Annotated in this window: 116 protein-coding genes, 1 tRNA gene and 1 riboswitch (2 of these 118 cut by a window edge); of the genes, 64 read left to right on the top strand and 53 right to left on the bottom strand. The window is 64.5% G+C overall.

Going from position 1 to position 111,104, the window contains the following annotated elements; all coding sequences use genetic code 11:
* Positions 1-812: the 3' portion of a DNA polymerase IV gene (gene dinB / locus RQP55_RS03440; RefSeq protein WP_315608788.1), read on the top strand. It extends 319 nt beyond the left edge of the window; the window shows 812 of its 1,131 coding nt (coding positions 320-1,131); its start codon lies beyond the left edge, outside the window; the stop codon is at positions 810-812.
* Here the strand turns inward: dinB and RQP55_RS03435 are convergent.
* The 4 genes from RQP55_RS03435 to RQP55_RS03420 form a co-directional block, all read right to left on the bottom strand.
* On the bottom strand, positions 790-1,266 hold the full coding sequence (locus RQP55_RS03435; RefSeq protein WP_315608787.1) for an NUDIX domain-containing protein: 477 nt from the start codon (positions 1,264-1,266) through the stop codon (positions 790-792). The genes dinB and RQP55_RS03435 overlap by 23 nt on opposite strands.
* Positions 1,254-1,874: a 6-phosphogluconolactonase gene (locus RQP55_RS03430; protein ID WP_315608786.1), complete on the bottom strand. Its 621-nt coding sequence runs from the start codon at positions 1,872-1,874 to the stop codon at positions 1,254-1,256. The genes RQP55_RS03435 and RQP55_RS03430 overlap by 13 nt, the downstream gene beginning before the upstream one ends.
* A 68-nt stretch (positions 1,875-1,942) precedes the next feature.
* Positions 1,943-2,500 carry a hypothetical protein gene (locus tag RQP55_RS03425; protein ID WP_315608785.1) on the bottom strand — a complete coding sequence of 186 codons (558 nt, stop codon included), beginning with the start codon at positions 2,498-2,500 and terminating at the stop codon, positions 1,943-1,945.
* Positions 2,501-2,565: 65 nt separating this feature from the next.
* Positions 2,566-2,640, bottom strand: a tRNA-Gly gene (locus tag RQP55_RS03420).
* Between the two features lie 192 nt (positions 2,641-2,832).
* Between RQP55_RS03420 and RQP55_RS03415 the strand changes: the two genes are divergently transcribed.
* Together RQP55_RS03415 and RQP55_RS03410 are read left to right on the top strand one after the other, a co-directional pair.
* Positions 2,833-3,729: a tetratricopeptide repeat protein gene (locus RQP55_RS03415; RefSeq protein WP_315609001.1), complete on the top strand. Its 897-nt coding sequence runs from the start codon at positions 2,833-2,835 to the stop codon at positions 3,727-3,729.
* Between the two features lie 4 nt (positions 3,730-3,733).
* Entirely contained in the window at positions 3,734-4,339 is a 606-nt protein-coding gene (locus RQP55_RS03410) for an LON peptidase substrate-binding domain-containing protein (protein ID WP_315608784.1), read from the top strand.
* 6 nt (positions 4,340-4,345) lie between these two features.
* Here RQP55_RS03410 and RQP55_RS03405 read toward each other — a convergent pair whose 3' ends face one another.
* The 6 genes from RQP55_RS03405 to RQP55_RS03380 form a co-directional block, all read right to left on the bottom strand.
* Entirely contained in the window at positions 4,346-4,966 is a 621-nt protein-coding gene (locus tag RQP55_RS03405; RefSeq protein ID WP_315608783.1) for a MarC family protein, read from the bottom strand.
* Positions 4,967-4,969: 3 nt separating this feature from the next.
* Complete coding sequence (locus RQP55_RS03400) at positions 4,970-5,656, bottom strand: hypothetical protein (protein WP_315608782.1); 687 nt, start codon at positions 5,654-5,656, stop codon at positions 4,970-4,972.
* Between the two features lie 10 nt (positions 5,657-5,666).
* On the bottom strand, positions 5,667-6,575 hold the full coding sequence (gene folD / locus RQP55_RS03395; RefSeq protein WP_315608781.1) for a bifunctional methylenetetrahydrofolate dehydrogenase/methenyltetrahydrofolate cyclohydrolase FolD: 909 nt from the start codon (positions 6,573-6,575) through the stop codon (positions 5,667-5,669).
* On the bottom strand, positions 6,572-6,865 hold the full coding sequence (locus RQP55_RS03390) for a YggT family protein (protein ID WP_315608780.1): 294 nt from the start codon (positions 6,863-6,865) through the stop codon (positions 6,572-6,574). The genes folD and RQP55_RS03390 overlap by 4 nt, the downstream gene beginning before the upstream one ends.
* A 29-nt stretch (positions 6,866-6,894) precedes the next feature.
* Positions 6,895-7,791: an acetylglutamate kinase gene (argB, locus tag RQP55_RS03385; protein WP_315608779.1), complete on the bottom strand. Its 897-nt coding sequence runs from the start codon at positions 7,789-7,791 to the stop codon at positions 6,895-6,897.
* Positions 7,792-7,853: 62 nt separating this feature from the next.
* Positions 7,854-8,501 (bottom strand): queuosine precursor transporter, encoded by a 648-nt coding sequence (locus RQP55_RS03380; RefSeq protein ID WP_315608778.1) that lies wholly within the window; start codon positions 8,499-8,501, stop codon positions 7,854-7,856.
* 115 nt (positions 8,502-8,616) lie between these two features.
* On the opposite strand from RQP55_RS03380, the gene RQP55_RS03375 reads away from it, so the two are divergent.
* Together RQP55_RS03375 and RQP55_RS03370 are read left to right on the top strand one after the other, a co-directional pair.
* Entirely contained in the window at positions 8,617-9,849 is a 1,233-nt protein-coding gene (locus RQP55_RS03375; protein ID WP_315608777.1) for a NupC/NupG family nucleoside CNT transporter, read from the top strand.
* A gap of 74 nt (positions 9,850-9,923) precedes the next feature.
* A complete protein-coding gene (locus RQP55_RS03370) occupies positions 9,924-10,292 on the top strand; it encodes a thermonuclease family protein (protein ID WP_315608776.1) in 369 nt (122 codons plus the stop codon).
* Between the two features lie 90 nt (positions 10,293-10,382).
* Here the strand turns inward: RQP55_RS03370 and RQP55_RS03365 are convergent, their stop codons facing one another.
* Together RQP55_RS03365 and RQP55_RS03360 are read right to left on the bottom strand one after the other, a co-directional pair.
* Positions 10,383-11,138 carry a molybdopterin-dependent oxidoreductase gene (locus tag RQP55_RS03365; RefSeq protein WP_315608775.1) on the bottom strand — a complete coding sequence of 252 codons (756 nt, stop codon included), beginning with the start codon at positions 11,136-11,138 and terminating at the stop codon, positions 10,383-10,385.
* The gene (locus tag RQP55_RS03360; protein ID WP_315608774.1) at positions 11,135-11,899 is read right to left on the bottom strand and encodes a cytochrome b/b6 domain-containing protein; all 765 of its coding nucleotides are present in this window, start codon (positions 11,897-11,899) and stop codon (positions 11,135-11,137) included. The genes RQP55_RS03365 and RQP55_RS03360 overlap by 4 nt, the downstream gene beginning before the upstream one ends.
* Before the next feature lie 115 nt (positions 11,900-12,014).
* Here RQP55_RS03360 and RQP55_RS03355 point away from each other — a divergent pair, with 115 nt between their 5' ends.
* The 3 genes from RQP55_RS03355 (at position 12,015) to RQP55_RS03345 (ending at position 17,002) form a co-directional block, all read left to right on the top strand.
* Positions 12,015-12,920, top strand: coding sequence for a DMT family transporter (locus RQP55_RS03355; protein ID WP_315608773.1), 906 nt, complete (start codon positions 12,015-12,017; stop codon positions 12,918-12,920).
* Positions 12,921-13,059: 139 nt separating this feature from the next.
* A complete protein-coding gene (gene acnA, locus RQP55_RS03350) occupies positions 13,060-15,735 on the top strand; it encodes an aconitate hydratase AcnA (RefSeq protein WP_315608772.1) in 2,676 nt (891 codons plus the stop codon).
* A gap of 124 nt (positions 15,736-15,859) precedes the next feature.
* A complete protein-coding gene (locus RQP55_RS03345) occupies positions 15,860-17,002 on the top strand; it encodes a hypothetical protein (protein WP_315608771.1) in 1,143 nt (380 codons plus the stop codon).
* A gap of 196 nt (positions 17,003-17,198) precedes the next feature.
* On the opposite strand, the gene ruvB is transcribed toward RQP55_RS03345, so the two are convergent.
* The 8 genes from ruvB to RQP55_RS03305 all read right to left on the bottom strand — a co-directional run bounded on the left by ruvB (position 17,199) and on the right by RQP55_RS03305 (position 21,571).
* Positions 17,199-18,239: a Holliday junction branch migration DNA helicase RuvB gene (gene ruvB, locus RQP55_RS03340; RefSeq protein ID WP_315608770.1), complete on the bottom strand. Its 1,041-nt coding sequence runs from the start codon at positions 18,237-18,239 to the stop codon at positions 17,199-17,201.
* Positions 18,236-18,835, bottom strand: a complete 600-nt coding sequence (ruvA, locus tag RQP55_RS03335) for a Holliday junction branch migration protein RuvA (protein ID WP_315608769.1) — start codon at positions 18,833-18,835, stop codon at positions 18,236-18,238. Before ruvA ends, ruvB begins: the two co-directional genes overlap by 4 nt.
* Before the next feature lie 66 nt (positions 18,836-18,901).
* Positions 18,902-19,240, bottom strand: a complete 339-nt coding sequence (locus tag RQP55_RS03330) for a hypothetical protein (RefSeq protein WP_315608768.1) — start codon at positions 19,238-19,240, stop codon at positions 18,902-18,904.
* Between the two features lie 61 nt (positions 19,241-19,301).
* Positions 19,302-19,772 carry a crossover junction endodeoxyribonuclease RuvC gene (gene ruvC, locus RQP55_RS03325; RefSeq protein ID WP_315609000.1) on the bottom strand — a complete coding sequence of 157 codons (471 nt, stop codon included), beginning with the start codon at positions 19,770-19,772 and terminating at the stop codon, positions 19,302-19,304.
* Positions 19,769-20,512: a YebC/PmpR family DNA-binding transcriptional regulator gene (locus RQP55_RS03320; RefSeq protein WP_315608767.1), complete on the bottom strand. Its 744-nt coding sequence runs from the start codon at positions 20,510-20,512 to the stop codon at positions 19,769-19,771. The genes ruvC and RQP55_RS03320 overlap by 4 nt, the downstream gene beginning before the upstream one ends.
* Before the next feature lie 59 nt (positions 20,513-20,571).
* Positions 20,572-20,889: a heavy metal-binding domain-containing protein gene (locus RQP55_RS03315; protein ID WP_315608766.1), complete on the bottom strand. Its 318-nt coding sequence runs from the start codon at positions 20,887-20,889 to the stop codon at positions 20,572-20,574.
* 66 nt (positions 20,890-20,955) lie between these two features.
* On the bottom strand, positions 20,956-21,192 hold the full coding sequence (locus RQP55_RS03310) for a DUF2312 domain-containing protein (protein ID WP_315608765.1): 237 nt from the start codon (positions 21,190-21,192) through the stop codon (positions 20,956-20,958).
* A 43-nt stretch (positions 21,193-21,235) separates the two neighbouring features.
* The gene (locus RQP55_RS03305; protein WP_315608764.1) at positions 21,236-21,571 is read right to left on the bottom strand and encodes a DUF1244 domain-containing protein; all 336 of its coding nucleotides are present in this window, start codon (positions 21,569-21,571) and stop codon (positions 21,236-21,238) included.
* 66 nt (positions 21,572-21,637) lie between these two features.
* Here RQP55_RS03305 and pyk point away from each other — a divergent pair, with 66 nt between their 5' ends.
* Positions 21,638-23,095 carry a pyruvate kinase gene (gene pyk / locus RQP55_RS03300; protein WP_315608763.1) on the top strand — a complete coding sequence of 486 codons (1,458 nt, stop codon included), beginning with the start codon at positions 21,638-21,640 and terminating at the stop codon, positions 23,093-23,095.
* A gap of 12 nt (positions 23,096-23,107) precedes the next feature.
* Here pyk and RQP55_RS03295 read toward each other — a convergent pair whose 3' ends face one another.
* Both RQP55_RS03295 and RQP55_RS03290 read right to left on the bottom strand, forming a co-directional pair.
* Complete coding sequence (locus RQP55_RS03295; protein WP_315608762.1) at positions 23,108-24,856, bottom strand: class I adenylate-forming enzyme family protein; 1,749 nt, start codon at positions 24,854-24,856, stop codon at positions 23,108-23,110.
* Between the two features lie 45 nt (positions 24,857-24,901).
* Entirely contained in the window at positions 24,902-25,564 is a 663-nt protein-coding gene (locus RQP55_RS03290; protein ID WP_315608761.1) for a YggS family pyridoxal phosphate-dependent enzyme, read from the bottom strand.
* On the opposite strand from RQP55_RS03290, the gene RQP55_RS03285 reads away from it, so the two are divergent.
* Both RQP55_RS03285 and RQP55_RS03280 read left to right on the top strand, forming a co-directional pair.
* A complete protein-coding gene (locus tag RQP55_RS03285; protein ID WP_315608760.1) occupies positions 25,563-26,096 on the top strand; it encodes a thiamine phosphate synthase in 534 nt (177 codons plus the stop codon). The two genes, RQP55_RS03290 and RQP55_RS03285, sit on opposite strands and share 2 nt — an antisense overlap.
* Positions 26,097-26,177: 81 nt before the next feature.
* Positions 26,178-28,529, top strand: coding sequence for a DNA translocase FtsK (locus RQP55_RS03280; protein WP_315608759.1), 2,352 nt, complete (start codon positions 26,178-26,180; stop codon positions 28,527-28,529).
* Here the strand turns inward: RQP55_RS03280 and RQP55_RS03275 are convergent.
* From RQP55_RS03275 to RQP55_RS03240, 8 genes are all read right to left on the bottom strand, one after another.
* Positions 28,526-28,741 carry a hypothetical protein gene (locus RQP55_RS03275; protein WP_315608758.1) on the bottom strand — a complete coding sequence of 72 codons (216 nt, stop codon included), beginning with the start codon at positions 28,739-28,741 and terminating at the stop codon, positions 28,526-28,528. The genes RQP55_RS03280 and RQP55_RS03275 overlap by 4 nt on opposite strands.
* Before the next feature lie 11 nt (positions 28,742-28,752).
* Positions 28,753-28,953: a hypothetical protein gene (locus tag RQP55_RS03270; protein ID WP_315608757.1), complete on the bottom strand. Its 201-nt coding sequence runs from the start codon at positions 28,951-28,953 to the stop codon at positions 28,753-28,755.
* Positions 28,954-28,977: 24 nt separating this feature from the next.
* Positions 28,978-29,244 carry a translation initiation factor IF-1 gene (gene infA, locus RQP55_RS03265; RefSeq protein ID WP_315608756.1) on the bottom strand — a complete coding sequence of 89 codons (267 nt, stop codon included), beginning with the start codon at positions 29,242-29,244 and terminating at the stop codon, positions 28,978-28,980.
* A 4-nt stretch (positions 29,245-29,248) separates the two neighbouring features.
* A complete protein-coding gene (locus RQP55_RS03260; protein ID WP_315608755.1) occupies positions 29,249-29,455 on the bottom strand; it encodes a cold-shock protein in 207 nt (68 codons plus the stop codon).
* A 216-nt stretch (positions 29,456-29,671) separates the two neighbouring features.
* Positions 29,672-30,931, bottom strand: coding sequence for an MFS transporter (locus RQP55_RS03255; RefSeq protein WP_315608754.1), 1,260 nt, complete (start codon positions 30,929-30,931; stop codon positions 29,672-29,674).
* Positions 30,932-31,756: an SDR family NAD(P)-dependent oxidoreductase gene (locus tag RQP55_RS03250; protein WP_315608753.1), complete on the bottom strand. Its 825-nt coding sequence runs from the start codon at positions 31,754-31,756 to the stop codon at positions 30,932-30,934.
* Positions 31,753-32,811 (bottom strand): 3-keto-5-aminohexanoate cleavage protein, encoded by a 1,059-nt coding sequence (locus tag RQP55_RS03245; protein WP_315608752.1) that lies wholly within the window; start codon positions 32,809-32,811, stop codon positions 31,753-31,755. The genes RQP55_RS03250 and RQP55_RS03245 overlap by 4 nt, the downstream gene beginning before the upstream one ends.
* A 4-nt stretch (positions 32,812-32,815) precedes the next feature.
* Positions 32,816-33,202, bottom strand: coding sequence for a carboxymuconolactone decarboxylase family protein (locus tag RQP55_RS03240; protein WP_315608751.1), 387 nt, complete (start codon positions 33,200-33,202; stop codon positions 32,816-32,818).
* 75 nt (positions 33,203-33,277) lie between these two features.
* Here RQP55_RS03240 and RQP55_RS03235 point away from each other — a divergent pair, with 75 nt between their 5' ends.
* The 4 genes from RQP55_RS03235 to ald all read left to right on the top strand — a co-directional run bounded on the left by RQP55_RS03235 (position 33,278) and on the right by ald (position 38,276).
* Complete coding sequence (locus tag RQP55_RS03235; protein WP_315608750.1) at positions 33,278-34,324, top strand: AraC family transcriptional regulator; 1,047 nt, start codon at positions 33,278-33,280, stop codon at positions 34,322-34,324.
* On the top strand, positions 34,321-35,931 hold the full coding sequence (locus RQP55_RS03230) for an NAD(P)/FAD-dependent oxidoreductase (RefSeq protein ID WP_315608749.1): 1,611 nt from the start codon (positions 34,321-34,323) through the stop codon (positions 35,929-35,931). Before RQP55_RS03235 ends, RQP55_RS03230 begins: the two co-directional genes overlap by 4 nt.
* Positions 35,928-37,082 carry an NAD(P)/FAD-dependent oxidoreductase gene (locus RQP55_RS03225; protein ID WP_315608748.1) on the top strand — a complete coding sequence of 385 codons (1,155 nt, stop codon included), beginning with the start codon at positions 35,928-35,930 and terminating at the stop codon, positions 37,080-37,082. Before RQP55_RS03230 ends, RQP55_RS03225 begins: the two co-directional genes overlap by 4 nt.
* Before the next feature lie 78 nt (positions 37,083-37,160).
* Entirely contained in the window at positions 37,161-38,276 is a 1,116-nt protein-coding gene (gene ald, locus RQP55_RS03220) for an alanine dehydrogenase (protein ID WP_315608747.1), read from the top strand.
* Here ald and RQP55_RS03215 read toward each other — a convergent pair.
* Positions 38,273-38,680 (bottom strand): acyl-CoA thioesterase, encoded by a 408-nt coding sequence (locus RQP55_RS03215; protein WP_315608746.1) that lies wholly within the window; start codon positions 38,678-38,680, stop codon positions 38,273-38,275. The genes ald and RQP55_RS03215 overlap by 4 nt on opposite strands.
* Positions 38,681-39,574: 894 nt before the next feature.
* Between RQP55_RS03215 and RQP55_RS03210 the strand changes: the two genes are divergently transcribed.
* Positions 39,575-40,033: a hypothetical protein gene (locus RQP55_RS03210; protein WP_315608745.1), complete on the top strand. Its 459-nt coding sequence runs from the start codon at positions 39,575-39,577 to the stop codon at positions 40,031-40,033.
* 20 nt (positions 40,034-40,053) lie between these two features.
* On the opposite strand, the gene RQP55_RS03205 is transcribed toward RQP55_RS03210, so the two are convergent.
* Positions 40,054-42,108, bottom strand: a complete 2,055-nt coding sequence (locus RQP55_RS03205) for a S9 family peptidase (protein ID WP_315608744.1) — start codon at positions 42,106-42,108, stop codon at positions 40,054-40,056.
* Positions 42,109-42,146: 38 nt separating this feature from the next.
* Between RQP55_RS03205 and RQP55_RS03200 the strand changes: the two genes are divergently transcribed.
* The 5 genes from RQP55_RS03200 (at position 42,147) to RQP55_RS03180 (ending at position 47,251) form a co-directional block, all read left to right on the top strand.
* Complete coding sequence (locus RQP55_RS03200) at positions 42,147-43,961, top strand: aminopeptidase P family protein (protein WP_315608743.1); 1,815 nt, start codon at positions 42,147-42,149, stop codon at positions 43,959-43,961.
* Between the two features lie 13 nt (positions 43,962-43,974).
* Positions 43,975-44,343, top strand: coding sequence for a VOC family protein (locus RQP55_RS03195; protein WP_315608742.1), 369 nt, complete (start codon positions 43,975-43,977; stop codon positions 44,341-44,343).
* A 188-nt stretch (positions 44,344-44,531) separates the two neighbouring features.
* The gene (locus RQP55_RS03190) at positions 44,532-45,125 is read left to right on the top strand and encodes an EF-hand domain-containing protein (protein WP_315608741.1); all 594 of its coding nucleotides are present in this window, start codon (positions 44,532-44,534) and stop codon (positions 45,123-45,125) included.
* 9 nt (positions 45,126-45,134) lie between these two features.
* Positions 45,135-45,866, top strand: a complete 732-nt coding sequence (locus tag RQP55_RS03185; RefSeq protein WP_315608740.1) for a response regulator — start codon at positions 45,135-45,137, stop codon at positions 45,864-45,866.
* Complete coding sequence (locus tag RQP55_RS03180; protein WP_315608739.1) at positions 45,866-47,251, top strand: ATP-binding protein; 1,386 nt, start codon at positions 45,866-45,868, stop codon at positions 47,249-47,251. Before RQP55_RS03185 ends, RQP55_RS03180 begins: the two co-directional genes overlap by 1 nt.
* Positions 47,252-47,321: 70 nt before the next feature.
* Here the strand turns inward: RQP55_RS03180 and RQP55_RS03175 are convergent, their stop codons facing one another.
* A complete protein-coding gene (locus tag RQP55_RS03175) occupies positions 47,322-48,896 on the bottom strand; it encodes a helicase HerA-like domain-containing protein (protein WP_315608738.1) in 1,575 nt (524 codons plus the stop codon).
* A 104-nt stretch (positions 48,897-49,000) separates the two neighbouring features.
* Here RQP55_RS03175 and pabB point away from each other — a divergent pair, with 104 nt between their 5' ends.
* The 4 genes from pabB to arfB are packed head-to-tail and all read left to right on the top strand — an operon-like array spanning position 49,001 to position 53,040.
* Positions 49,001-50,821: an aminodeoxychorismate synthase component I gene (pabB, locus tag RQP55_RS03170; protein WP_315608737.1), complete on the top strand. Its 1,821-nt coding sequence runs from the start codon at positions 49,001-49,003 to the stop codon at positions 50,819-50,821.
* A gap of 44 nt (positions 50,822-50,865) precedes the next feature.
* Positions 50,866-51,981, top strand: coding sequence for a pyridoxal phosphate-dependent aminotransferase (locus RQP55_RS03165; protein ID WP_315608999.1), 1,116 nt, complete (start codon positions 50,866-50,868; stop codon positions 51,979-51,981).
* Complete coding sequence (locus RQP55_RS03160) at positions 51,978-52,640, top strand: RNA pseudouridine synthase (RefSeq protein ID WP_315608736.1); 663 nt, start codon at positions 51,978-51,980, stop codon at positions 52,638-52,640. Before RQP55_RS03165 ends, RQP55_RS03160 begins: the two co-directional genes overlap by 4 nt.
* Complete coding sequence (gene arfB / locus RQP55_RS03155) at positions 52,633-53,040, top strand: alternative ribosome rescue aminoacyl-tRNA hydrolase ArfB (protein WP_315608735.1); 408 nt, start codon at positions 52,633-52,635, stop codon at positions 53,038-53,040. Before RQP55_RS03160 ends, arfB begins: the two co-directional genes overlap by 8 nt.
* Here the strand turns inward: arfB and RQP55_RS03150 are convergent, their stop codons facing one another.
* Both RQP55_RS03150 and RQP55_RS03145 read right to left on the bottom strand, forming a co-directional pair.
* Positions 53,041-53,244 (bottom strand): hypothetical protein, encoded by a 204-nt coding sequence (locus RQP55_RS03150; protein WP_315608734.1) that lies wholly within the window; start codon positions 53,242-53,244, stop codon positions 53,041-53,043.
* 3 nt (positions 53,245-53,247) lie between these two features.
* Entirely contained in the window at positions 53,248-53,538 is a 291-nt protein-coding gene (locus tag RQP55_RS03145) for a hypothetical protein (RefSeq protein ID WP_315608733.1), read from the bottom strand.
* A 155-nt stretch (positions 53,539-53,693) separates the two neighbouring features.
* Here RQP55_RS03145 and RQP55_RS03140 point away from each other — a divergent pair, with 155 nt between their 5' ends.
* The 6 genes from RQP55_RS03140 to recQ are packed head-to-tail and all read left to right on the top strand — an operon-like array spanning position 53,694 to position 62,304.
* The gene (locus RQP55_RS03140; RefSeq protein ID WP_315608732.1) at positions 53,694-54,680 is read left to right on the top strand and encodes a metalloregulator ArsR/SmtB family transcription factor; all 987 of its coding nucleotides are present in this window, start codon (positions 53,694-53,696) and stop codon (positions 54,678-54,680) included.
* Complete coding sequence (metF, locus tag RQP55_RS03135) at positions 54,677-55,591, top strand: methylenetetrahydrofolate reductase (RefSeq protein WP_315608731.1); 915 nt, start codon at positions 54,677-54,679, stop codon at positions 55,589-55,591. The genes RQP55_RS03140 and metF overlap by 4 nt, the downstream gene beginning before the upstream one ends.
* Positions 55,588-56,631 carry a homocysteine S-methyltransferase family protein gene (locus tag RQP55_RS03130; RefSeq protein ID WP_315608730.1) on the top strand — a complete coding sequence of 348 codons (1,044 nt, stop codon included), beginning with the start codon at positions 55,588-55,590 and terminating at the stop codon, positions 56,629-56,631. Before metF ends, RQP55_RS03130 begins: the two co-directional genes overlap by 4 nt.
* Before the next feature lie 4 nt (positions 56,632-56,635).
* Positions 56,636-59,260, top strand: a complete 2,625-nt coding sequence (metH, locus tag RQP55_RS03125) for a methionine synthase (protein ID WP_315608729.1) — start codon at positions 56,636-56,638, stop codon at positions 59,258-59,260.
* Positions 59,261-59,298: 38 nt separating this feature from the next.
* Positions 59,299-60,486 carry a serine hydrolase domain-containing protein gene (locus RQP55_RS03120; protein WP_315608728.1) on the top strand — a complete coding sequence of 396 codons (1,188 nt, stop codon included), beginning with the start codon at positions 59,299-59,301 and terminating at the stop codon, positions 60,484-60,486.
* A 39-nt stretch (positions 60,487-60,525) separates the two neighbouring features.
* Positions 60,526-62,304: a DNA helicase RecQ gene (gene recQ, locus RQP55_RS03115; RefSeq protein ID WP_315608727.1), complete on the top strand. Its 1,779-nt coding sequence runs from the start codon at positions 60,526-60,528 to the stop codon at positions 62,302-62,304.
* On the opposite strand, the gene RQP55_RS03110 is transcribed toward recQ, so the two are convergent.
* Positions 62,305-63,315, bottom strand: coding sequence for a TerC family protein (locus RQP55_RS03110; protein ID WP_315608726.1), 1,011 nt, complete (start codon positions 63,313-63,315; stop codon positions 62,305-62,307). It abuts the gene before it with no gap.
* 89 nt (positions 63,316-63,404) lie between these two features.
* Positions 63,405-63,581, bottom strand: coding sequence for a YdcH family protein (locus tag RQP55_RS03105; protein WP_315608725.1), 177 nt, complete (start codon positions 63,579-63,581; stop codon positions 63,405-63,407).
* 317 nt (positions 63,582-63,898) lie between these two features.
* Here RQP55_RS03105 and RQP55_RS03100 point away from each other — a divergent pair, with 317 nt between their 5' ends.
* From RQP55_RS03100 to RQP55_RS03085, 4 genes are read left to right on the top strand one after another with little or no spacing between them, the layout of a single operon-like run.
* Complete coding sequence (locus RQP55_RS03100; protein ID WP_315608724.1) at positions 63,899-64,810, top strand: SPFH domain-containing protein; 912 nt, start codon at positions 63,899-63,901, stop codon at positions 64,808-64,810.
* Between the two features lie 8 nt (positions 64,811-64,818).
* Entirely contained in the window at positions 64,819-65,028 is a 210-nt protein-coding gene (locus RQP55_RS03095; protein WP_315608723.1) for a toxin-antitoxin system HicB family antitoxin, read from the top strand.
* Positions 65,021-65,278 carry a hypothetical protein gene (locus RQP55_RS03090; protein WP_315608722.1) on the top strand — a complete coding sequence of 86 codons (258 nt, stop codon included), beginning with the start codon at positions 65,021-65,023 and terminating at the stop codon, positions 65,276-65,278. The genes RQP55_RS03095 and RQP55_RS03090 overlap by 8 nt, the downstream gene beginning before the upstream one ends.
* A 45-nt stretch (positions 65,279-65,323) precedes the next feature.
* Positions 65,324-66,277 (top strand): right-handed parallel beta-helix repeat-containing protein, encoded by a 954-nt coding sequence (locus tag RQP55_RS03085; protein WP_315608721.1) that lies wholly within the window; start codon positions 65,324-65,326, stop codon positions 66,275-66,277.
* On the opposite strand, the gene ribA is transcribed toward RQP55_RS03085, so the two are convergent.
* The 4 genes from ribA to rpmG form a co-directional block, all read right to left on the bottom strand.
* Positions 66,274-67,326, bottom strand: a complete 1,053-nt coding sequence (gene ribA / locus RQP55_RS03080; protein ID WP_315608720.1) for a GTP cyclohydrolase II — start codon at positions 67,324-67,326, stop codon at positions 66,274-66,276. The two genes, RQP55_RS03085 and ribA, sit on opposite strands and share 4 nt — an antisense overlap.
* Positions 67,323-68,114, bottom strand: coding sequence for an exodeoxyribonuclease III (locus tag RQP55_RS03075; protein WP_315608719.1), 792 nt, complete (start codon positions 68,112-68,114; stop codon positions 67,323-67,325). The genes ribA and RQP55_RS03075 overlap by 4 nt, the downstream gene beginning before the upstream one ends.
* Before the next feature lie 429 nt (positions 68,115-68,543).
* The gene (locus RQP55_RS03070; protein WP_315608718.1) at positions 68,544-69,179 is read right to left on the bottom strand and encodes an outer membrane lipoprotein carrier protein LolA; all 636 of its coding nucleotides are present in this window, start codon (positions 69,177-69,179) and stop codon (positions 68,544-68,546) included.
* Positions 69,180-69,221: 42 nt separating this feature from the next.
* The gene (gene rpmG, locus RQP55_RS03065) at positions 69,222-69,389 is read right to left on the bottom strand and encodes a 50S ribosomal protein L33 (protein WP_008993644.1); all 168 of its coding nucleotides are present in this window, start codon (positions 69,387-69,389) and stop codon (positions 69,222-69,224) included.
* A 182-nt stretch (positions 69,390-69,571) separates the two neighbouring features.
* On the opposite strand from rpmG, the gene phhA reads away from it, so the two are divergent.
* A complete protein-coding gene (gene phhA, locus RQP55_RS03060) occupies positions 69,572-70,513 on the top strand; it encodes a phenylalanine 4-monooxygenase (RefSeq protein WP_315608717.1) in 942 nt (313 codons plus the stop codon).
* Positions 70,514-70,803: 290 nt separating this feature from the next.
* Here the strand turns inward: phhA and RQP55_RS03055 are convergent, their stop codons facing one another.
* A complete protein-coding gene (locus RQP55_RS03055; protein ID WP_315608716.1) occupies positions 70,804-71,589 on the bottom strand; it encodes a universal stress protein in 786 nt (261 codons plus the stop codon).
* Between the two features lie 136 nt (positions 71,590-71,725).
* On the opposite strand from RQP55_RS03055, the gene RQP55_RS03050 reads away from it, so the two are divergent.
* The 6 genes from RQP55_RS03050 to RQP55_RS03025 all read left to right on the top strand — a co-directional run bounded on the left by RQP55_RS03050 (position 71,726) and on the right by RQP55_RS03025 (position 76,554).
* Complete coding sequence (locus RQP55_RS03050; RefSeq protein ID WP_315608715.1) at positions 71,726-72,382, top strand: HAD-IA family hydrolase; 657 nt, start codon at positions 71,726-71,728, stop codon at positions 72,380-72,382.
* 96 nt (positions 72,383-72,478) lie between these two features.
* Positions 72,479-73,186 (top strand): CoA transferase subunit A, encoded by a 708-nt coding sequence (locus tag RQP55_RS03045; protein WP_315608714.1) that lies wholly within the window; start codon positions 72,479-72,481, stop codon positions 73,184-73,186.
* Complete coding sequence (locus RQP55_RS03040) at positions 73,186-73,848, top strand: CoA transferase subunit B (RefSeq protein WP_315608713.1); 663 nt, start codon at positions 73,186-73,188, stop codon at positions 73,846-73,848. Before RQP55_RS03045 ends, RQP55_RS03040 begins: the two co-directional genes overlap by 1 nt.
* A 203-nt stretch (positions 73,849-74,051) precedes the next feature.
* Entirely contained in the window at positions 74,052-75,185 is a 1,134-nt protein-coding gene (locus RQP55_RS03035) for a nitronate monooxygenase (RefSeq protein ID WP_315608712.1), read from the top strand.
* Positions 75,186-75,863: a ferritin-like domain-containing protein gene (locus RQP55_RS03030; protein WP_315608711.1), complete on the top strand. Its 678-nt coding sequence runs from the start codon at positions 75,186-75,188 to the stop codon at positions 75,861-75,863.
* Between the two features lie 10 nt (positions 75,864-75,873).
* Complete coding sequence (locus RQP55_RS03025; protein ID WP_315608710.1) at positions 75,874-76,554, top strand: glutathione S-transferase family protein; 681 nt, start codon at positions 75,874-75,876, stop codon at positions 76,552-76,554.
* 12 nt (positions 76,555-76,566) lie between these two features.
* Here RQP55_RS03025 and RQP55_RS03020 read toward each other — a convergent pair whose 3' ends face one another.
* The 7 genes from RQP55_RS03020 to hisS form a co-directional block, all read right to left on the bottom strand.
* A complete protein-coding gene (locus RQP55_RS03020; protein WP_315608709.1) occupies positions 76,567-77,154 on the bottom strand; it encodes a nucleoside 2-deoxyribosyltransferase domain-containing protein in 588 nt (195 codons plus the stop codon).
* A 7-nt stretch (positions 77,155-77,161) separates the two neighbouring features.
* On the bottom strand, positions 77,162-78,367 hold the full coding sequence (gene metK, locus RQP55_RS03015; protein ID WP_315608708.1) for a methionine adenosyltransferase: 1,206 nt from the start codon (positions 78,365-78,367) through the stop codon (positions 77,162-77,164).
* A 37-nt stretch (positions 78,368-78,404) separates the two neighbouring features.
* Complete coding sequence (gene lnt / locus RQP55_RS03010) at positions 78,405-79,964, bottom strand: apolipoprotein N-acyltransferase (RefSeq protein ID WP_315608707.1); 1,560 nt, start codon at positions 79,962-79,964, stop codon at positions 78,405-78,407.
* Between the two features lie 18 nt (positions 79,965-79,982).
* Complete coding sequence (locus tag RQP55_RS03005) at positions 79,983-80,759, bottom strand: DUF4167 domain-containing protein (protein ID WP_315608706.1); 777 nt, start codon at positions 80,757-80,759, stop codon at positions 79,983-79,985.
* Between the two features lie 181 nt (positions 80,760-80,940).
* Entirely contained in the window at positions 80,941-81,843 is a 903-nt protein-coding gene (gene prmC, locus RQP55_RS03000; protein WP_315608705.1) for a peptide chain release factor N(5)-glutamine methyltransferase, read from the bottom strand.
* A 54-nt stretch (positions 81,844-81,897) separates the two neighbouring features.
* Positions 81,898-82,962: a peptide chain release factor 1 gene (prfA, locus tag RQP55_RS02995; RefSeq protein ID WP_315608704.1), complete on the bottom strand. Its 1,065-nt coding sequence runs from the start codon at positions 82,960-82,962 to the stop codon at positions 81,898-81,900.
* Positions 82,962-84,203 carry a histidine--tRNA ligase gene (hisS, locus tag RQP55_RS02990; RefSeq protein ID WP_315608703.1) on the bottom strand — a complete coding sequence of 414 codons (1,242 nt, stop codon included), beginning with the start codon at positions 84,201-84,203 and terminating at the stop codon, positions 82,962-82,964. Before hisS ends, prfA begins: the two co-directional genes overlap by 1 nt.
* Before the next feature lie 86 nt (positions 84,204-84,289).
* Here hisS and RQP55_RS02985 point away from each other — a divergent pair, with 86 nt between their 5' ends.
* The 14 genes from RQP55_RS02985 to RQP55_RS02920 all read left to right on the top strand — a co-directional run bounded on the left by RQP55_RS02985 (position 84,290) and on the right by RQP55_RS02920 (position 97,137).
* A complete protein-coding gene (locus RQP55_RS02985; RefSeq protein WP_315608702.1) occupies positions 84,290-86,251 on the top strand; it encodes a peptidase M61 in 1,962 nt (653 codons plus the stop codon).
* Between the two features lies 1 nt (position 86,252).
* Positions 86,253-86,909 carry a DUF1345 domain-containing protein gene (locus RQP55_RS02980; protein WP_315608701.1) on the top strand — a complete coding sequence of 219 codons (657 nt, stop codon included), beginning with the start codon at positions 86,253-86,255 and terminating at the stop codon, positions 86,907-86,909.
* Positions 86,910-86,974: 65 nt separating this feature from the next.
* Positions 86,975-87,514 (top strand): inorganic diphosphatase, encoded by a 540-nt coding sequence (gene ppa, locus RQP55_RS02975; protein WP_315608700.1) that lies wholly within the window; start codon positions 86,975-86,977, stop codon positions 87,512-87,514.
* Between the two features lie 43 nt (positions 87,515-87,557).
* A complete protein-coding gene (crtY, locus tag RQP55_RS02970; RefSeq protein WP_315608699.1) occupies positions 87,558-88,739 on the top strand; it encodes a lycopene beta-cyclase CrtY in 1,182 nt (393 codons plus the stop codon).
* Positions 88,736-90,265: a phytoene desaturase gene (locus tag RQP55_RS02965; protein ID WP_315608698.1), complete on the top strand. Its 1,530-nt coding sequence runs from the start codon at positions 88,736-88,738 to the stop codon at positions 90,263-90,265. The genes crtY and RQP55_RS02965 overlap by 4 nt, the downstream gene beginning before the upstream one ends.
* Positions 90,262-90,843 (top strand): TIGR00730 family Rossman fold protein, encoded by a 582-nt coding sequence (locus tag RQP55_RS02960; protein ID WP_315608697.1) that lies wholly within the window; start codon positions 90,262-90,264, stop codon positions 90,841-90,843. Before RQP55_RS02965 ends, RQP55_RS02960 begins: the two co-directional genes overlap by 4 nt.
* Before the next feature lie 150 nt (positions 90,844-90,993).
* Positions 90,994-91,896 carry a phytoene/squalene synthase family protein gene (locus RQP55_RS02955; RefSeq protein ID WP_315608998.1) on the top strand — a complete coding sequence of 301 codons (903 nt, stop codon included), beginning with the start codon at positions 90,994-90,996 and terminating at the stop codon, positions 91,894-91,896.
* A 12-nt stretch (positions 91,897-91,908) separates the two neighbouring features.
* Positions 91,909-92,802, top strand: a complete 894-nt coding sequence (locus RQP55_RS02950; RefSeq protein ID WP_315608696.1) for a prephenate dehydratase — start codon at positions 91,909-91,911, stop codon at positions 92,800-92,802.
* Between the two features lie 21 nt (positions 92,803-92,823).
* On the top strand, positions 92,824-93,288 hold the full coding sequence (locus tag RQP55_RS02945) for a GNAT family N-acetyltransferase (RefSeq protein WP_315608695.1): 465 nt from the start codon (positions 92,824-92,826) through the stop codon (positions 93,286-93,288).
* Positions 93,267-93,797 carry a GNAT family N-acetyltransferase gene (locus RQP55_RS02940; RefSeq protein ID WP_315608694.1) on the top strand — a complete coding sequence of 177 codons (531 nt, stop codon included), beginning with the start codon at positions 93,267-93,269 and terminating at the stop codon, positions 93,795-93,797. Before RQP55_RS02945 ends, RQP55_RS02940 begins: the two co-directional genes overlap by 22 nt.
* A 59-nt stretch (positions 93,798-93,856) precedes the next feature.
* On the top strand, positions 93,857-94,996 hold the full coding sequence (ispG, locus tag RQP55_RS02935; protein ID WP_315608693.1) for a flavodoxin-dependent (E)-4-hydroxy-3-methylbut-2-enyl-diphosphate synthase: 1,140 nt from the start codon (positions 93,857-93,859) through the stop codon (positions 94,994-94,996).
* A complete protein-coding gene (locus tag RQP55_RS02930; protein WP_315608692.1) occupies positions 94,993-95,898 on the top strand; it encodes an EamA family transporter in 906 nt (301 codons plus the stop codon). The genes ispG and RQP55_RS02930 overlap by 4 nt, the downstream gene beginning before the upstream one ends.
* Entirely contained in the window at positions 95,895-96,392 is a 498-nt protein-coding gene (locus RQP55_RS02925; protein ID WP_315608691.1) for a GNAT family N-acetyltransferase, read from the top strand. The genes RQP55_RS02930 and RQP55_RS02925 overlap by 4 nt, the downstream gene beginning before the upstream one ends.
* A gap of 55 nt (positions 96,393-96,447) precedes the next feature.
* On the top strand, positions 96,448-97,137 hold the full coding sequence (locus RQP55_RS02920; protein WP_315608690.1) for a murein L,D-transpeptidase catalytic domain-containing protein: 690 nt from the start codon (positions 96,448-96,450) through the stop codon (positions 97,135-97,137).
* Between the two features lie 82 nt (positions 97,138-97,219).
* Here RQP55_RS02920 and RQP55_RS02915 read toward each other — a convergent pair whose 3' ends face one another.
* On the bottom strand, positions 97,220-98,665 hold the full coding sequence (locus tag RQP55_RS02915) for a L,D-transpeptidase family protein (RefSeq protein ID WP_410000262.1): 1,446 nt from the start codon (positions 98,663-98,665) through the stop codon (positions 97,220-97,222).
* 194 nt (positions 98,666-98,859) lie between these two features.
* On the opposite strand from RQP55_RS02915, the gene RQP55_RS02910 reads away from it, so the two are divergent.
* Positions 98,860-100,128, top strand: a complete 1,269-nt coding sequence (locus RQP55_RS02910) for a metal-dependent hydrolase family protein (RefSeq protein WP_315608688.1) — start codon at positions 98,860-98,862, stop codon at positions 100,126-100,128.
* 151 nt (positions 100,129-100,279) lie between these two features.
* Positions 100,280-102,103: a DUF885 domain-containing protein gene (locus tag RQP55_RS02905; RefSeq protein WP_315608687.1), complete on the top strand. Its 1,824-nt coding sequence runs from the start codon at positions 100,280-100,282 to the stop codon at positions 102,101-102,103.
* 97 nt (positions 102,104-102,200) lie between these two features.
* On the opposite strand, the gene RQP55_RS02900 is transcribed toward RQP55_RS02905, so the two are convergent.
* Positions 102,201-103,187: a glutathione S-transferase gene (locus tag RQP55_RS02900; protein ID WP_315608686.1), complete on the bottom strand. Its 987-nt coding sequence runs from the start codon at positions 103,185-103,187 to the stop codon at positions 102,201-102,203.
* Positions 103,188-103,363: 176 nt separating this feature from the next.
* Here RQP55_RS02900 and RQP55_RS02895 point away from each other — a divergent pair, with 176 nt between their 5' ends.
* Complete coding sequence (locus RQP55_RS02895; RefSeq protein WP_315608685.1) at positions 103,364-104,116, top strand: MipA/OmpV family protein; 753 nt, start codon at positions 103,364-103,366, stop codon at positions 104,114-104,116.
* A 37-nt stretch (positions 104,117-104,153) separates the two neighbouring features.
* Here the strand turns inward: RQP55_RS02895 and RQP55_RS02890 are convergent, their stop codons facing one another.
* On the bottom strand, positions 104,154-105,527 hold the full coding sequence (locus RQP55_RS02890; RefSeq protein WP_315608684.1) for a flavin-containing monooxygenase: 1,374 nt from the start codon (positions 105,525-105,527) through the stop codon (positions 104,154-104,156).
* A gap of 167 nt (positions 105,528-105,694) precedes the next feature.
* On the opposite strand from RQP55_RS02890, the gene RQP55_RS02885 reads away from it, so the two are divergent.
* Positions 105,695-106,096, top strand: a complete 402-nt coding sequence (locus RQP55_RS02885) for a hypothetical protein (RefSeq protein ID WP_315608683.1) — start codon at positions 105,695-105,697, stop codon at positions 106,094-106,096.
* A 51-nt stretch (positions 106,097-106,147) separates the two neighbouring features.
* On the opposite strand, the gene RQP55_RS02880 is transcribed toward RQP55_RS02885, so the two are convergent.
* Positions 106,148-106,804: an SOS response-associated peptidase family protein gene (locus RQP55_RS02880; RefSeq protein WP_315608682.1), complete on the bottom strand. Its 657-nt coding sequence runs from the start codon at positions 106,802-106,804 to the stop codon at positions 106,148-106,150.
* A 165-nt stretch (positions 106,805-106,969) separates the two neighbouring features.
* Between RQP55_RS02880 and RQP55_RS02875 the strand changes: the two genes are divergently transcribed.
* The 4 genes from RQP55_RS02875 to RQP55_RS02860 form a co-directional block, all read left to right on the top strand.
* Positions 106,970-107,569, top strand: coding sequence for a hypothetical protein (locus RQP55_RS02875; protein ID WP_315608681.1), 600 nt, complete (start codon positions 106,970-106,972; stop codon positions 107,567-107,569).
* Positions 107,570-107,625: 56 nt separating this feature from the next.
* Positions 107,626-107,733: riboswitch (TPP riboswitch) on the top strand.
* 37 nt (positions 107,734-107,770) lie between these two features.
* Complete coding sequence (gene thiC / locus RQP55_RS02870) at positions 107,771-109,630, top strand: phosphomethylpyrimidine synthase ThiC (RefSeq protein WP_315608680.1); 1,860 nt, start codon at positions 107,771-107,773, stop codon at positions 109,628-109,630.
* A gap of 98 nt (positions 109,631-109,728) precedes the next feature.
* The gene (locus RQP55_RS02865) at positions 109,729-110,163 is read left to right on the top strand and encodes a hypothetical protein (protein ID WP_315608679.1); all 435 of its coding nucleotides are present in this window, start codon (positions 109,729-109,731) and stop codon (positions 110,161-110,163) included.
* Positions 110,164-110,668: 505 nt separating this feature from the next.
* Positions 110,669-111,104, top strand: partial view of a hypothetical protein gene (locus RQP55_RS02860; RefSeq protein WP_315608678.1) — the 5' portion only. It continues 38 nt past the right edge of the window; the window shows 436 of its 474 coding nt (coding positions 1-436); its start codon is at positions 110,669-110,671; its stop codon lies beyond the right edge, outside the window.

The following is a 111,104-nucleotide window of genomic DNA, read 5'->3' as shown; positions in this document are numbered from 1 at the left end:
GCGACTATACCCCGCTGGTTGAGCCGCTCTCGCTCGATGAGGCCTATCTGGACGTCACTGCCGATGTGAAAGGCATCGGCTCAGCCACCCGCATCGCCGAGCTGATCCGCGAGCGGATCAAGGCCGAAACCGGCCTGACCGCCAGCGCCGGGGTGTCCTACAACAAGTTTATCGCCAAGCTGGCGAGCGACCAGAACAAGCCCGACGGGATCTGCGTGGTCCGGCCCGGCGAAGGCGCGGCCTTCATTGCCGCCATGCCAATCCGGCGTTTCCACGGGATCGGCCCGCGCGGCGCCGAGAAGATGGAGCAGCTGGGGATCGAAACCGGGGCCGACCTTGCCGCCAAGGACATTCATTTTCTGCGCGAACATTTCGGCAGCCAGGCGGAACATCTCTATCGCGCCGCTCGGGGGATCGACCTGCGCCAGGTCAAGGCCGACCGAGCGCGCAAGTCGGTGGGGGCAGAACGCACCTTTGATCATGACATATCCTCCGGCGCGGCCCTGCGGGAACAACTGGAGCGGATTGTCGGCCTGTGCTGGGACCGGATCGAGCGCAGCAAGGCCCAGGGCCGGACCGTGACGCTGAAGCTGAAGCTCAAGGACTTCACCGGGCTGACGCGGGCCCGCTCGCTGACGCAGCCAGTGCAGGACAGGAACCAGTTTGCCGAAATCGGCCATGCGCTGCTGGAAGAACTTCTGCCCCTGCCCCAACCGGTCCGGCTGATGGGCCTGACCCTGTCGCAATTGGTCGAAGACGAGCCGGAAAACCCGGCCCCGGCCCGGTCAGTCAGCCAGCTTTCGCTGTTCTGACCCATTCCGCAAGGTGCCGCTGCAATTGCTGCGCCAGGTTGTCTGGCAAGTCATCCAGCGCAAAAAATTGCGCCGCCACAATCTCTCGCCCGTCGCCATGTGGCACGCCGCGGGCGCGGCCGGTGATGATGTGGACGCGGTTCGTGGTGCCGGCCAGCGGCTCTTCAATCACTGCAATCTCACGCGGGTCTTCCAGCGCGCAGGCGGTTTCCTCGGCCAGTTCGCGCAAGGCGGCCTGCAAGGGTGCTTCACCTTTGGCGATCCCGCCCCCGGGCAGCAGCCAGCGCCCGCTGCCATAGGAATGCCGCACCAGCAGCACGCGCCCTTCACCATCAAAGGCCAGCACCCGGCAACCCAGCAGCAGCGGCTTCCTGATCCGCCACCAGACCAGCCGCACCCGGTGCGCCTGGATCAGCAGCACCCGGTGCAGCGGCCTGGGAATCAGGCGAAGCATGTTACCGGCTGGTGCGCGACCTTAAGCAAGCGGGCGACCGGCAAGTCGTGTTCACCGCGCAAGGCCGCCTGGAACAGTGCAACCTTGTCTGCTCCCCGGATCACGAAGATCACCTGATCCGAATCGAGCAGGGCGGGAATGGTCAGGCTGAGTCGGTCAAACGGTGCTTCGGGCGGCAACGGATCGGGCGTTAATCGCCGCAGGGTGAGCGGATCGTCTGCTTGGGGATCGGTATTGGGGAACAGGCTGGCGATATGCCCATCGCCGCCCATGCCCAACCAGGCGACCGCGAAGTGCGGCGGCTTCGCCTCCTCTGTCAGGGCAATAACCTGTGCTCCCGCCGGCTCCAGCAGCGCGCGGATCCGGCCGACATTGCTGGCAGGATGGTCCTCGGGAACGATTCGGTCATCACCGGGCCAAACCGCAATCCGGCTCCAGTCGAGCGACCGCTGGGCCAGTTCGGCCAGGATCGGGAACGGTGTCGAGCCGCCCGGCACGGTAATCGCGATAGTGCCGTCGGTGGCGGCGAGCGTGGCGGAGAGGTGTTCGAACAGCCAGTCGGCGATCTGGCCATCCGTGGCGGCGGGGACAATGTGCGGCGAAGTCATGGTTTCGCGCATAGCATCGCCAGTTTTCCGGGCGAGCGATAATTCACCGGTTACGGTTTGCCGCCGCCTTAACGCGCGCCGATCACACTGGTCGCAATGCCCAGGGCGATCAGCAGCAAGACGATACCCAGGCCCCGACGCGCCGCTGCCAGCCAGGACTCGTGCGCCATCCCGGGATTTGCCCAGCCCGTGGCAACAACCACAGCGGCCCCGACTGCGCCACCCAGTGCCGTCGGCCAGGGGGCACTGGTCAGCGCGGTGAGGGCAAAGATCAGAAATCGGGCAGCATCGCTCAACTGCGCGGCAAAGATAACAATCGCAAAGGCGCCAAGCGAATGGGTGGGTTCAGCAGGCGCAGCCCGGCGCTTTAGTACCAGCAGCTCCAGCGCGGCCATTCCCAGCGCCAGGGCGACCAGGAAGCGGCGGGCGTTGCTGCCGAGCAAATCGGCAACCTGCGCGCCGCCCCAGGCGGCCAGCGTGGCGGCGACGCAGCCGCTGCCGATGGCAACCAGCAACAGCCCCGGCCGCGCGCCCTGGCGCTGCGACAGCTGCGCAACCAGCACCTGATCCCGCGCACCGATCCCGGCCAGCAGGGTGGCAATCAAGGCAAAGAGCAATCCGGCCATGGCGCGACCATAGCAAGCTGCAGCCCGAAGGCCATGCTTGATCAACGCTTTGAGAGAGAAGGTTCTGGAGCGGGCGAAGGGATTCGAACCCTCGACCCCAACCTTGGCAAGGTTGTGCTCTACCCCTGAGCTACGCCCGCTCTGAACGTCCAAAGCCCGCTTGCCGGTTCGGCAGGGGCCGGGGAGAGGCGCGCGGTTAGCATCGGCCTTCTCCCTTGCCAAGGAGAAAATGCGCAGAATGTGAAACAGGCGCTTTGTGACTTCACAAATGGCCCCGAAAGCCCACATTGGGGGCCAATCAAAAATCCAGTTGGAGTTGTCCCTTGGCAAGCATTGGCCTGAGCCTCGACGAACAGAAGGCGGTCGACCGGTTCCGCAAGGACGTGGTCGAACCGTCGATGAGCAGTCTCGTCATCCTCGATTTCTGGGCCGAATGGTGCGGGCCGTGCAAGGCGCTGACCCCGGTGCTGGAGAAGGTTGCGGCCGAATATGCCGACAAGGGCGTGATCCTGGCCAAGGTCAACGTGGATGAGGAACAGTTCATTGCCGGGCAGTTCCAGGTCCGCTCGATCCCCACGGTCTATGCCATGTTTCAGGGCCAGCCGGTGGCCGACCTTACCAACGCCCGCAGCGAATCGCAGCTGAAGGGCATCCTTGACCAATTGCTGGCGAAGCTGCCGGTCCAGCCGGGCGGCGCTGCGCCGGCCCAGGACATCAGCCCACTGCTGGCAATGGGTGAGGACGCCCTGACTAGCGGCGATGCGGAACGCGCCGCCAGCATCTTTATGCAGATCACCGAACTGGCGCCCGACAGTGCTGCTGCCCAGGGTGGCCTGCTGCGCGCCTTAGTTGCCGCCGGACACCTTGCCGAGGCAGAGGCCGTGCTGGCCGAACTGCCCGAAGCGCTTGCCAAGGACACGGATATTGCCCGTGCCCGCGCCGCGCTTGACCTGGCCAAGGACCGCCCCGCGGATAACGAACTCGCCGCGCTGCACAGTGCGGCAACGCCGGATAATCCGGAAGGCCAGCTGGCCTATGCCACGGCTGCCTTTGCTGCCGGGGAACGCGATAGCGCGGCAGAGACTTTACTCGCCATGATCGCCGCTGACCGCGAATGGAACGAAGGAGCTGCCAGGGCCAAGCTGTTGCAGATCTTTGAGGCTGTCGGTCTGGAAGACCCGTGGGTTGCCGCAACGCGCCGCAAACTCTCGCTCGTTCTGTTCGGCTGAGGCGATGCGCCTGTCGATCTTTCCGCTGACCGGCGCCCTGCTTTACCCGGGGCTACAATTGCCGCTGCACATTTTCGAGCCGCGCTACCGGGCGATGGTGACCGACGCGTTGGCCCGTGATCGCCGGATCGGCATGATCCAGCCGCAGCGGCCCGAGGATGGCGCGCCGCTGTTCACCGTTGGCTGCGTGGGCAAGATCGCCGATGTTGAGGCCCTGGAAGACGGCTGCTTCAATTTGGTGCTGCAGGGCGAGTCACGCTTTCGCCTGCTGCGCGAGCTGGAGGTGATCACCCCGTTCCGCCAGATCGAAGCCGAACTGCTGGAAGATCCGCCGCACCAGGCGCTGTCATCGGTCGAACGCGCAGGCTTCGAGCGTGAGGCCCGGCGCTTTGCCGAGGCGCAGGGTTACCGGGTTGACTGGGATGCCGTAACCACGCTGGATGATAGCTCGCTGATCGACGGCGTGAGCCAGATCGCGCCATTCGACGTGGCGGCCAAACAGGCCTTGCTGGAGGCTCCGAACCTGGCCGCGCGCTGCGAACTGCTGGTCCAGCTGATGCAGTTCTTCGGCCGCCGCGATAGCGATGAAGGGCGGGTTACCCTGCAATAGGCCTGGTCAGGCCAGCGTAGCCCGCAACCCGTCGATCACATATTGCGCCGCCAGGGCGGCCAGCAGCACGCCCAGCAGGCGGGTGATGACCGCTTCGACCCGCGAACCGAGCAGCTTCATCAGCGGCCCGGCAGCAACCAGTGCCAGCAGGGTCAGCACCATGACGGCTCCCAAGGCGCCCAGCACGACCAGCGTTTCCTGCGTGCCCTTGGCGCGCGCGGTGAGCAGCATGACCGTGGCGATCGAGCCGGGTCCGGCGATCATCGGCATAGCCATCGGGAAGACTGAGACATCCTCGATCTCGGGCGTGGCCTTGACCTTTTCGGCACGCTCTTCACGCCGCTGGGTGCGCTTTTCGAACACCATGTCGAGCGCGATCAGGAACAGCATGATCCCCCCGGCGATCCGGAAGGAATCCAGCTCGATATGCAGGGCTCCCAGCAGATCCTCGCCGAATACGGCAAAGACCAGCAGAATGATCGTGGCGATAAAGCAGGCTCGCAGCGCCATGGTCCGCGCCTGGAGGTGACTGGCTCCGGCGGTGAGGCCGGCATAGATCGGCGCGCAGCCGGGCGGGTCAATCACCACGAACAGGGCAATGAAAGCAGATAGGAACAGTTCAAGCATGGTTTAACGATCCGGTCCGCTCGATTCGGTGAAGGCTTCGCGCCAGTCGCCGTTCTTCCAGAGAGACACCGCAATCCGCCGCGTACCATCAGGCATGACCGTGGTGGTCCAGCGCAGGGTGTTATCGGCTGCCGAGCCAGAGGCGATGTCTGCCCCGCTGGTCCCGGCGAAATGCCCGGTAACAGTCAGCAGCTCATCGCGTTTCGGACAGTCGGCAACGCTGGCTACAACCATTTCCGGCGCGGGCTCGGCCGGTTTCGCTGCCAGGCTCATGTCCGCAGTCCATTTGTAAGCGCCGTTGCGCTGGCGCTGCCAGACGGTTGCGAATGTACCGCTGGCGTTGGGGCTTTGCCAACTGCCACGGGTCACGGCGTAAGAGCCATCGCAGCTCGACCAGACGGCGTGCGGCTGCCACTTGACCGCCACGACGGGTTCCGGGCGCCCCTTCAACCAGTCTGCGGCCTTAACCCGCTGCGGCACGAACATTTCCGCCCCCTCTGCCGCCGTCGCACGAAAAGCGGCCCACTGGCCCTTTTCCAGAGCAAGCCGGGCGAAGGCGGATTCCGCCACAATCACATCGCCGGGGTTGGCAACCGGCTTCAGCGCCATGCCATAACGCGGCAGGCGCGGACCCGACGCGCAAGCGGCCAGCGCCAGCGACACGGTTGCGGCAATCAGGAAACGCTTCATGGCCGGCAGCCTAGAGCGCATCGTCCTCCAGCGCCACCCCCGCATTGCGGTGCGCGGCGACCAAAGTGTTGCGCAGCAGGACGGCAATCGTCATCGGCCCGACCCCGCCGGGAACTGGGGTAATGGCACCAGCAACAGCACTGGCCCCGGCATAATCGACATCACCGATCAGCCGCGTCTTGCCTTCTGAGCCATTTGCATCGGGCGCAGGGACGCGGTTGATGCCAACGTCGATCACGGTTGCGCCGGGCTTGAGCCAATCGGCCTTGACCATTTCCGGACGGCCGACAGCGGCCACGACGATATCGGCCCGGCGGACCACATCCGGCAGATTCTGCGTGCGGCTGTGGGCGATGGTCACGGTGCAGCTTTCCGCCAGCAGCAACTGTGCCATCGGCTTGCCGACCAGGATTGATCGCCCGATCACCACGGCATCCTTGCCCGAAAGGTCGCCAAGCTGGTCCTTGAGCAGCATCAGGCAGCCCAGCGGAGTGCATGGCACCAGACCGGGCAACCCCAGCGCCAGGCGGCCGGTGCTGGTGGGGGTCAGGCCATCGACATCCTTGCCGGGGCTGATCCGTTCCACCACGGCCTGCTCGTCAAGGTGCCCCGGCAGCGGCAGCTGGACCAGGATCCCGTCCACCGCCGGATCGGCATTGAGCCGTTCGACCAGCGCAATCAGATCTACCTGGGTGGTATCGGCCGGCAGCTTGTGTTCGAAGCTGGCCATGCCGGCCTCGACCGTCTGCTTGCCCTTGTTGCGGACGTAAACCTGGCTGGCTGGGTCATCTCCGACCAGCACGACCGCGAGACCAGCCTTGCGTCCGGCCCTGATTTCAAATGCAGCGGCAGCAACACCCACACGCTCGCGCAGAGCGGCGGCAAAGGCCTTGCCATCGATTACCCGGGCCTGGCTCATCCGACTTGCCGCCCGACATAGGAGAGAATGATAATCGCCACCTGGATCAGCAGCAGCAGCACGATCGGCGAAAAATCGATGCCGCCGGTGTGCGGCAGGCGGCGCTTGATCGGGGCAAGGATCGGATCGAGGATCGCATTGAGCGCGGTCCACAGCGCCGAAACAAGCTGGTTGTGATAATTCACCACGTTGAAGCTGATCAGCAGCCCCAGAATGAACTGCACGATCACCGCCGTGGTGATCACATTTGCCAGCAGCACCAGGATCGGGATGAGCACTTCGTTGATCATCGGTTTGGTCCTTGGGAGGGAAAGGGGCCTTAGCGGCGGATCAGGGTGCCTGCCCCGCGCGCGGTGAACACTTCGATCAGCATGGCGTGCGGCACCCGCCCATCCAGCACGACGGCTGCCTCGCACCCGGCCTCAACCGCGTGGATGCAGGTTTCCAGCTTGGGGATCATCCCGCCGCTGATCGTGCCATCATCCTGCAACTGGTTGATGTCCGCCGGGGTCAGGTCGGTCAGCAGCTTGCCCTGCTTGTCGAGCACCCCGGCAACATCCGTTAGCAGGAACAGCCGCGCCGCGCCCAACGCGGCGGCAATGGCCCCAGCCATGGTATCGGCATTGATATTATAGGTCTCGCCATCGGCGCCCGGGGCAATCGGCGCGATCACCGGGATCATGCCGGCAGCGCTAGCGGTTTCGATCAGCGTTACGTCAACCGAGGTCGGCTCACCCACAAAGCCCAGGTCAATCGCCTGTTCGATGTTGCTTTCCGGGTCCTTCGTGGTCCGTTCAACCTTGGTTGCGGTAACCAGCCCGCCGTCCTTGCCGGAAATGCCCAGCGCCTTGCCGCCAGCGCCGGCGATCCAGCCGACCAGTTCCTTGTTGATCGCGCCGGACAGGACCATTTCGGCCACTTCGGCGGTGGCCTTGTCGGTCACTCGCAGGCCATCGATGAACTTGCTTTCCACGCCCAGTTTCTTGAGCATCGCGCCGATCTGCGGGCCGCCCCCGTGGACCACCACCGGATTGATCCCGACGGCCTTCAGCAGCACCACGTCTTCCGCAAAGTCCCGCGCCAGTTCGGGGTCGCCCATGGCATGGCCGCCGTACTTCACCACGAACGTGCGCCCGGCATAGCGCTGCAGATAGGGCAATGCCTCAACCAGCGTTTCGGCCTTGGCGAGCATCAGCGGATCGTGGGACTGGGTCATCCCCGCGCCTTTAGCCCGCTTCTCGCGGATTTGAAGCGTTTTGTCACGCTGCGCGGCCGATCCTAGGCACGATCAAGCCAGCGCCCCAGCTTCACGAAGACCACGATCAGCGGCGGAACCATGATCGTCGAAAGCACCAGCTTGGAAATGATCTGGCCTTCCATGATCTGCCCCAGCGGCATGTCCTGGCCATAGAAGCTGATCGTGATGAACAGGATCGTATCGACAATCTGCGACAGGATGCTGGCGATCCACGCGCGCAATACCAACGCCTTGCCTTGCCCGCCGGCAATCCGGCTGAACAAGTAGACGTTGAGCGTTTGCGAGGTGCCGTATGAAATCAGCCCGGCAAACTGCATCCGCACGCCCTGGCCCAGCAGTTTGGCGAAGGCTTCCTGATCGCCCCAGAACGGCGCGGGCGGCACCAGGCGGATCACCACCGTCAGCATCACCATCGACACGATCAGCGGGACGAAGCCATAGCGAACCAGCTGGTTGGCGCGGTCCTGCCCGAACAATTCGGCCACCGCGCTGGAGATAATCACCAGGAACAGGAAAGCGAAAATTCCGCTCTCCACCGCAAGGTCACCCAGCAAAGGCCAGCTGCCGAGCGAGGCAAGCTTGACCCCCATTACTCCGGCGAGCACGCAAAGCCCCCCGTAAAGCAGCGAAAAGGCGAAGAGCGAGCGCGGGATCGTGACAGTCTGCATCGACAGCGACTTAGCGATCTTCGCACGCTTGTGGAAGGCCCGGTAAATACGGCTATGCGCAGCGCCCCGGCCTCGTTACCTAACGCGCGAAATTACCGCGGGGAGCGCCATTGCCATGCTGATCGTCAACAGCCTGATCGGGATCGTCCTGATTCTGGCCATCGCCTGGCTGATATCATCGAATCGCAAGGCGATCCGGCTGCGCGTGGTCGGTGCGGCTTTTGCGTTGCAGGCGGGTCTAGCCGCGCTGGTGCTTTACGTGCCGTTCGGCAAGCACATGCTGAAAGGCGCGGCTGACGGGGTCAGCGCCTTGCTGGGCTATGCCCATGCCGGGGTTGAGTTCCTGTTCGGCCCGCTGGCCAAGCCGGAAATCGGCGGGAACAGCTTTGCCATCGCCGCCCTGCCGGTGATCATCTTCTTCGCGGCGCTGATCTCGATCCTCTATTACCTTGGCATGATGCAACTGGTGATCAAGTGGATCGGCGGCGGGCTGGAAAAGATCACAGGCATCTCGAAGGTCGAGAGCCTTGGCGCGGCGAGCAACATCTTCGTCGGCCAGTCCGAAAGCCCGCTGGTGGTCCGCCCCTATCTCGCCACGCTGGCCCCCAGCCAACTGTTCTGTCTGATGACCGTCGGCATGGCCGGGGTCGCCGGCACGATCCTGGCTGCCTATGCCAGCATGGGCATCCGGATCGACTACCTGGTTGCTGCGGCCTTCATGTCGGCACCCGGCGGGATCCTGATGGCGAAGATGATCATGCCCGATCCCACCGACGGCAAGATCATTGAGCCCGATGACGTCAAGGTCGCCGGGCTGGAAGATGAGCCCCCGGCCAATATCATCATGGCCGCATCGCAGGGCGCCCAGACGGGGGTGAAGCTGGCTGTCGCAGTTGGCGCCATGGTCTTGGCCTTTGTCGCGCTGGTGGCGCTGGCCAACGGCATCCTGGGCGCCATCGGCGGCTGGTTGGGCCGTCCGGACCTCTCGTTCCAGATGATCCTTGGCTATGTCTTTGCCCCGGTCTTCTGGCTGCTGGCTGGCCCGGATTGGACGCAGGCCCTGCACGCCGGCGGCTTTTTCGGCACCAAAGTGGTGCTGAACGAATTCGTCGCCTTCATCGATCTGGGGCAAATGCAGGGACTGTCCGAGCGGACCGTTGCCGTTGTCACCTTCGCGCTCTGCGGGTTCGCCAACTTCAGCTCGATCGCCATCCAAATGGCGGTTACCGGCAGCCTTGCGCCTGAACAGCGTCCGGTCATTGCCCGGCTTGGCTTCAAGGCGCTGATTGCAGGCAGCCTGTCGAACCTGATGAGCGCAGCCCTGGCCGGCCTGTTCCTTAGCCTGTAACTGCTCGAGAGCCGAGGTAAACCAGGGGTTTCTGCGAATAGCTTGAAGCTTGGCGGCGCGGCAGGCAGTAGGCCATGCCTGCACTTGCCCTGTCCGCTGCCGCCCTGTTCACGCTGTGCGCGGCCGGACCGCGTGAAACCTGCGTCGTCGATGGCGACACCTTCTGGCTTGCCGGTGAGAAGATCCGGCTTGCAGACATCAACGCCCCTGAAACCGCTCAGGCGCAATGCTCGGCCGAACGCATCCGGGGCGAGGCCGCCAAGTTAAGGCTGCTCGAGTTGCTTAACGAAGGACCAGTCGATTTGGTGGGCGGTCCGCGCAGCCGTGATCGCTATGGACGGCGGCTAGCCATAGCCATCCGCGAAGGGGAAAGCCTGGGCGCGCGCCTTGTCAGCGAAGGCCTGGCCGAGCCTTGGCGGGGGCGGCGTTCAAGCTGGTGCTGATGCAAGCCCGGCACAAATCAGCGGAGGCCTGATCAACAACTATCTGGCTGGCCGGACGGTATCCGGTTTGGTTGTTCGACAAATCGCCGATTAAATCCCGGCCCACCACTGGTAGCCGCGGTTGTCTTCCCAGAACCCGCCCTTGCCGCCGTAAAGCCCGGCCAGGCTTTCGCGCAGCTCGATCCGCATGATGTACTTCGCATGCTTGTAGCCAAGCTGGCGTTCGGTGCGCAAACGGATGGGGGCACCATGCGGTTCGGTAAGGGGGGCATCGTTCATCCGCCAGGCCAGGATGGTCTGCGGATGAAAGGCTTCAAGCAGATCGATCGATTCGTAGTACGGCTTACCCTCCAGCTTGTCCGCACAGTGGAACACGACATAGCGCGCGCCGGGCATCAGCCCGGCCGAGCTGAGGATGGCGCCCAGTTGCGGCCCCTGCCACTTGCCAATTGCACTCCACCCCTCAACGCAATCGTGGCGGGTGATCTGGGTCCGCTGCGGCATCGCCTTAAGCGCGGTGAGCGGCAGCGAAAGCGGGCGATGGACCAGCCCATCAACCGTCAGCGCCCACTGCGCGAAGCCATTGGCCAACATTCCGCGATAGGCCGGATCGGCAACGCCCAGGCTGCCGTTGGCCTTGAACACGGGCGACATATCCGCCTCGGCAAACTCGCGCGCCAGGCTGTCACCAATGATCGCGCGCTGCGTCAGTTCGTGGAGACGGCCAACGCCAGCCAGGCCATCCTTAAAGGGCTGACTATCGTTCAGCGCATCACAGCCAGACAGGAGCAGGCCACTCGCGCCGGCGGCCCCGAATTGCAGAGCCTTGCGTCGGGTGATGATCATTGGCCGGCCTCCTTGTCCTTGGGCAGCCGATACCACCCGGTCAACATCGAGCGGACTTCATTAATCGGCCCTGCCAGCACGACCATCACCATGTGGACCAGGAAGAACAGCACCAGTCCCATGGCGGCAATGAAGTGGATCGAGCGCGCCGTCTGCCGACCGCCGAACAGATCGACCAGCCACGGCCAGGCGCTATCCAGCGCGGGTGACATAGCCAACCCGGTCAGGATCATGGCGGGCAGCAGCACAAACAGGACCCCGCCATAGGCCAGCTTCTGCAAGACGTTGTAATTGAGCGCCTCGGCCCCGGTCGGGAAGCGCAACTTCGCGTGTTCGACGATGTCGTCCAGGATATGCCGAGGGCTCCATTCCGCGCGGGTGATGTGCAGCCGCCGCGCGATATGGCCGCGCAGCAATCCCCACACGAGGTAGCCAGCAAAGGCCAGCACCAGCAGCCAGGCAAAGGCAAAGTGCCACAACCGCGCATCGGCCAGGCTGTAGTGCGAAGGGATTGTCATCCATCCGGGAAACGCCGTGTCCTCCAGCGCGGCCAGCACCAGCCAGGCGGAATCATGTTCGGAACCGTAATGCCCCCAGTACAGCCGGGGATGGGCATTGAGGATCATCAGCCCGCTCATCAGCATGACCAGGATGCTGATTGCATTGGTCCAATGCCACAGCCGCGTTGCCAGCGCATGGCGCCGCACCAGCTCCCCACCTTGCGGCTCGACACTGGTTTGAGGCTGATTGGCACTGTCCACGGGCGACCCTTCCCTACGTAGTTTTGCAAAGATACAGCGATTTCCGATAAATACCAGCCTTAGCTTGCCACTCTCGCCCTGCTGCCATACCCGGCAAGCCAAGGGAGAGAATTTCGTGCCGCCAGGCCAGTATCGCCATCATCCTGTCATGCCATTCCTGGTCGCCGCCAGCGGGATCGCGCTATTCAGCGTGATGGACGCGGTGATGAAGACGGCAAGCCTGGCGGTGGGGGCCTATAACGCCATGCTGTTTCGTTCGGCCTTTGGCGTGTTGTTCATGCTGCCGCTGTGGCGCCTGAGCGGCGGACGCTGGCCGCAAGGCCCAGCGCTGCGGCTTCACGCCCTGCGCGGGGCAATCAGTGCGGGCCTGGCCACCAGCTTCTTCTGGGGCCTGATCCGATTACCGCTGGCAGAGGCGATTGCCCTGTCCTTCATCGCTCCGCTGATCGCGCTGTACCTTGCCGCGGCCATGCTGGGAGAGAAGATCAGCCGCAATGCTGTGATCGCATCGCTGCTGGGCTTTGCCGGGGTGCTGGTGATCGGCGCGGGGCGGCTGGGGCGCGAGGCGCTGAGCGAGGACGCCATGTGGGGTATCGCGGCGGTCCTGCTGTCCGCCGTGCTCTATGCCTTCAACTTGATCTTCCAACGCCAGCAGGCTCAGCTGGCCAGCCCGCAGGAAGTGGCCCTGTTCCAGATGGGTTTTGCGGGATTGTTCCTGGTTCTGGCCGCGCCCTGGCTGGCCGTGCCCCCCAATCTTCCAACACTGGGCTGGATCGCGACCGGCGCCGCGCTGGCTGCAGTCTCGCTCATGCTGCTCAGCTGGGCCTATGGTCGGGCCGAAGCGCAGGTCCTGCTGCCGATCGAATACACCGCCTTTGTCTGGGCGGCCCTGTTTGGCTGGCTGTTCTTCGCCGAAGCCGTGACCCTTGAAACGATGGCCGGGGTGGCGCTGATTGTCATTGGCTGCTGGATCGCGGCGCGCAGGTCCGTGCCCAGCCATACCGAGCAGACCACACTTTAGTCCAGTCCAGCCGGGATTCCCGGCGCAGCCCCTTGACCTTCTGCCAAAACCCGCGCATCGGCGGCGCCGATATGGCTCGGCTGCACCCGCGAAAGGGGCGTGCGCGCAGACGGGCACCACCAACAGGAGTATTTGCGGGATGACCCAGGTCGGACAGGACACCCTCGGGACGCGCAGCACGCTGAGCGTCGGCGGCAAGGACTATGCCTATTATTCGCTCAAGAAGGCCGCGGCCAAGCTGGGCGATGTCAGCCCCCTGCCCTTCTCGATGAAGGTCCTGCTGGAAAACCTGCTGCGCTTCGAGGATGGCGGCTTCACCGTTTCGACCGATCACGTGAAAGCGGTGATCGACTGGCAAAAGAACCCCAAGGAATCGACCGAGGAAATCCAGTACCGCCCGGCTCGGGTGCTGCTGCAGGACTTCACCGGCGTGCCCTGCGTGGTTGACCTTGCGGCGATGCGCGATGCCATTGCCAAGCTTGGCGGCGATACCAGCAAGATCAACCCGCTGGTTCCCGTAAACCTGGTGATCGACCACTCGGTGATGGTTGACGAATTCGGCCACCCCAAGGCGTTCCAGGAAAACGTCGAGATCGAATACCACCGCAACATGGAACGCTATGACTTCCTCAAGTGGGGTTCCAAGTCGCTCAACAACTTTTACGCCGTGCCGCCGGGCACCGGCATCTGCCACCAGGTGAACCTGGAAAACATCGCCAAGACCGTCTGGACCAGCCAGGACCAGAACGGGGCGACCGTGGCCTATCCCGACACCTGCGTCGGCACCGACAGCCACACCACGATGATCAACGGCCTGGGCGTGCTGGGCTGGGGCGTTGGCGGGATCGAAGCCGAAGCCGCGATGCTCGGCCAGCCGGTTTCGATGCTGATCCCCGAAGTTGTCGGCTTCAAGCTCACCGGGTCCTTGCGCGAAGGCGTGACCGCGACCGACCTGGTGCTGACCTGCACCAACCTGCTGCGCAAGCACGGCGTGGTCGGCCGCTTTGTTGAATACTACGGCCCGGGCCTTGCCTCGCTTAGCCTGGCGGACCGCGCCACCCTTGCCAACATGGCACCGGAATATGGCGCAACCTGCGGCTTCTTCGGGATCGATGACAAGACGATCGATTACCTGCGCCTCACCGGCCGCGAAGAAAGCCAGATCGCGCTGGTCGAAGCCTATGCCAAGGAGCAGGGCTTCTGGATCGATCCGGCCGCCGCCGATCCGATCTTCTCTTCGACGTTGGAACTCGACATGGGCACCGTCGTCCCCAGCCTCGCCGGGCCGAAGCGCCCGCAGGACCGCGTCAACCTGGAAGACGTCGATGATGTCTTCGCCAAGGACATGGCCGAGACCTACAAGAAGGCCAACACCCGCGTACCGGTTGAGGGCAAGGACTTCGATATCGGCGATGGCGACGTGATGATCGCCGCGATCACCAGCTGCACCAACACCTCTAACCCGGGCGTGCTGGTTGCTGCCGGCCTTGTCGCCAAGAAGGCCGACGAGCTGGGCCTGAAGCCCAAGCCCTGGGTCAAGACCTCGCTCGCCCCCGGGTCGCAGGTCGTCACTGACTACCTGATCAAGGCCGGCCTCCAGTCGCACCTCGACAATATCGGCTTCAACCTGGTCGGCTATGGCTGCACCACCTGCATCGGCAACTCGGGCCCGCTGGCCGAACCGATCAGCAAGGCGATCAACGAGAACGGCCTGGTCGCCGCTGCGGTGATCTCGGGCAACCGCAACTTCGAAGGCCGCGTCAGCCCTGACGTGCGTGCCAACTTCCTTGCCAGCCCGCCGCTGGTCGTGGCCTATGCGCTCAAAGGCACGGTGATCGACGATTTCGTCACCACCCCGATTGGCAAGGGCAAGGATGGCCAGGACGTGTTCCTTAAGGACATCTGGCCGACCAACCTTGAAGTTGCCGAAACCATGGCGGCCTGCGTCACGCGCGAAATGTTCCAGGCCCGCTATGCCGACGTCTACAAGGGTGACGAGCATTGGCAGGCGATCAACGTCACGGGTTCGGAAACCTACTCATGGCGCGCCGGCAGCACCTATGTTGCCAACCCACCCTACTTCGAAGGCATGTCGATGACTCCGGCCCCGGTTCAGGACATCGTCGAAGCCAAGCCGCTGCTGATCCTGGGCGATTCGATCACGACCGACCACATCAGCCCGGCCGGCAACATCAAGGCCGACAGCCCGGCTGGCCAGTGGCTGATGGAGCACCAGGTCGCCAAGGCAGACTTCAACTCCTATGGCGCGCGCCGCGGCCACCACGACGTGATGATGCGCGGCACTTTCGCCAACATCCGCATCCGCAACGAAATGGTTGCCGGCACCGAAGGCGGGTTCAGCCGCTATGGCGACCAGGTCCTGCCGGTTTATGACGTGGCAATGAAGCACAAGGCCGATGGCACGCCGATGGTGGTTGTCGCCGGCAAGGAATATGGCACCGGTTCGTCGCGTGACTGGGCGGCCAAGGGCACCAACCTGCTGGGCGTCCGCGCGGTGATCGTCGAAAGCTTTGAGCGCATCCACCGCTCGAACCTGGTCGGTATGGGCGTGCTGCCGCTGCAGTTCAAGGATGGCGAAACCCGCGAGACCCTGGGTCTCGATGGCGATTGCACCTACACCATCACGGGCGTTGCCAGCCTCAAGCCGCGCCAGGACGTGGAAGTGGCTGTGACCCGCAAGGACGGCAGCCAGTTCACCTTCACCGCGCTTTGCCGCATCGATACCGCCAATGAGGTGGAATACTTCATGAACGGTGGCATCCTGCACTATGTGCTGCGCAAGCTGGCAGCCTGATCCATCGTTCGGCCGCTCGGTGAGCGGTCGGCAGGCAAACAGAAAGGGCGGCCGATTGGCCGCCCTTTCCTTATTTGGCACCTGAAGCAGTACCGGCTGGCGTGAGGCCTAGGAGGCCGCTTTCTTGCCGAGCCGGCGCCGCCCGACCAGCGTGGCAGCTGCAGCGCCAAACAGCAGCAGCATCGGCGGTCCGGGAACCTCGGTCCCTCCCGAACTTGTGGTGCTGGTCGACGTGATGTCGGTCCCGCTGCTTGACGATGAAGAACTGGTCGAGGTTGAGCTGGATGTCGACGAACTTGTCGAACTCGACGATGAGGACCCCGTTGAAGTCGAGGTGGCCCCACCGGTTGTCGAAGTCGAGGTCGAGGTCGCCCCGCCAGAAGTCGACGTTGAGGTCGAGGTTGAACTGGAGCTGGAGCTAGAACTGGAACTTGAGGTCGACGTTGAGGTCGAAGTCGAAGTCGAGGTCGAACCACCGCCCGTCGACGAGGTCGAACCGCCCGTTGATGTCGAACCACCGCCCGTCGAGGTGGTAGAACCGCCGGTCGAGGTCGAGCCACCGCCCGTCGAGGTGGTTGAACCGCCGGTCGAAGTCGAACCGCCGCCCGTCGACGAGGTCGAGCCACCAGTCGAGGTTGACCCGCCGCCGGTGGAGGTGGTGGAGCCGCCGGTCGAAGTTGACGCCCCGCCGGTCGAAGTTGAAGTCGCGCCGCCGCTCGTAGTCGAGGAACCACCGGTCGAGGTGAAGGTGCCGCCGGTGGACGTCACGCCGCCGGTCGTCGTGGTCGATACCGAAACGCTGCCCCCGCCGCTGCTACCCCCGCCGCCAAAGAACCCGCCAAAGAACCCGCCACCAAAGCCGAAGCCGCCCGAACCGCCGATAACCGTAACCTCACTGCCCCCACCCTGCGGGGAAGGCTGCGGCGGCATCGGCGGAAGCGGCATCTGCATGGGCACCATGGCCAGCATTTGCTGCTCAGGCTGGGCGCAGGGGACGGTCCGGCTGACAACGCGACGCGCCGTGTTCGGATCCTGCAGCTTGCAAGTCGCAGTCCGGATCACTCGGCGCTTCAACGCTTTAGGTTTTGTCCGGGCCACAGGCTTGGCCTTGGCATGCTTGACGTACTGGACCTGGCTGGCTGGAGCTTCAGCGATATGCACCGCTCCACCTCCAATCACCGCGCCCCCCGCCGCAAGCGCGGACAATTTCACAAGTGCCATCCGAACCGACATAAGCTCTGCTCTCTTTGCCTTTAGCAGGGACTGATCTGACCGCTGATGCAGTCAAGGTGCCCCTATAGGTCTAGAAACGCAGAGGAATCCTTAAGGGACAATCGCATTAACCCTGTTTCTGCCACACAAAGGCTGAATTCTCGGCAAGGCAGGGGCTGGAAGCGGGCGGCTGTCCCAAACTGAAACCAAATGGGGCGCAATTCCCTAACGGCGCCCGAGCATGGCCAGTACTATTTGCTTGGCGAATCGGCCGAATCGAACAGGCCACCCTGATTTCCGGTCGGCGCATTCAGGCCAAGGTGCTGCCAGCCGCGGGCATTAAGGCAGCGACCGCGCGCGGTCCGCGCAATCAGGCCAAGCTGGATCAGGTACGGCTCGATCACGTCTTCGATCGTGTCGCGCGGTTCGGACAGGCCGGCCGCCAGGGTTTCGACCCCAACCGGGCCGCCATTGTACAGCTCGGCAATCATGGTCAGGTACCGGCGGTCCATCGCATCAAGACCCAGGTTGTCGACTTCCAGCCGGGTCAGGGCGGAATCGGCTTGCCCCTGGGTGATTGCGGCATGGCCTTCGACATGGGCAAAATCGCGCACCCGGCGCAGCAGACGGCCCGCGATCCGCGGGGTGCCGCGCGAACGGCGGGCAATTTCGCGCGCGCCGGCCGGTTCGATATCGATGCCCAGCAGTCCGGCCCCGCGGGTAACCACACGCTCAAGCTCCTGCTCGGTGTAAAAGTTCAGGCGCACCGGAATGCCGAAGCGGTCGCGCAGCGGCGTGGTCAGCAGGCCGGCCCGGGTCGTGGCGCCAACCAGGGTAAACGGCGGCAGGTCAATCCGCACCGAACGGGCCGAGGGCCCCTCGCCGATGATCAGGTCCAGCGCGCGGTCTTCCATCGCCGGATAGAGTACTTCCTCCACCTGCGGGTTGAGGCGGTGGATCTCGTCGATGAACAGGACATCGCCCTCTTCCAGGTTGGTCAGCAGCGCGGCGAGATCGCCTGCTTTGGCTATGACCGGGCCGGAGGTGGCACGAAAGCCGACGCCCAGCTCCTTGGCCACGATCTGCGCCAGCGTGGTCTTGCCCAGGCCCGGCGGGCCGAAGAACAGCACATGGTCCATCGCCTCGCGCCGCTGGCGGGCGCTTTCGATGAACACCCGCAGGTTATCCTTGGCCGCCGCCTGGCCGACGAATTCGTCAAGCGACTTGGGCCGCAGCGCCGCGTCAGCGTCTTCGACCTGGCGGGTAGAGGAGAGGAGCGGGTTGTCGGTCATCCCGCCACCCGCTTCAGCGCGACGCGCACCAGATCATTCAGCCCGGCACCCTCGCCCAGTTCTTCCAGTGCGCGGGCGACGGCGTCGGTCGCGACATTGGGCTTGAAGCCCAGGTTCTGCAGCGCCGAGACAGCATCCTGGCTGGACGATCCACGCGGAGCGGCGGCGATGGCAGCTCCGGCTGCGGAAGGCAGGCCACCAGCCTTGTCCCTCAGCTCGTTGACGATCCGGCTGGCCAGCTTTGGCCCCACGCCCTGCGCGCGGGCGACCATGGCGGCATCGGCACTGGCACAGGCACGCTGGAGTTCATCAACCGTCAGCGCAGAAAGCACCGCCAGCGCCATCTTGCTGCCCACGCCCTGCACGCCGGTGAGCAGGCGGAACCATTCGCGTTCCCCCCCGCTGGCAAAGCCGATCAGGCGCATGTCGTTTTCAGAGACCTGCAGTTCGGTATGCACAGTCACCTTGTCACCGCGCACACCCAGCGCATCGAGCGTGCGCGCACTGCAATGCACCAGATAGCCCACGCCATTGACGTCGATCACGGCCCAATCAGGTCCGAAATCATCAAGCAGGCCAGAGAGGCGGGCGATCATGCACGCGGGTTAACCTGCCGCAGCGCGCTCGGCAAGCAAAAGGAACAAGTGGCGAACAGTTATGAACTAGAAGCGCGGCAAGGGGATATCTGCAGCGATCCGGCAGGCCAGCGCAGCGGCACCAACCTGGAACAGCACTTCGCGATCATCGATCCGCCCGGCAACGCGGATCAAGTCACCAAAGGTCAGAGGGCCGTCACGATCATAATAGCGCGCCGCCCGGGTCAGGCGGCTGACCTGGCTGGTGCTGAGATGCCCGCGCAGGAATTCTGCGGCGCAGCTCGACTGGTTTTCACTCAGCCCATAGCGCTGGAGGGCATCGGAGATCTGGTAACGGCTGGCGGTGCAGCCCGAGACAGCAAGGCCGGCCATTGCGGCCAGTGCAAGCAAGCGGTGAAAGGGCATGGGGTGGCTCCTGTCTGCTGCCAAAGCAGCACGTTGCACCCCCTGCATTAACCCCCGATGGCTAGCTCCGGTTCAAATGAGCGTGGGTTATTGCCACGGCCAGCGCATCGGCGGCATCGGCCCCGGCGGGGGTCACGCCCGGCAGCAGGACCTTGAGCATGGCCTGGACCTGGGCCTTTTCCGCCCCGCCCGTGCCGACCACCGCCTTCTTGACCAGCGTAGGCGCATATTCGGCAACCGACAGCCCGGCGCGAGCCAGCGCCAGCAGGCAGACCCCGCGCGCCTGGCCCAGCTTCAGCGTAGATTGCGCGTTCTTGTTGACGAAAACTTCCTCGACCGCACCCGTGTCCGGGCGGTGGCGCAGCAGCACGTCGGTCAGTTCCCGGTCCAGCACCACCAGCCGCTCGGCCAGCGGGGCCTTGGGATCGGTCTTTACCTGGCCATTGGCAATGTGGCTCAGCCGGTTGCCGCTCTTGGCGACGATCCCCCAGCCGGTGCAGCTGAGGGAGGGATCGAGGCCGATGATGATCAGCCCAACTGCTCCATGACCGCGTCCGGGATTTCGTAATTGCCCCAGACGGTCTGGACGTCGTCGTCGTCGTCAAGCACGTCGATCAGCTTGAGCAGGGTCGCGGCGTCTTCTGCGCTGACTTCGGTCTTGAGGCTGGGCTTCCAGGCTAGCTTCACGCCCTCGGCCTCGCCCAGCACCTTTTCCAGCTCGCGCGCCACGGGGTGGAGGTTTTCCACCGCCACCCAGATGGCGTGTGCATCGTCATCGCTTTCAACGTCGTCGGCGCCGGCTTCGAGTGCGGCTTCGAACACCTTGTCGGCATCGCCCGCGCTGCCCGGATATTCGATCAGGCCAAGCCGTTCGAACCCGTGGCTCACCGCGCCAGAAGCGCCGAGGTTGCCGCCATTCTTGGCAAAGGCGGTGCGCACGTTGGTGGCAGTACGGTTGCGGTTGTCGGTCAGCGCTTCAACAATCAGCGCGACGCCGCCCGGGCCATAGCCTTCATAGCGGATTTCTTCGTAGTTCTCGCCATCGCCGCGGCTGGCCTTGTCGATCGCCCGCTGGATATTGTCCTTGGGCATCGACTGCGCCTTAGCGGCATTGACCGCGGCGCGCAGGCGCGGGTTCATGTCCGGATCGGGCATGCCCATCTTGGCGGCAACGGTGATTTCGCGGCTCAGCTTGGAAAACTGGGCGGCGCGCTTCTTATCCTGCGCACCCTTGCGGTGCATGATATTCTTGAATTTGGAATGGCCTGCCATGGGGATATACCGTCAGCTAGGGATTGGAATTGAGCCGCCCCCTAGCCGACCGGCTCCGATCAGACAACCACGGCCGTGCCGGTGGCGCTAACCATCAGCATCGAGCCATTGGCGCCGAGCACTTCGTAATCGAGATCAACCCCGACCACGGCATTGCCGCCCATGCCGGCGGCGAACTGCTTCATTTCATCGAGCGCCTGCATCCGGGCGCGGGCCAGCACGTCCTCATAGGAACCCGAGCGCCCGCCAACGATGTCGCGGATGCTGGCGAACAGATCGCGGAACATGTTGGCGCCAACGATCACTTCGCCGGTAACCACACCAAGGTATTGCTGGACCGGACGGCCTTCGATCGTGGGGGTGGTGGTAACGATCATGCGGGGTGCTCCTTTTCCCGGTGCTGATGCACCAAAGATAGGAGCGGCTCCCCGCCAATCAAGCGCTTAGCCGAGGCCCAGCGCCGCCTTGTAGACATCAAGGATCGCTTCCATCTCGGCGCGATCATCGGGCTTCATCTTCCGCAGGCGGACGATCTGGCGCATGATCTTGGCATCATAGCCCACGGCCTTGGCTTCGGCGTAGACATCACGAATGTCGTCGGCGATGCCCTTCTTTTCCTCTTCCAGGCGTTCCACGCGTTCGATCAGCAGGCGCAGGCGGTCGTCGGTGGTTTCAGCCATGTGAAAGTAAGCTCCGGTAAAAGGTGAATCGGTTGACCGGCTCTTAGGGGGTGGGTGCGTTCTTCTTCAAGCTCTCGGCCATGGCTTCAAGCTGTTCGGGAGTCGCTTCCCTGTGGAAACGCGCTTTCCATGTCGCTGAGGACATGCCGTGGATTACCTCGCGGGCACCTTCCTTGTCATAGGGCGCACCGGCATCGCGGATCCAGTCGGCCAGGCAATTGCGGCAAAAGCCGGCCAGAACCATCAGCTCGATATTCTGTGCGTCATGACGGTGGCGCAGGTGGCGCACCAATCGCCGGAAAGCGGTGGCGGCAACGGCATCATCCAGCGCCTCAAGGGGATCTGCGGGGTTCGCATTCGTATTTTCAGAACAGCTCATGGGCATACCCTTGGGTTTTCATCGCCACTTTGCCATAGGGGCGGCGATAAGAAGAAGGAATTTTACGTGGCAAAATTCGATCCGCGTGGGCGCAAGATCAAGATCCTCGCAACGCTGGGGCCGGCCAGCCGCAGCCCCGAAATGATCGAAAAGCTGGTGCGCGCTGGCGCCGATGCCTTCCGCGTCAACATGAGCCACGGCGATCATGAAACTCACGCCCAGACCATCGCCGCAATCCGCGCGGTCGAAAAGGAAATCGGGCGCCCGATCGCCGTGCTGTGCGACCTGCAAGGCCCCAAGCTACGCGTTGGCCAATTCAAGGACGGCAAGGCGGTTATCCGCCATTCGGGCCACTTCACGCTCGACCGCAATCCCGAGCTGGGTGACGAAAGCCGCGTCTATCTGCCCCATCCGGAGCTGTTCGGCGTCCTCCAGAAGGGCCAGCGGCTGCTAATCGATGACGGCAAATTGCGGCTCAAGGTGATCGAAGCCAGCCTCGACGCAATCCTCTGCTCGGCCGAAGTCGGGGGTGTCATCATGGACCGCAAGGGCGTCAACGTGCCCGACGCTGTCGTGCCGGTGCCAGCCCTGACGGAGAAGGACCGCCGCGACCTGGCCTTCGCGCTCGAACAAGGGGCAGACTGGATCGCGCTGTCCTTTGTCCAGCGTCCGGAGGACGTCGCCGAGGCGCGCAAGCTGATCGGTGGCACCCAGACTGCGTTGATGGCCAAGATTGAAAAGCCCGCCGCAATCAGTCGGCTCGATGAAATCATCGAACTGGCCGACGGGATCATGGTTGCCCGCGGTGACCTGGGGGTTGAGCTGAACCCCGAAGAAGTGCCGCCGCTGCAGAAGCGCATCGTCGCGGCCACCCGCCGTTCGGGCAAGCCGGTGGTCGTCGCTACGCAGATGCTGGAATCGATGATCGAAAGCCCGGCCCCGACCCGCGCCGAAGTGTCCGATGTGGCCAATGCGGTTTACGACGGAGCCGACGCGGTCATGCTTTCGGCCGAAACCGCCAGCGGTGCCTGGCCGGTTGAAGCTGTGACGATCATGGACCGCATCGCCGGACAGGTAGAGCGCGACCCGGGCTATCGCCAGCAGGTCAGCTTTGCCGACGTAATGCCTGACCGCACCACGGCCGATGCGCTGGCCCATTCCTGCGCCTCGATTGCGGAATCGTTGCCGATTGCGGGCGTGATCGTGTTCACCGGATCGGGCAGCACCGCCCGCCGCGTGGCGCGCGAACGCCCCGCCGCCCCGATGCTGGTGCTGACCCCTTCACAGAAGATCGCCCGCAAGCTGGCGCTGCTGTGGGGCGCCCATGCCGTCACCACCAAGGACATTGGTAGCTTTGAAGAGATGATCGGCAAGGGCAAGCGGATGGCGCTGCGCCATGGCTTCGGCACCGCCGGATCAAAGCTGATCACCCTGGCCGGGGTGCCCTTTGGCACGCCTGGTTCGACCAACCTGCTCCATGTCGTTACCCTGCAGGGCGACGAACTGGATCGCCACAAGGGCTAATCAAACCAAGGGCTAATCAAACAGCGCCTTGAGGTCCTTCTTGAGGATCTTGCCATTGGCGTTGCGCGGCAGCGTTTCGGGATGGAACAGGATCCGCACCGGGACCTTGAAGGCTGCCAGGCGTTCGCGGACCCAGGCCTGCAGTTCGGCTTCGCTGGCGGACTGGCCCGGCGTCAGGTGGACGACGGCGGCCGGCTCCTCGCCCAGGGTGCGGTGCGGAATACCAACCACGGCGGCATCCATCACCGCCGGGTGATCGTAAAGCACGTTCTCGACCTCGGATGAGTAGATGTTCTCGCCGCCGCGGATCACGATGTCCTTGGCCCGGTCTGCGATGTAGCAGAAACCCTCCTCGTCGAGCCAGGCAAGGTCCCCGGTGCGCACCCAGCCATCGATGAAGGTCGCAGCAGAGGTTTCCGGGTTGTTCCAGTATCCCTTCACGATCATTGGGCCTGAAGCATAGAGTTCGCCAATCTGGCCGGGTGGCAGGTCCTGGCCGTCCTCGCCCAGCACCTTGAGCCTGGCAACGGCAACCGGCGGGCCGCAGCTGGTCGGGCGATTGAGATAGTCTTCAGCCGAAAGCCCGGTAACGGTTGCGGTCGTCTCGGTCATGCCCCAGCCATTGCCAGGCAAGGCGCCAAACACTTCGCGGATCTTGCGCACCAGATCCGGCGCCGAGGGCGCGCCGCCATAGGCAATCGCCTCGATCGAGGACAGGTCATACTTTTCACGCGCCGGGTGTTCGATCAATTGCCAGGCGATGGTCGGCACCCCGCCAGTCGAATTGACCTTTTCGCGCTCGATGATCTGGAAGGCCTTTTCCGGTTCCCACTTGTACATGAAGATCATCGTGTGGCCCGCGGCGATCGCCCCCATCATCGTTGCCGAACAGGCGGTGGCGTGGAACAGCGGAATGACTGTCAGCACCACCTTGCGCGCCGGATCCGGCAGAGGCTCGCCCCGCCGCAGCACTTGCCGCGCCGCGCCATAGGCACTGGAAAGTATATTGGTGACGAAATTGCGGTGCGTGCCCAGCGCACCCTTGGGGTTGCCGGTTGTGCCAGAGGTGTAAAGGATCGTCGCATCATCATCGGGCGCGATTGCCACGGCAGGAAGGTCCTGATCGGGCAGCTTGCCCCAGGCCGATGAGGGACCGATCACGCTTTCCAGCGCAGTAACCCCGGCCGGGACGGGATCGCGCCGCGAAACGATCACCTGCGCAAGGTCGGCCAGTTCGGCCCGGTGCGGGGCAATCCGGTCAAGCCGCTCACCATCGCAGACCAGCACCTTGGCGCCAGAATGGGCAAGGCCATAGGCCAGCTCCGGACCGGTCCACCAGGCATTAAGCGGCACGCAGATCGCACCGATGGTAACGGCCGCGAAGAACACTACCGGCCATTCGGGCAGGTTGCGCATGGCCAGGGCCACCCGGTCACCCTTCGTTACGCCCAGCGATTGCAAATGTCGGCCAAGAGCAGCAACCGCGCGGAACCAGGCGCCGTAGGAGACACGCTCATCCTCGTAGATCAGGAAGGTCGCATTGCCATGGCTGCGGCCCACGCGGGCCAGGGCGGCAAGGTTTTCGGGTGCGTTCTTCCAGACCCGCGTCGGCACGCCGCGAATGGGGATCGTTTCATATTCAAACTTGGCGCCGGGCGCACAGAGGATGGCTTCGCATTCGGCCAGGCTGCGTGCTGGCCAGCCGGCCGGAATCCATTCCTTGAAACTATCGCCGGAAATGTCGGGTGCTGCTTCGCTCATGATCCTCCACGGCGGTCGCTCTGCCACCTTGGAGGACAGGCTAGGTCAGCCGCGCGCGCCGAACAAGGCGGAACCGACGCGAATGTGGGTAGCACCCAGCATGATCGCGGTTTCGAAATCGTCGCTCATCCCCATCGAGCGTCCGGCCAGACCGTGATCGCGCGCCAACTTATCGAGCAGCGCGAAGAATGGCGCACCCTCGATCCCCACGGGCGGGACGCACATCAGCCCGATCACCGGGATCTGCGCCGCGCGGGCTTCGGCCAGCAGGGCCGGGAGATCAGCAATCGCGCAGCCGCCCTTCTGCTCTTCAGCCCCGATATTGACCTGAACAAAGCACGGCACCCGCCGACCAGTCTTGTCCATCGCCTTGCCCAGTGCGCCGACCAGCGAAGGGCGGTCAAGCGAGGGGATGCAATCGAACAGGGCCACCGCATCCTCGGCCTTGTTTGACTGGAGCTGGCCGACGAGGTGCAAGGCAATGTCGGGATTGCCCTCGCGCAGGGCGGGCCACTTTTCGGCAGCTTCCTGCACCCGGTTTTCCCCGAACACACGCTGACCCGCAGCGATCAGCGGCGCGATGCGTTCAGCCGGATGGGTCTTGCTGACAGCCACCAGCGTCACGTCCGCTGGCTTGCGACCGGCAATCTCTGCGGTGCGGGCAATGCGGGCGTGGATCTCGGCGAGCGCGGTGGCTGGATCAGTCATGGCGCGGTGCTATAGCGATGCCGTGCCGCAAATGAAGCCCTTGCCCGAAATCTGGTTGCTGAGCGACGCGCGCAACGATGCGGTGCTGGAACGCGCGCTCAGGCAGTTGCCGCGTGGCAGCGGCTTTGTGTTTCGCCATTACCATTTGCCAGACGATGAACGGCGCAGGCGCTGGCGGGCCCTGGCCAGGATCGCACGCGCACGCGGCATCCGCCTGGTCCTGTCTGGCAGCGCGGCGCAGGCGCGGCACTGGGGGGCAGACGGTTCCTATGGCGCGCACCGCGATGCGGCCCTGGCAACGGCCCATTCGCTGCGCGAATTGCGGCGGGCCGCCCGTGCCCAGGCCGTCTTGTTGTCTCCGGTTTTCCCAACCCGGTCGCATCCGGGGGGCAGGGTCCTTGGCCCGCTGCGCTTCCGCCTGCTCGCCGCGCGCTCACGCGTGCCGGTAATTGCGCTCGGCGGGATGAGCCAAGCCGCCAACCGGCGGCTGAAGTGGCCGCGCTGGGCCGCTATCGACGCCTTTTTGCGTTAAGGCGACTCGCCAGATTTCCATGGATTCTTGACGCGGAGTCACCGGCAGGCGCATTAAGGCCGCCGAACGAAGGGAAGTATCATGGCGACAGGGGCAGTCAACGCGGGAAGCCGCGGCGCGCAAGTTAACTGGCGCGCCACGCTGCGCCGTGCCGCGCGTCGGGCCTCAGAGATCGGTGGAGCGGGCCTGCTGCTGGGGGGAATGGTGTTCCTCGCGCTGGCGCTGATCAGCTATCACCAGACCGATCCTTCGGGCTCGACCGCCGCAGGTGGTCCGCCAGCCAACTGGATGGGAACACCGGGTGCCTGGGTGGCTGAACGTGCGCTGTTCCTGTTTGGGCCGATCTCGGTCCTGTTCCTGCCCCTGCTTTATGTTGGTGCCCGCAAGCTGTGGCGCCTGGTCGAGGAGGAGGATTCCGACTTGCCCCATGCCGACCATGCCTGGTGGAAGCCAATCGGCGTGCTGCTTTTTGCTATGGCCCTGTTGGGCACCGTCATGGCGCTGGTCTTTACCGGTCCGGGCGGATCGTTGCCTGCCGGGATGGGCGGGATCAGCGGCCTGCTGGGTGCCCGCGTGATTGAGGCTTTGGCCAGCCTCCTCCCGGAAAGTGGTCGTTTTTGGGCAATTCTCGCCTCCGGTCTCGCTTGTCTGGCAGGTGGCTCAATGCTGACCGCGCGCGTTTTCGCGCTGGACTGGGGCAGCTTGCTGACGCTTCCGGCCTTCCTGCGCCGCAGCCCTGAAATCGAAAGTGACGTGGCGATCAATGTTAAGCCCGCAGCCAAGGCCGCGGTCGATCCTCGCCCTACTCCGGCCGCGGCAAATGAGCCCCCGCGCAAGCCGCCTGTGATTACCGATCCGACCCGACCGGCCAAACCCGCGCAGCTCGCCACCTCGGGCAAGCAGGGTGACCTGTTTGACAATTATGAGCTGCCATCGCTCGATCTGCTCAACGATCCGCCACCGCATTCGAAGCAGAAGATCGACAAGCTGGCACTGGAACGCAACGCCCGCCTGCTGGAAACCGTGCTCGACGATTTCAACGTGAAGGGCGAAATCACCGCGGTCCGCACCGGTCCGGTCGTCACCATGTATGAGCTGGAGCCCGCGCCAGGCATCAAGGCCAGCCGCGTGGTCGGCTTGGCCGATGATATCGCCCGCAACATGAGCGCGATCTCCGCCCGCGTCTCTCCGATTCCGGGCCGCACGGTGATGGGGATCGAACTGCCCAATGCCGACCGGCAGATGGTCAGCTTCAAGGAAATGGTCGCAAGCGAGGCCTTCGCCGGATCGAAGGGCATGCTGCCGATCATCCTGGGCAAGGACATTGCCGGCGAACCGGTGGTGGCCGATCTGGCCACCATGCCGCACTTGCTTGTGGCGGGGACGACCGGCTCGGGCAAGTCGGTCGGGCTCAACACGATCCTGCTGTCGCTGCTCTATCGCCTGACCCCGGCGCAATGCCGCCTGATCCTGGTTGACCCCAAGGTGCTGGAACTGAAGTCCTACGACGACATCCCGCACTTGCTCTCACCCGTGGTGACCGAGCCGGCCAAGGCCGTGCGGGCGCTGAAGTGGGCGGTCGAGGAGATGGAACGCCGCTACCGGATGATGAGCGAGATTTCGGTCCGCAACCTGGCTGGCTTCAATGAAAAGGTGAAGGCCGCGATTGCGCGGGGCAAGCCGCTGGGCCGACGGATCCAGATCGGCTTCGATCCCGAAACCGGCGAGGAGCTGTATGAAGAGCACCAGCTCGATTACCCGGTCCTGCCGCAGATCGTGGTGATCGTTGACGAACTGGCCGACCTGATGGTCACGGTGGGCAAGGAAGTCGAAGTGCTGATCCAGCGCCTTAGCCAGAAGAGCCGCGCCGCCGGGATCCACCTGATCATGGCGACGCAGCGCCCGTCGGTCGACGTTATCACCGGCGTGATCAAGGCCAACCTGCCGACCCGTATCAGCTTTGCCGTGACCAGCCGGATCGACAGCCGCACCATTTTGGGCGAGCAAGGCGCCGAGCAGCTGCTGGGCAAGGGCGACATGCTTTACAAGCCCAACACCGACCCGATCCGCCGTGTCCACGGGCCGTTCGTTTCGGACGAAGAGGTTGAGCGGCTGGCTGATTTCTGGCGCGCTCAGGGCAAGCCGGAATATGTCGACTCGGTTACCGAGGAACCCGAGGATGGCGGCTTCAGCTTCGACGACCTCGATGCCACAGCATCGGACAGCCCCGATGAGCGCAAGTATCGCCAGGCCTGCCAGATCGTGTTCGAAAGCCAGAAGGCATCAGCCAGTTGGCTGCAGCGTCAGCTTGGCGTCGGTTACAATACCGCCGCCAAATGGGTCGAGCGGATGGAGGCGGACGGCTTTGTTGGCCCGGCCAACCATGTGGGCCGCCGCGAAATCTATCGCGACCGCGACGGCAACCCGCTCTAGCTGGTCTTGAGTTCGTACTGTCCGGCAATCGCCTGGAAGTGTTCGCGGGCATAGCTGCGCGCAGCGGCCACGGTTTCGAACAGCGCGTCCTGCATCACCGCGGTAACCAGCGGATAGCCTTGTGAATTGTAACGCACGTCGCGCACCGAGAGGCGAACGTTTCCGGCCGCATCGCGGGTAATCAGGAACGGACGGATCAGATCGTTGGACATTGGGAGTCTCCTCAGAGAGCCTCGGCCACATCGCGGCGTTCGGCATCGCGGCGGTCGCGTTCTGTGGCGGTACGGATCGCCCGGTCAGCCATGGCCTGCCAAGCGGCCTGAGCCTTGAGCAGAACTTCGCGCTGGTTCTGGAGCGTCGCCGACGCCGCGTTGCGACCACATTCGGCAGCCTGGTCAAGATAGAACTGGGTGGATACGGACATCGGCTTGCTCCTCGGATTTGCCCCTTAGCGACGTTGCTGTCGCCGTGGTGGTGCCCCCGTTGTGAAGCCCGGGCCGCGATCGCGGAAAACGATCCGGCCCTTGCTGAGATCGTAGGCCGTCATTTCGACCTTGACCCGATCCCCGACGACCGAGCGGATGCGGAACTTGCGCATCTTGCCGGAAGTATAGGCCACGATGCGGTGCCCGTTTTCGAGCACCACACCGAACCGGCCGTCGGGGAGGATATCATCGATCTGGCCTTCGAGGGTCATTAACTCCTCTTTGGCCATGCGATCAGGCCGACTCGAGGTTGACGGCCGAGGTCCGCCCACGCTGATCGGTTTCCAGTTCGAACTTTACGCGCTGGTCCTTGTCGAGCGTCGACATGCCCGCAGCTTGGACCGCGGTGATGTGGACAAAGCTGTCCGTGCCGCCGTCATCGGGTGCGATGAAGCCAAAACCCTTGTCGGTATTGAAAAATTTTACGGTGCCGATAGGCATGATGCAGTCCTTTCACGAAACCTGCAGGACCCATGCGCAGCGTGCGCATGAGGCAATGTGGCGTGTAAGGGGAGTTGGGGCATCAACTGCCGAAAGTCCCGTCGCAGGCGACGTAGCCCGCAACCTATGCGCCCTTTTCGCTGGAATAGCAAATTTCCGCAAATGTGGGCCCAAGGTGGCCGGCGCTGCTGACGATTGCGTTGTCAGCAGCGGCCATCACGCAGGGATCGTGCGCGGGCTCCGCATCGCCAAGTAGGCGCAAGGGATCGCCAGCAGGGCCAGGGCATCGGCTGCCATCAATGGCAGAGACCAGCTGTTTGCTGCCCCGTTCGCAACCATCCAGTCGCTCAGCAAACCGATCGCATAGGACACGCCACCGATCGCAAAAATGTTGATCAACAACATGTTGAGCCCGGTTGATGTAGCCTTGAGCCGCGCCGGCAGCAGTTCTTCAATCACGGCAAAGATCGGACCGTACAGGACCGTCATGAACAGGATCGAACCGACCATGCCCGCAAGAAACAGAGCCGAGCCGCCTGGTGCCAGCCGATAGCAGAGCAGCAGCGGCCCCAGCGCGAGCAGCACCAGAAATACGGTGCGCGCACGATCCCAGCCAAACCGCCGTGCCGCCCAATCGCCAAGCAGGCCCGAACCAAAAGTGCCGACCAGCCCTGCCAAGACAAACACACTGCCATAAAGCCCAGCGGCAGCGCCTTGCTGATAACCCTTTTCCGCCACGAGCCAGAGCTGGACAAAGGGGCTGGTCGCAGAATGGGCATGGGCCAGAATGATGGCCAGCGAAGCCCACATGATCCGGGGCACGCTCCGCCATAATCCAAAAATCGCGCCCAGATTACCCAGCAGGGTTGGCCGCTCGGCCAGCTCCGCTGGCTGGTCCTTGACCCGGCTTAGGCCAAGGAGGGCGATCAGGCCGATGATGCCCATACCGATGAAGGCCCAGCGCCAGCCGATCACCGGACCAAGCAAGGCGGCGATCAGGAAACCGCCACCATTGCCGATCGGGATGCCGGCAAAGAACAGGCCCAGCGCGCCGGCACGGTGGCGTTGGTCGACCCGGGCCAGGATGATGTTGCTGGCCGTGGGGACCAGCGTCGCCTCACCCGCCGCCACAAAGGGCCGCGCCGCCAGCATGGTCCAGAACCCCTGGGCCAACCCGGCCAGTGCCGTGAACAGGCTCCACACGCCCAGGCCGCTGGCCAGCACCCTGACCCGACCAATCCGGTCCGCCATTACCCCGGCAGCGAGCGCGGCAAAGGCATAGACCCCACTGAAGGCCAGGCCCGCGATCAGCGCGAACTGGCTGCGATTAAGGCTAAGGTCGCGCATGATATCGGCCGCGAAAGCGGCAACCAGCTGGCGATCAATCTGGTTGACGATATGCAGCGCCAGCATGAACAGGATCAGGCCCTTGGGGCTGGCCGCCATGGCAGCGTCATCGCGCTTGTTCTTGTCCATTCAGACCATTCCCCCGTTCGGGCTTATTACCTGTCCGGCAAGGTAGTGCCCGTCGCCAGCCAGATAGACAACCAGCCCGGCATATTCATCCATGGTTCCCAGCCGTCCGGCCGGAATCATCTGGAACAGCCGCCCGCGAGCCTCGGGGTCGAGCCGGGCAATGTAATCGTCGAACTGCGGTGTTGCGACGCCGCCCGGCGCAACCGCGTTGACGAAGATATTCGCCCCGGCCACTTCGGCCGCAACCGCACGGGTGAAAGCGATCACCGCGCCCTTGGTGGCCGAATAGTGCGGGCTGTGTGCGCTCAGCGCGGAGAGCCCGGCGATCGAGGCAATGTTGACGATCCGGCCATAGCGACGCGGCTCCATCTGCTTCAGCGCGGCGCGAGTGCAGAAGAAGACGCCGTGGACATTGACGCCCCAGTACTTCAGCCACTCGGCATCGCTCATCGCGCTGGTGAAGCCCAGCGTATCGCGTGGCTCGGGCGTGGTCAGGTAGGTATAGTGGCGGCTGCGGCGCGCCTCATCCTCTGGTCCGCCCGGCACCAGCGCGGCATTGTTGACCAGCACGTCAACCGGACCAAGGACTTCGGCAACAGTGGCAAAGAAGCCCTCAACCGCTGCGCTATCGCTGACATCACAGGCCGCGGCATAGACTTCGCAGCCCTGTGCCCGCAGCGCAGCAGCGGCTGCCCGAAGCGCATCCTCGCGCAGGTCACAGAGTGCAAGGCGGCCGCCGGCCGCGCCGAGCGCGGCAGCGATCGTCTGCCCGAGCCCGCGTGCCGCCCCCGTAACGACGCAGACCCTACCCTCCAACTGCCTCACGCATACTCCCACCGCGGCACGCCCCGCTGGCCAGGCTGGCGATTGGGCGGATAGCCCAGGCGGCGCAGGGTTTCGTCAGTCGACTGATAGAACGTGCCGATGTGGTAAATCGCCTTGGCTTCCGGACCGGTCGCGACATCGCGGTGCAGTTCATTTGCGATCCGCACCATCTGTTCAACCTGCTGGACCGAGGTCATCCGCTCACCCTTGCGGCTCCACAGGTTGTCTTCAATCCCGACGCGAACGTGCAGGCCAAGGGCAATTGCGATCGCATTGAACGGCGCAACGTTGCGCATCACGGATTCAATCGTCAGCACCGCGCCATCGGGCACGCGGCGGGCGAACTCAATCAGGTCGGCGGGATGGGTCCCGGCAGCACTGCTTCCGATGGCAACATAGTTCAGCACCAGCGGGCCCTGATAGTGACCCTTGCGGATCAGGCGCTCGACCGTTTCCAACTGGCTGAGGTCCCCCAGCATGAAATGCGGCTGGATCCCGTTGGCAACAAGGCGCCGCAAGTGTTCTTCAACAAAGGCCGGGCCACTTTCGTAATGCATGTTGCGGTAGGTTTCATAAAGCGCCGGGTTGGTCAGGCTGGTCCCGGCAATATCATCCGCGCTCATCAAGGCGGAGATATCCATCTGGTTGGTGTTGATGGCGATGGTCACCTGGTCGGGCTTTGGCGTCAGTTCGGCCAGCATGTGGCGGGTATCGTCGGACAGCCACTTGGCTTCGGCGCCCTCGCCCTCGGGGGCGAACGAAATCGAACCGCCGACCTGAATCAGCATGTCCGGGCAGGCGGTGCGGATGCGGTCGATCATCTCGTTGAACAAAGACAACCGCTTGGACCCGCTGCCATCGGCCTCGCGGCAATGGAGATGCAGCACGGTGGCCCCGGCATTGTAGCAATCGACCGCCTTCTGGACTTGGTCGGCCATGGTCACCGGGATGTCTTCGGGGAAATCGCCCGGCAGCCACTGCGGGCCATAGGGGGCGACCTGGATCACCAGCTTTTCCTGGTTTTCAGGCAGCAGGCTGTCATCAAGGAAGTGCATGGGCTTAGTCCTTCTTGGGCTGCGGAACAGGCATTCCGCGCGCGTTCATTTCTTCAACGAGATGCGGGGTGCCAAGCGCCACCGAATGGATCCCCAGCACGGCGACCAGCTGCAGCACGGCCATGATCTCTTCCGGCGTGACCCCCAGATCGAGCGCCTTCGCAATGTGGCGCTTCACCCCAGGCGAATACATGTGGGTGCAACTGGCATCGACCGCGATGGCGATCAGTTCATAGGTCTTAGGATCGATAATCCCCTTGCGGGCGGCATGGGTACCCATATCGAGGAACTTTTCCATCCATTCGGCATCGAAGGCGGCGGCCTGGTCCCAGGCCTGGTTCCACTGCCCACTGGCGCGGGCGGCATCGCTGATGGGCGTGGTCGTTGGCATCGTTCTATCTCCCAGGGCGCAGACTATCCCAACTTGCTGGACAGGATTTAGCTTTTGCGCCATCAGCTTTAGGAAATGCGCCAAACACCAACAGTTCGTGCGGCCGCTCTGACCGGCTTTGGCGCCCTGGCCCGCAGCTATAGTCTGGATGCCGCGGCGATCCTGCGCGCCTGCGGCTTGTCTGGCGATGCCGAGCGCGAGCCGGACCGCCGCTTGCCTACTGCCCGGGTCAATCTGGCCTTTGAGCACGCGGCCGAACTGGCCGGGATCGAGGACTTCGGCCTGCGGCTTTCGGAACTGCGCGGCTTCTCCAACCTGGGGCCGGTAACGCTGCTGGCGCGCGATGAGCCGGACATCCGCAGCGCGCTGGGGGTCTTCACCTCATACCTGCCGTTGCACAACGAGGCGCTGACGATCGACCTGATTGAGCAGGAGGATCTGGCGATCCTTTCCTGCACCCTCGCCGGAGAAGGGCCCAAGGTGCAGGCGACCGATGTCGCCGTCGCCATGCTTCACCGCATCCTGCGCCAGCTCCTGGGCACCGGCTGGACACCGATTGCGATCCATCTGGAACGCCAGCGTCCAGTCCGGGTCGGCCCGTTCGAACGGGCCTTCGCCGCGCCGGTCCGCTATGCCCAGGACTTCAGCGGAATCGTGCTCGATCGCGCCGATCTGGGGCGCCCCAACCAACTCGCCGAGGCGCCGCTGCGGCCCTATGCCGCGCAACTCCGCGCCGCCTTGCCCGGGCTAAGCGAGCTGGCCATGGCCGAACGGGTCCGCCGCCTGCTGCGCGCTATGCTGGCCGGGCGCCGCTGCACCGCGCCCTTGGCGGCCGAGCGGCTGGGGCTGTCACGGCGAACGATGGAACGGCGCCTGGCCGAGGAAGGTGTGACATTTCACGGCCTGCTGGACGAGGTGCGCGGCGAACTCGCACGTGGTCAGCTAACCGGCAGCCGTCGCAGCAATGCCGAGATTGCCGAGCTGCTGGGCTTTGCCAGCTCGGCCGCCTTCACTGCCTGGTTCACCAGCCATCACGGCCAGCCGCCGCAGGTGTGGCGACGCGCGCAGATCGCCTCTGCGCTTGCCTTCGCGGCCCGACCCGGCGAAAGGCGCTTGCCATGATCCGCCTGACCGATCTCGCCCTGCCGCTTGACCATGAACCGCCCGCGCTTGAAGCCGCGGTGCTGGCCAAGCTTGGCGTTCCGCAAGAAGACCTGTTGCGCTTCAGCGTGTTCCGGCGCGGCAACGATGCCCGCAAGAAAACCGCAATCAAGCTGATCTACACTATCGACGTGGCGGTGCGCGACGAAGCCGAAGTGCTGGAGCGGCACCATGGCGATCCGCACATCAAGCCCACGCCGGACCTGTCTTACAAGTTCCCGGTCATGGCGCCGGAGGGCTGGAGCGGGCCACGCCCGGTGGTCATTGGCGCAGGCCCCTGCGGGCTGATGGCCGCACTGATCCTGGCGCAAATGGGGCTCAAACCGATCATCATCGAACGCGGCAAGGCCGTGCGCGAGCGGACCAAGGATACCTGGGGCCTGTGGCGCCGCGCCGTGCTGGAAACCGAATCCAATGCCCAGTTCGGCGAAGGCGGCGCAGGCACCTTTTCCGACGGCAAGCTCTATTCGCGGATCAAGGACCCACGCCACCTGGGGCGCAAGGTGCTGACCGAATTCGTGCGTGCAGGGGCACCGGAAGACATTCTGACCGAAGCCCATCCGCATGTGGGCACCTTCCGGCTGGTCACGATGGTCATGTCGATCCGCGAGACGATCGAACAGCTGGGCGGCGAATACCGCTTCGGCACGCGGGTGGAGGATTTCACGCTTGCCGATGGCCAGCTCAAAGGCCTGACGCTCTCAACTGGAGAGTTCCTGCCGGCCGAACATGTCATCCTCGCGGTCGGCCATTCGGCCCGCGATACCTTCTTCAAGTTGCACGAACGCGGCGTTTATGTTGAGGCCAAGCCCTTTGCGATCGGCGTGCGGATCGAGCATCCGCAAAGCTGGATCGACAAGGCCCGCTTCGGCCCCAATGCTGGCAATTCCATCCTGGGCGCGGCGGCCTATGCTGTGTCGCACCAGGCGAGCAATGGCCGCGCGGTCTATTCATTCTGCATGTGCCCGGGCGGGCGCGTAGTCGCCGCCACCAGCGAGGAAGGCCGCGTCGTCACCAACGGGATGAGCCAGTATTCGCGCGCCGAGTTCAACGCCAACTCCGGACTGGTGGTGGACATCAACCCGGAACGTGACTTTCCCGGCGATCCGCTGGCGGGCGTGCGGCTGCAGCGCCAGCTGGAAGAAAAAGCCTTTGTCGCCGGCGGATCGAACTATCACGCGCCGGGTCAGCGGGTCGAAGACCTGCTGGCGGGCCGCCCTTCAACCGGGTTCGGCGTGGTTCAGCCAAGCTACAAGCCGGGGGTCAAGCCGACCGACCTGGCCGAAGTGCTACCAGCCTTCGTGATAGACGCCCTGCGCGAGGCGCTGCCGGTCTTCGGGCGCCAGGTACCCGGCTATGACCATCCCGATGCGGTGATGACCGGAGTTGAAACCCGCACCTCCAGCCCGATCCGCATCAGGCGTGGGGCAGACTTCCAGTCAATCAACACGGCCGGCCTTTACCCGGCGGGCGAAGGCGCGGGCTATGCCGGCGGCATCCTCTCGGCCGCAGTTGACGGGATCAAGGTGGCCGAGGCGCTGGCGGTTAAGCTGGTCGCGGCGGCTTGAGCGATTTCGATGCCATCGTCCTCGGTGCCGGGGCCGCCGGGCTGTTCTGCGCTGCCACCGCAGGCCAGCGCGGCAAGCGGGTGCTGCTGCTCGATCATAATGCCGAGGCAGGGCGCAAGATCCTGATCTCAGGCGGCGGGCGGTGCAATTTTACCAATGTCCACACCGCGCCCGACCGCTATCTTTCAGCCAACCCGCATTTCGCCAAGTCGGCCCTGGCGCGCTACACCCCGACGGATTTCATCAAGCTGGTCGAAAGTTATGGAATTGCCTGGCACGAAAAGACGCTGGGCCAGCTGTTCTGCGACCACTCGGCCAAACAGATCGTCGCCATGCTGCTGGATGAGTGCGCCAAGGGCAGCGTGACCCTGCGGCTCGGCGGAGAGGCGGGGGCGGTGGAACATCGCGATGGCCAGTTCCATGTCGCCGGGGCACGGGCCCCTGCACTGGTGATCGCCACGGGCGGACCTTCGATCCCCAAACTGGGTGCAACCCAGTTCGCCTACGAGCTGGCCCGCCAGTTCGGGCTCAAGGTGGTCCAGCCGCGCCCGGCGCTGGTGCCGCTGACATTGAGCGGCGAGGACGCGCTGTTTGCCGAACTGTCCGGCGTGGCCACCGACGTCGTTGCGCGGTGCGGCAAGGCAGCATTCCGCGAAGCCGCGCTGTTCACCCATCGCGGCCTGTCCGGCCCGGCAATCCTGCAAGTCTCATCCTATTGGCAGCGCGGCGATGACGTGCGGATCGATTATCTGCCCGATCAACCACAAGGCTGGTTGCTAGATGCTAAGCGCGCCCAGCCGCGCAGTGCCTTGCGCCGCGTCCTGCCCTTGCCCGAACGGCTGGCGACCACCCTGGCGGAGCGACTGGGCGTGGCTGGCGAACTGGGCATCCAATCCGACAAGGCCCTGCGCGCGGCGGAAGAGCGCCTGCGTGACTGGCACTTTTCGCCCAATGGCAGCGAGGGTTTTGCCAAGGCCGAAGTCACCGCCGGCGGGATCAGTACGGCGGAACTTTCCAGCCAGACGATGGAGGCGAAGAAGGTACCCGGCCTCTACGCGATCGGCGAGGCGGTGGACGTGACCGGCTGGCTGGGCGGCTATAACTTCCAATGGGCCTGGGCCAGCGCCCACGCGGCGGGTTCGGCGCTCTAAAGAAACTGCCCTCGGCAGGATTGCGCTTGCGCGAATCCGGTATCAGTTGCAACCATCTCCGCCGAAGGAGACCTCCCCATGCGCGTTGGTACCGTCAAGGAAATCAAGAACCACGAATACCGGGTCGGCCTGACCCCGGAATCGGTCCTCGAACTGGTTAGCCACGGGCACGAGGTTTGGGTGGAAAGCGGCGCGGGCCTGGGCATTGGCGCTGACGACGCAGCCTATGCCGCGGCCGGCGGGATCATCAAACCCGATGCCAAAGCGGTGTTCGACGACTGCGAAATGGTGGTCAAGGTGAAGGAGCCGCAAGCCGGCGAGCGCGCCATGCTGCGCGAGGGGCAGATCCTGTATACCTATCTCCACCTTGCCCCCGATCCGGAGCAAACCGCCGATCTGGTGAAGTCCGGCGTCACGGCCATCGCCTATGAAACGGTGACCGGGCCGGGCAACACGCTGCCGCTGCTCAAGCCAATGAGCCAGGTGGCCGGGCGGATGAGCATCCAGGCCGGGGCGACCGCGCTGGAAAAGGCGCACGGCGGGCGCGGCGTGCTGCTGGGCGGCGTGCCGGGCGTGCTGCCGGGGCGGGTGCTGGTGATCGGCGGCGGCGTGGTCGGCTTCAATGCCGCGCAGATGGCCGTAGGTCTGGGCGCCGACGTGACCATCCTAGACCGCGATCCCGAAGTGCTCGAACGGCTCGGCACCCATTTCGAAAGCCGCGCCAAGACCCGCTTTTCCAACCGCGCCAATATCGAACAGATGATTTGCGAGGCCGAACTGGTGATCGGCGCCGTGCTGATCCCGGGGGCCGCCGCGCCCAAGCTGGTGACGCGCGACATGCTGAAATGCATGAAGCCGGGCGCGGTGCTGGTTGATGTCGCCATCGATCAGGGCGGCTGTTTCGAAACCAGCCATGCCACGACCCATGCCGATCCGACCTATGTGATCGACGGCATTGTCCACTATTGCGTTGCCAACATGCCCGGCGCCGTGGCGCGGACCAGCACCTATGCGCTCAACAACGTGACCCTGCCCCATGCCCTGCGGATCGCTGACCTGGGCTGGCAAGGTGCGCTGAAGGCCAATCCGCACCTGGCCAATGGCCTGAACGTCCATAGCGGGAAGGTGACTTACGAAGCGGTCGCGACCGAGCTGGGCTATGCCTACACCCCGGTCAGCGAGGTGCTGGGCTAGGCCCCTTCACCAAAGGGTCGGAACGGCGCCGCGATCTCATCACGTACCCGCGCCAGGCGGCCGCTGGCCTTGTCGATCATCGCCCAGGTCGTCCTGGCGGCGACGATCACCTTGCCGTCCGGCCCGCGAAAATCGACCCGCCGGTCAAACCGCGCGCCGGTCGGCGGGGCAGGAATGAAGGTTTCTGCCGTCACGCTCTCACCCAGGCCGACATTGCCGCGATAGTCGATCTCGTGCCGCGTCACGACCCAGACATAGGCCGCCTGATGCTCGGGCGCAGCCACGGCTGACCAGTGCGCGGTGGCAATCTGCTGGATCCAGTCCACCCAGACCGCATTGTTGACATGGCCCAGCTCATCAATGTGCTGGGGGAGGGCGGTGAAGGTTTGGGTGAATGCAGACATGCCATGGGATTGAGCGGAATTTGGCGGTTCCGCAAGACACCAGCCAAGCAGGTTCAATTCATACTCGCTATAAACCATTGATAAACAATCTTGTTCTTGTTATGTTCGAGCACTTCTCAGCTGCACTGCGAGGTTATGAGCATGTCCGTTTCACGCTTTGAGAGGTATTTGCGGTTCGGCTTGGTTGAGCATGACGATTCAATCGAAGCAAAATTCAATCCTTACCATGATCAACTGGGTCGTTTTACAAATGCATCAGGTTCGACTGGCCCTTCCAATCGCCGAACTAGGCAAACCCATCCCAACGTTAGGGCCCTAACCGCAAGAACGAATTATGCTCAGCAAGCTGCCAAAGGCCCGCAAAATCTCAGACACGACCGATCTGCAACTGAAATCGCAGGTTTCCCTCAAGACGGTTCCAGGGCTTGGCGTGCATCGAACGATGATACCTTTGCGGCGGCCGCCGACTTCTACAATAGGAAGTATGGACTGAAACCCGGGGATAGTGATTACGCAACGCCTCAGTTTCTAAAGGCTTGGGCAATGCGAGAGTCCGGCGGTGAAGGAAATCGGTCTGCATTCCAGACTGATCCTTTTCAGGTCAATAATCCTGGTGACTGGTCGCCCGAAAAAGTAAGAATTGCCGGACTCAAGCGAGGTCAAAAGATGACCCCCGCAACCAGCGCCTACGCAGCATTGGAATGGCTAAGGCACAAATCACTAATTCGGGACTCGCGGGGGCAGATTGTTGGGCGGCGCAATCGCCTGCGATCATTACAAAGGTACAACGGACGTAGCGATCACTCACGCCAGTCGGGGCTTAGAGCGCACGGGGAATGGTATGCGGAAACCATTTTAGAAATGACTGCGCGAGCTGAAAGAAGGCACCCGTAAATGGCTCGGTATCTGAACTGGAATGCGGGAATTGCCTTTGCTGTCATCCTCGCAACCCCGGGATGCGGTAGACCTCAACACGCCGCCGATACCGCCGCCCATGGCAAGGCCACCTGCTCGCTCGCAGATGCCGCAAGGCAAGGTTTCAGCGGATTTTCGGGGCTTGGCGCGTCATTGAAGACGATCGGTGCTGTTGAAACTGGGGCAGCCGCCTTCCGGTTGTCGGACTACGAATACATCAATCCGCAATCGGGCCATGCCAATCGCCGGGTCGTGGTATTCTCTGCCGATTGCCGCTATTTCGGCTCCTATCTTGTGGATGAGGCCCCGCTGCGAATTGAGGGAAAAAGTCTCCAGTTTCGGGATACGGGCGTACCGGGCAGTCGGGTTGACTTTAGCGGAGCCAAACCACCCCAGGAGATTTGGATCGACGGTAGCCTGTCAAGCCTCCAGCCTTAGCCGCGTTGGCCATAGCTCCGTCACTCCAAGACCCCCAGCTGCCACAGGATGAACGCAAACTCCTCTGCAGTTTCCTTCAGGCTTTCGAACCGGCCTGACTTGCCGCCGTGGCCCGCGCCCATGTTGGTCTTCAAGAGCAGCTCGTTCTGGTCAGTCTTGAGCTCGCGCAGCCGGGCGACCCATTTGGCCGGCTCCCAATAGGTCACGCGCGGGTCGTTGAGCCCGGCGGTGACCAGCAGTGGGGGATAGGCCTGTGGCTTGACCTGGTCATAGGGCGAATAGGACCGGATCAGCTCGAACGCGGCCTTGTCCTCGATCGGGTTGCCCCATTCGGGCCATTCGCCCGGGGTCAGCGGCAGGGTGGGATCGAGCATGGTTGCCAGCACGTCAACGAACGGCACATGCGCCACGACCGCGCCCCACAGGCCGGGATCGGAATTGATCACCGCCCCCATCAGCTCGCCCCCGGCTGAGCCGCCGGAAATGCTGATCTTTCCGGTCTGGGTGAAGCCGCGCGCGATCAGGCCCTTGGCCACATCGACAAAGTCGTTGAAGGTGTTGGTCCGCCGTTCCAGCTTGCCGGCCTTGTACCAGGCCCGGCCCAGGTCATCGCCGCCCCGAATATGGGCGATGGCATAGGCAAAGCCGCGGTCGACCAGGCTCAGCCGCGTGGTCGAAAAGCCCGGATCGATCGAGATGCCATAGGCACCATAGCCATAGAGGTGCAGCGGGCCGCCAGCAGCGCGATCCTTGCGATAGACCACCGAAACCGGGATCATCGTGCCGTCGCGCGCGGCAATCTCCAGCCGCTCGGTCGCATAGAGCGCAGCATCATAGCCCGAGGGGATTTCCTGGACCTTGAGCGTGGTCAGCTGGCGCGATGCAACGTCGTAATCCAGCACCGAAGCCGGGCTGACCATGCTCTCATAGGACAAGCGCAGGGTGGTAACGGCCCATTCGGGATTGTCGCCCAGGCCGGCCGAGAAGCTTGCTTCGGGGAACTCGATCGGCTCAACCCGCGCGGGGTCTCCGTAATAGCGCACTTCGATCCGGTCGAGCCCGCGCACCCTACCTTCGGTGACGTAGAAATCGCGGAACAGGTCAAACCCGGTGAGGTAAAACTCGTCGGTCCCCTCGATCAGTGTGGCCCAGTTAGCCGGATCGGCCAGCGGCGCAGTGGCGAGACGGAAGTTCTCGTGCGTATCGTTGGCGTGGATGAACAGCGTCTCGCCGTTCAGATCGACATCGTATTCGACCCCATTCTGCCGCGGCTTGACCAGCAGCGGCGTGGCAAGCGGATCGGCGGCGGGGACGAGCCGGACCTCGCTTGTTTCATGATCGGACGTGCCGATGATCAGCCACTGTTCGTTGGCCGAGAGCGAGCAACCAACGCGGAAGCCTTCGTCATCCTCGTGGTACAGCTCGACATCGCTGGACAGCGGCTGGCCCAGCCAGTGCAGCCGGGCATTGTCGGTGCGCCACTGTTCGTTGGCGAGGGAATAGACCAGCCCCTTGTCCTGCGCGACCCAGATCAGGCTGGAGAGCGTGCCGGGGATTTCGTCGGGCAGGACTTCACCCGTGGCGATCACCTTGATCCGCGCGGTGAAGCGTTCGGAGCCATTGTCGTCGACCGACCAGGCCAGCAGCTTGCCGTCGTTCGAAACCGCAATCGCGCCAAGGCGGAAGTATTCGTGCCCTGCGGCCAGGGCGACCTCGTCGAGGATCAGTTCGTCCGGTCCGCCCGCCACGGGCCGGCGCCACCACTTCTTGTATTCGGCCCCTTCCTCAAACTCGATCCAGTAGAGGTAATCGCCGTCCTTCTGCGGAACCGACTTGTCCGCCTCCTTGATCCGGGCGCGCATTTCCTTGAACAGCGCGTCGATCCGGCCCTGCTGGCCCGCCATACGGCTTTCGAACCAGGCATTTTCAGCCGCAAGATGGGCCAGCACTTCGGCGTCCTTGACCTCGGGATAGCCGGGATCGCGCAGCCAGGCATAGTCATCGGTCACGGTGATTCCGTGGTGGGTGAAGCTGTGCGGTTTCTTGGCGGCCTTGGGGGGTGTGGTCAGACTCATGTCATGGCTCTATGGTGGCAACAGAAGGACTGCAAGCCATGCTGATGAATACCCATGAAGCCCGATTGGAAGCCCTGCGCAAGGAACTGAAGGCGCGCGGCCTGGACGGGTTCGTCATTCCCATTTCTGACGAGCACATGAGCGAATATGTCGGTGGCTATGCCCAGCGCCTCGCCTGGCTGACCGGGTTCGGCGGCTCGGCGGGAACCGCCGTGGTGCTGGCCGATAGCGCCGCGATCTTCGTCGATGGCCGCTACACTATCCAGGTGCGCGATCAGGTTGATGCGCGATTGTTCGAATACCGCTCGGTCCCGGCAGAACCGATCCCCGGCTGGCTGGCCGATCATGCTCCGGCGGGCGCGAAGATCGGCTTCGATCCGTGGCTGCACGGCAGGCCATGGGTCGATGCCTGCGTCAAGGCGCTGGCCGACAAGGGCGCCGCCATGGTGCCGGTGAGCGACAATCCGATTGATGCCGTCTGGGCCGATCGCCCGGCCCCATCGCTGGCCCCGGCGCTGGTCCATCCGACCGAGCTGGCCGGCCAGTCAAGCGAAGCCAAGCGCAGCCAGGTGGCCGAATGGCTCGGAGCCAAGGGCCTAGACGCCGCAGTCATCTCGGCACTGGATAGCGTGGCCTGGCTGCTCAACATCCGCGGGGCTGATGTAGACCGTACGCCGGTCGCACTGTCCTTCGTGATCGCCCACGCCGATGGCACGGCACAGCTGTTCATCGCCGAGGACAAGGTTACGCCGGAACTGCGCGCACACCTGGGCAATACCGTTACCATTGAACCGTACAGCGCCTTCGCCGCCGGGCTTGGCAAGCTGTCCGGCAAGAAGGTGGCAGTCGATCCGGAACGGTCGGTCCATGCCGTCTATGCCGCGCTTGCAGCGGCTGGGGCAAACGCGGTTGATCTGCTTGACCCGACGATCCTGCCCAAGGCGCAGAAGAACCCGGTGGAGCAGCAAGGCCAGCGCGATGCGCAGGCCCGCGATGGCGCGGCGATTGCCAGGTTCCTGCACTGGCTCTCGATCGAGGCGCCCAAGGGCGGGCAGACCGAGCTTTCGGCCGCGGCCCAGTTGCGCGCCTATCGCGAGGAAACCGGCCTGCTGCGCGACCTTTCCTTCGATACGATTTCCGCCGCCGGGCCGCACGCGGCAATTCCGCATTACCGGGTCGACGAGGAATCCAACCTGGCGATTGCGCCGAACTCGGTCTTCCTGGTCGATTCCGGCGGACAATACGCCGATGGCACCACCGACATCACCCGCACCGTGTGGGTTGGCCCGGGCGAACCGCGCGCCGAACACAAGGACCGCTTCACCCGTGTGCTCAAGGGGCATATCGCGCTCGACCGGGCGATCTTCCCCAAGGGCACGGTCGGCGCTCAGCTCGACACCCTGGCGCGGCAATACCTGTGGCAAGCTGGCGTGGACTATGCCCACGGCACCGGCCACGGGGTTGGCAGCTTCCTGTCGGTTCACGAAGGGCCACAGCGGATTGCCAAGGCCCAGGGCGGGCAGGCCGGCACCGGCCAGGAACTGCTTCCCGGCATGATCCTTTCGAACGAGCCGGGCTATTACAAGGCTGGCGATTTCGGCATCCGGATCGAGAACCTGGTGCTGATCGAACCCCGCGCAATTGATGGCGCGGAGGGCGAATACTTCGGCTTCGAAACGCTAACCTTCGCGCCGATCGATCGCACCCTGGTCGACCCGTCGCTGCTGTCGGTTGATGATGTGGCCTGGTGGAACACCTATCACGCCAAGGTCGAGGCTATCCTCGCCCCGCAACTTTCAGGCGAAGCGCTCGTTTGGCTGAAGGCCGCCTGCGCCCCCTTGCAATCCATCTGAAGGGAGAATTGCGATGATCGGTTACGTTACTGTGGGCACCAACGACCTGCCGCGCGCCGCCAAGTTCTATGATGCGCTGGCTGCAGAGATGAACACGCCGCGAATGATGGAGTTCGAAACCTTCATCGCCTGGGGCACACCCGGCGGCCCGGCCGGCATTGCCGTGACCAAGCCCTATGACGGCCAGGCCGCCAGCGTGGGCAACGGCGTGATGGTGGCGCTTGAGGCGAAGGACAAGGAGCAGGTCGACCGGCTCCATGCCATTGCTCTTGCCCATGGCGGGACCGACGAAGGTGCGCCCGGGCCGCGCGGCGAAGGGTTCTATGCCGGATACTTCCGCGATCCCGACGGGAACAAGCTCAACGCCTTTGTGATGGGTTGAGCCGGCCGCATTGCGCCCCGATGAACGGCGGCGGCGGCTTGCGACAATTGGCGACAATATTCCCCGGATCGGGCATAAAGTCGCGACAGGTGGAGCCTATTCGGTGGCAATGACGCCGCTGCCGGAACTTGTCTCCCCCTGCTCGCAATCCGGCGCGGCGTCGCCCCAAAGGATGGAGTTCTGATCCCATGGCCAAGTTCAATCGTACTGCCGCGCTGACCGCGCTGGCCCTTGCCGCTATCCCAGCCGCGCTAATGGCTCAGCCCGCACCCGGTTCCGGCCCGCAGGCCAGCGTAACCAAGGCCGATGCCCAGGCCCGCGCTGCGGACATGTTCGCCAAGATGGACGTGAACAAGGATGGCAAGCTTGACCAGGCCGACCGCGCCGCCCGCCAGGCCGAGCACTTTAACCGGATGGATACCGACAAGGACGGGAAGCTATCGCAGGAGGAATTCGCCGCCGGTCGCCCCAAGCGCGAGGGTATGGCCCGCCGACCCAATGCTGCCCCGCCGATCGACGGCAAGATGAGACGCGGCGGTCGCGGTGGCCATGGCGCAATGGGCATGATGGCCCGCATGGCCGATACCAACAAGGATAACGCAATCTCACGCGATGAGTTCTTGGCCGCCCACGGCAAGCACTTCGAGATGATGGATGCCAACAAGGACGGTACCGTCACCGCCGCAGAACGGCAGGGCGCCCGCGCCAAGATGCGCGAACACATGAAGGCCATGCGCAGCGCCGGCGACAAGGCCGGTCACGAAGGTCACGAAGGCCACTGATACCGGCCAATGGATGCTGTATCCGCCACCCGGCTGCTGCTTGTCGATGACGAGCCAGCCCTGCGTGAGCCCCTGGCCGAGTACCTCTCGCGCCAGGGGTTTGCAGTGGTTCAGGCGGCCAGTGCCGCCGAGGCTCGCAGCCGCCTGCGCGAAGGCCGGCCGGACCTCGTCCTGCTTGATATCATGATGCCGGGCGAGGACGGGCTTTCGCTCTGCCGCCACATTGGCGAAGCGCTGGCACTCCCCGTGATCCTGCTGACCGCCAAGGGCGAAGCGACCGACCGGATCGTCGGCCTTGAAATCGGTGCAGACGATTACGTGGTCAAACCCTTCGAGCCGCGCGAACTGGTCGCCCGCATTCGCTCGGTCCTGCGCCGCACCGCGCGGGGCGGACCAGCACCGATCGAGGACGATCTGTTCGAATTCGAGGGTTGGCACCTTGATCCGCTCAAGCGCAAGCTGACCGCACCAGACGGAGCCATGGTCTCGATCTCTTCGGTCGAATTTCGGCTGCTACTCGCCTTCCTGGAAAACCCGCGCCAGGTCCTGGATCGTGACCGGCTGCTTGATCTTGTCCAGGGGCGCGAGGCGCACCAGTTTGATCGGGCGGTCGATAACCAGGTCAGCCGCCTGCGCCGCAAGATCGAGGCCGACAGCCGCAACCCTACCCTGATCCAAACGGTCTGGGGTGGCGGCTACATGCTCGCCGCCGAAGTGCGCCGCGTTCGGGGCAACGCCTGATGCGCCTGTGGCCGCGCAGCCTGCAAGGGCAACTGCTGCTCGCCGTGGCCATGGCGCTGCTGCTGGGCCAGGCAATCAACGCCATGCTGCTCTATCGCGCCCAGGCCGAACGGCGCGAGGCGGCCTTGATGCACACCGTTGCTTTCCGGCTTTATGGCGCATTGCGTGACGATGACGAGGCAGTCCCACGCCGTTTCCGCCGTCCGCCGCGCGAGGCAATGGCCCATGCCCTGCCCGGCGCGCGCGAACCCGCCGCGCCCGCAATCCTGCCCGATGATCAGCGCCTGGCTGAACAGGAAGCCACGCTGCGCGCCATCCTGGCCAATCAGGGCGTGGACCTGGCATCGGTACAGGTCCTTAAACGCGCGGTTGGCACCGATCCGGTGGCGCAGCGCCGGCTTGAGCGGCGGTTACGCCGGGGTGAGATGGACCGGTTGCCCGAAAGCGTGATCGTCGCCGCGGTGCGCCGCGACGCCACCGGTCCGTGGGCCGTCGCCCGGGTGCTGGTTCCGCCCCCGCCGGCACGGCCTCTGCTTGGCCTGCTGCTCCAGACGCTGGTGATCTATGCCTTGCTCGTCGGCGCCATTGCGCTGATCCTGAAACGGCTGACCCAACCGCTCAAGGCCCTGACCCGCCGGGTCGAACACTTTGCCGCGACCCGCGACGCCAGCAATCCCATGCCGCCGGCCGGTCCGGCAGACGTCCAGCAACTCATCGCGGCGCACAACGCACTCGAAGCCAGGATTGCCGGGCTGCTGGATGAGAAGGATGTGATGCTGGGCGCGATCGGACATGACCTCAAGACCCCGCTGGCTGCGCTGCGGGTGCGGATTGAATCGGTCGAAGACGCCGAGCAGCGCACCCGCATGGCCGCGACGATCGAGGATATTGCCCGCATTCTGGATGATATCCTCTCGCTTGCTCGCGTCGGCCGTCCCGGTGATCCACTGGAAGTGACCGACCTTACAGCGCTTGTTGCCCAGGTGGTCGAAGAGTTCGAAGACATGGGTGAGGCGGTCCTCCACGCCGGTGCGGAACGCATCACCTTGCCGCTGCGCCCAACCCTGCTGCGGCGGGCTCTGCGCAACCTGATCAGCAACGCGTTGCGCCACGGCGGCGGCAAGGCCAAAGTCAGCCTGGCGCGTCAGCCGCAGAGTATCTCTGTAACCATCGACGACGACGGCCCAGGTATCCCGCATGACGAGATCGAACGGATGCTTGAGCCGTTCGCGCGGGGCGAGCCATCGCGCAATCGCAGCACCGGCGGTGCGGGACTTGGCCTTACGCTTGCCCATGCCATTGCCGAGCAACACGGCGGGAGCCTGAAGCTAACAAACCGGACAGGAGGCGGACTATCCGCTACGCTTACGTTCCCGCTGTCGTGATCTTCACACGTGCCGCCGCGGCGTGGCCTGTTGTGCTTGCGGATGGTCTGTTCGCCGGCTGGAGCCGCCTCTAACGCAACAACCCGCCAAGCAGCCCGCGTGCGAACCGGCCCAGCATGGCGCCGCCCAACGCCGTCCCGATTGCTCCGGCGGCGGCGGAGGCCGCAGAAGCAACCGGCGATCCGGCCGCCTTGCGACCCGTTAGCTGCCGCGCCACCATCGTCCCGGCCGATGCCGCCGCGGCACCAAAAGCCGCCTTGCCCGCCTTTTCCCACATCGAGGTGGTCTTGCGCGGCTGGGCGCGCTGGGCGTCCTCGCCCTGCTGCTCCACCACCTGCGCGGCCGCAGCGGCATCAGCCGACTTCTGAAGCAGGACCTCCTCGGCGCTCTCGCGGTCGACCGCGGTATCGTACTTGCCGTCATAGGGGCTGATCGACTGGATGATCGCCCGCTCCTTGGGGCTGACCGGCCCCAGCCGCGAGCGGGGCGGCGCGATCAGGGTGCGCTGGACAACCGTGGGCGCGCCCTCGTCATCCAGCGTCGAGACCAGCGCCTCGCCCACCTTGAGCTCGGTGATTGCGGTTTCGACATCAAGATCGGGATTGATCCGGAAAGTCTCCGCCGCGGCCCGGATCGCCTTCTGGTCGCGCGGGGTGAAGGCGCGCAGGGCATGCTGAACCCGATTGCCAAGCTGGCCGGCGATCTTTTCCGGGATGTCGATCGGGTTCTGGGTGATGAAATAGACGCCAACGCCCTTGGAACGGATCAGGCGTACTACTTGTTCGATCTTGTCGAACAGGGCCTGGGGGGCATCTTCGAACAGCAGGTGGGCCTCATCAAAGAAGAACACCAGCCTGGGCTTTTCGGGGTCTCCCACTTCGGGCAGGGCCTCGAACAGTTCGGACAGCAGATAGAGCAGGAAGGTGGCGTAAAGCTTGGGGCTTTGCATCAGCCTCTCGGCGGCGAGCACATTGATCACGCCCTTTCCGCTTTCATCCACCCGGATGAAATCGTTGATCTCGAACGCGGGTTCGCCAAAGAACTTGTCGGCACCCTGGCTTTCAAAAGCAAGCAGCTGCCGCTGGATCGTGCCGACCGAGGCCTTGGAAATGTTGCCATAGGTTGTGGCCAGTTCGCTGGCCCGCTCGGCACAGGCGATCAGCGTCTGTTGCAGGTCATCGAAGTCGAGCAGCAGCAAACCGTTGTCATCGGCCCATTTGAAAGCAACGGTCAGCACACCTTCCTGCGTCTCGTTCAGGCCCATCAGCCGGCTCAGCAGCAGCGGGCCCATTTCCGAAATCGTGGTGCGGATTGGGTGGCCCTGCTCACCATAAAGGTCCCAGAACACCGCCGGATTGTCGCGATAGACATAGTCAGTAATGCCCAGCTCTGCAGCGCGGCTTTCCAGCGCATCGGCGTGCTTGAAATCGTGGCTTCCGGCCATGGCGATGCCGGCCAGGTCCCCCTTCACGTCGGCCATGAACACCGGCACCCCGGCGGCAGAAAACTGTTCGGCAATGGTCTGGAGCGTAACGGTCTTGCCGGTGCCGGTTGCTCCGGCAATCAACCCGTGGCGGTTGGCCCGGCCCAGCCGCAGCACCTGACGCTCACCATTGGCGCCAAGGCCGAGAAAAATCTCGCTCATGTCATGCTCCTGAAACTGCGACTCGGATCCAGATAGAACTACGTAGCTTTTTGGGCGAGTAGGATTTTGCATGGACGGACGGTCCTCGTTAGAAGCTCTGGTGCATGAATGGCCCTTTTATCCTGCTTGACGATGCCCGGCCCGAAGGGGCCAGTCCGGCCCGCCTCTATCGCGATCCCGTTGAAATCGTGGTGGCGCGGCGGGCGGAAGACGTCGTCCCTGCCCTGGCCCGGATCGAAGCGCTGCGTGCGCGCGGCCATCACCTGGCCGGCTACCTGGCCTATGAGGCGGGGCTTGCGCTGGAAACGCGGCTGGAGCAGCTCGCGGCGGCGCGCACTGGCGCTAATGGCCCGCTCGTGTGGTTCGGTGCCTTTACCGGCTTCACCGAGATTGCCGCCGATGCCGTGCCGGCCTGGCTGGCCGACAATGGCGCAAGCAGTTCGGCACGAATTGGCCCGCTGGATCCGGCGATCAGCGCCGGGGCCTATGGCAAGACCTTTGCAGCCCTGCAGGAAGCGATTGCCGCAGGCGACATCTACCAGGCCAACCTGACCTTTCCGCTGAAGGGCAGCTGGCGGGGTGATCCGCTCGCGATCTATGCCGCGCTGCGCCCGGCGGCAGGTGCGGGCTATGGCGGCGTGGTGTTTGACGGATCGCACTGGCTGCTAAGCTTTTCGCCCGAACTGTTCTTTGCCGAGCAGGACGGGGCAGCCACGGTCAAGCCAATGAAGGGCACGCGCCCGCGGGGACGGGATGCGACTGAAGATGCCGCGCTGGCTGCCGCGCTTGCCACTTCGGTGAAGGATCGGGCCGAGAACCTGATGATCGTTGACCTGCTGCGCAACGATCTGAGCCGGGTGGCCGAGCCCGGGAGCGTGCGGGTAGACAGGCCCTTCGCGGTCGAGAGCTATCCGACCGTCCACCAAATGGTGACCACGGTCCGCGCGCGGCTGCAACCCGGCAAGGGCGCGGCTGATATGGTCCGTGCGCTGTTCCCCTGCGGCTCGATCACCGGCGCACCCAAGATCCGGGCGATGGAACTGATCAACAGTACTGAGCGCGATCCACGCGGCCCTTATTGCGGCGCAATCGGGCGGATCGACGCGCCAAAGGCGGATGGGACTTCCGATGCGGCCTTCAATGTGGCAATCCGCACTCTGCGGCTTACCCCGGCGGAGAATAACCAGGGGACAGCAGTGTTGGGGGTGGGATCGGCGATCGTTGCCGATTCCGAGGCTCTGCCCGAATGGCGAGAGAGCCTGGTCAAGGGAGGTTTCGTGCGCAGTTCCGCTTGCCAGCCATCGGCTGCCGGGTTCGATCTGATCGAAACCATGGCCTTTACGCCCGACGGCGGCATTCCGCTGCTGGAGTTCCATCTGGAGCGGATCAAGGCCAGCGCCGCGGAACTGGGCTTTGCCTTTGATCGCCATGCCGTACGCAATGCGATCCAGGCGCTGTGCTTTGAGGCCGATGCGCCATCGCGGGTGCGCTTGATGGCGGCGCGCAGCGGGGCCTATACGCTGGAAATCGGGGCAATGCCCGCGCCTCTTCCCGCTCCCGCGCAGGTGGCGGTGATGCACTTGCCGGTAGATGCCGGGGACTGGCGCCTGCGCCACAAGACCAGCGACCGCGAATTCTATGACGCCGGGCTGCGCGCCGCACGCGCGGCCGGTGCCGACGAAGCCCTGTTCCTGCGCGACGACGGGCTGGTGACCGAGGGCTGCATCACCAACCTGTTTGTCGAACGCGATGGCCGCTTGCTGACACCGCCGGCGCGGCTGGGGTTACTGCCAGGCGTGCTGCGCCGCTCGCTGCTCGAATCCGGGCAGGCGGTTGAGGCCGAACTCACGCTCGACCACCTCAAGGATGGTTTCCTGATCGGCAATGCGTTGCGCGGGCTGGTTGCGGCGCAACTGCTGCCGTGATTTCAGCCGCACTCGCCCGGATCGCCGCGTCGCAGACGACGGCCATGACCGATCGCGCTGCTGCACTGCGCGCGGAAGGGCGTGACATCATTTCGCTGTCGGTCGGTGAACCCGATTTCGCCATGCCGCCCCATGTTGCTGGGGCAGTGCGTGCCGCACTGGACGCAGGCGACACCAAGTACACGCCAGTGGCGGGCACGGCCCGGCTGCGCGCGGCAGCGGCGCTGCATTTTGCGCGCGATCTGGGCCTGGCAACCACACCGGAGCGCGTGGTGGTCAGCGCCGGCGGCAAGCAGGCGATCTTCCATGCCCTGCTGGCCACGCTCAATCCCGGTGATGAAGTGCTGATCCCCGCACCGTGGTGGGTCAGCTATCCCGAGATTGCCCGCTTTGCCGGGGCCGAGGTTGTGCCGCTCAAGACCACGGCGATCGGCGGGTTCCGGATCACTGCCGAACAGCTCGAAGCCGCGATCACCCCGCGCACCCGCTGGCTGCTGCTCAACAGCCCCGGCAACCCGACCGGCGCAGTCTATTCGGCTGCAGACCTGCAAGCGCTGGGCGCGGTTCTCGCGCGCCACCCCCAGGTGCTGGTGATGAGCGACGATATCTATGCTCCGCTGCGATACGGCTCTGGCGGCCACGCCACCCTGGCCGTCGCCTGCCCGGACCTGGCGGAGCGGGTGCTGACAATCTCTGGCGTATCGAAGAGCCACGCCATGACCGGCCTGCGGATCGGCGTCGCGACGGGCCCTCTCTGGCTGGTCGAGGCGATGGCCCGGCTGCAGTCACACTCCTCGGGCAATCCGGCCTCGCTCAGCCAGGCCGCGGCAGTGGCCGCGCTGGAAGGGCCGCAGGATTTTCTGGCTGATTGGCGCGAGCGGTTCCGTGCCCGCCGCGATCTTTGCGTTTCGGCGATCAATGCCGTACCTGGCCTTTCGACCCCGATCCCCGAGGGGGCGTTCTACTGCATGGTTGATGCCGCGCCGCTGCAAGGGCGCTTTGCGGATGACCAGGCACTCTGCCTCCATCTGCTGGAGCATGGTGTCGCCGTGGTGGCCGCTTCGGCCTTTGGCGGGGACTTTGGCTTCCGGATCAGCTTCGCAACTGACGAGGATCGATTGACGGAAGCGCTGCGGCGCATTGCAAAGGCGCTGACATGAATTCCATTCCGGTCCTGTTCGAAGACGGCGAGGCCCTGATCATCGACAAGCCGGCTGGCCTGCCGATTGAGCGTCCGCGTGCAGGCGGCCCCTGCCTGGAAGACCGCGCCAGCGAATTGCGGCTGGGCTTTGCCCGTTCGCCCGTGCCGGTCCACCGGCTTGATACCGATACGTCGGGCTGCCTGCTGTTTGCCCGCAACCCCAAGGCGCTGAAACGCTTCAATGCCGCCTTCGAGGCGCGCGAAGTGGCAAAGGTCTACCTCGGCGTGGTTGCCGGACCGGTTGAAGGCGATGAAGGCACGATCGAGCTGGCCCTCACCAAGATCAGCAGTGCCGAAAAGGGCTGGCGGATGATCCCGGCGAAGAAGGGCAAGCCTTCGGTCACGCACTGGCGCAAACTGGCTGAGCGCGACGGGGTGACGCTGGTAGAATTCCGCCCCGAAACCGGCCGTACGCATCAGATCCGTGTTCACGCCCTAGCGGGGCTTGGCGCAGCGCTGCTCGGCGATCCAGTTTACGGGGCCGGGCCGGTGCCCGGAGCAAAACGCACCATGCTCCACGCCGCCGAACTGACTGTCCCGCGCGAAGGCAAGCCGCCGGTCCACGCCAAGGCACCGCTGCCGGCCGATTTCGCCGCATTGGGGTTCAGCGATGGCTGACCTGATCGACCGGGCGTTGGCGCTGGTGAGCGAGAGCTTCATCGCCGCGGCCGGACCGGGCGGGCAGAACGTCAACAAGGTTGCCACTGCTGTCCAGCTGCGGCTTGATGTCTATGCCCTGCGGCTGAAGCCGGAAGTGTTCCACCGTTTCAGGCAACTGGCGGGATCGCGGATGACAGCCAAAGGCGAACTGGTGCTCACCGCGCGCCGCTTTCGCACCCAGGAAGCCAACCGCGCCGATGCCCGCGAACGCCTGGCCGAACTGCTGACCGAGGCGCAGAAACTGCCCGAAAAGCGGGCCAAGAGCCGCCTCAACCGCGTCGGCAAGACTGAGCGGCTGGCCGGAAAAAAGCGCCGCGGCGCAATCAAGGCCGGGCGCGGCCGGGTTTCGTTTGACTGATTAGCGCGGCGCGGGTGCCGCCTGGTTCGATGCGGCCGGGGCCGGACTGGCCGGGAGACGCCGCGCTTCAAGCATCTGCGCGGCTTCGTCCAGCGCCTTGGCCTCACTGGCGCTGACCCCGCCCCGACCAGCGTCATCGTCTGCCTTGCCGCAGCCGGCAAGCGCCAGCGCGGCAAGCGTGGTCAGCAGTGCAGCCTTGCCCAAGGCTTACTTCTTAGCTGGCGGCGTCGGGCCATCGCCGGCCGGAACGCCGGTGGCCGGAGCTGCCGAAGTGGCCCCGGTGGAGGCAGCCTCGGTTGCCGCATCTGTTGCCGTGCCGGTTTCGGTAGCCGCCGCATCGGCTGCCGGGGTCGCTGCCGCGTCGATCCCGCCAACCGCCTCTTCCGCCGGCATTTCGACGTTGTCGGGCGAAGCCGCTTCGTTCGCGCTATCGGAACTGCCACAGGCAGCAAGCGCAAAGCTGGCGGAAACGAGGGTGGCGAAAGCGATCTTCTTCATGGACAATCTCTCTGCAGCAGCTTGGGGCAAAGCATTGCGAACCCTTGGTCCTTTTACGCTTCCGCAGGCGCGATGCCAACCGCGCAAGGGCATCGTTCCACCGCTGCGAATGCGCGGTTGATAAGATATAAAGATTTCTTTATATGATCTCCAAGATGAAGATCGATCCCACTTTGCGCGCCCTGGCGGACCCCACCCGGCTGCGGATCATGCGGCTGCTGGCCCATATGGAACTGGCCGTGGGCGAATTGGCACAGGTTCTGGGCCAAAGCCAGCCGCGCGTATCACGACATGTGCGAATTCTCTGCGATGCTGGCCTGGCCGAACGGCGCAAGGAGGGATCCTGGGTCTTCCTGCGCAGCGCGATAGGCGAAGATCGCGCGCCGCCCTTGGGCGCCGCCGCAGCCCGCCTGCTGGCCGTGGCCGAAGAAGGCGATGCCGCCTTTGCCGCCCGCTGCCAGGAAGATCGCCGCCACCTGGCCGCAATCCGTGCCGCGCGCGAGACCAGCGCCGCCAGCTACTTTGCCCGCCACGCGGCAGAGTGGGACACGTTGCGCAGCCTGCATTCGCCCGACGGACCGGTTGAGGCTGCGCTGGACGCTGCGCTGGGCACCGGCTCGCTCGGCCGCCTGCTTGATATCGGCACCGGCACTGGCCGCATGGCCGAACTGTTCGCGCCGCGCGCCGCCCACGTCACCGGGCTCGACAACAGCCCGGAAATGCTCCGCATCGCTCGCGCCCGGTTGCAGCGGCTCCCACCCGATGCCTATGCCCTGGTTCAGGGTGATTTCGCGCGGCTACCCTTTGCCGGGCAAAGCTTTGACACGGTGCTGTTCCACCAGGTGCTGCACTATGCCCAGGCGCCGGAGATCGTCCTGGCCGAAGCCGCCCGTGTCACTTGCACCGATGGTGTGCTGGCGATTGTCGATTTCGCGGCGCATGACCGCGAGGAACTGCGCACCGCCCACGCCCACGCCCGGCTTGGCTTTACGGACGAGCAGATGCTGGGCCTGCTAAGTGATGCCGGGTTCGTACCCGCCCCGCCGGTCGCCCTTCCCGGCCAGCCGCTTACCGTGAAAATCTGGACCGCGCGCAGAGCGTCTGCGGCCCAATCCAAAGTTGCAAAGGCTGTCGCGCCATGAACCTGACGAGCGAGAACCACCGCGCCCATGCCTCGCCGCTATTTGCCGGCCTGCCGGGCGATATCGGCGTGTCCTTCGAATTCTTCCCGCCCAAAACCGAGAGGATGGAGGAAACGCTCTGGGATTCGGTGCTGACGCTCGCGCCGTTGGCACCCCGGTTCGTATCGGTCACCTATGGCGCGGGCGGCACCACGCGTGAGCGCACCCACAACACCGTTGCCCGGATCGTCCGTGATACCGCGATCCCCGCCGCCGCCCACCTGACCTGCGTTGAGGCCACCAAGGACGAAATCGCCGAAGTGGCCCATGCCTATTGGGAAGCAGGCGTACGCCACATCGTGGCCCTGCGCGGCGATCCGCCCGGCGGCGCAAGCAAGTTCGAACCCCACCCGCAGGGTTATGCCAATGCGGTTGATCTGGTCGCCGGCCTGCGCAAGATCCATCCGTTCGAGCTGTCAGTCAGCGCTTACCCGGAGACGCACCCCGATGCCGCCAGCCCCGCGGCTGATCTCGACAATCTGAAACGCAAACTGGATGCCGGGGCCAGCCGCGCGATCACCCAGTTCTTCTTCGAACCGGACACCTTCTTCCGGTTCCAGGATGCCTGCCTTGCCGCCGGGATCGATGCCGAGATCGTGCCGGGGATCATGCCTGTCACCAATTTCGCCGCAATCCAGCGGATGAGCGCGATGACCGGCACCGCGGTGCCTGACTGGCTTGGCCACCTGTTTGCAGGGCTGGATGAAAAGCCGGCCGCACGCCAACTGGTCGCCGCCACGGTGGCCGCCGAATTCTGCCGACGGCTTTATGCCGGCGGGGTGCGCAACTTCCACTTCTACACCCTTAACCGGGCCGAGCTGTCCTATGCGATCTGCCACCTGCTCGGCCTGCGTCCGGAGACCGAGGCATGACCCCGCGCGAACTGTTCCTGGCCGAAGCGGCCAAGCGCATCCTGATCATCGACGGGGCCTTTGGCACCGAGATCCAGCAGCGCAAGCTGACCGAGGCGGACTATGCCGGCTCGCTGGGCCTCTCCCGGGACCAGAAGGGCAATAACGACATTCTGGCGATCACCCGGCCCGACGTGCCCGAGGCGATCCACCGCGCCTATTTCCAGGCCGGGGCCGACATTGCCGAGACCAACACCTTCTCCGCCAACCGGATCAGCCAGGCCGACTACGGCGCCGAGCACCTGGTGCGCGAGATCAATGTCGAAAGCGCCCGTCTGGCCCGCCGGGTGGCCGATGAATTTGCCCGCGATGGCCGCCCGCGCTTTGTCGCCGGGGCGATCGGACCGACCAACAAGACCCTGTCGCTCTCGCCCGACGTCAACGATCCCGGTTTCCGCGAGATCGACTGGGACGAGCTGGTCGATGTCTATCGCCAGCAGGTGGCCGCGCTGGTCGAAGGCGGTGCAGACTTTATCCTGATCGAAACCGTGTTCGACACGCTCAACGCCAAGGCCGGGATCATGGCCGTGCGCGAGGTTGAACGCGCGCTGGGCCGCGAAGTGCCGATCATGCTGTCGATGACGCTGACTGATCTCTCGGGCCGCAACCTGTCGGGCCACACGGTGGAAGCCTTCTGGTATGCCGTGCGCCATGCCCGGCCGCTGACGATCGGGCTCAACTGCTCATTCGGGGCGACCCAGCTGCGCCCGCACGTCCGGGCGCTGAGCGCGATCGCCGATGCCGCGATCATGGTCTATCCCAATGCCGGCCTCCCCAACGAACTGGGGCAGTACGACGAGCTGCCCGCGCAGACCGCCGCGCTGGTTCGCGAATGGGCCGAGGCGGGCCAAGTCAACGTGCTGGGCGGTTGCTGCGGCTCAACCCCGGCGCATATCGCCGCCATTGCCAAGGCTGCTGCGGGCCTGCCGGCGCGCAAGATCCCGCAGCTGGACGCCGCCACCCGCCTGGCCGGCCTTGAACCCTTCGTGATGACAGCCTGATCCTATGAACGCCCTATCCTCCGCCCGCTTCGTCAATGTCGGCGAGCGCACCAATGTCACCGGCTCGGCCGCATTCAAGAAGCTGATCCTGGCGGGCGACTACGCCAAGGCGGTCGAGGTCGCGCGCCAGCAGGTAGAGAACGGCGCCCAGGTGATCGACGTCAACATGGACGAGGGGCTGCTTGATGCGGTTCACGCCATGACCACCTTCCTCAAGCTGATCGCAGCCGAGCCGGACATTGCCCGCGTGCCGGTGATGATCGACAGCTCCAAGTGGGAAGTGATCGAGGCCGGGCTGAAATGCGTTTCGGGCAAGCCGATCGTCAATTCGATCTCGATGAAGGAAGGCGAAGGCCCGTTCCTGGACCAGGCGCGCAAGTGCATGGACTATGGCGCGGCGGTGGTCGTCATGGCCTTCGACGAACAGGGCCAGGCCGACACCAAGGACCGCAAGGTCGAAATCTGCGAGCGGGCCTACAAGCTGCTGATCGGGATCGGCTTCCCGCCCGAGGACATCATCTTCGACCCCAATGTGTTCGCCGTGGCGACGGGAATCGAGGATCACAACAATTACGGCGTCGACTTCATCGAGGCCGTCCGTGAGATTCGCCAGCGCTGCCCGCATGTTCACTTCAGCGGCGGACTTTCCAACCTCTCGTTCTCGTTCCGCGGCAACGAGCCAGTCCGCCGGGCAATGCATTCGATCTTCCTCTACCACGCGATTCCGGCGGGGCTGGACATGGCGATCGTCAATGCCGGGCAGCTTGACGTTTACGACACAATCGACCCGGCGTTGCGCGATGCCTGCGAGGATGTGATCCTCAATCGTGACCCGGGTGCCACAGAGCGCCTCATCACCCTTGCCGAAAGCTTCAAGGGCACCGACGCCAAGGCCGAAAAGGAAGCCGAGGAATGGCGCGGGTGGGACGTGACCCGCCGGATCGAGCACGCGCTGGTCAAGGGGATCGATGCCCATATCGTTGAAGACACGGAGCAAGCCCGGGCCGAAATCTTTGCCCGGGGCGGCCGCCCGATCGAAGTGATCGAAGGCCCGCTGATGCAGGGCATGAACACCGTTGGCGACCTGTTCGGGTCGGGCAAGATGTTCCTGCCGCAGGTGGTCAAGTCGGCCCGCGTGATGAAGAAGGCCGTGGCCCACCTGATCCCCTTCATCGAAGCGGAAAAGGAAGCGCTTGGCACCGCGGCCCAGTCCAAGGGCCGGATCATCATGGCCACCGTGAAGGGCGACGTTCACGATATCGGCAAGAACATTGTCGGCGTGGTCCTGCAGTGCAACGGCTATGAAGTGATCGACCTGGGGGTAATGGTCCCGTGGTCCAAGATCATCGAAACCGCGATCGCCGAAAAGGTGGACATCATCGGCCTGTCGGGCCTGATCACCCCCAGCCTCGATGAGATGGTCACCGTGGCCGAGGAAATGGAGCGTGCCGGGCTGACCATCCCGGTGCTGATCGGCGGGGCCACCACCAGCAGGCTCCACACCGCACTCAAGATCGACCCGGCCTATAGCGGCCCGGTCATCCACGTGCTTGATGCCAGCCGCGCGGTGGGTGTCGCCAGCCAGCTGCTGTCCGATACCCAGCGCGATGGGTTTGTCGAAGCCACCGCCGCCGAATACCAGCACATGCGCGATGTCCGCGCCGGCAAGGAAGCGACTGTGCTCCTCAGCCTCGAGGATGCCCGCGCCAACAGCTTCAAGGCAGATTTCTCGGACAAGCCGGCTCCGCCCGAACGACCGGGCCTGCATGTGTTCGAGGATTGGGACCTGGCGGACCTGGTCACCTGTTTTGACTGGACCCCGTTCTTCCGCGCCTGGGAGCTGGCCGGCAATTTCCCCGCGATCCTGAATGATGAAGTGGTCGGCGAAAGCGCCACCGCGCTGTACAACGATGCCATGGCCATGCTGGAGAAGGTCATCAGCGAAAAGTGGCTGACCGCCAAGGGCGTCTGCGGCTTCTGGCCCTGCGCGCGCGATGGCGATGATGTCGAGCTGTATCTGGCAGAGGAAGAGCGCCATGTCCGGCTGCCCTTCCTGCGTCAGCAGATTCGCAAGAGCCGCGAGCGGGCCAATTATTGCCTGGCCGACTTTATTGATCCCGATGGCGACTGGATTGGCGGCTTTGCCGTCGGCATCCACGGCATCGAACCGCACCTCGAACGCTTCCGGGCTGCCCACGATGACTATTCGGACATCCTGCTAAAGGCGCTGGCCGATCGCTTTGCCGAGGCCTTTGCCGAACGGCTGCACCAGCATGTCCGCACCACGCTGTGGGGCTATGCGCCGGGCGAGCAGCTGACCAACGAGGCGCTGATTCGCGAGGAATATCGCGGTATCCGCCCCGCCCCCGGCTATCCCGCCTGCCCGGACCACAGCCTCAAACCGATCCTGTTCGAACTGCTCGATGCCCCAGCCAGGACCGGGATCACCCTGACCGAAAGCTATGCCATGTTGCCGACATCGGCCGTCTCTGGCTTCTATTTCGGGCATCCGCAGGCCGAGTATTTCGGCGTGGCCCGGATCGGGCACGACCAGGTGGAAGACTATGCCGCGCGGCGCGGTGCAGACCTGGCCACGACGGAACGCTGGCTGCGCCCGAACCTGGACTAACCCTCGACAAGCCGGGCCGGGGCAGTAGGGTAAGCGCCATGCGCCTGCTCACCCTGCTTGCCAGCCTGATCCTTGCCGCGCCGCTTCAGGCGCAGGTCCTGCCCGCCACGGTCGCAGTCGCGTTTGACCGACAGGCAATCCGCCCGGTTATGGCCGAAGGACTGGCCGATCGCACCACCGGGCGTGCGGTGACTGCCGACAGCCCGGTGCGGATCGCCTCGATCTCCAAGCTGGTCACCACGCTTGGCGTGCTGCGGCTGGTCGATCAGGGCAAGCTGAACCTTGACCGCGATGTCTCCGATTACCTCGGCTGGCGCCTACGCAACCCCGCCTTCCCAGACCAACCGATCACCCTGCGCCTGCTGCTGAGCCACCAGTCGAGCCTGCGCGACGGGGGTGAGCGCTATATCATTCCGCTGGGGGTGACCCTGCGCGAACGGGTGGCCGAGCCGGCGATGTGGGATGCGCAGCACGGTCCCAAGGTGGGCTGGTTTGCCTATAGCAATATCAACTTCCCGGTTGCCGCCAGCGTGATCGAGCGGGTCACCGGCGAACGGTTTGACGTGGCGATGGGCCGGCTGGTTCTCAATCCGCTGAAGCTGGATGCCTGCTTCAACTGGGGCGCGGGCTGTTCGGCAAAGGCCTTTCGCCGCGCCACAATCCTCTACCGCGACAGCGGCGAAGTCGCGCGCGATGACCTGAAGGGTCAGCCACCGCTGTGCCCGGTTGTCCCGGCACAGGATGGATCGTGCGACCTTACCCGTTATCAACCCGGCCAGAACGGCGCGCTGTTTGGCCCGCAAGGTGGGCTGCGCATCGCGATGACGGACCTCGCGAAGGTTGGGCAGATGCTGGCACGGGGCGGCAAGGGGTTTCTGTCCGCTCGGACCTTCCGCGAGCTGACCCGCGCGCAGTGGCAGTCAGGACCAAATCGCGGCGGGATTGGCGAGTATGGCGAAAGCAATGGCTTCTTCTGCGCCTATGGCCTGGGGCTGCAGCGGATTGGGGACGGCGGAGCCGGCTGCAAGGATGACCTGTTCGGCGATGGCAGGGCCCGGATTGGACATTCGGGTGAAGCCTATGGGCTGCGCTCGGGCCTGTGGCTTGATCCGAAAGCCGGCAAGGGCATCGCCTTTTTCACCAGCGCTGTGGCGGATGACGCGCCCAAGGGCCGTTCGGCCTTTACCGCCGTCGAAGAGGCCGTTGTGGAGAGAGCAGGCCGCTAGCCCTTCCGCTGCCCGCCCCGCCGGGCTAGGCGCTGGTCGGTGACGCGCGACGCCATCCTTGACCAGCTCCACACCACCTTCGGGTTCAGCGCCTTTCGCGGGGTGCAGGAACAGGTGATCGCGCGCGTGCTCGGCGGGCAATCGACTCTGGCGATCATGCCGACGGGTGCGGGCAAATCGCTGACCTATCAGTTGCCGGCGGTGATGATGGAGGGGACCTGCGTGGTCGTCTCCCCGCTGATTGCGCTGATGCATGACCAGCTGCGCGCCGCCACCGCCAACGGCATCCGCGCCGCCACCCTGACCAGCGCCGACCTTGACCGGGCCGAGACGATCGAGCGGTTCCGCGCCGGCGCGCTCGACCTGCTGTATGTTGCGCCCGAGCGCGCCAGCCAGCCGCATTTCCGCGAAATGCTGACCACTGCGCCGCTCAGCCTGTTCGCGATCGACGAGGCGCACTGCGTTTCCGAATGGGGCCACGATTTCCGCCCTGACTACCGCCTGCTGCGCCCCTTGATGGACGCCTTCCCACAGGTGCCGCGCCTCGCGTTGACCGCCACGGCCGACCGCCACACCCGTGCCGATGTTCTGACCCAGCTTGGCATTGGCGAGGAGGGGCTGATTGTCGCCGGGTTTGACCGGCCCAATATCCGCTATGCGATCCGCCACCGCGACAGCCTGCTCCAGCAGCTGAAAACGCTGATGGCCGAGCAGCCCGGGCCAGGGATCGTCTATGCCCCGACACGCAAGAAGGTAGAGGAGCTGGCAGACAAGCTGGCCGCTGCCACGGGCCGCCAGGTTCTGCCCTATCACGCCGGGCTTGATCCGCAGGTCCGCAGCGCCAACCAGGCGGCCTTTGTTGCCAGCGAGGACATGGTGATGGTCGCCACGGTTGCCTTTGGCATGGGGATCGACAAGCCCGACGTGCGGTTTGTTGCCCACGCCGGCATTCCCAAGTCGATCGAGGGTTATTACCAGGAAACCGGCCGCGCCGGACGCGACGGTGATCATGCCGTGGCACTAATGCTGTGGGCCGCGGAAGACTTTGCCCGCGCCCGGCTGCGCGTGGCCGAAGTGGAGGAAGCCCGCCAGCCCGGCGAACGCGTGCGGCTGGACGCCTTGGCGGCCCTGGTTGAAACGGGGGCTTGTCGCCGCGCAATCCTGCTGCGCCACTTTGGTGAAGACCCGCCGCAGACCTGCGGCAATTGTGACAATTGCCTGGAAGCGCCGGGGATCGTCGATGTGACCGAACTGGCGCGCAAGCTGCTCTCTGCCGTCTATCGCACCGGGCAGACCTATGGCTTTGGCCATGTCGAAAAGGTGCTGCTGGGGCAGGAGGATGAGCGGGTTCTCACCCGCGGGCATGACCAGCTTTCGGTCTTCGGTATCGTCGGTCCGGATGAAGCACCGCTGCTCAAACCGCTGATGCGCGCGCTTCAGGCCCGCGGCAGCCTGGTCCCGACCGAGCACGGCGGCCTGGCACTGGGCGGCGATGCGCGCGATGTGCTGAAGGGCGAGGCCGCGGTGCTGATCGCGCTGCAACCGCGCCGCGAACGCACTGGCCGCGGCGGCCGACGCGATCGCGGCGCGATCAATCCGGTTGGCAATCCGCTGTTCGATGCGCTGCGCGAACTGCGCCGCTCACTCGCCGCCGAGGCCGGTGTGCCGCCCTATGTCATTTTCCACGATGCGACCTTGCGCGAAATGGCCGAGACCCGACCCGCCAGCCTCGCCCAGTTGGGCGAAGTCGGCGGCGTCGGGTCCCGGAAATTGGCGGCCTATGGCGAGGCGTTCCTCGCCACCATTCGCCGGTACTGATTACGGCCGGATCTCATCATGCGGCAGCTGCGGCGCGGCGTCCTCGCCGTGGCGGGTTGCCCACAGCGAGTAGAACACGCCAGCCGCGATCAGACCTGCAGTCACGCCCAGGCTCAGCACTGGCGGGAACTTCTCTCCGCCCATGACGAAATCGGAGATGAAGATCTTCGAGCCGATGAACACCAGCACGGCAGCAAGGGCATACTTCAGGTAGTAGAAGCGGTGCACCATGGCCGAGAGCGCGAAATAGAGCGCACGCAGGCCCAGGATCGCCATGATGTTGCTGGTATAGACGATGAAGGTGTCGGTCGTGATCGCAAAGATCGCCGGCACCGAATCCACCGCAAAGACCAGGTCGGCCAGGTTGATCACCACCAGCGCCACGAACAGCGGGGTGACCGCCGTGACCAGCTTGCCGGTCTTCTCATCCGGCACCTTCACGAAGAAGTGCTGGTCATGCAGCTTGGGCGTGACCCGCATGTGGGTGGAAATCCACCGCACCACCGGGTTTTTCGACACGTCGGGATCGTGATCCCCGGCGAAGAACATCTTCACGCCGGTGAAGATCAGGAAGGCCGCGAAGATGTAGAGCACCCAATAGGCTTCCTGCACCAACGCCGCACCCGCCGCGATCATCAGCCCGCGCAGCACGATCACCGCCAGGATGCCCCAGAGCAACGCGCGGTACTGGTACTTCGGCGGGATCGCGAAGAAGGTGAAGATCAGGCTGATCACGAAGACATTGTCGATCGAGAGCGCCTTTTCGATGAAGTACCCGGTGTAGTACTTCATGCCCAGGTCCCCGCCCTTCTCGATCCAGACCCAGGCGCCGAACGCCATGGCGATCGCGATGTAGAAGACCGAGAGCTTCAGCGATTCTGCGATGCCCATTTCGCGGTCTTCCTTGTGCAGGATGCCCAGGTCGAAAACGGTCAGCGCGATGACGATGCCGATAAAGGCCAGCCAGAACCAGAGCGGCGTGCCGAGCCAGTCGGCGGTGAGGAATTCCATTGATCAGTGCCCCTGTAGCAAAACAAAAGCGCGCCGGAACAAGGGGACTGACCCTGCTCCGGCGCGGAGGTGGTGTGGTCGTGTCGCTGTTATCCAGACATGCGCGGACGGCGCAGCAAGCGCGCCAACCGGTCCTTGATCGCCAGTTTGAGCTTCTTCAGCCGGACGATCACGAACGGATCGGCCAGGCGGCGGCGCTGCGCCAGGCGCAGGGCCTCATCAAGCTTCTGGTGGCGCTCCATCAAACGGAACACACGATCGGACATGGCAATAGCTCCCTAATCGAACGGTTGTGGTTCGATCGGATGCGCCGAGCCTTGGGCCTGGATCCTTGGGATGGGGGGACAAGTGTCCGGACCCTAGGCATCGGCGTCATCCGATGCGGTCCGACATCACGTTGCGCCCTGGCTGGGAAGGGGGGATGGTGCCAGTGCGCCGCGCCAGAGGGGCCCGGTCCCGCAGAAATGTTTTTAAGACCGATTCGCTCGCATTTCAAGTCCCCCGCACAAAGTCCGTACCGGCCTCTTGACGACACGCTCAATTTCGATATTAATATGATATCATTTTTAAAGGGTCAAAACCAATGTCCGATACGCACACACCAATGGCCGTCAGCCGCGAAACGCGCGCCTGGAGCACCAGCGGTTACCTTATCCTGGTCGCCTTCCTCGTGCTGCTGAGCCTGACGATCTTCAGGATCGTCAATTTTGCTGGCAGCCAGCCCGATGATAGCGAGATCTTCGGCTTCGTCGTCTCGACCGGCCTCGCGGCAATCGTTTTGGTCGTCCTCGCCAGCGGCTTTTACATGGTTCAGCCCAATCAAGCGGCGGCGATCACACTGTTTGGCGCCTATCGTGGCACTGATCGCAATCACGGGCTCCGCTGGGTCTGGCCGTGGATGGGCAAGACCAAGATTTCGGTCCGGGCGAACAACCTGGTTTCCGACAAGATCAAGGTCAACGACCTGCGCGGCAACCCGATCGAGATGGCCGCCCAGGTGGTCTGGCGTGTGGTCGATACCGCCCAGGCGCTCTATGATGTCGACGATTACAAGGCTTTCGTGATGGTCCAGATCGAGGCGGCAGTCCGCACGATCGGCTCGCGCTATCCCTATGACGATTTCGCCCATGCCGAGATCACCCTGCGCGGCAATCATGATGAAGTCGGCGTGGAACTGCGCAAGGAACTGATCGCGCGGCTGACCATGGCCGGGATCACCGTGGACGAATGCGGCTTCACGCACCTCGCCTATGCCCAGGAAATCGCCGGGGCGATGCTGCGCCGCCAGCAGGCCGAAGCCGTGATCGCGGCGCGGACCAAGCTGGTCGAAGGGGCGGTGACCATGGTCGAAATGGCGCTGCAGCAGCTGAGCGACAAGGGCGTCGTCCACCTCGACGACGAACGCAAGGCCGCGATGGTTTCGAACCTGATGGTCGTGCTCTGCGGTGAGCGGGATACCCAGCCGGTGGTCAACACGGGCACGCTGTATCAGTGACCTGAACGATGGCGCCGCCTGCCAAGAAAGCCTTTCCGCTGCGGCTCGATCCGGCGCTGTTCACCGCGCTGGAACGGGCTGCGGCCAGTGACTTGCGCTCGGTCAATGCCGAGATCGAAGTCCTGCTGCGCGAGGCGCTGGGCCGGCGCGGGATCAAGGTTGCCGCGGCCGAGCCAGCCCGGCGCGGCCGCCCCCCGAAGGAGAAGTGCGATGGATGAACCCCGGCCCTGGTTCGCCGCCAAGCGCTTTGGCTATGGCGCGGGCTGGCCAATCGCCTGGCAAGGCTGGGCGCTGATGGCCGGCTATCTGGCGATCCTCGCCGTGGTCGGCTGGCTTGATCACCAGCACGATAGCCGGGTCAGGGTGATGGGCTTTGGGCTGTTCGTTGCGGCAACCGCCACCTTCATGACCCTGGTTCACAAACGCACCGATGGCGGATGGAAGTGGCGCTGGGGCAAGCGCAAATAGCCCTTCTTTGCATGGCGTTAACCCGGCGCGGCCTATAACGCAGGGATGGACAAGAACGCCCGCCTGATCATCGCTCTTTCGGCCTGCGCCAGTCTGGCACTGCCGGTCTCCCTCGCCAGCGCGCAAGACAATGCGCCCTACACTGTGCTCGAAACCGGGCAACGCTTCGGCCGGCTGCAGGAGGCCGTGCAGGCGATCGGCAACACCACCGGCACGATCCTGATTGCCAATGGCCGCCACGCCGATTGCGCGGTGCAGACCGCCGGTTCGGTGACCTATCGGGCCGAGACCCCGGGCCAGGCCATTTTCGATGGCGTCGCCTGCGAAGGTAAGGGCGCATTGGTGCTGCGCGGCACCAATGCCCGGGTCGAAGGCCTGGTCTTCACCAACATCAAGGTCGACGATTTCAACGGCGTCGGCATCCGGATCGAGCTCGGCAACCTCGAAGTCTCGCAGTCCTGGTTCCGCGACAGCCAGCAGGGCATCCTTGGCGGGATCGACACGAAATCACGCATCTCGATCGACAGGTCGACCTTCACCCGCCTGGGCACCTGCGAAGGACCCGGCGGCTGTGCCCACTCGGTCTATATCGGGGACTATGGCTCGGTCTCGATCACCCACAGCCGGTTCGAACAGGGCCGCGGCGGGCACTATGCCAAGAGCCGCAGCCGCGCGGTCGAGATTGTTGGCAACAGCTTCGACGATTCGGCCGGGCGCGGCACCAATTACATGATCGATCTGCCCGGCGGCGCATCGGGCCGGATTGCAGGCAACTGGTTCGTTCAGGGGCAGGACAAGGAAAACTGGTCCGCCTTCATCACCATCGCGCCGGAAGGACGGCAGTATAGCTCGGCCGGGCTGGTGATCGATGGCAACGACGCCCGCTTTGCCCCCGGTGTGAGCCGCACCAGTACCTTCGTTGCCAACTGGACCGATGATCCTGTGCAAATCGGCGCGAACCGGCTGGCCGCCGGCATCAAGCGCAGCGACCGTCGCTAGAGCAGGTGTCCCGTCCGGTCGCGCTTAGTATCAAGATAGCGGGCGTTATGCGGGTTGGGCGGCAACTGGTGCGGCACGCGCTCGGCCACGGTCACCCCGGCGGCGGACAGCGCCTCAACCTTGGCCGGGTTGTTGGTCATCAACCGGATCGGGCCGACCCCCAGCAGGTGCAGCATCCGCGCGGCCACGGGGAAATCGCGCGCCTCGGTTGGCAGGCCAAGCCGGTTGTTGGCATCGACCGTGTCAAAGCCCTGGTCTTGCAACTGATAGGCGCGCAGCTTGTTGACCAGGCCAATCCCCCGTCCTTCCTGGCGCAGGTACAGCAGCACTCCCCAGCCGCCAGTTCTGGCCTCATCGGCCATGGCGCGCAGCGCAGCATCAAGCTGCGGGCCGCAATCGCACTTCAGGCTGCCAAGAATATCGCCGGTCAGGCATTCGGAATGGAGCCGAACCAGCGGCGGACGGTCCGAATTTTGTTGGCCGATCACCAGCGCAACATGTTCGCGCAGGTCATCGGCTGAACGGAAGGCGACAATCTCGGCATCCTCGGCCGCGGCAACCGGCAGGCGGGCACGGGTGGCGATGGCCAGGTGGCGGGGATCGGAAAACTCGGCCAGATCGCCTGAAGAGACCGCTTGCGCCTCACCCGCGCCATCCGGATCGACCAGGAAGGCCGGTAGGATCCCCGCCAGCCGGGCGAGCGACAGCGCGGTTTCAGCCGCGCGCGGATGATCAAGATGTTCGGCCATGAACGGGCCCTTCATCGGCCAGTTCAGGTCTTCGGCCGGATCGGCCAGCACCCGCGCCGCGGGGAGCGTGAAAGGTTCAGCCGCGCGGATCAGCACCGGCGCTTCGGGAACGGCAGCTTCGCGCTGGTTGGCCAGCTTCAGCGTCACCGCCCGCGCTGCCGAAATTAGCAGCCGCGGGGCGCTCGCCTCAGGTGCGAAGCCGGTTTCCGCCGGCAGCAGCCGCAGCACGCCATCGACCTCAACCGGCCAGCCGTGGCGCAGCGCATCAAGCGCCAGGGCAACACGGCGGGTCGCTCTCAAAGGGCAAACTCCGTGATCAACGGCACGTGGTCGCTCGGCTGATCCCAGCGGCGCGTTTCTTCAACAAAGCGATGGCTGACCGATTGGGCCGCCAAAGCAGGCGAGGCCCACATGTGATCGAGCCGGCGGCCGCGATCCTTGTCCTGCCAGTAGGTGCGATAGGACCACCAGGTCCAGTTGCGCTCTGGCGCGGGGATATGCTTGCGGCCCAGGTCAACCCAACCATGGGCATCGCGGAAGCGATAGAGCGCCTCGATCTCTACGGGCGTGTGGCTGACGACCTTGAGCAGTGCCTTGTGGTCGTAAACATCGCATTCCAGCGGGGCGATATTGAAATCGCCAACGATCAGCGTCGGCCGGTCCAGCGCTTCGGCCCAGCGCGCCATCCGCTCCAGGAAATCAAGCTTCTGGCCAAATTTCGCGTTCTGATCGCGGTCGGGGATGTCACCCCCGGCGGGAATGTAGACATTTTCCAGCACCACGCCCTGCCCGGGGCCAAGCAGTTCGACGCCCACATGCCGCGCCTCGCCATTGGCCTGCCAGTCATGCCGCCCGATTTCCCGTAACGGGATGCGGCTGACCGTGGCGACGCCGTGATAGCCCTTTTGCCCGTGCACCACCCGGTGGGTGTAGCCAGCCGCCTCGAACACTTCGTGCGGGAACAGCTGTTCGGCGCACTTGATCTCTTGCAGGCACAGCACGTCCGGCCCCTGCTCTTGCAGGAACCGCACCACCTGATCGGCGCGCAGACGGACGGAATTGATGTTCCAGGTAGCAATCGAAACCATGCCACAGGCTTTAGTGCCGAATCCCGCTGCCGCAACACCCCTTGCGCTTGGCGCGGGTTTGGGTGGGTGTGGAGTGGCTCAGGGTGGAGCGAGAATGGCTGTCAGCGATAACCGGCGCGCAGCGACCTTATTGGTCGTGAGCACCGGATGCGCAGCGGGTGGCCGTTCGCAGCCCGCCCTGGGCCATTCCACGCCCACCCAAACAAAAACCCTCGGTCCGGGGGCATTGGACCGAGGGTTCCTTGGTGCGTTCGTCACGCTTGACGGCGCGGCCTACAGGAGACTTGGGCAACAGGGGGGAAACCCGTCTCAAACCGCGCCGTCAGGCACCGTTCTAGGGCTATTCGACTTGCTGGCCCATGAACAATCGTCAGCGATTGGTCGCGATTTGTCGCACCAGCCGCACGCTCTGCGACAGGCCGTTGAATCTCATCGACGAACAGTCGAGCGCGGATCGCTATAGCGGAACGTGTTATCCGGAACGGCCATGCCATATTGCTGATTCGACAGAGTGACGATGGTTCGGCGCTTTTGCGAATCAAGCGCAGCCCAGCTCGACAATTCAAGGCCGCCGGGGGCGCCTGCCTTGCGCGTGAAGACTAAGGTGATCGCGCCATATTCCGGGCGCGCCTTATCGCGCACAACAACATTCACGATGCGGTCGCTGCCGGTAGGTATGACACGGCCATACTTGCCGACATCACGACTGGGGTCGAGCAAGGCGCCCAAGGGGCTGTTTTTGATCGGCCAGCGCTGAACCTGGCGGACCTCGTAATCAACAAAGGTCAGCGCGCTGCCGTCGGAAACGACAAGCATCGGCACGCCCCTTTCATACTGGAAACGGATCTTACCGGGGCGCTTCAGGGTCAACACACCGCCGACCCGCTGACCATTGGTATCGGCCTGGATAAAGTCCGCGCGCATGGTGGTAATGGCGCGCAGCGCGGCGACCGCACTGGCAAGGTCGGCCGCGTCATCGGCGCGCGCGGGAGCAGGGGCAGAAACGACAAGCGCCGCCGAAACGGCGGCACCTGCAAGCGATCCGAAGGTCAATCTGAAGCTCATGGCCGTGCTTGTAGCAGCGCAGCCTTGAACCGCCAGTGAACCTTACTTGATCTTGGCTTCCTTGAACTCGACATGCTTGCGCACGACCGGGTCATACTTGTTGAACACCATCTTTTCGGTGGTGTTGCGCGGGTTCTTCTTAGTCACGTAGAAGAAGCCGGTGTCGGCGGTGGAAACCAGCCGGATCTTGACGGTTGCGGGCTTCGCCATGGCGTAGGTCCTGTCTAATCGATTCGGCCCGAAAGCCGCAAAAACCAAGCGGGCGACCGCGCGGGCCGCCCTTCACGGAGCGGGCCATTGGCCCAGAAGGCCCGCAGAGTCAAGGCTGGCGCGCGTTGAAGGGCGCCCGATTGCAGGTATTCTTTCGCGGTGCTAAAGTTGCATCTGTAACTATGTCCACCACCACCGCCCTTGATCAGACCGACTTCGCCCGCCTGCCCGACCCCGGGCCGGGCGTGTTTACCGCGCCCTTGCAGCGCCCGGCCCAGGTCGGGGAGGACTGGCTGGAGCCGGCCCAGCGCGAATATACTGCCGAAGAACACCGCATCTGGGATGATCTCTATGCCCGGCAGATGCAGGTCCTGCCCGACCGCGCCGCCACCGCGTTTCTCGCCGGGCTTGAAAGGCTGGACCTTGGCCGCGGTGGGGTGCCCGATTTTACCCGGCTGTCAGAGGAACTGCGCGGCCTGACGGGTTGGTCGGTGGTCCCGGTGCCGATGCTGATCCCTGATCACGTGTTCTTCTGGCACCTGGCCAACCGCCGCTTCCCGGCGGGCAATTTCATCCGCACGCGCGAGACCTTTGACTACATCCAGGAACCCGACGTGTTCCACGATGTCTTCGGCCACGTGCCGATGCTGACCGACCCGGTCTTCGCCGATTACATGCAGGAATACGGCCGCGCCGGATGGAAGGCGATGCGCTATAACCGGCTCAAAGCGCTGGGCGCGCTCTATTGGTATACGGTTGAGTTTGGCCTGATCCTCGAGACCGGCGGCCTGCGCGCCTATGGCGCCGGCATCCTCTCCGGCCCGACCGAAACGGTCTTCTCGGTACAGGCGCAAAGCCCAAACCGGATCATGCTCAATGTCGACCGGGTGATGCGCACCGACTATGTGATCGACGATCTGCAGCCGACCTATTTCGTGATCGAGAGCTTTGACGAGCTTTATCATGATACCGTTGAGCGGGATTTTGACCGGCTCTACCGCGCGCTGGGCCCGGGCTTTACCTATGCCAATTCCGCCGTAATCGACGTTGACGACGTACTTCACCGCGGCACGCAGGAATATGCCCTGCGCGGCGGACGCGGCAGCGGAGCAAGGCCCGTTTAGAACCACTGCGAGACCGACCGGCCGGTGGAGCACCAGAAAAAAGAGAGGCCCGACCGTTGCCGACCGGGCCTTTGGAAGTTTTGGGAGAGGATGCCTGAAAGGCAGGCTCCAAATGGTGCAGCGCCGCATTTTGTGCAAGTGCGAAAAGGGCAAAGTGTGTTGCGCAATTTGCAACTAACGTTCAATTCTGCGCAATATGGCTGAAATGCTACAGTTTTAACTGACCCCGGTACAAATGGCAGGTTGCGCCACCTCGCCCGTCGTGCGTTTCTTGCTGCGTCGCAACAAAATCAGTGCGCGATGAACAGCGGTGGCGCTTCGGTCTCCTCAAGAAAGAACCGCGTCACCCCGCCAAACAGGAACTCGCGCAAACGGCTGTGGCTATAGGCGCCCATTACCAGCAGGCTGGCACCAACCCGTGCCACTTCTGCCGCCAGGGACTCCTCGATCGAATGACCCTCCGGCAATTCGGTCAGCTCGGCCTTCACGCCGTGACGCGCCAGATAGCGCAGCGCCTCTGTCGGCGGAAAGCCGGTGGCCTTTGTACTGGCAACAGTGAGCACCCGCACTTCACGCGCACCGATCAGCAATGGCACCGCCGCCTTGAGCGCGCGCGCAGCTTCGCTGCCACCGTCCCAAGCGATACAAGCCGTGCCAAGGGGCAGCTCCAATGTCCCGTGATCGGGCAAGGCCAGAACCGGGCAGGATGCATTCAGCGCAAGATCACCCGCCAGACCGCTGCTGCGTGAGACGATCAGCAAATCTGCCAGATCGCCACTCCGCACCAAAGCATCAAGCTGCGGCAATTCCGACTGCGCCACGTCAAACGGCACGTCATCGCGGGCCAGCCGCTCCCCAAAGGCTGCGGCAAGCGCGTCGTCTTCCTTCAGCGCCATATCCAGCGCCTCCCGCGCCAGAATGGCGCCGCCATAAGGATCAACGGTAACGTATTTGTCGACCGGCGTATCAACCAGCACGGTCAGGTGCCCGCCATGGGACCGGGCAAGGTCCATTGCCGTATCAAGCCGCGCCCCCATGCCAACATCGCGGCCACCCTGGATAAGAATCGATCGCATAATCCCTCTCCTTTCGTGACCAATGCTACGCCCCACGTGTTTTCCCGTCCATGATCCCGGTCAAATTGGCACTCTTGCGCTCGCAGAGGGCTTCGGCCACTGGATGGCGCAGGTTTGGCGCGGGGATGAAAGAACAATGGCAGGCAGTTTCGAGGCGGTTATCTTCGATTTCGGCGGCGTGATCACCGCTTCACCGTTTGAAGCGTTCAACCGGCTGGAAGACGAACGTGGGCTGCCGCGCGACCTTGTGCGGCGGATCAACGCCACCAATCCTGACAGCAACGCCTGGGCCCTGTTCGAGCGCGCCGAAATCGACGCCGCTGGTTTCAATGAGCTGTTCGCCGCCGAAGCCCGTGCCGCCGGACATGATCTGGATGGTGCCTCGGTCCTGGCGGTCCTCTCCGGTTCGATCCGCCCGGCGATGGTATCGGCGCTCGACCAGCTGAAGGATGCCGGTTACCGCCTGGCCTGCATCACCAACAACGTGCCCTCAGGCCACGGCGCAGGCATGGCCCGCAGCGGCGATGCCAAGGATGCCTATGAACAGGTCTTCGCCCGCTTCGAGCACGTGATCGAAAGCAGCAAGGCAGGGGTGCGCAAGCCGGACCCGCGGATCTACCAGATGATGTGCGACCATCTTGGGCTCGGCCCGCAGGCCTGCGTCTATCTTGATGACCTGGGGATCAACTGCAAGCCGGCGGCGCAGCTGGGCATGGCGGCGATCAAGGTGTCCAGCGGCGAACAGGCCCTGACCGATCTGGGCGTGCTGCTGGGGCTGAACCTGATCGCCTGACCGGTGCATTCCACGCAACCGTGACGGCGCGGCTTGCAATTGCGCAGGGCGCGCGTTGTCCTTAGCGATAAGGCGATTTTCCAGCGGAGAGCGGAAATGAACAAGCTTTATCCTGATGCGGCAGCCGCGCTTGATGGTCTGCTCAAGAACGATCTGCACATCGCCTGTGGCGGGTTCGGCCTGTGCGGCATCCCCGAGCGCCTGCTCGATGCCGTGCGCGACAGCGCGGTCACCGGCCTGACCTTCTATTCGAACAACGCCGGGATCGACAACGAAGGCATCGGCAAGCTGCTGCGCACGCGGCAGGTGAAGAAGATGGTTTCCAGCTACGTGGGTGAGAACAAGGAGTTCGAGCGCCAGTACCTGTCGGGTGAACTGGAAGTCGAATTCTGCCCCCAGGGCACCCTGGCCGAGCGGATGCGCGCCGGCGGGGCCGGCATCCCCGGCTTCTACACCAAGACTGGTGTCGGCACGCTGGTGGCCGAGGGCAAGGAAGCCAAGGTCTTCGACGGTGAGGAGTATATCCTTGAACGCGGGATCGTGGCCGATCTGGCACTGGTCAAGGCCTGGAAGGCCGACACCACGGGCAATGTCGTGTTCCGCAAGACCGCGCGCAATTTCAACGTGCCCGCCGCAACCTGCGGCAAGGTCTGCGTGGTCGAGGTTGAGGAACTGGTCGAGCCGGGCCAGCTTGATGCCGATGCGATCCACCTGCCGGGGGTCTATGTCCAGCGGCTGATCGTGGGCAGCCCCTATGACAAGAAGATCGAATTCCGCACCACCCGCAGCACGGATGTCGGCTGATGACCAAGCATGATGGACTGACCAAGGGCTGGAGCCGCGACCAGATGGCCGCCCGCGCCGCGCAGGAATTGCGCGACGGCTTTTACGTGAACCTGGGCATCGGCATCCCGACGCTGGTGGCCAACCACGTCCCCGCCGGGATCACGGTGACCTTGCAGAGCGAAAACGGGATGCTGGGCATCGGCCCCTTCCCGACCGAGGACGCGGTCGATGCCGATCTGATCAACGCCGGCAAGCAGACGATCAGCGAGCTGCCGCACTCGGCCTATTTCGATAGCGCCCAGTCCTTCGCGATGATCCGCGGCGGCAAGATTGACCTGACCGTGCTGGGCGGGATGGAAGTCTCAGCCAAGGGTGACATCGCCAACTGGATGGTGCCCGGCAAGATGATCAAGGGCATGGGCGGAGCGATGGACCTGGTCGCCGGGGTCAAGAAGATCATCGTCGTGATGGAACACTGCGCCAAGGATGGCACGCCAAAGTTTATCCCCGAATGCACCCTGCCGCTGACGGGGCGCAACGTGGTCGACATGATCATTACTGACCTTGCCGTCTTCCAGCGCCCCGATCACCAGTCGCCGTTCAGGCTGATCGAACTGGCCCCCGGCGTAACGGCGGATGAAGTGGCCGAAAAGACTACCGCGCAGTACCTGCCGCTCTGAACGCAGCATCCCACCCTTGCCGTCACCCCCGCGCAAGCGGGGGCACATCGCCTATTGTCGCCCATGCTGCGTCGTCTGCAATGGCAGGTGATGGGTCCCCGCTTGCACGGCGATGACGGAGTATTGGATTTAATCGATCGATTAATGGCCCTTGCGAGGGACCGTCCGGCGCGTAATGATCGCTCCCGTCAAGGGAGAGAATCATGAACAACGCCGTCTGCCGCCTGACCGGGTGCGAGTTCCCCCTGTTTGCCTTCAGCCACTGCCGCGACGTGGTGGTGGCCGTCAGCAGGGCCGGCGGCTTCGGCGTGCTCGGCGCAACCCGCTTCACCCCGGACCAACTTGAGGAAGAGCTGGCCTGGATCGACGCCCATATCGATGGCGCCCCCTATGGCGTTGATGTGCTGGTGCCCGAAATCGTCGATCCCCGCGTTGCCGAATTCCAGGATAACGAACAGCGCGCGGCCGCCATTTCCCAACAGCACCGCCAGTTCACGGCGGAACTGCTGGGGCAGTACGGGGTTGACGTTTCGCCCGACGAGGTCGTCAAATATGAAGGCCGCGCCGGGATCACCCCAGAAAACGGCTATGCCCAGATGGACGTTGCCTTCCGCCACCCGATCAAATTGATCGCCAATGCCCTGGGCATCGCCCCGCCCCGGATGATCGAAGAGGGCAAGAAGCGCGGCGTGCCAGTGGCGGCGCTGGTCGGCGCCAAGGAACACGCGCTGCGCCAGGCGGCGGCCGGGGTCGACATCATCGTTGCCCAGGGAACCGAGGCGGGCGGCCATTGCGGTGAGGTTTCAACCCTGGTGCTGATCCCCGAAGTGGTCCGCGCGCTGAAGGGTGCAGGGCATGACATTCCCGTCCTTGCGGCAGGCGGCATCATGACCGGCGCACAGATGGCCGGGATGATGGCGGCCGGCGCGCAAGGAGCCTGGACCGGCTCGGTCTGGCTGGCCACGACCGAAAGCGAAACCAGCGAAGCCTTCCGCGAAAAGATGGTTGCCGCGCGCAGCCGCGATACCGTGCGCAGCCGCAGCCGCACCGGCAAACCCGCCCGCCAGCTCAAGACCGCCTGGCACGAGGCATGGGACAATGCCCAGGGCCCCGGCCCGCTGCCCATGCCGCTGATGGGCATGGTTTCCGAACCCGCCTTCCAGCGGATCGAGAAGTCGGTGGTCAATGGCAACGCAGCCGCGCGCGAACTGGTCAGCTATTTCGTTGGCCAGGGCGTGGGGCTGGTCGACCAGGTGCGTAGCGCCAAGGGCGTGGTGCAAGACTTCCGCGAAGAGTTTGTCGAGGCGATCGGCGAACTCAATTCGATGCTGGGTTAAGTGGGGATCGCCTCAACCCTTCGCACCCGCTATTTTGACGTCCTGGCGTCGATCTATCTCTATAATGAGCACCGCGGTTACACCTCGCTTGACCGCGTGCTCGAGGCCGTGCGCGTGCGCTGCCCCGATGATCAGGCCTTCCAGGCCGAGATCGCCAAGCACCGCGCCGACGAGCGCACGCATTACGTCATGTTCCGCCGCTGGTTTGAACGGCAGGGGCGAATGCCGCTGGAGGTCGATTCCGGTGTCGGCCATATTGATCGCTTCATCCAGTGGGTGTTCCGCTGCCGGATCGAAGACCTGGACACCCACCGCATCGTGACCCAGCCGCAGGAATTCGAACGGCTGTGCCGGATCATCATGCTGACCGAGCAGCGCGGGCTCAAGCAGGTGGAGATCATCCTCAAGAACCGGCTGATCATGTCCGATCCAGTGATGAAGAGGATCTTTGAGATCGTCCACCGCGACGAGCCGGATCATTTCCTGCCCTATCAGCGTTGGCTAAACCGTCATGGCCGCGCCACGGCCCGGTGGAATGAACGGATGGCCGATTGGTGCATCCACAAGGTGCTGATGCTCTACAAGCTGCCCGCACTGTTCCTCGATATGCGCCGGGCGCGGATGGAACATTGGCCGGATGAAACGGATGGCTTGCCGGAAGGCACCGCTCCCGCCTAGGCTGCTGACCATGAGCTACACCCTGATCACCGCCAACCGGAACTATTCCAGCTGGAGCCTGCGCCCCTGGCTGCTGATGAAGGCCTTGGGCATTCCCTTTGCCGAACGCTTCGAGCCTTTCACCAAGCCGGACAATTATGAGGACTTTCGCCAGTTCTCTCCCACCGGCCAGGTGCCGCTGCTGATCGACGGCGCGCGCAAGGTGCCGGATTCGCTGGGCATCACGCTATACCTCGCCGACCGGCACGAAGGCGTATGGCCAGCCGATCCCGAAGCGCGGATCTTTGCCATGGGTGCGGTCTGCGAAATGCACGGCGGCTTTGGCCACCTGCGCAACGACTGCACGATGAACGTGGGGGTGCGGGTGACCCCCAAGCCAATGAGCGAGGGGCTGCAGCGCAATATCACGCGTGTGCGCGAGATTTTCGAGCACGGCCTGGCCCAGTTCGGCGGGCCATGGCTGGCCGGCCCTGCCTTTACCGCCGTCGACGCATTCTTTGCCCCGGTCGCCTTCCGCGTGCGCACCTATGGCCTGGACGTCGGGAAAGGACAGGCCTGGGTCGATCACGTTCTGGCCCATCCGGCCATGCGCGATTGGGAAGAACAGGCCCTGGCCGAGGAATGGCGCGAGGAAATGCACGAAGCGGAGCTTGCCGCCGCCGGGGTGATTACCGCAGACTATCGGCAATAACCGCCAACGCAACTATCGTCCGCGAGCCTTCATTACCCGCCGTCTGACGGCTGAAATCAACTCTTCAAAGGTGTTGACCTGCTCAATTTTGTAGCGTGCGGCAGTGATATCAACATTCCCTTTCCGCCAAAATCCTTCTGGGCACAGCAGCACGATCTTGCCGCTTTTGGCATGCAATCCCAGTTCGAGCAGGCTGACAGGGCTCTGGCTACCCGGAGCCAGGTACATCACGATGACATCGGCTTGTTCGAGCGCGGCCAACTCCCAATCAACTTGTTTTCGGAATTCCGGTTCGCTGGCAACCGGTCGCCAAGCGAGGTTCCAGTCAGCCCGGCGCGGATTGAGCAGGGTGACAGGCTGATCCTGCAGTGCCTTTGCCAGGTCTGACTGCCAATCAGCGCTGCTGCCCATATCGATGCTGCCACCGAGGAACACCCGCGCCCGCCCGTCGCGATGCGGAATGGGCTCCGGGGATCGAATGAGGACCGACCGGGCGGCCGACGTCGCCAAGCCAGGATTCGATGGCGCAGCCGCACTAGCTGTCGTTAGGCCGCCCACCAACGCAGCGATGACGATCGCTTTAAGCCGACCTTGGATCATCGCAGGCTCAGCCCAGCGCTGCCTTCAGGTCATCGACCAGATCGGTGCGCTCCCACGGGAAGAAATCGCCATGGGCCTTGCGCCCGAAGTGACCATAGGCCGCTGTTGGTTTGTAGATCGGCTTGTTGAGGCCAAGGTGGGTGCGGATCGCGCGCGGGGTCAGCCCGCCCAGCTTGGGCAGGTTCAGGATCGCGTCTTCGATCTTGTCATCGCCTACGGTGCCGGTTTCATGCGTATCGACATAAAGCGACAGCGGCTTTGACACGCCGATCGCATAGGCCAGCTGGATCGTGCAGCGCGTGGCCAGGCCCGCGGCAACGACATTCTTGGCCAGATAGCGGGTGATATAGGCGGCCGAACGGTCAACCTTGGTTGGGTCCTTGCCCGAAAAGGCGCCGCCGCCGTGCGGGGCCGCACCGCCATAGGTATCGACAATGATCTTGCGCCCGGTAATCCCGGCATCGCCATCGGGGCCGCCGATTTCAAAGCTGCCGGTCGGGTTGATGAAGTATTCGGTTTCGCGCAGCAGCACGGGCGGGATCACCTCGGCGATCACCCGCTTCACATAGGCGTGAAGCTCGGCTTCCTTTTCGCCCTCGTCATAGCCGGGGGCGTGCTGGGTCGAAACGACCACGGCGGTCGCCGCAACCGGCAGGCTGCCTTCATAGCGCAGAGTCACCTGGCTCTTGGCGTCCGGCTCAAGGAAAGGCGCGGCGCCCGAATGGCGGTCCGCCGCCATTTTTTCCAGGATCTTGTGGCTGTAATAAAGCGTGGCCGGCATCAGGTCGGGCGTTTCATCGGTGGCGTAACCGAACATGATGCCCTGGTCGCCCGCGCCTTCGTCCTTGTTGGCATTGGCGTCGACGCCCTGCGCGATGTGGGCCGATTGGCCGTGCAGGCGGTTGATGAATTCGAACTTCTCCCAGTGGAAGCCATCCTGGGCATAGCCGATGCGCTTGACCGTCTGACGCACGGTCGCCTCGATCTCTTCCTTGGCGCCGGGGGCCCATTCGCCGTTCTCGTAAACACCCTTGCAGCGGATTTCGCCCGCCAGCACGACCAGCTGGGTGGTGGTCAGCGTTTCACAGGCGATGCGCGCTTCCGGGTCTTTCGCGAGGAACAGGTCGACAATCGAATCCGAGATCTGGTCTGCCACCTTGTCCGGATGACCTTCGGAAACGCTTTCGGAGGTGAAGAGGTAGTCGGTGCGCATCGCGTCCTCGATATAAAGAAATCTTTATATCCCCTCTTTAGCTCCTTCGGCGGCGGCTGGCAACCACTCCTGCGACAAGAAGAAGTATCGCCCAGCCAAGCGGCAACATATTGCCAAGTCGAGAGAACATGGTTGGCGCAAGCGCCGCTGGCACCTGTCCATCGAGCCGCCCGGGGACCAGCCGTGGGACATGCTGACGAACCACTCCGCGCCCGTCGATTACCGCAGAAATACCTGTAGTTGTCGAACGCAGGACCGGCAGTCCCTCCTCGATTGCGCGCAGCCGCGCCTGGGCCAGATGCTGGGGCGGGCCCCAGGCGCCGAACCAGCCATCATTGGACGGGTTGAACAGGAAATCCGGACGACTGGCCGGATCAACGACCTGGCCAGAGAAGATGATCTCATAGCAAATCTGGATCCCGGCCCGCCCATGCTGGCCAAGGTCCAGTGTCCGCGGGCCCGGGCCGGGCCAGAAATCGATACCGCCCGGCACCAGCCGCTCAACACCCAGCGGCGCAAGCAGCCAGCGCAGCGCAAGATATTCGCCATAGGGCACCAGGTGCGCCTTGGCATAACCGGCACGGATCGTGCCGCTATGATCGAGCGCGGTCACCGCATTGCGTGCACCAGCCACGCGGCCGCCAGCAATTTCCAGATCAACCGTACCGGTCAGCAGCATGCCGCCGGGTCCGACAGTAAGACCCAGCCGGCGGCGGGCCACGGCGGGATCGGCGCCGAAGGTGTCGAGATAGTACCGCTCAGGATACCCACCACGCAGATAGTCCGGCACCCCCGATTCCGGCCAGAGCACCAGCCGCTCCCCCTGCCCGCGCGATAGCGCGGCCAGGCGCTGGAACTGCCATTCAAACCAGGCCGGATCGTTGAGCACGTCCTGCCGGATATCGGGCTGGACCAGAGTGTAGCGGCGCGCGGTAAGGTCCTGCTGTGGCACGGCCAATTGCGGCAGGAGCAGCGCCAGCACGGGGACCAGGAGCAGTGCGACCCCGCAAAGATCACGTTTGCCGCGGGCCATGGCGCCCCACCAGCACCCCGCAAGCACGACCACCAGCCCAGAGAGGGCATAGGTCCCCAGCCACGGCAGCAACAGGGCCAGCCCCGGGCGATCAAACCCGCCCAGCGCCGCGACACCCAGCGGGTTCCAGGCAAAACCGGTGAAGACCCAGGCACGCAGCCATTCGCTGACGATCCAGCCGCCAGCGAGGGCCAGAACCAAACCCGGCACTGACCGCCGCGCCAGCCATCCGGTCAGCGCCGCCAGCGCCGGATAGACCGCCAGGTAAAGCGAAAGCAGAACCACCGCTACCCAGCCGAGCCAGGCCGGCATATTGGCCTGATAGGTGAAGGCCGTGGCGATCCAGTTGTTGCCCAGGCTGAAGTGGCCAACACCGAAACACCAGCCGACAAGCCCCGCCTGCTTCCAGCTTGGCGCGCGGGCAACCAGCGCGCACAGTCCGGCTACCGCCAACAGGGTAAACGGCCACAGGCCCAGCGGCTGGAACCCGGTGGTGGCAAGCGCCCCCAGGGCCAGCGCGGCCTTGCGTGGATGGTTCAGGGCAAGGTCCAGCCAGCGGTGCAAGCTAGAGCCTGGTCTGGATCACTCGGCGGAGGCCAGGGTTTCGTCCGCACCATCGGCCGATGGCTTGCGACGAACCGGCTTGCGGCGCGGCTTGGCCGCTTCATCCGATCCCGCATCGGCAGCCGGAGCTTCGTCACGATTGCCGATCGCCGGAGGCAGGAGCGAGGGGTCAAGCCCACCCGACTCGCCTTGGCTGTCACGCTCGTCACGGCGTGGACGGCGATCATCGCGGCGGGGGCGCAGACCACGGGTGCCACGCTCCTCGCGCGGTGCCCGCTCTTCGCGATTGCCGCGAACGAAGGGGTTCTCCGCCGGCTCATAAGGGTTGCCGGTAGCGCGGCCTTCACCGCCCTCGTCATCGCTGCGCGGACTCTCGTCCTCGCGCTCTTCGCGGCGGGGGCGGTCTTCACGCTCACGGCGGGTGTAGACCGGCTGGTCAAAGCTCGGGAAATCGCTTTCGGCGCTGAAATCGCCGGCGTCATCGGTTTCCTCGCGCTCGCCATCGGCGCCTTCCTGCCAGCGTTCGTCACGCGGGCGGCGCTGCTCTTCCTGGCGCTGGCGCTGGTCGGCGATCACGCGAAAATAGTGGTCAGCAAACTGCAGGTAGTATTCCGCCTGCACCCGGTCGCCGTTCATGTGCGCGTCCTGCGCCAGCTTGCGGTACTTCTCAAGCAGCTGCGGCGCATTGCCACGGGCGCGGCTGTCGATCCGGTTGAGTTGCTGGCCGCCGCCACCACCGCCCTGACGATTGCCACGGCCGCGCCGACGATTGTTGTTACCACGATTGTTGTTCAAGGGTTTCAATTCCCTGTTTAGCGGCTGTGGGGCCGCGCGACCCTTACCCCCCGGTGGCACCATCGCGCGCCGGGGCCCGACACTTGCTGGCTAGACTGGCGACCTTGCCAGGAACTTCGCAAATGCTGGATTGGATCGTGGGGACGCCTGCTCGCGTGCCGGCCTCGATCTGCAAACCGGCTTACGCGCTTGGCCCGGACTTGCCAAGCGCTTTCTTGAATTCCAGCACCCGCGGGCGTTCCGCCAGGTCAAGGTACAGGGTGGCCGAAAGCCCGGCCGCTGCGCCAATGGCGGAAACTGCTTCAGCCTGGGTGTATCCGATCTCAACCAGCGCAACCCCCTGATCCGCCAGCAGACCGGGCAATTGCGGCACCAATACGCGGTAATCATCAAGCCCGTCAGCGCCGGAAAACAGGGCGCCCGCCGGCTCATGATCGCGCACGGTCGGATCAAGCGGCGCATCGCTTTCGACATAAGGCGGATTGGCCAGGATCAGATCGAACGGCCCGCCCAGATTGTTGCCCCAACCCGGCTCGTGCCAGTCGGCACGAATCATTGTGGCCCGCTCGCCCAGCCCAAGCCGCGTGGCATTGGCGGCGGCCACGGCCAGGGCTGGCTCGGACCGGTCGATCCCGATCCCCCGCGCCTGCGGCAATTCATGCAGCACGGCCAGCAGCAGGGCGCCCGAGCCCGTACCACAATCGAGCACACGGCCAGCATCCGGCCGGGCCGCCAGCGCAGCCTCAACCAGCGTCTCGCTATCCCCGCGGGGAATGAGCACGGCGGGCGAAACCATGAAGGGCAGGCCATAGAATTCCTGATAGCCGCGAATATAGGCGACCGGTTCGTGCGCGGCGCGGCGTGCCACCAGTTCGGCAAAGGCGGGCGGCTCCGGATCGCGCATGTGGCGCAGGAACAGGTCCGAGCGGCGGACCTGCAAGGCCTCGGCCATCAGCAGTTCCGCATCGAGGCGGGCCGAATCCGTCCGCGATCCCAGCAGTTCGGTTGCAGCGCGGATCGCATCGGCAACAGTGCGGGCAGCGCCTTCGACAGGCTCAGGCTGAGCGGGGTTGGATTCGGTCATCGCTTTGATCCCGCTCGGGCTGAGCTTGTCGAAGCCCCCTCCGCTCGGTCAGGATTACTCACCGAGCGCCGCCAGCCGCTTGGCCTGGTCCTCGGCAATCAGCGCATCGACCAGTTCGGTCAGGCCCGGCCCCTCGAGCACTTCGGGCAGGCGGTGCAGGGTCAGGTTGATGCGGTGGTCGGTCACCCGGCCTTGCGGGAAGTTGTAGGTGCGGATCCGTTCGGAGCGATCCCCCGATCCGACCATCGCCTTGCGCGCGGCGGCTTCCTCGCCCTGCACGGCATCGCGCTGGGCTTCGAACAGGCGGGCACGCAGCACCTGCATCGCCTTTTCCTTGTTCTTGTGCTGGCTGCGGCCATCCTGGCAGGTCACCACGGTGCCGGTCGGCAGGTGGGTAATGCGCACGGCAGAATCGGTGGTGTTGACGTGCTGCCCGCCCGCGCCCGACGCGCGGTAGACATCGATCTTGAGGTCCTTGTCCTCGATCTGCACATCCACCTCATCAGGTTCGGGCAAGACGGCCACGGTCGCCGCCGAGGTGTGGATGCGCCCGCCGCTTTCGGTAACCGGCACGCGCTGGACCCGGTGGACGCCGCTTTCGAACTTCAGCTTGGCGAAAACGCCATTGCCAGTGATCTGCGCCACCACTTCCTTGAAGCCCCCGACTTCGGACGGACTCATGCTGACCGGCTCGATCCGCCAGCCCTGCTCGGCGGCAAACCGTTCGTACATCCGGTAGAGATCACCCGCGAACAGCGCCGCTTCATCGCCCCCTGTCCCGGCGCGGATTTCGAGCATGGCCGAGCGGCTGTCGGCAGCATCGCGCGGCAACATGGCGATCGACAGCCGGTGCTCAGCCTCGGGCAGTTCGCTCTTCAGCCGCTCGATCTCTTCCTCGGCCAGCTCGCGCATTTCGGGATCGTCAAGCTCGGCCAGGCTAGCGAGTTCGGCGCGCATGGCCATGACCTCTTCGGCCAGCTTGGCGACCGGTTCCAGTTCGGAAAAGTCCCGGCTAGCGGCAACGAAGTCCTTGCCCTCAAGCTGGCCGGAAGCCAGCCGCGCCTCGAGCTCAGCGAAGCGGGCGGAAATCTGGCGGAGCCGGGCGTCGGGGACGGACATCAGGCCGTCAGCGTTTCCAGCACGGCGTTAACGCGCGCCAGCACTGCGGCGTGCTCGGCCGAGCGGGAATTGCAGGCGATCTTGCCTTCACGCAGCGCCACACCAACCAGCACGCGCGAGGGCAGCTTGGACGCCTTGTCGAACCGCTTGCGAGGCGATCCGGTGGCAATCATATCCGCTGACAGGCCGGCGACGCGCAGGGCCTTCAAGGCGGCGACACCAAAGCCAATCGCAGCATCGTCCTCGATCGCCAGAATCACGTCCTGCAGGTCGGCAGCGACCTGCCCGGCATCGGCTACCAGCATCGCCAGCCGCTCAACTCCGGCCGCCCAGCCCACTGCCGGGGTATGCGCACCACCCAGGCTTTCCATCAGCCCGTCATAACGCCCGCCGCCCAGCACGGTGCCCTGCGCGCCCAGCCGGTCAGTGACGAATTCAAAGGCGGTGTGGCGATAATAGTCCAGCCCGCGGACCAGTGCCGGGGCGCGGGTCCAGGCAACGCCGGCGGCATCGAGGCCTGCAGTGACCTTCCCAAAGAAGTCCTGCGCCTCGTCGCTCAGGTAATCGTCGATTTTGGGCGCGGCATCGGTGAAGGCCTTGTCGCGCGGGTCCTTGCTGTCGAGGATGCGCAGCGGGTTGCGTTCCAGCCGATCCTGCGAATCTTCGGACAGTTCGCCCTTCACGGCGCGGAAGTATTCGACCAGCGCGGCGCGCCAGGCCTCGCGGCTGGCGCCATCGCCCAGCGTGTTGAGCATCAACGTGACGCCGTCCGCAATGCCCAGTTCCTTGAGCAATTGATCGGCCATGACCAGCAGCTCGACATCGGCCTGCGGTTCGCCCGCGCCGATGATTTCGGCGTCAAGCTGGTGGAACTGGCGGTAGCGGCCCTTTTGCGGGCGCTCATAGCGGAACAGCGGGCCATGGGTGGCCAGCTTGACCGGGGCATACTGCTGCCAGCCATTGCTAAGGTAAGCGCGGCAGATGCCCGCGGTGAACTCCGGCCGCAGCGTCAGCGAATCTCCGCCGCGGTCCTCAAACGAATACATTTCCTTGGAAACGACATCGGTGGTCTCGCCAATCGAACGGCTGAACACCTCGGTCTTTTCGAAGACCGGCATTTCCACCCGGCGAAAGCGGTAGAGCTTGCGGATGCGCTCAAAGGTTTCGACCACGTGGGCGAATGCCTCGGCCTCTGCGCCGAAGATATCCTGGGTGCCGCGAATTGCCTGTGGTGTGCTCATGCGCTGCCCCTAGCGGTAACGACGCTGGTCGAAAAGAGCGCAGGCGAATCTTGCAGCCTGGCCCGCTTGCCGCCAAGTACCCGCCCATGAAGCACTACACCTCCTCGCTTATCGCCACCCTGGCGCTTGCCCTGGCCTCCCCGGCCCTCTCCACCCCGCTTTCGGCCCCGACTGCTGTGCTGCTGTCGCAGCAGGTGCCCGATGCTGTCGACGCGCCCTATCCGGGCGGGACCATGACGCTCGACATCGACGCGACCGATACCCTGCGCGGTGTTTACCGCGTGACCCAGACCGTGCCGGTCGCGCCCGGCACCCAGCGCCTGACCTTGCTGTTCCCGCAGTGGCTGCCCGGCAACCACGGCCCACGCGGTCCGCTGGCCGAACTGGTTGACGTGACCTTCACCGCCAATGGCCAGCTGCTGCGGTGGAAGCGCGATCCGGTGGAAGTAAACGCCTTCCACATCGACATTCCGGCCGGGACCAAGGAGGTGGTGGCCCGGTTCATCCACACCAGCCCGCTGCAATCGAGCGAAGGCCGCATCACCATGACGCAGGAGATGCTGAACCTGCAGTGGGAGAAGATGAGCCTCTATCCCGCGGGGCACTATGTCCGCCAGATCAGGGTCAAGCCCAGCGTTACCGTGCCCGCCGGCTGGACCGTGGCCGGCGCGCTGGACGGCGTGAAGCACGAAGGCGATCGCTGGTCATGGGACGAGACCAGTTACGAGATATTGGTCGATTCGCCGCTGTTCGCCGGCAAGCATTTTGCCAAGTGGGATCTGGGGCAGAACGTCACGCTCAATGTTGTGGCCGACAAGCCCGAGCAGCTGGCAGCCACGCCCGAACAGATCGACCTGCACCGCAACCTGGTCACCGAGGCGCGGCTGGCCTTCGGTGCCAACCACTTCGATCGCTATGAATTCCTGCTGGCCCTGACCGACCGGATGGGCGGGATCGGGCTTGAGCACCACCGTTCGAGCGAGAACCAGCTGGAACCCGGCGCCTTTACCGAGTGGGACAAGTACGATTTCGATCGCAACCTGCTGCCGCACGAATTCTCGCACTCGTGGTCGGGCAAGTTCCGCCGCCCGGCGCGGCTGTGGACCCCGGACTATCGCCAGCCGATGCAGGGCGACATGCTGTGGACCTATGAAGGGCAGGACCAGTTCTGGGGTGCTGTCCTGGCGGCCCGTTCAGGCTTGCAGGCAAAGGACACCGTGCTGGGCATGCTGGCCAGCTGGGCCGGCAACTTTGCCGAGCAGCCGGGCCGCCGCTGGCGCTCGGTTGAGGATACCGGCAGCGATCCGGTCTTCGCCGCCCGCAAGCCCAAGCCGTTCTCCAGCCTTTCGCGCAACGAGGACTATTACACCGAAGGCGCGCTGACCTGGCTGGAGATCGACCAGATCATCCGCCAGGGCACCGGCGGGAAGAAATCGATCGACGATTTCGCCAAGCTGTTCTTCGGCATGCGCGATGGCGACTATGGCCAAATCGCCTTCGAAGCTGACGAGATCGTCACCAAGCTGAACCAGGTCTATCCCTATGACTGGGCCAAGCTGATCGACCAGCGGATCAACACCCCCGGCCAGCCCGCACCGGTCAAGGGGATCGAACTGGGCGGTTACAAGCTGGTCTGGAAGGAAGAGCCGAACCCCTACTTCAAGGCATCGATGGCCGATTCCAAGTCGCTGAACCTGACCCATTCGATCGGGCTGGTGATCGACAAGGATGGGAAGGTCACCGCCACCCAGTGGGATGGTCCGGCGTTCAAGGCCGGGGTCGTTTCGGGCACCACGATCCTGGCGGTCAACGGTATCGGTTATAGCCAGGATGAACTGAAGAAGGCGATCACCGCCGCCAAGACCGGTGCACCGCTGGAATTGCTGACCAAGCGCGGCGACCGTTTCATTACCTACGCGATCGATTACAAGGGCGGTCTGCGCTGGCCGTGGCTCGAACGGGCCGCACCGGGCAAGGCAGCGGCAGGACTGGACCTGCTGCTGACGCCCAAGCGGCCGCTGGGCAGGAACGCCGCGAAGGGGAAGTAAGATGGCTGGGCCAACCGCAACACTTGGTAACCGGTTGGCCCCGCCCCGTTTCATCGCCTTTGCCCTGCTGCTGCCGCTTGGCGCCGCGCTGTGGCATTGGTTTGATCCGGCAGCGCCCTGGCAGGATGCCCTGGCCATGGGCTTTGACCTGAGCGCCGGGGTTTTCCTGCTCTCGCTGCTGCCGCTGCTGCGCCGCTTCCCGGTGGCCGAAATGCGCCGCCATGCGCAAGAGAACGATGCCAACCGCACGCTGATCGTGGTGATTTCCACCCTGCTGGCGCTGGTGGTGATGGCCGCAATCTCGGGCGAGCTGGCCGCGGCGCGCGGCGGCGATCAGATGGCGATGGTCAAGCTGCTGGTCACGCTGGTGCTGGCCTGGCTTTTCGCCAATTCGGTCTATGCCCTGCACTATGCCCACCTGTACTATTTCGGCAGCGACGAGAACGGCGGGCATCGCGGCGGAATCCAGTTCCCCGGCACCAACAGCCCTGATTACAGCGACTTTGCCTATTTCGCCTTTACCCTGGGGATGACCTTCCAGACCTCTGACGTGGCGATATCCGAACCATCGGTGCGGCGGCTGGTGCTGGTCCAGTGCCTGGCATCGTTCGTGTTCAACATCGGCGTGATCGCCTTCACCATCAACGCACTCGGCTAATTTTCCGCGCAATTGGGCGCTGCCCCCTGTTGCAGTGCAGCAAGGCCGCGTCTAAGGGCGCGGCCATGCGTATCGACCTTATTCCCGCCGGCGACAATCCGCCCCACGAAATCAATGTCCTGATCGAAGTGCCGATTGGTGGCGAACCCGTGAAGTACGAGTTCGACAAGGCCAGCGGCGCGCTGTTTGTTGACCGCATCCTGCACACGCCGATGCGGTACCCGGCCAATTACGGTTTCATCCCGCACACATTGGGCGAAGATGGTGATCCTCTTGACGCGCTCGTGATCACGCGTTCGCCGATCATGGCCGGTGCCGTGATCAAGGTTCGTCCGGTTGGCGTACTGCTGATGGAAGACGACAAGGGCGGCGACGAGAAGCTGGTCTGCGTGCCAGTCGACGCCACCTTCCCCTATTACCGCGAAGTTGCTGGCCACGATGACCTGCCGCCGATCGTGACCCAGCAGATCGAGCACTTTTTCCAGCACTACAAGGATCTTGAACCGGGCAAGTGGGTCAAAATCAAGGGCTGGGGCGATGTCGAAAAGGCCAAGCAGCTGATCGTCGAGGCGCAGGAGCGCGCGCTCGGCACGAAGTACGCCTAAAGGCCGGTTGCGCCGACCGGTCGGCCCGCTACAAGCGCGGCCCATGACCGGTCGTCGCCACGATATTGCTATTGCCGGAGGAGGACTGTCCGGCGGGCTGATCGCGCTTGCCCTGCAGCGTGCCCGGCCCGAGCTGGACGTGGTGTTGCTCGAAGCCGGCGGAGCGCCGGGCGGCAACCACCGCTGGTCATGGTTTGCCAGCGACCTGGATGAAGCCGGAGCCGACCTCCTTTCAGCGATGCGCATCACCCGCTGGGATCAAGGTTATGACGTGGCCTTCCCGGCCCATGCGCGCCGGCTGACCACGGGCTACCGCTCGCTCGCTTCGGCAGACTTTGCCGCCGCCCTGGCCCGCGAGCTGGCACCCGGCACGATCCGCGCCAATGCGCAGGTGGTGGCGCTGCACGCCGATGGCGTGGAGCTGGAGACTGGCGCGCGGATCGCGGCGCGCACCGTGATCGACTGCCGGGGGTTCGCGCCGAGCCCAGACCTCTGCGGCGGCTGGCAGGTCTTCATGGGCCGGCATTTGCGCACCGCGCAGCCGCACGGAGTGACCCGGCCGGTTATCATGGATGCCCGCGTGAACCAGCACGGGGCCTATCGCTTTGTCTATGTCTTGCCGCTGGCTCACGATGAACTGTTCATCGAAGACACCTATTACGCCGACAGCCCGGATCTTGATCGCCGTGCCCTGTCGAGCCGGATCGACGCCTACTGCGCGAACCACGGCTGGAACGGCGAACTGCTGGGGCATGAAACCGGCGTGCTGCCGGTCGTGACAGGCGGGAACTTCAATGCCTGGCAGGCAAGCCTGCGGGTGCCCGGCGTCGCCCGGGCCGGTGCGCGCGCCGGGTTCGTCCACCCGCTGACGAGCTATACCCTGCCGCAGGCCGCCGCTACGGCGCAACTGATCGCGCGCGAGGCAGACTTGCCGGGCGAGCAGCTGGCCGCGCTTCTTGAAGGGGAAGCCGCCCGGCACTGGTCAGCCACCGGCTTCTATCGCAGGCTTGGCGCCATGCTGTTTGGCGCAGGCGCGCCTGACCAGCGCTATCGTATCTTTGAACGTTTTTACCGCCTGCCGGAACCGAGCATCGAACGCTTTTATGCCGCCCGATCGACCCTGGGTGACAAGGCGCGCGTGCTGGTGGGCAAGCCTCCCGTGCCGGTGCTGGGGGCGATGCGCGCCTTGCTTGCGTCCGGGGCGCCAATGGCCGAAAGAGCATGACAATGACAGATCCAGTCCCCGCCACCCCAACCCTGCCCGTGCCCACCGGCAAACGCGCCTGCGTGATCGGTGCCGGCTTCGGCGGCCTGGCGCTGGCGATCCGCCTACAATCAGCCGGGATCGAAACCGTGGTCGTTGAAGCCCGCGACAAGCCCGGCGGGCGCGGCTATTTCTGGGAACAGGACGGTTTCACCTTCGATGCCGGGCCCACCGTGATCACCGACCCGCCCTGCCTGCAAGAGCTGTGGGCGCTGACCGGCCACGACATGGCCGAAGACGTCACGCTGATGCCAGTCATGCCGTTCTACCGGCTCAACTGGCCCGACGGCACCAACTTTGACTATTCGAACGACGAGGCCGGCCTGGCGCGCGAGATTGCCCGGGTCGCGCCTGGCGACCTCGCCGGTTACGAGGAATTTCTGCAATACGCCGCCGGGGTGTTCGAGGAAGGCTACGTCAAGCTTGGCACGGTGCCGTTCCTGGACTTTTCCAGCATGATCAAGGCCGCCCCGGCGCTGGCCAAGTATCAGGCCTGGCGTTCGGTCTATTCGATGGTTTCCAGCTTCATCAAAAGCGAGAAGCTGCGCGAGGCGCTGACCTTCCATACCCTGCTGGTCGGTGGCAATCCAATGACCACCAGCGCGATCTATGCCCTGATCCACAAGCTGGAAAAGGACGGCGGCGTCTGGTGGGCCAAGGGGGGCACCAACCAGCTGATCGCCGGGATGGTCAAGCACTTCGAGCGGCTCGGCGGCACGCTGCGGTTGCATGATCCGGTGGTCCAGGTTCACACCCTTGGCAACAAGGTGACCGAGGTGGAATGCGCCAGCGGCTGGACCGAGCGCTTCGATGCCGTCGCCAGCAATGCCGATATCATGCATTCCTACCGCGATCTGCTGTCGGAAAGTCCGCGCGGTCCGCAAATGGCGCGCAGCCTCTCGCGGAAGCGCTTTTCGCCCAGCCTGTTCGTGGTTCACTTCGGGCTGGAGGGAACCTGGCCGGGGATCCCGCACCACATGATCCTGTTCGGGCCGCGCTACAAAGGCCTGCTGGATGATATCTACCAGCACGGGGTCCTGCCGCAGGACTTCTCGATCTATCTGCACCATCCAACGGTTACCGATCCCTCGGTCGCACCGCCGGGCAAGAGCACTTTCTATGCGCTGATCCCGGTTGCCAACCAGGGCAAGCTGCCGATCGACTGGGAAACCGTCGGCCCGCTGATCGAAAAGCGCGTGCTTGATGAAGTCGGCCGCCGCCTGATCCCGGACATCCATGACCGGATCGTGACCAAGTTCCACTACGCCCCGCGCGATTTCGCGCTGGACCTCAACGCCCACCTGGGCAGCGCCTTCAGCCTTGAGCCAATCCTGACCCAGAGCGCCTGGTTCCGCGGCCACAACCGCGATGACAAGGTGAACAACTTCTATCTGGTTGGCGCCGGTACGCACCCGGGGGCAGGCATCCCCGGCGTTGTCGGAAGCGCCAAGGCCACGGCCCGCCTGATGGTGGAGGACCTGCGGTGAAGCGGATTGCAGTCTATTGCGGCTCGGCCACGCCTGAGGATCCCCGCTATATCGAACTGGCACAGCAGGTCGGCCGGACCCTGGCGACACGCGGCATCGGCGTGGTCTATGGCGGCGGCAAGCTGGGCCTGATGGGCGCGGTTGCCGACAGCGCGCTGGCCGCCGGCGGCGAGGTGATCGGCGTGATCCCCGAAGCCTTGGTCAATTCCGAAGTCGCGCACCGTGGCTGCACCGAACTCCACGTCGTATCCGGCATGCACGAGCGCAAGCTGGCCTTCACCAACCTGTCGGACGGGTTCCTGACCATCCCCGGCGGTGTGGGGACGATGGACGAGCTGTGGGAAGCAGTATCCTGGGCCCAGCTGGGCTATCACGCCAAGCCGGTCGGCCTGCTGAACGCATTCGGCTTCTATGACCAGTTGCTGGCCTTCAACCACCACATGATCGCGGTTGGCTTTATTCGCCCGGCCCATGCCGGAATCATCATCGCTGAGCCCGAGCTGGACCTGCTGCTGACCCGGATGGCTGCGCACGAACCACACACCCCGATCTTCGCGATGAAGACGAGCGACTTGTGATGCAAGGCTGTGCCAACATCCTTCGACAGGCTCAGGATGGGCGGGGCGGGATTGACTGATAGCACCTCACCCGCTCCGGCTGAGCCTGTCGAAGCCGCTGCGCCTGCTCTGGACCGCGCCCAGCTCCTCACCCATGCCCGCCAGTCGATCATGCGCGGGTCCAAGAGCTTTGCCATGGCCAGCCAGCTGTTCGATCGCCCCACGCGCGAGCGGGTCTGGCTGCTCTATGCCTGGTGCCGCCGCTGCGATGATCTGGCCGACAATCAGGACCATGGCGGCACGCTGGGCGAACAGGCCGGGGCCGAGGCCCGCCTCGCCACGATCCGCGAGCTGACCGCCAGGGCGCTGGCCGGTGAACCCTGCGGCGATCCATCGTTCGATGCCTTTGGCCTGGTCGCGCGCGAATGCGGGATCACCGCCGCCATGGCCGATGATGTGATCGCCGGCTTTGCGCTCGATGCCGCAGACTGGCGTCCGCGGAGCGAGGCGGACCTCCTGCAATACTGCTTCCATGTCGCCGGGGCCGTCGGGGTGATGATGGCCGTGGTCATGGGGGTCGACCCCGAAGACGCGGATACGCTCGACCGCGCCTGTGATCTGGGCCTGGCCTTCCAGCTGGCCAATATCGCCCGCGACCTTGACGAGGATGACGCCGCCGACCGCTGCTATCTCCCGCTCGAATGGCTGGTTGAGGCCGACATTCCCCCGGGCGAGCAGATGAAGCCGCATTACCGCCGCCCACTGACTGCGCTGGTCCACCGGATGTGCGCCATGGCCGAAGCTTACGAAGTGTCGGCCCGGATCGGTGCGGGTCGGCTCGCTTTCCGCCAGCGCTGGGCAGTCCTCGCCGCTGCCGGGATCTATGGTGAGATTGCCCGCGCGGTCGATGCCGCCGGGGAACATGCCTGGGATCACCGCATTCACACCTCGGGCATGCGCAAGCTGTGGCATGTGGTCCGCGCGCTGTGGGAAGCGGCAACGCCTCCGCCCAGAGCCACTGACCGCCCGCCCCTCGGACGCCGCCAGCTTGCAGAGCGCGCCCGCGCGGCCTAGGGGCTTCGCGTCATGCATTCCTATCCCGCCCCCGCGCTCGCCCGTGTCGAGGAAATGGTCCGCGCTGCGGCCGCCGATCCGGCGCGCGCCGTTTCGTTCCAGGGCGCGCCCGGCTGCAACGGCCACCGCGCCGCAACCGAATATGCCCCCGATTGCCTGCCGCTGCCCTGCTTCAGCTTTGAAGACGCGCTCGAAGCGGTGAAGGATGGCCGCGCCGGGCACGCGATCATTCCGATTGAAAACTCGCAGCACGGCCGGGTGGCTGACATCCATTTCCTGCTGCCCGAATCTGGCCTGGCCATCGTGGGTGAGCACTTCATGGCGATCCACCATGACCTGATGGCCGTGGGTGATGGCCCGTTCAAGGCCTGCTATTCGCACCCCCAGGCGCTGGGCCAGTCGCGCTTCTTCCTGCGCGAACGGGGGATCGTGCCGCTGGCCTATGCCGATACGGCCGGTGCCGCTGCCTTCGTTGCCGAGCAGGGCGATCCCGAAGCCTGCGCCATTGCGCCCAAGATTGCGGCCGCACTCTATGGCTTGAAGATCATTGCCGAGAACGTCGAGGACGCGGCCGACAACATGACCCGCTTCGTGGTCCTCTCGCGCCAACCGCTCGATCCGGCCAGCCTGGCCGGCACGGTGACAATGACCACCTTCGTCTTCGAGGTGAAGAATATCCCGGCCGCGCTTTACAAGGCGCTGGGCGGCTTCGCGACCAACGGCGTCAACATGACCAAGCTGGAAAGCTACCAGAAGGGCGCCAGCTTTGCCGCGACCCGGTTCTATGCCGATATCGTCGGCGCGCCGGGCGATCCTGCGGTTGATCGCGCGCTTGAAGAACTGGCCTTCCATTGCAAGGAGCTGCTGGTGCTGGGCACCTATCCGCAGGGGCGGCCAAGAGGTTAGATCACGACAAAGGGGGGCGTGATGGCAGACTATCGCATCATCGAGGACGATCTGACCGGTCCGGCAATCGCCGCCCTGCTGCAACTGCACCTCGACGAAATGCACCAGTGGTCTCCGCCTGAGAGCGTGCATGCCATGCCGATTGAGCGACTGCGCCAACCCGATGTCACCTTCTTTTCGGCCTGGGACGGCGAACGACTGGCCGCCTGTGGCGCAATCAAGCATCTGGCGGGCGACCACGGCGAATTGAAATCCATGCGCGCCGATCCGGACTATCGCGGCAAGGGAGCAGGCAAGGCGATCCTCCGCCAGCTGTTGGACGAGGCAGCAAAGCGCGGATACCGCCGCGTCAGCCTGGAGACCGGACGACCCGACCCTTTTCTGCCCGCGCGGCGGCTTTATGAAAGCCATGGCTTCACCGAATGCCCGCCCTTTGCGGACTATAGCGAAGATCCCTTCTCGATATGCATGACCAAGACGCTCTGATCCTGCGCCCGGCCAATGATGCCGATATTCCCGCCTTGTCGCGCCTGGCGATCGATTCCTTCGTGGCCAAGTTCGGGCCGCTCTATTCGGAAGCGGATCTCAATACCTTTCTGACCGAAAGCCTGTCCGAACCGGCGATTGCGGCCGAACTGGCCAATCCCGACCGGGTTTATCGCCTGGCTGAGCGTGACGGCATTCTGCTCGGCTATTGCAAGATCGGCCTCGCCTGTGGCTTTCCCGAACATGCCCGGGGCGAGCGGGTGATGGAACTGAAGCAGCTTTACACCGCGCCTGATGCCACCGGCATGGGCATTGGCGGTCAGCTGATGGACTGGGCGATGACGGAATTTGCCGCCCGCGGCGCGGACGAAGTGCAAATCTCGGTCTATGCCTACAATGACGGCGGCCACCGCTTCTATCGCCGCTATGGCTTTGACAAGGTGGCCGACATCACCTTCCGCGTCGGCGAACAGCTCGACGAGGAATTCCTCTTCGCCCAGCTGTTCTGAGCTGAGCCGGCCCAAGGATCGGGCTTTGCCTGATCCAGTCGATGCATTAAGGACGCGCCATGTCTTCAGTCCGTCCCTGGCGCGAGATCGCGCGGCGCAAGTCCCGGCAGATCATGGTGGGCAAGGTTCCCGTCGGTGGCGATGCGCCGATCACGGTCCAGACCATGACCAACACGCTGACCTCCGATCCGGTGGCAACGATAGGTCAGATCCGCCGCTGCGAGGAAGCCGGGGCCGATATCATCCGCGTATCCTGCCCGGACGTGGAAAGCACCGCAGCGCTGTCCAAAATCGTCAAGGCAGCGCGCATCCCGATCGTGGCCGACATCCATTTCCACTATAAGCGCGCCCTTGAGGCGGCCGATGCGGGCGCAGCCTGCCTGCGGATCAACCCGGGCAACATCGGCAGCAGCGAGCGCGTGGCCGAAGTGGTCCGCGCCGCCAAGGCCAATGGCTGCGCGATCCGCATCGGGGTCAACGCCGGCAGCCTGGAAAAGGACCTGCTTGAGAAATACGGCGAGCCCTGCCCCGAAGCGCTGGTCGAATCCGCGCTCGATCACATCAAGCTGCTGCAGGACCATGACTTCCACGAATACAAGGTGGCGGTGAAAGCCAGCGACGTGTTCCTTGCGGTCGGCGCCTATATGGGTCTGGCCGAAGCGGTCGACTGCCCGCTGCACCTTGGCATCACCGAAGCCGGCGGGCTGATCGGCGGCACGGTCAAGTCGGCAATCGGCATCGGCAACCTGCTGTGGGCCGGGATCGGCGACACGATCCGTGTCTCGCTCTCGGCCGAGCCGGAAGAGGAAGTGCGCGTTGGCTACGAGATCCTGAAATCGCTGGGCCTGCGCACCCGCGGCGTGCGGGTCGTCTCCTGCCCCTCGTGCGCACGACAGGGCTTTGACGTGATCCGCACGGTGCAAAAGCTTGAAGACGCCCTGAGCCACATCAAGACGCCGATGAGCCTTTCGGTGCTTGGCTGCGTCGTCAACGGCCCGGGCGAAGCGCGCGAAACCGACATTGGCGTGACCGGCGGCGGCAATGGCAAGCACATGGTCTACCTGCGCGGCGTGACCGACCACCACGTCCAGGACGACAACATGATCGACCACATCGTCAAACTGGTCGAGGAAAAGGCGGCCGAAATCGAGGCCGGAACCGTCGCCAGCATGGACAGCCTGCACGGGAAGGCGGCGTGAATTCACGCGGCGGCCTGCCGCCGCTCCACTTGCTGCTCGCCCTCGGCGTGATGGCCGTCTGGGGCACCAATTTCGTGGTGATCAAGCTGGCGCTGGCGCACTTGCCGCCGCTGACGCTCGCCACCCTGCGCTTCAGCCTGGCCTTCCTGCCGATGGCGCTGCTCATCAAGCGCCCGGCCGTGCCGCTGAAGAACCTGGCAGCCTATGGCGTGCTGATCGGCGCGGGGCAGTTCGGCCTGCTGTTCACCGCGATGCGCACCGATATCACTCCGGGCCTGGCCAGCCTGGTGGTGCAGACCCAGGTCTTCATCACCATCGGCCTATCAATGCGCCTGACGGGTGAGAAAATCGCGCCTTACCAGATTGCCGCCATGGCCTTGGCCGTTGCGGGCCTGGGCACGATCGGCTGGCACACCGATGGCAGCGCCACGCCGCTGGGGCTGCTGCTGGTGCTGGGCGCCGCGCTCAGCTGGTCGCTGGGCAACATGACCGCGCGCGCTGCCGGCCCGGTGCCGATGCTCAACTATGTGGTCTGGTCCAGCGTCTTTGCCGTGCCGCCGCTCTTCGCGATGGCCCTGCTGACCGAAGGCTGGCCGCAGATGGCTGCCGGGGTTGCGGCGGCGGACTGGACCACCTGGGGCGCCGTCGTCTGGCAGGCGGTGGGCAACACCATGTTCGGCTATGCCGCATGGGGCTGGCTGCTGGGCAAGCACCCCGCGGCGCAGGTTGCGCCGCTGGCGCTGCTGGTCCCGGTCTTCGGACTCGGCTCTTCGGCGCTGCTGCTGGGCGAACCGCTGCAATGGTGGAAGATCCTGGCCTTCGTGCTGGTCATGGCCGGACTTTCACTGGGTGTCCTGTGGCCACGATTCATGACGAAAAATAAGGTAGAGGCCCGCGCATGACGCTATCGATCCGCACCGCCACCCCCGCTGACCTGCCCTTGATCGCGCAATTGATCCGCGATCTGGCCGACTATGAAAAGCTGCTCCACGAAGTCCGCTTTGATGAAGCGGTGCTCGGCCAGAAGCTGTTTGGCCCGCGCCCCTATGCCGAGGTCGTGATTGGTGAGATCGATGGCACGCCGCAAGGCTTTGCGCTGTTCTTTCACAACTTCTCGACCTTTGAAGGCAAGCCCGGGATTTACCTCGAAGACCTGTTCGTGCGGCCAGAGGCCCGGGGTTCGGGCTTGGGCAAGGCGCTGCTCTCGCACCTCGCCATGCTGGCGGTGGAGCGCGACTGCGCCCGACTCGAATGGTCGGTGCTCGATTGGAACAGCCCGGCTATCGGTTTTTACCAGAAACTGGGCGCCCGGCTGATGGACGAATGGACCGTCATGCGCGTCGATGGCACGGCATTACAGCAACTTGGCGCTGAAGGACGCGGTTTGGCCGCTTAGGGGCTTGAACCGACGTTAAGCGCTGCGTTATCCACAAGAGGCTATGAGCGGGGCCATGAACAGGCGTGACATCTTGCTGGGCGGACTGGCCGCCGGTGCGGCGGCCGCCGTGCCATCGGCCGCGCATGCGCGCAATCTCGCCAACGCCTTTGAAGAAGCCTTCGGCGTAGCGCCGTCGGCCCAGCCGCCCGCGCTGCCCGGCCTGCCCACCACAGTCGCGCCCAACCCCGCCTATGACGCCAAGCTGCTGGAGATCGCCCGGCGCGAGTTGCAGCGTGCCGGCAGCAAGGTCTGGCGCACTGACATCGTTGGCATTGCCGATTTTGCGCGGCCGAGCACACTGCCCCGGTTTCACTTTGTGAACCTTGAAGCCGGCACGATCAAATCGTTCCTGGTCAGCCATGGCCGCGGCTCGGATCCGGCGCACAGCGGCTTTCTTAAAGCCTTCTCGAACGTGCCAGGATCAGAAGCAACCTCGCGCGGGGCTTACCTGACCTGCGAATGGTACAAGGGCAAATACGGCACCTCGGTCCGGCTCGACGGGCTTGATGCCGACAATTCCAACGCGCTGGACCGGGCCATCGTGATGCACCCGGCCGAATATGCGCGCGAGGATTACATTGCCCGCTTTGGCCGCCTTGGCCGCAGCGAAGGCTGCTTCGCCATGTCACCCGCGCACTTCAACGAAGCGCTGTGGAACCTCTCCGGCGGCCGGCTGCTCTATGCCGACCGGATTGAGGTCTGATCCTCGTTTGTGCGTTCGGCCCGTCCGGGCCTCTCTTGCAACACCGGCCCGCTCCCTTCGCGGAGGCGAAGGGCGCACCAACCTAAAGCGGATTATCCAGCTTGATCACCGTTTCGGTTGACTTGCGCTTGCCATCCCAGGCCGCGCGCGGGGCGGTGAAGCTGGCGAGGACGGGCGCGTCACGGCCATAGAGGTCGCCAAACTTGCCCATCTTGCCGGTGATGTCCGAAGCCATGGTGAAATAGGTCAGATAGACCGGGAAGGTCCGGGTCATCGCGACGCGGGTGTACTTGCCCGAGGTCACGATCGCCACCGCATCGTCCGGGGTTACCCCGGCACCCAGGATCGCCATGGTGATCGCCAGCTCTGTAGCGCGCTCCGTCCGCACGCAACCGTGGCTGAGCGCGCGCTGGGCCAGCTTGAACAGGTTGCGATTGGGCGTGTCGTGCAGGAAGATCGCATGCTCGTTCGGCATGTCGAGCTTCATCAGGCCCAGAGCATTGCCGGGGCCCGGCTGCTGAACGACGGTGATCGAGCCGTCCTTGTTCTTGGTAACCTTGTAATTCTCGCGCTTGGCCTTGGCCGGGTTGGCAAGCAGCTGCGCTCCCAGGCCCTCGCCCTTCACGATCGATTGCGGCACGGTCCAGGTCGGGTTGAAGACGACGCCTTCAACCACTTCGGCCAGCTGCGGGGTGGCTGTGCGGCCCGGCTTGCCGACAATTGTGCGGTAGGACCGGATGATGGCGTTATCGACCGTCAGCCGCAGCTGGAATTCCGGCACGTTGGTCAAAAGATAGAACTTGCCGAGATCGCGCGGCAGCCAGCGCCAGCGATCCATGTTCACCTGGATCAGCGCACGGGTGGCCTTGTCGGTCGCAGGAGCCTTCGCGAGTGCGTCCTTGAGCTTGGCATAATCCGGGTGCGTTGGTGCCAGTTTGGCGATCGCCCCGGCGATGTCCTTGCTGGCCAGGGCATCGGCCATGACGGTTGCAGTCGGGCTTTGGTCGACATCGGGATCGACCACGAACCACTGCACCCGCGAATCCATCCGGGTGCGGCCATCGCGCATGTCCTCGATCAGCCAGGCGAACGAGCGGCTGGCTTGTGCATCCAGCGCCGCACCGGGGCCGGCCAGGATCGCGGCGCGCAGATCGGCGAGCTGGTAATCCGCGGGGATCAGGCCGTGCGCGCCAATCCCTTCGATCACCTTGGCCAGCACCTGCGCATCGGCCACCTGCCAGGCCAGCACGGGTTCAAGCACCGGCAGCTCCGGTTCGATCGTGGGGGCAGCCGGCTCCTGGGTCGCGGGCGGAGCCGGCGTGGCAGCAGGAACGGGCGCCGGGGTTGGCACAGGGGCAGAGCCGGTCGGCTGCGGGCTGGGCTTCACCGTCGGGGCGGGGGCCGGAGCCGGCAGGATGCTCTCGGGCGAACGGGCCGCCTGGGCCAGCGCGGACCCGGCCACAAGAGCCAGCGCCAGGGCTGAGACGCCACGCGTCGCCCGCCAGAGTGCCCAGCCATTGCCAACCATTGTCATACTCCGTTGCAGGCGCTGCCCCATCCCGCAGCGGATTTTCAGTTCAGTCATGTCGTAATTGCCCGTTTCGCCGCCCTGCTTCAAGGTTCAACCCGGCCATCATCCGCAGGTTCCTGACGGTAAGCACGGGTTGTCATGGAGCCGATAAGGCGGCACACCTGAACGGAAGATTGAGGGGGAGTAACCCGATGCAGAAAGTTTTGATTGCGCTTGCCGGCCTGCTGGCCAGCACCAGCCCGGCGCTGGCCGATACCATCGTGATCCGCGCCGGCTCCGTCCTGCGCGACGCGGCGAGCGAGCCGACGGGGCCGGCCACCATCACCGTCACCGACGGCAAGATCGTCAGCGTGGTGCCCGGCGCTCCCGCCGCTCCGGCTGGCGCGCGCGAAGTTGATCTGTCGGGCAAGACCGTGGTCCCCGGACTGATCGACCTGCACGTCCACCTGACCTCCGATCCGGGCACCGACTATCGCAACGAAGCGGTCGAGCCCGAAGAATGGGGCATGGTGGTAGGCGCCAAGAACGCGCTGATCACCCTGCGCGCCGGATTCACCACGGTGCGCGATGCCGGCTCGGCCCAGTATACCGGCTTTTCGCTGCGGCGCGGGACGGCCGAGGGCCTGATCCCCGGTCCGCGGATCGTCGCCGCGGGCCCGGCCTTGTCGATTGTCGGCGGACATGGCGACACAACCGGCTTCCGTGAGGATATCCATTCGGTGCTCGATCAGGGCTATACCTGCACCGGCCCGGTTGAATGCGCGGAGAAGGTCCGCAAGGCCAGCCGCGCCGGGGCTGACGTGATCAAGATCACCTCGACCGGCGGCGTGCTGAGCCAGCAGGGCCGCGGGCTGGAAGGCCACTTCACCACCGCCGAACTGGAATCGATCATGACCACCGCCCACTCGCTGGGTTTGAAGGTCATGGCCCATGCCCACGGCGCGCGCGGGATCGAAAGCACGGTCCTGGCCGGGGTCGACACGATCGACCACGGCACCTTTGCCGATGAAGCGGCGCTCAAGGCGATGAAGGCCAAGGGCACCTACATGGTGCCCACGCTGATGGCGCTGGAAGGCGTTCGCGCGCGGCTGGGCAAGGGGATCTATACCCCGACGGTTGAGGTCAAGGGCCGGCAGGCAGTGGAAGCCGCCGGCAAGCAGGTCCAGCGTTCCAAACAGCTGGGCGTGCCGGTTGCCTTTGGGACCGATGCCGGGGTGTTCGAGCATGGCCGCAATGGCGAGGAATTCGCCCTGCTGGTCAGGAACGGACTGACCAACCGCGAGGCCCTGGCCAGCGCAACGACGATTGCGGCCAAGGCGCTGGGCATGGAAACCGAGGTGGGCCAGATCGCGCCCGGCTTCTCGGCCGACCTGATCGCGGTTGATGCCAACCCGCTTGCCGACATCCGCACGCTTGAGAAAGTGCGCTGGGTGATGGAGCGCGGCCGCATCGCCCCCTGAGCTTTCCGTCGAACCGCTGCGGCGGTTGATCGAAGCCTGACAACTGCCGCCGTGGCAGCGACGTAAGCTGCTGCCCGCACAGCGGCTTGCGTGCCGCAGTCAACTGTATTACACTGGCAATACACATTGCCCTCCGCCAAAGGAAAAGCCCATGAAGTCGCTTCGTTCCGCGCTGCTCGCCACAGCCCTGCTGGCCGCCCCATTTGCCGCCACCCCGGCGCTTGCCAAGTCCGCCGCGCCGACTGCCCAGCCCGCACAGAGCGAACATGACCAGCTCTTCGCGCTGTTCGCCAAGTCGGACGAAGACAGCCTTAAGCGCAATCCGCTGTCGGCCCTGTTCCGCGGCGATACGCGCTATGCTGATCGGCTCGGCGATTACCTGACCCCGGAATACAACAATGCTGAACGCAAGGCGGCTGAAGATGAGCTGGCCGCACTACTGAAGATCGATCGCACCAAGCTTTCACCGACCGACCAGATCGCCTGGGATGTTTTCAAGTATGACCGGACCAGCACGCTCAAAGGCCTGACCCCGGAAATCCTGGCGCTGACTGACACGCGGCCGCTCAACCACTTCTTCGGCTTCCACACCTTCTACCCGACGCTTGCCAGCGGGAAGACCGGGATCCCGATGAAGACCGTGGCCGACCATGAAAATAGCCTGAAGCGCCATGCCGACTATGTGAAGCTGATTGACCGTTCGATTGCCAAGTTCCGTGAAGGCAAGGCCAATGGCGTGCTCGAAACCAAGCTGACCGTGCGCAACATGATCGAACAGCTTGATACCCAGCTGAAACTGCCGGTTGAGCAATCGCCCTATTGGGAGCCGGTCAAGGGCATGGACCCGGCGCTGCCCGAAGCCGATCGCACCCGGCTGACCGCGGACTATCGCAAGGCCGTGGGTGAGGGCATTTACGGCGCCAACACCCGCCTGCGCGATTTCCTGCGCGATGAATACCTGCCCGCCGCACGCGACAGCGTTGGCCTCTCGCAGATGAAGGGCGGGGAAAAGCTTTATAGCCTGGCGATCGAAAACACGACCACGCTACCCTATAGCGCAGAAGAGCTGCACCAGCTGGGCCTGAGCGAAGTGAAGCGCATCCGTGACGGCATGGAGCAGGTTAAGAACGAGGTCGGGTTCAAGGGCACCCTGGCCGAATTCTTTACCTTCATCCGCACCGATCCGCAGTTCAAGCGCAAGAGCAGCGAGGAGCTGACCCAGCGCTATTACGACATCGGCAAGATGGTCGATGGGAAGATCGGCGAGTACTTCGCAGTCCTGCCGAAAACCCCGCTGCAGATCCGCCCTTATGAGGAGTTCCGCGAAAAGTTCGAGGCCGGCGGTTCCTACCAGCAGGGCACCCCCGATGGTTCGCGCCCCGGCACGTTCTATTTCAATGCCTATGACCTGCCCAGCCGGACCACCCCGGGCGAAGTGACGCTTTACCTCCACGAAGGCGCACCGGGGCACCACTTCCAGATCAGCCTGGCGCAAGAGAACGACAAGCTTCCCGCCTTCATGCGCTTTGGCGGCAACACCGCCTTTGCCGAAGGCTGGGCGCTTTATGCCGAGACGCTGGGTTATGACATGGGCTTCTTCAAGGATCCCTATTCACGCCAGGGCACGCTGGATGACGAAATGCTGCGCGCGATGCGTCTGGTGGTTGATACCGGCATCCACGCCAAGGGCTGGACCCGCGATCAGGCGATCGAATACATGCTGGCCAATTCGGCCATGGGCCGCACCGACGCGACCGCCGAAGTCGAACGTTACATCGCCATTCCCAGCCAGGCGCTGGCCTACAAGGTTGGCGCGCTAACCATCCAGCGGCTGCGGCGCGAGGCCGAGGCCGCGCTGGGCAAGCAGTTCGACATCCGTGCCTTCCACGATCAGGTACTGAACACCGGCGCATTGCCGATGCCGGTGCTTGAAGCCAAGATCCGCGCCTGGATCAAGGCAACGAAGCGGGGCTAACAAGAGCCAGAACTAGGCTCCGTCCCCGCTCACCCTGAGCTTGTCGAAGGGTGCTTCGGCAAGCTCGGCACGAGCGGGGACGGGGATATGGTAAAGGCTACCCGCCTAACAGCGCCAGCCAATCCCTGCCCAGCAGCGGATCGACCGCTGCGCGCGCCGTTCCATCCAGCGCGGCATGGCGGGTGCGCAGGTCGGCCAGGCACTTGAGCTGGTATTTGAACATGCCCTGTTCATAGGGAAGGCCCATCGCCTCCATCCGGAAGGTCTCGGCCCCGGTTTCCGCCGCAGCCGCATTGGCGGCCAGGAACGGGGCGTAGACCGCCGCCGAAATCTGCACCAGTTCACGCACCACCGGCGCAAAGCCCGGTTCCCATTCACCCTCGTGCCCGCTCATGTCGTCAATGTGCGCCAGCCAGCGATAGGTATAGGGATAGTCCGCCCGCATCATGGTTTGCGGGGTGGGATCGGTCCCCAACTGCGATAGCTGGCCGAAGATCCCGAATTCGGCGAGGCTGGGCCGGGTGCCGAACAGGCAGAAGCGGTTGACCACGTGCCTTTCCAGCGCATCCAGCACCGCGCGGGTGCTGGCCTCGATCAGCGGAAAATTCTCACGCGTGCAGCCGACCAGCGCCATCCGCCCGACCTGCCGCGCACGGAACATCTCGGCAAATTTCTGGCTCTGCTCCAGCCCGCCACCCTTCGCCGCATCGAAGGCGAGCCAGCGGCTCATCTGCACCTGGTCGACCTCTTCCAGCCAGCGATAGCCGAACATGGCCTTGGTCAGCCATTCGTCGGCGAAGTCTTCCAAAAGGTGGGCGATGAAGGCCTGCGCCGGATCGGGCGGGACCACGCCGCGTTCCGGGTGCCGGGCTTCCAGGTCATAGACCAGCGGGGTCGAATCGTTGGCGAAAGTGCCATCGGGATATTCCAGCACCGGGATCACCGGAGCCTTGACCGCCCCCAGCGCCGCTTGTCGCCGCGCACCTTCATCAACCCACTGGTGGGGCAGCCGGCGATAGCGCAGCAGCGCCCGGATCTTCTGCGAATAGGGCGAGCCCAGCGCGCCATAGAGCTTGTAAGTCATGCGTTCTCCCGTGCTTTGGTCCCGTTGCACGCCTGCCGACACGAGCTATATCTGCCGCCAGGGGTGCGCGGAGCAATGCCATGATTAAATGTGCCGTACCTCTTGTTGCCTGTGCCGTCGGGCTCGCCACGCCCGCGCTTGCGCAGGATGCGGTGCCCGTCGGGCCACCAGCCGGGATGGCTGGCCCGCGCACCGGCAACCAGTTCACCATTGGTTTTGGCCTGGGTGCCGCGCCGGATTACGAGGGATCGGACGATTACCGGCTGCAGCCAGGCGGAGTGGTGCAGGGCCGGGTTAGCGGCATCGAATTCCAGATGCGTGGGCTCAACCTCTATACCGATCTGGTAGCGGACCGGCCGGGCAGCAAGGTCCGCTTTATCCTGGGGCCGGTCATTCAGGTGCGCCCCGAACGAAGCGATACCGTAGACGATCCGCGCGTCGCCCAGCTGGGGCGGCGCAAGACAGCCTTCGAAGCGGGGGCGAATCTTGGCGTAAGCATTCGCGGCGTGCTGATCCCGCCCGCCAGCCTGACGCTGGACGTAACCTGGCTGCGCGATCTGGCGGGCGCGCATAACAGCTATACCCTGACGCCCTCGGTGGCGCTGTCCTCGCCTCTGTCGCAACGCAGCTTTGTGCGATTGGCCGTTGCAGCCGACCACGTTGGCAAAGGCTTCGCCCGAACCTATTTCGATATTGCCCCTGGCAATGTCCTTGCCCCCTACAGCACCAATGGCCGCGGGTGGAAAAGTGCCAGTGCCAGCCTGCTCTACACCCGCGATCTCGGCGGCGATCCGCGCCAGGGATTGGGGTTGTTCGCGATTGCCAGCTACAAGCGAATGCTGGGCCGATTTGCCGACAGCCCGGTGGTGCGGGATGCCGGCAGCGCCAATCAGACCTTCGCGGTCACCGGCCTGCTTTACGCATTCTAGGCGCGTCGCGCTCAAACCGCCGTGATCCGCAGGGGCGTCACACTGACGCCACCGTCCGGCTGCGGACCGGCAGGGCATGGCCCGACGCCGCGGCCCGCTTGGCCCCGCGCTGCAGTTCCTTCTTCAGCGCGCGGACATAGTGATCGAAATCAAGCTGGATCGTGTGGCGCCGCGCTGCATAGTACTGGCCGGTGTAGTAATCCTCATCCTCGGCAATGATCTCTGCCATCTCGGCCGGGTCGGGCGGCAGGTACTCGCCCGCCAGATAGGCCCCGACCAGCTTGGACTGCTGTTCAGCAAAGTTGACCAGCGTCGGCAGCGGCTGGGCCAGCCCCATGTAGAACAGGTCTGGCACCCCCGGCTTCATGATCCGCTTGTAAAGCGGCGGCGGGCGGTTGTCGGAATCCGCGGTAAAGGCCGGATCCTTGAAGAAGGGGAAGCTGATGTCATAGCCCGTGGCCCAGACGATCACGTCGATCACCTCGCGGCTGCCATCGGTGAAGACCACGCCGTCACCGTCCAGCCGCTCGATCCCCGGCTTTACGGTCAGGTCCCCCGATCCGGCGCGCAGCAGGAATTCGCCCGATACGGTGCCGTGGCTCTCGAACGGGCCGATCTCCGGCTCGGGCAGGCCATAGTCGCTCATCCGCCCGACCAGCTGCTTGACCATCCGTCCGCCCAACCACTGGCGCAGCCCCTTGGGCATCCAGGCCGGAGCCGGGTTCTTGTCGAGCGGCTGGCCCCGGTAATACTTCGGGAAAATCCACACCCCGCGCCGCGCTGAAACGAACAGTCTGGCCGCCATCGGCCGCTGCGCCAGTTCGCTGGCGATATCCATCGCGCTGTTGCCAAGGCCGACAACCAGCACCCGCTTGCCGATGCAATCGACCGGCTCGAACGGTGTGCGATAATTGTGGCTATGGATTTGCGCGCCGTCGAACGTGCCGGGGTATTCCGGAATTCGTGCGGCCCAGTGGTGGCCGTTGGCCACGCACAGCGCATCGTAATGCATCACCTCCCCCGTCGAGAGGGTGATCCGCCAGCCCCCTTCAGCCCGGCGTTCGGCACTCTCGACGCGGGTGTTGAAGCGGATGTGGCGACGCAGATCAAAGTGATCGACGTAATCATGGAAGTACTGCAGCAGCAGCGAATGGTGCGGATAGTCGGGCCAGTCGGCTGGGACGGGGAAGTCCTCAAACGCCAGCCGCCACTTGGACGTGTCGATGTGCAGGCTTTGGTAGCAGGCGCTCATCCCGTTGGGATTGTTGTAATACCAGGTGCCGCCGATATCGTCTGACGCCTCATAGACGTCAAACGGCACGCCATAGTCCTTCAGCCGCTTGGCCGTGGTAAACCCGGAACACCCCGCACCGATGATACAGACACGAGGCAATGCGCGCGATTCAGCCATCCCATCATTCTCCACTGGCCTCTGCCGGGCCTTGGATCGAGTATGTTTAAGCGAGCGATTAAAGTCCAGCAGACAATTGATCTGGCGCAAAGCGCTTGGCAGGCTGCGCAGCTAGATCAGCCTTGGGGAAGTCCCGGCACAGGGACGGCAATGGAGAGCGGCCCGCAATGAACGAAACCATCGATCCGACTGCCTGGTCCGGGCTGGTCCTGGGATTTACCGCGCTGTTCGCGGGCATCGGCGCGCTGCGCAAACCGGGCGCCTGGCGGACCATGCTGGAAGAGGTAGAGAACTCCCCCGCGCTCCAGTTTCTCTGCGGCATGCTGGAACTGGTGGTTGGCACGGTGGTCTACCTGCTGAACCCCTGGATCCCGGCTGACCTGCTGGCCTGCGTGCTGAAGGGCATCGGCGGGCTGATGATGATCGAGGCGCTGGCGATCCTGGGCTTTGTCGACATCTACAGCCAGTTCTGGCTGCGCAACCTCACCCACATGCACCGCGGCTGGGCCATGACCACCAGCCTGTTCGGGCTGGCGCTGGCGGTGATCTCAGCACTGCGGTTTCACTAGTCCCGCCTGATCGAGGTGGCCCGCAAGAGCGATTGGCACTGGAAAAGCGGGCTAACCGCCACGCGCCAGCCTGGCTCCGGTCGCCAGATTGCACTGGCTCATGGCTGATGCATAGGGTGCGATGAACCCACTTGCCCGGTCCCACCCGCCAAGCAGCCACTGGTGCGCTGCCGCCGGATCGGCCGGCAGGATCGCCGGCATCCGCTCCACGCCCAGCGCGCGCAGGGCAGAGTTGGCGGGACAGGTGAGGAGCGCGAAGCTGGCCACCTCGCTGTCCTTCCACACCCCGGCCATCGCGAACAGCGGCTGGTCGGCGCAGGATAGCCAAACCTGGCGGCGGCGGCCGGTGGTCGGATCGACGCCGCCCCACAGCATGGCGGCACTCGCCGGGACCAGGCAGCGGAACTCGCTGTTGCGCAGGTTGCCGATCCAAAAGGGCGAATCCGGATTGCGCACGGTTGAAATGGCCCGGCCGGCATCCCCAGCGGAGGTCGGCGGCGGCACGCCCCACAACCGCGGCACCAGCCGCCGCTCAGCATGGCCTTGTGGACGCGGCCCGGCGATGAACTCGCGCCCCGCTGTAACCACCGGCGCAAAGCTGCCTGGCGCGATAATGCCGCCCGCCCATGGATCACCGGCCGCCACCTTTGCCCCAAAGCAGCGCCCGATCTGAACAGCGGTGGCATCAAGTCGATAGGGTGAGGACATTGGCTCAATCTCGGGCCGCAGCGCGCAAGAGGCAAGGCCAAGCGGCACGAAGAGCCGAAAGCCAGCCGGCACAAACTCGCCAGAACACGCAGGAAAGACGCTTTATTTCAATTGCATATGCTTGAAATGCGCTTACGCTTTGGACCGAGATCAAGGGAGAGCCTCATGCTCAGCGACGATGAATTTGTCCGCCTTTTCCAGGAACGCGCCGGTCTGAACCCGGATGGCTGGCCCGGCCGGGATACCTTGTCGATGCTGGATCAGGTGCTGCCGGTCAGAACCACTCCGGCGCTGACCCAGGCAACCGAGACATTGCCCGCTGGCTATTTTCCCATGCTGGCGGAGATTGAAAGCGGCAACCGCCCCTATATCAAAGCCAGTTCATCCAGCGCATCCGGGCTTTATCAGTTCATCCGATCAACCTGGGAAGCCGAAGGCGGCGTTTGGGGCACGGATATGTCCAAGGCGTTCGGCGGCCTGCGACCGCCAGAGCCAGAGCAACTGGCCCGGGCGAAGACCTTTACCGGCAAGAATGCCGTCTATCTGCGCCGCAAGGGCATCCCGATCAACAAGGCCTCGCTTTATGCGGCGCACTTTTTGGGAGCGGTCACCGCCGCCAGGGTGATCGGCGCTGACCCGGCCGATAGCGCCGAAGCCCTGGCCGGGCCGGCTGCAACAAATGCCAACCCTACGATCCTGCGCGGCAAGACTGTGGGCCAGTTCCTGACCTGGCTACACGGCAAAACCGGGGAATGGGCACGATAAGGCTGACGGCAACCACCGGTCACCGCTGGACCTTCGCCGCACGAGGCCCTATTACCCATCTACCCCCGGGGAGCGTGCTCACGCTGAGAGGGGCGGTTAGCATCGCCCGACCCGTCGAACCTGAACCCGTTAGCACGGGCGGAGGGAGTGGTTGGCCGTTTCCGCCTGCGCTCCGCTTTCGCCTTTGAAGGAGCGTTTCGCATGGCCGACATCAACAGCAAGCTCGAAATCGGCGTCACCACCGGCCCCATTCGCGGCTCGAAGAAGGTCCACGTTGGCCCGCTTGGCGTTGCCATGCGCGAAATCCACCTGGAACCCGGCAGCGGTGAGCCGCCGGTCCGGGTCTATGACACCTCCGGCCCCTATACCGATCCGAACGCGACCATCGATATCGCCAAGGGCCTGCCCGAACTGCGGCGCGAATGGATCCGGGCGCGCGGCGATGTGGAGGAAGTGACCCAGCGTGAGGTCAAGCCAGAGGATAACGGCCAGCTCGGCCCGGATCGCTCGGGCGGCGTGCCCCCATTCCCCAATGTCCGCCGCACCGTGCTGCGCGCAAAGCCCGGCGCGAATGTCAGCCAGATGCATTATGCCCGCCGCGGCATCATCACGCCCGAGATGGAATATGTCGCCACCCGCGAAAATCTGGGGCGCGAGATGCTGCGCGAATATACCCGCGACGGGCAAAGCTATGGCGCCGCGATCCCGGACTATGTGACCCCTGAATTCGTCCGCGATGAAGTGGCCCGCGGGCGCGCGATCATCCCCAACAACATCAACCACCCTGAATCAGAGCCGATGGCCATCGGCCGCAACTTCCTGGTCAAGATCAACGCCAATATCGGCAATTCGGCGGTCGCCTCCGACGTTGCCTCCGAAGTCGACAAGATGGTCTGGTCGATCCGCTGGGGCGCGGACACCGTGATGGACCTCTCGACGGGCCGCAACATCCACGACACCCGCGAATGGATCATCCGCAACAGCCCCGTGCCGATCGGCACCGTGCCGATCTATCAGGCGCTGGAAAAGGTTGGCGGCATTGCCGAAGACCTGACCTGGGAGGTGTTCCGCGATACCCTGATCGAACAGGCCGAACAGGGCGTGGACTATTTCACGATCCACGCCGGGGTGCGCCTGCCCTATGTGCCGCTGGCCGCCAAGCGCGTTACCGGCATCGTCAGCCGCGGCGGCAGCATCATGGCCAAGTGGTGCCTGGCGCATCACAAGGAATCGTTCCTCTATGAACGGTTTGACGAAATTACCGAGATCATGAAGGCCTATGACATCGCCTATTCACTGGGCGATGGCCTGCGCCCCGGATCGATCGCCGATGCCAACGACGAAGCCCAGTTTGCTGAGCTTTACACCCTGGGCGAGCTGACCCACCGCGCCTGGAAGGAAGACGTCCAGGTGATGATCGAGGGCCCCGGCCACGTGCCGATGCACAAGATCAAGGAGAACATGGACAAGCAGCTTGAGGTCTGCGGCGAAGCGCCGTTCTACACCCTCGGGCCGCTCGTCACCGATATCGCCCCGGGCTATGACCACATCACCAGCGGCATCGGCGCGGCGATGATCGGGTGGTACGGCACGGCCATGCTTTGCTACGTCACGCCCAAGGAGCACCTCGGCCTGCCCGACCGCGATGACGTGAAGACCGGCGTGGTCACCTACAAGCTGGCCGCCCACGCGGCTGACCTTGCGAAGGGCCACCCGGCCGCCCAAGTGCGCGACAATGCGCTCAGCAAGGCCCGCTTTGAATTCCGCTGGCGCGACCAGTTCAACCTGTCGCTCGATCCCGACACGGCCGAGCAATACCACGACCAGACCCTGCCGGCCGAAGGCGCCAAGTCAGCCCACTTCTGCTCGATGTGCGGGCCCAAGTTCTGCTCGATGAAGATCAGCCAGGAAGTGCGCGACTTTGCCAAGCTCCAGAACCAGGACAGCACCACCTTCGTCGCCGCCGAAGAGGCCGAGGCCGGCATGGCCGAAATGAGCAAGGTCTACGACGCGACCGGGCGGGAGCTCTATATGGGGGCCGGGGATCGGGAGCACGATTGAGGGCGCGGCCCAAACCGCCAGTGACGACCCAACCGGTTGTCAGGCCCAAAGTATTGATATAGATTGCCAATCCTCTCCATATCAGAGGGGTGCGGAAAATGGGAGAGCGCGATCGCGCGCGGGGATCTCGACAGTCCAGCGCGCCGGACCGTGCGCTCCGTGCGCTGGCGATCGCTCTCGCCGCATCGCTGGTTATCGGCGCCAAGCCCGCATCCGACTTTGCCGGGGCGACAACCCGAAAAGCGGTTGCCGCCCTGGCGAGCCGTGGCCAACTGGTGAAGATTTATCTGTTCCCCCGCGAAGTCGGCGGACCAGACAATGTTTACAACGTAGCCTGGGTACCTCCAGACGCAGTCCCCCGGCTTCAGGCGGTGACGGACGAAGTCGTTGCACTGTACCATCAGGGCAAGGTCAACCAGTTGGACGTGCTCCCCGGCTACATCGGCAATAGCCGCATCCCCTGCCGCATCCGCTACATCGCCACCCACAAGACTGGACCACACAAGCTGGATCGCGTTGTTAAGATCTGGTGAAAAGCTTGGCTGCGTTGATGTGAAGCCATCCGCATCGCGGCCAGAAGCGCAGCGCCGATCAAGCCGGCGCTCGGCGCATTTTCCTACACCCCCGCCGCCTGCTAGGTTCACCCCCTGCTCTTTCGAATTGTTGATCGGCGTTGCCTGACCGGCCCGGGAGTTTTTATTTTCCCGGCAGCGCGGCAACCGGTGAATGGGCCGCTGCGCCGCAGAATTCTGCCGCTTCGGGCCGGTTGGAAAAAGTGGACTCAGTGTGCACTCTGTCCACTTTTTCCGGCCGGCCGGGGGCGCCCGGGAAAGACTAGATCGGAATCGGAGGCAACTGCGCCCTTGCGCCATGCGGCCGCGGGCTGGCGGAACGCGGGCCGCCGCCCATGCCCATATCGGGGCCCGCGGCGGGCGATATGGCTCCAACATGGATCGGGCTGCGCTGGGGCCAGGTGCGCGCCTGTGCCAGCTTGCGGATCGGTCCGCATCGGGGCGCGACCGGGATGGAGGCAGCCTTATGGGAATTACGGTTGGGTTTCTCGTCAAGCACGTCAGGCCGTATGGCACCGGATACAATGCCTATTGCAGCCAGGACCTGATCGACATTCTTTTTTCGCTGAATTTCACGGCGGCAGAGGTGATCGGGATCCTGGCCGACTGGTACCAGGTCAGCCAGGCCAATCCGATGGGCCAGTCCAATCGCTTTGTCGCCGCGGCCAAGGCTGTGGCCAAGGCCCGCTGGGCCGAACTTTACCCGACGGACATGAGCACGGTGATGTTCCTTGATCACACCCAGCTCGCCGCGCTGAGCCAGGCCGGCGAGAACGCCGGTGCCAACCAGCAGTTCACCTGGAACAGTGGGGGCAACCTGCCGATCTGCGTAACGATCAACCGCCATAGTGATGCCAGTCATGTCCGCTGGAACGCCACTGGCTGCACGGCCAAAACCGACC

Source organism: Novosphingobium sp. APW14 (assembly GCF_032337075.1).
GTDB lineage: Bacteria > Pseudomonadota > Alphaproteobacteria > Sphingomonadales > Sphingomonadaceae > Novosphingobium.
Note: the sequence above shows the minus strand (reverse complement) of the source record. Positions and strands in the feature narration are given on the sequence as shown.

Bases quoted from the DNA above. Each gene is read 5' to 3' on its own strand.
- metK (WP_315608708.1), bottom strand. From the start codon at position 78,367: ATGCGCACCGACTACCTCTTCACCTCCGAAAGCGTTTCCGAAGGTCAT.
- RQP55_RS03235 (WP_315608750.1), top strand. From the start codon at position 33,278: ATGCGCCAAACACCAACAGTTCGTGCGGCCGCTCTGACCGGCTTTGGC.
- RQP55_RS03215 (WP_315608746.1), bottom strand. From the start codon at position 38,680: ATGTCTGCATTCACCCAAACCTTCACCGCCCTCCCCCAGCACATTGAT.
- crtY (WP_315608699.1), top strand. From the start codon at position 87,558: ATGACCGGTCGTCGCCACGATATTGCTATTGCCGGAGGAGGACTGTCC.
- RQP55_RS03020 (WP_315608709.1), bottom strand. From the start codon at position 77,154: ATGATCCAAGGTCGGCTTAAAGCGATCGTCATCGCTGCGTTGGTGGGC.
- acnA (WP_315608772.1), top strand. From the start codon at position 13,060: ATGACCCAGGTCGGACAGGACACCCTCGGGACGCGCAGCACGCTGAGC.
- RQP55_RS02895 (WP_315608685.1), top strand. From the start codon at position 103,364: ATGGCTGGCCCGCGCACCGGCAACCAGTTCACCATTGGTTTTGGCCTG.
- RQP55_RS03245 (WP_315608752.1), bottom strand. From the start codon at position 32,811: ATGCACTTCCTTGATGACAGCCTGCTGCCTGAAAACCAGGAAAAGCTG.
- RQP55_RS03365 (WP_315608775.1), bottom strand. From the start codon at position 11,138: ATGATCATCACCCGACGCAAGGCTCTGCAATTCGGGGCCGCCGGCGCG.
- RQP55_RS03410 (WP_315608784.1), top strand. From the start codon at position 3,734: ATGCGCCTGTCGATCTTTCCGCTGACCGGCGCCCTGCTTTACCCGGGG.
- RQP55_RS03085 (WP_315608721.1), top strand. From the start codon at position 65,324: ATGGACAAGAACGCCCGCCTGATCATCGCTCTTTCGGCCTGCGCCAGT.
- RQP55_RS03240 (WP_315608751.1), bottom strand. From the start codon at position 33,202: ATGCCAACGACCACGCCCATCAGCGATGCCGCCCGCGCCAGTGGGCAG.
- RQP55_RS03100 (WP_315608724.1), top strand. From the start codon at position 63,899: ATGTCCGATACGCACACACCAATGGCCGTCAGCCGCGAAACGCGCGCC.
- RQP55_RS02950 (WP_315608696.1), top strand. From the start codon at position 91,909: ATGCATTCCTATCCCGCCCCCGCGCTCGCCCGTGTCGAGGAAATGGTC.
- RQP55_RS03145 (WP_315608733.1), bottom strand. From the start codon at position 53,538: ATGAAGAAGATCGCTTTCGCCACCCTCGTTTCCGCCAGCTTTGCGCTT.
- RQP55_RS03025 (WP_315608710.1), top strand. From the start codon at position 75,874: ATGAGCTACACCCTGATCACCGCCAACCGGAACTATTCCAGCTGGAGC.
- RQP55_RS02865 (WP_315608679.1), top strand. From the start codon at position 109,729: ATGGGAGAGCGCGATCGCGCGCGGGGATCTCGACAGTCCAGCGCGCCG.
- RQP55_RS03255 (WP_315608754.1), bottom strand. From the start codon at position 30,931: ATGGACAAGAACAAGCGCGATGACGCTGCCATGGCGGCCAGCCCCAAG.
- RQP55_RS02875 (WP_315608681.1), top strand. From the start codon at position 106,970: ATGCTCAGCGACGATGAATTTGTCCGCCTTTTCCAGGAACGCGCCGGT.
- RQP55_RS03040 (WP_315608713.1), top strand. From the start codon at position 73,186: ATGACCAAGCATGATGGACTGACCAAGGGCTGGAGCCGCGACCAGATG.
- RQP55_RS02985 (WP_315608702.1), top strand. From the start codon at position 84,290: ATGAAGCACTACACCTCCTCGCTTATCGCCACCCTGGCGCTTGCCCTG.
- RQP55_RS03290 (WP_315608761.1), bottom strand. From the start codon at position 25,564: ATGACTGATCCAGCCACCGCGCTCGCCGAGATCCACGCCCGCATTGCC.
- prmC (WP_315608705.1), bottom strand. From the start codon at position 81,843: ATGACCGAATCCAACCCCGCTCAGCCTGAGCCTGTCGAAGGCGCTGCC.
- RQP55_RS03045 (WP_315608714.1), top strand. From the start codon at position 72,479: ATGAACAAGCTTTATCCTGATGCGGCAGCCGCGCTTGATGGTCTGCTC.
- RQP55_RS03185 (WP_315608740.1), top strand. From the start codon at position 45,135: ATGGATGCTGTATCCGCCACCCGGCTGCTGCTTGTCGATGACGAGCCA.
- ispG (WP_315608693.1), top strand. From the start codon at position 93,857: ATGTCTTCAGTCCGTCCCTGGCGCGAGATCGCGCGGCGCAAGTCCCGG.
- RQP55_RS03430 (WP_315608786.1), bottom strand. From the start codon at position 1,874: ATGACTTCGCCGCACATTGTCCCCGCCGCCACGGATGGCCAGATCGCC.
- RQP55_RS03200 (WP_315608743.1), top strand. From the start codon at position 42,147: ATGCTGATGAATACCCATGAAGCCCGATTGGAAGCCCTGCGCAAGGAA.
- RQP55_RS03180 (WP_315608739.1), top strand. From the start codon at position 45,866: ATGCGCCTGTGGCCGCGCAGCCTGCAAGGGCAACTGCTGCTCGCCGTG.
- RQP55_RS03310 (WP_315608765.1), bottom strand. From the start codon at position 21,192: ATGGCTGAAACCACCGACGACCGCCTGCGCCTGCTGATCGAACGCGTG.
- RQP55_RS02940 (WP_315608694.1), top strand. From the start codon at position 93,267: ATGCATGACCAAGACGCTCTGATCCTGCGCCCGGCCAATGATGCCGAT.
- RQP55_RS03070 (WP_315608718.1), bottom strand. From the start codon at position 69,179: ATGAGCTTCAGATTGACCTTCGGATCGCTTGCAGGTGCCGCCGTTTCG.
- RQP55_RS02945 (WP_315608695.1), top strand. From the start codon at position 92,824: ATGGCAGACTATCGCATCATCGAGGACGATCTGACCGGTCCGGCAATC.
- pabB (WP_315608737.1), top strand. From the start codon at position 49,001: ATGAATGGCCCTTTTATCCTGCTTGACGATGCCCGGCCCGAAGGGGCC.
- RQP55_RS03390 (WP_315608780.1), bottom strand. From the start codon at position 6,865: ATGATCAACGAAGTGCTCATCCCGATCCTGGTGCTGCTGGCAAATGTG.
- RQP55_RS03090 (WP_315608722.1), top strand. From the start codon at position 65,021: ATGGATGAACCCCGGCCCTGGTTCGCCGCCAAGCGCTTTGGCTATGGC.
- hisS (WP_315608703.1), bottom strand. From the start codon at position 84,203: ATGAGCACACCACAGGCAATTCGCGGCACCCAGGATATCTTCGGCGCA.
- RQP55_RS03275 (WP_315608758.1), bottom strand. From the start codon at position 28,741: ATGTCCAACGATCTGATCCGTCCGTTCCTGATTACCCGCGATGCGGCC.
- RQP55_RS03050 (WP_315608715.1), top strand. From the start codon at position 71,726: ATGGCAGGCAGTTTCGAGGCGGTTATCTTCGATTTCGGCGGCGTGATC.
- RQP55_RS02965 (WP_315608698.1), top strand. From the start codon at position 88,736: ATGACAATGACAGATCCAGTCCCCGCCACCCCAACCCTGCCCGTGCCC.
- RQP55_RS02980 (WP_315608701.1), top strand. From the start codon at position 86,253: ATGGCTGGGCCAACCGCAACACTTGGTAACCGGTTGGCCCCGCCCCGT.
- RQP55_RS03315 (WP_315608766.1), bottom strand. From the start codon at position 20,889: ATGATCGTTACCACCACCCCCACGATCGAAGGCCGTCCGGTCCAGCAA.
- RQP55_RS03380 (WP_315608778.1), bottom strand. From the start codon at position 8,501: ATGCAGACTGTCACGATCCCGCGCTCGCTCTTCGCCTTTTCGCTGCTT.
- RQP55_RS03375 (WP_315608777.1), top strand. From the start codon at position 8,617: ATGCTGATCGTCAACAGCCTGATCGGGATCGTCCTGATTCTGGCCATC.
- RQP55_RS03160 (WP_315608736.1), top strand. From the start codon at position 51,978: ATGAATTCCATTCCGGTCCTGTTCGAAGACGGCGAGGCCCTGATCATC.
- RQP55_RS03140 (WP_315608732.1), top strand. From the start codon at position 53,694: ATGAAGATCGATCCCACTTTGCGCGCCCTGGCGGACCCCACCCGGCTG.
- ald (WP_315608747.1), top strand. From the start codon at position 37,161: ATGCGCGTTGGTACCGTCAAGGAAATCAAGAACCACGAATACCGGGTC.
- RQP55_RS02925 (WP_315608691.1), top strand. From the start codon at position 95,895: ATGACGCTATCGATCCGCACCGCCACCCCCGCTGACCTGCCCTTGATC.
- arfB (WP_315608735.1), top strand. From the start codon at position 52,633: ATGGCTGACCTGATCGACCGGGCGTTGGCGCTGGTGAGCGAGAGCTTC.
- folD (WP_315608781.1), bottom strand. From the start codon at position 6,575: ATGAGCCAGGCCCGGGTAATCGATGGCAAGGCCTTTGCCGCCGCTCTG.
- prfA (WP_315608704.1), bottom strand. From the start codon at position 82,962: ATGTCCGTCCCCGACGCCCGGCTCCGCCAGATTTCCGCCCGCTTCGCT.
- RQP55_RS03105 (WP_315608725.1), bottom strand. From the start codon at position 63,581: ATGTCCGATCGTGTGTTCCGTTTGATGGAGCGCCACCAGAAGCTTGAT.
- RQP55_RS03370 (WP_315608776.1), top strand. From the start codon at position 9,924: ATGCCTGCACTTGCCCTGTCCGCTGCCGCCCTGTTCACGCTGTGCGCG.
- phhA (WP_315608717.1), top strand. From the start codon at position 69,572: ATGTCCACCACCACCGCCCTTGATCAGACCGACTTCGCCCGCCTGCCC.
- RQP55_RS03055 (WP_315608716.1), bottom strand. From the start codon at position 71,589: ATGCGATCGATTCTTATCCAGGGTGGCCGCGATGTTGGCATGGGGGCG.
- ppa (WP_315608700.1), top strand. From the start codon at position 86,975: ATGCGTATCGACCTTATTCCCGCCGGCGACAATCCGCCCCACGAAATC.
- RQP55_RS03035 (WP_315608712.1), top strand. From the start codon at position 74,052: ATGAACAACGCCGTCTGCCGCCTGACCGGGTGCGAGTTCCCCCTGTTT.
- RQP55_RS03270 (WP_315608757.1), bottom strand. From the start codon at position 28,953: ATGTCCGTATCCACCCAGTTCTATCTTGACCAGGCTGCCGAATGTGGT.
- RQP55_RS03280 (WP_315608759.1), top strand. From the start codon at position 26,178: ATGGCGACAGGGGCAGTCAACGCGGGAAGCCGCGGCGCGCAAGTTAAC.
- thiC (WP_315608680.1), top strand. From the start codon at position 107,771: ATGGCCGACATCAACAGCAAGCTCGAAATCGGCGTCACCACCGGCCCC.
- RQP55_RS02920 (WP_315608690.1), top strand. From the start codon at position 96,448: ATGAACAGGCGTGACATCTTGCTGGGCGGACTGGCCGCCGGTGCGGCG.
- RQP55_RS03260 (WP_315608755.1), bottom strand. From the start codon at position 29,455: ATGCCTATCGGCACCGTAAAATTTTTCAATACCGACAAGGGTTTTGGC.
- RQP55_RS03190 (WP_315608741.1), top strand. From the start codon at position 44,532: ATGGCCAAGTTCAATCGTACTGCCGCGCTGACCGCGCTGGCCCTTGCC.
- rpmG (WP_008993644.1), bottom strand. From the start codon at position 69,389: ATGGCGAAGCCCGCAACCGTCAAGATCCGGCTGGTTTCCACCGCCGAC.
- RQP55_RS02905 (WP_315608687.1), top strand. From the start codon at position 100,280: ATGAAGTCGCTTCGTTCCGCGCTGCTCGCCACAGCCCTGCTGGCCGCC.
- RQP55_RS03175 (WP_315608738.1), bottom strand. From the start codon at position 48,896: ATGAGCGAGATTTTTCTCGGCCTTGGCGCCAATGGTGAGCGTCAGGTG.
- RQP55_RS03095 (WP_315608723.1), top strand. From the start codon at position 64,819: ATGGCGCCGCCTGCCAAGAAAGCCTTTCCGCTGCGGCTCGATCCGGCG.
- RQP55_RS03205 (WP_315608744.1), bottom strand. From the start codon at position 42,108: ATGAGTCTGACCACACCCCCCAAGGCCGCCAAGAAACCGCACAGCTTC.
- RQP55_RS03130 (WP_315608730.1), top strand. From the start codon at position 55,588: ATGACCCCGCGCGAACTGTTCCTGGCCGAAGCGGCCAAGCGCATCCTG.
- RQP55_RS03400 (WP_315608782.1), bottom strand. From the start codon at position 5,656: ATGAAGCGTTTCCTGATTGCCGCAACCGTGTCGCTGGCGCTGGCCGCT.
- RQP55_RS03425 (WP_315608785.1), bottom strand. From the start codon at position 2,500: ATGGCCGGATTGCTCTTTGCCTTGATTGCCACCCTGCTGGCCGGGATC.
- RQP55_RS03195 (WP_315608742.1), top strand. From the start codon at position 43,975: ATGATCGGTTACGTTACTGTGGGCACCAACGACCTGCCGCGCGCCGCC.
- RQP55_RS03320 (WP_315608767.1), bottom strand. From the start codon at position 20,512: ATGGCAGGCCATTCCAAATTCAAGAATATCATGCACCGCAAGGGTGCG.
- RQP55_RS03435 (WP_315608787.1), bottom strand. From the start codon at position 1,266: ATGCTTCGCCTGATTCCCAGGCCGCTGCACCGGGTGCTGCTGATCCAG.
- RQP55_RS02955 (WP_315608998.1), top strand. From the start codon at position 90,994: ATGCGCGGGTCCAAGAGCTTTGCCATGGCCAGCCAGCTGTTCGATCGC.
- RQP55_RS02900 (WP_315608686.1), bottom strand. From the start codon at position 103,187: ATGACTTACAAGCTCTATGGCGCGCTGGGCTCGCCCTATTCGCAGAAG.
- RQP55_RS03230 (WP_315608749.1), top strand. From the start codon at position 34,321: ATGATCCGCCTGACCGATCTCGCCCTGCCGCTTGACCATGAACCGCCC.
- RQP55_RS03305 (WP_315608764.1), bottom strand. From the start codon at position 21,571: ATGAGCTGTTCTGAAAATACGAATGCGAACCCCGCAGATCCCCTTGAG.
- RQP55_RS03075 (WP_315608719.1), bottom strand. From the start codon at position 68,114: ATGGTTTCGATTGCTACCTGGAACATCAATTCCGTCCGTCTGCGCGCC.
- RQP55_RS02915 (WP_410000262.1), bottom strand. From the start codon at position 98,665: ATGGTTGGCAATGGCTGGGCACTCTGGCGGGCGACGCGTGGCGTCTCA.
- RQP55_RS03210 (WP_315608745.1), top strand. From the start codon at position 39,575: ATGGCTCGGTATCTGAACTGGAATGCGGGAATTGCCTTTGCTGTCATC.
- RQP55_RS02910 (WP_315608688.1), top strand. From the start codon at position 98,860: ATGCAGAAAGTTTTGATTGCGCTTGCCGGCCTGCTGGCCAGCACCAGC.
- RQP55_RS03285 (WP_315608760.1), top strand. From the start codon at position 25,563: ATGGCGCGGTGCTATAGCGATGCCGTGCCGCAAATGAAGCCCTTGCCC.
- RQP55_RS03165 (WP_315608999.1), top strand. From the start codon at position 50,866: ATGACCGATCGCGCTGCTGCACTGCGCGCGGAAGGGCGTGACATCATT.
- RQP55_RS03330 (WP_315608768.1), bottom strand. From the start codon at position 19,240: ATGCCCTTTCACCGCTTGCTTGCACTGGCCGCAATGGCCGGCCTTGCT.
- metF (WP_315608731.1), top strand. From the start codon at position 54,677: ATGAACCTGACGAGCGAGAACCACCGCGCCCATGCCTCGCCGCTATTT.
- infA (WP_315608756.1), bottom strand. From the start codon at position 29,244: ATGGCCAAAGAGGAGTTAATGACCCTCGAAGGCCAGATCGATGATATC.
- ruvB (WP_315608770.1), bottom strand. From the start codon at position 18,239: ATGACCGACAACCCGCTCCTCTCCTCTACCCGCCAGGTCGAAGACGCT.
- RQP55_RS02885 (WP_315608683.1), top strand. From the start codon at position 105,695: ATGAACGAAACCATCGATCCGACTGCCTGGTCCGGGCTGGTCCTGGGA.
- RQP55_RS03295 (WP_315608762.1), bottom strand. From the start codon at position 24,856: ATGAGCGAAGCAGCACCCGACATTTCCGGCGATAGTTTCAAGGAATGG.
- RQP55_RS03120 (WP_315608728.1), top strand. From the start codon at position 59,299: ATGCGCCTGCTCACCCTGCTTGCCAGCCTGATCCTTGCCGCGCCGCTT.
- ruvA (WP_315608769.1), bottom strand. From the start codon at position 18,835: ATGATCGCCCGCCTCTCTGGCCTGCTTGATGATTTCGGACCTGATTGG.
- RQP55_RS02890 (WP_315608684.1), bottom strand. From the start codon at position 105,527: ATGGCTGAATCGCGCGCATTGCCTCGTGTCTGTATCATCGGTGCGGGG.
- argB (WP_315608779.1), bottom strand. From the start codon at position 7,791: ATGACCCAGTCCCACGATCCGCTGATGCTCGCCAAGGCCGAAACGCTG.
- RQP55_RS03405 (WP_315608783.1), bottom strand. From the start codon at position 4,966: ATGCTTGAACTGTTCCTATCTGCTTTCATTGCCCTGTTCGTGGTGATT.
- RQP55_RS02880 (WP_315608682.1), bottom strand. From the start codon at position 106,804: ATGTCCTCACCCTATCGACTTGATGCCACCGCTGTTCAGATCGGGCGC.
- RQP55_RS03110 (WP_315608726.1), bottom strand. From the start codon at position 63,315: ATGGAATTCCTCACCGCCGACTGGCTCGGCACGCCGCTCTGGTTCTGG.
- metH (WP_315608729.1), top strand. From the start codon at position 56,636: ATGAACGCCCTATCCTCCGCCCGCTTCGTCAATGTCGGCGAGCGCACC.